Source organism: Pelagovum sp. HNIBRBA483 (genome assembly GCF_040931995.1).
In the GTDB taxonomy this organism is placed as follows: domain Bacteria; phylum Pseudomonadota; class Alphaproteobacteria; order Rhodobacterales; family Rhodobacteraceae; genus JAEPMR01.
In genome coordinates, this window is the sequence record NZ_CP162412.1 from 674,743 (window position 1) to 787,101 (window position 112,359).

General features: G+C 59.8%; 107 protein-coding genes and 1 tRNA gene (2 of these 108 cut by a window edge). 56 read left to right on the forward strand and 52 right to left on the reverse strand.

The genetic code is table 11. The features are described from left to right. Nucleotides 1–665: the 3' portion of a DMT family transporter gene (locus tag AB1E42_RS03445; RefSeq protein ID WP_368345605.1), read on the forward strand. 211 nt of this gene lie to the left of the window's left edge; 665 of the gene's 876 nt are visible here — the last part of the coding sequence; its start codon lies beyond the left edge, outside the window; it ends in the stop codon at nt 663–665. Here AB1E42_RS03445 and AB1E42_RS03450 read toward each other — a convergent pair. After that, nucleotides 655–996 (reverse strand): ArsR/SmtB family transcription factor, encoded by a 342-nt coding sequence (locus AB1E42_RS03450; protein WP_368345606.1) that lies wholly within the window; start codon nt 994–996, stop codon nt 655–657. The two genes, AB1E42_RS03445 and AB1E42_RS03450, sit on opposite strands and share 11 nt — an antisense overlap. A gap of 99 nt (nt 997–1,095) precedes the next feature. On the opposite strand from AB1E42_RS03450, the gene AB1E42_RS03455 reads away from it, so the two are divergent. The 9 genes from AB1E42_RS03455 to AB1E42_RS03495 all read left to right on the forward strand — a co-directional run bounded on the left by AB1E42_RS03455 (nt 1,096) and on the right by AB1E42_RS03495 (nt 7,990). Beyond that, nucleotides 1,096–1,992 (forward strand): DMT family transporter, encoded by an 897-nt coding sequence (locus AB1E42_RS03455; protein ID WP_368345607.1) that lies wholly within the window; start codon nt 1,096–1,098, stop codon nt 1,990–1,992. Between the two features lie 194 nt (nt 1,993–2,186). Continuing rightward, a complete protein-coding gene (locus AB1E42_RS03460; protein ID WP_368346357.1) occupies nt 2,187–2,516 on the forward strand; it encodes an AtpZ/AtpI family protein in 330 nt (109 codons plus the stop codon). Continuing rightward, the gene (locus AB1E42_RS03465) at nt 2,503–3,276 is read left to right on the forward strand and encodes a F0F1 ATP synthase subunit A (RefSeq protein WP_368345608.1); all 774 of its coding nucleotides are present in this window, start codon (nt 2,503–2,505) and stop codon (nt 3,274–3,276) included. Before AB1E42_RS03460 ends, AB1E42_RS03465 begins: the two co-directional genes overlap by 14 nt. Nucleotides 3,277–3,322: 46 nt before the next feature. Next, entirely contained in the window at nt 3,323–3,559 is a 237-nt protein-coding gene (locus AB1E42_RS03470; protein ID WP_368345609.1) for a F0F1 ATP synthase subunit C, read from the forward strand. 160 nt (nt 3,560–3,719) lie between these two features. Beyond that, nucleotides 3,720–4,202, forward strand: a complete 483-nt coding sequence (locus AB1E42_RS03475) for a F0F1 ATP synthase subunit B' (protein ID WP_368346358.1) — start codon at nt 3,720–3,722, stop codon at nt 4,200–4,202. Nucleotides 4,203–4,206: 4 nt separating this feature from the next. Then, nucleotides 4,207–4,779 (forward strand): F0F1 ATP synthase subunit B, encoded by a 573-nt coding sequence (locus tag AB1E42_RS03480; protein ID WP_368345610.1) that lies wholly within the window; start codon nt 4,207–4,209, stop codon nt 4,777–4,779. A gap of 167 nt (nt 4,780–4,946) precedes the next feature. Continuing rightward, a complete protein-coding gene (locus AB1E42_RS03485; protein ID WP_368345611.1) occupies nt 4,947–6,350 on the forward strand; it encodes an arylsulfotransferase family protein in 1,404 nt (467 codons plus the stop codon). Next, entirely contained in the window at nt 6,335–6,565 is a 231-nt protein-coding gene (locus AB1E42_RS03490) for a hypothetical protein (RefSeq protein ID WP_368345612.1), read from the forward strand. Before AB1E42_RS03485 ends, AB1E42_RS03490 begins: the two co-directional genes overlap by 16 nt. Before the next feature lie 3 nt (nt 6,566–6,568). Next, a complete protein-coding gene (locus tag AB1E42_RS03495; RefSeq protein ID WP_368345613.1) occupies nt 6,569–7,990 on the forward strand; it encodes a sulfotransferase in 1,422 nt (473 codons plus the stop codon). 4 nt (nt 7,991–7,994) lie between these two features. Here the strand turns inward: AB1E42_RS03495 and AB1E42_RS03500 are convergent, their stop codons facing one another. From AB1E42_RS03500 to AB1E42_RS03510, 3 genes are all read right to left on the reverse strand, one after another. Beyond that, nucleotides 7,995–8,762: an FCD domain-containing protein gene (locus AB1E42_RS03500; protein ID WP_368345614.1), complete on the reverse strand. Its 768-nt coding sequence runs from the start codon at nt 8,760–8,762 to the stop codon at nt 7,995–7,997. 99 nt (nt 8,763–8,861) lie between these two features. Beyond that, nucleotides 8,862–9,521: an OmpA family protein gene (locus tag AB1E42_RS03505; protein ID WP_368345615.1), complete on the reverse strand. Its 660-nt coding sequence runs from the start codon at nt 9,519–9,521 to the stop codon at nt 8,862–8,864. A 101-nt stretch (nt 9,522–9,622) separates the two neighbouring features. Continuing rightward, entirely contained in the window at nt 9,623–10,462 is an 840-nt protein-coding gene (locus tag AB1E42_RS03510) for a methylated-DNA--[protein]-cysteine S-methyltransferase (RefSeq protein WP_368345616.1), read from the reverse strand. 96 nt (nt 10,463–10,558) lie between these two features. Here AB1E42_RS03510 and nth point away from each other — a divergent pair, with 96 nt between their 5' ends. Both nth and AB1E42_RS03520 read left to right on the forward strand, forming a co-directional pair. Further along, complete coding sequence (nth, locus tag AB1E42_RS03515) at nt 10,559–11,203, forward strand: endonuclease III (protein WP_368345617.1); 645 nt, start codon at nt 10,559–10,561, stop codon at nt 11,201–11,203. After that, complete coding sequence (locus AB1E42_RS03520; RefSeq protein WP_368345618.1) at nt 11,200–12,192, forward strand: adenosine kinase; 993 nt, start codon at nt 11,200–11,202, stop codon at nt 12,190–12,192. Before nth ends, AB1E42_RS03520 begins: the two co-directional genes overlap by 4 nt. Nucleotides 12,193–12,197: 5 nt before the next feature. Here AB1E42_RS03520 and AB1E42_RS03525 read toward each other — a convergent pair whose 3' ends face one another. Together AB1E42_RS03525 and AB1E42_RS03530 are read right to left on the reverse strand one after the other, a co-directional pair. Next, nucleotides 12,198–12,620 carry an OsmC family protein gene (locus tag AB1E42_RS03525; RefSeq protein ID WP_368345619.1) on the reverse strand — a complete coding sequence of 141 codons (423 nt, stop codon included), beginning with the start codon at nt 12,618–12,620 and terminating at the stop codon, nt 12,198–12,200. Nucleotides 12,621–12,684: 64 nt separating this feature from the next. Continuing rightward, nucleotides 12,685–13,503, reverse strand: a complete 819-nt coding sequence (locus AB1E42_RS03530; RefSeq protein ID WP_368345620.1) for a sulfotransferase family protein — start codon at nt 13,501–13,503, stop codon at nt 12,685–12,687. 137 nt (nt 13,504–13,640) lie between these two features. Here AB1E42_RS03530 and AB1E42_RS03535 point away from each other — a divergent pair, with 137 nt between their 5' ends. Continuing rightward, a complete protein-coding gene (locus tag AB1E42_RS03535; RefSeq protein ID WP_368345621.1) occupies nt 13,641–15,218 on the forward strand; it encodes a DUF5928 domain-containing protein in 1,578 nt (525 codons plus the stop codon). A gap of 10 nt (nt 15,219–15,228) precedes the next feature. Beyond that, nucleotides 15,229–15,591 carry an HIT domain-containing protein gene (locus tag AB1E42_RS03540; RefSeq protein ID WP_368345622.1) on the forward strand — a complete coding sequence of 121 codons (363 nt, stop codon included), beginning with the start codon at nt 15,229–15,231 and terminating at the stop codon, nt 15,589–15,591. Here the strand turns inward: AB1E42_RS03540 and AB1E42_RS03545 are convergent, their stop codons facing one another. Further along, nucleotides 15,592–16,524, reverse strand: coding sequence for an ABC transporter ATP-binding protein (locus AB1E42_RS03545; protein ID WP_368345623.1), 933 nt, complete (start codon nt 16,522–16,524; stop codon nt 15,592–15,594). It abuts the gene before it with no gap. Between the two features lie 98 nt (nt 16,525–16,622). Here AB1E42_RS03545 and AB1E42_RS03550 point away from each other — a divergent pair, with 98 nt between their 5' ends. The 3 genes from AB1E42_RS03550 (at nt 16,623) to AB1E42_RS03560 (ending at nt 20,390) form a co-directional block, all read left to right on the forward strand. Continuing rightward, nucleotides 16,623–16,805, forward strand: a complete 183-nt coding sequence (locus tag AB1E42_RS03550) for a zinc-finger domain-containing protein (RefSeq protein ID WP_368345624.1) — start codon at nt 16,623–16,625, stop codon at nt 16,803–16,805. Between the two features lie 77 nt (nt 16,806–16,882). Next, nucleotides 16,883–19,693, forward strand: a complete 2,811-nt coding sequence (gene polA, locus AB1E42_RS03555) for a DNA polymerase I (protein WP_368345625.1) — start codon at nt 16,883–16,885, stop codon at nt 19,691–19,693. Between the two features lie 40 nt (nt 19,694–19,733). Further along, nucleotides 19,734–20,390 carry a cyclic nucleotide-binding domain-containing protein gene (locus tag AB1E42_RS03560; protein ID WP_368345626.1) on the forward strand — a complete coding sequence of 219 codons (657 nt, stop codon included), beginning with the start codon at nt 19,734–19,736 and terminating at the stop codon, nt 20,388–20,390. 41 nt (nt 20,391–20,431) lie between these two features. Here the strand turns inward: AB1E42_RS03560 and AB1E42_RS03565 are convergent, their stop codons facing one another. The 5 genes from AB1E42_RS03565 to AB1E42_RS03585 form a co-directional block, all read right to left on the reverse strand. Beyond that, nucleotides 20,432–20,893, reverse strand: coding sequence for an Hsp20 family protein (locus AB1E42_RS03565; RefSeq protein ID WP_368345627.1), 462 nt, complete (start codon nt 20,891–20,893; stop codon nt 20,432–20,434). Nucleotides 20,894–21,014: 121 nt separating this feature from the next. Continuing rightward, the gene (locus AB1E42_RS03570) at nt 21,015–21,839 is read right to left on the reverse strand and encodes a serine protease (protein WP_368345628.1); all 825 of its coding nucleotides are present in this window, start codon (nt 21,837–21,839) and stop codon (nt 21,015–21,017) included. Nucleotides 21,840–21,893: 54 nt separating this feature from the next. Further along, complete coding sequence (glcF, locus tag AB1E42_RS03575) at nt 21,894–23,228, reverse strand: glycolate oxidase subunit GlcF (RefSeq protein ID WP_368345629.1); 1,335 nt, start codon at nt 23,226–23,228, stop codon at nt 21,894–21,896. Between the two features lie 2 nt (nt 23,229–23,230). Continuing rightward, nucleotides 23,231–24,343, reverse strand: a complete 1,113-nt coding sequence (gene glcE, locus AB1E42_RS03580) for a glycolate oxidase subunit GlcE (RefSeq protein ID WP_368345630.1) — start codon at nt 24,341–24,343, stop codon at nt 23,231–23,233. 27 nt (nt 24,344–24,370) lie between these two features. Further along, a complete protein-coding gene (locus AB1E42_RS03585) occupies nt 24,371–25,813 on the reverse strand; it encodes an FAD-linked oxidase C-terminal domain-containing protein (protein ID WP_368345631.1) in 1,443 nt (480 codons plus the stop codon). A gap of 78 nt (nt 25,814–25,891) precedes the next feature. Here AB1E42_RS03585 and AB1E42_RS03590 point away from each other — a divergent pair, with 78 nt between their 5' ends. After that, on the forward strand, nt 25,892–26,596 hold the full coding sequence (locus AB1E42_RS03590; protein WP_368345632.1) for a DUF599 domain-containing protein: 705 nt from the start codon (nt 25,892–25,894) through the stop codon (nt 26,594–26,596). On the opposite strand, the gene AB1E42_RS03595 is transcribed toward AB1E42_RS03590, so the two are convergent. Together AB1E42_RS03595 and AB1E42_RS03600 are read right to left on the reverse strand one after the other, a co-directional pair. Continuing rightward, on the reverse strand, nt 26,576–27,331 hold the full coding sequence (locus AB1E42_RS03595) for a hydroxypyruvate isomerase family protein (RefSeq protein ID WP_368345633.1): 756 nt from the start codon (nt 27,329–27,331) through the stop codon (nt 26,576–26,578). The genes AB1E42_RS03590 and AB1E42_RS03595 overlap by 21 nt on opposite strands. A 2-nt stretch (nt 27,332–27,333) precedes the next feature. Next, on the reverse strand, nt 27,334–27,921 hold the full coding sequence (locus AB1E42_RS03600) for a DUF1285 domain-containing protein (RefSeq protein ID WP_368345635.1): 588 nt from the start codon (nt 27,919–27,921) through the stop codon (nt 27,334–27,336). Between the two features lie 58 nt (nt 27,922–27,979). Here AB1E42_RS03600 and AB1E42_RS03605 point away from each other — a divergent pair, with 58 nt between their 5' ends. Genes AB1E42_RS03605 through AB1E42_RS03620 form a run of 4 tightly spaced genes read left to right on the forward strand, consistent with a single transcriptional unit; the run spans nt 27,980 to nt 34,708 of the window. Continuing rightward, nucleotides 27,980–28,984 (forward strand): AAA family ATPase, encoded by a 1,005-nt coding sequence (locus tag AB1E42_RS03605; protein ID WP_368345636.1) that lies wholly within the window; start codon nt 27,980–27,982, stop codon nt 28,982–28,984. Further along, nucleotides 28,981–29,862 carry a DUF58 domain-containing protein gene (locus AB1E42_RS03610; RefSeq protein WP_368345637.1) on the forward strand — a complete coding sequence of 294 codons (882 nt, stop codon included), beginning with the start codon at nt 28,981–28,983 and terminating at the stop codon, nt 29,860–29,862. Before AB1E42_RS03605 ends, AB1E42_RS03610 begins: the two co-directional genes overlap by 4 nt. Further along, a complete protein-coding gene (locus tag AB1E42_RS03615; RefSeq protein WP_368345638.1) occupies nt 29,859–32,627 on the forward strand; it encodes a DUF4159 domain-containing protein in 2,769 nt (922 codons plus the stop codon). The genes AB1E42_RS03610 and AB1E42_RS03615 overlap by 4 nt, the downstream gene beginning before the upstream one ends. Further along, a complete protein-coding gene (locus AB1E42_RS03620; RefSeq protein ID WP_368345639.1) occupies nt 32,624–34,708 on the forward strand; it encodes a hypothetical protein in 2,085 nt (694 codons plus the stop codon). Before AB1E42_RS03615 ends, AB1E42_RS03620 begins: the two co-directional genes overlap by 4 nt. On the opposite strand, the gene AB1E42_RS03625 is transcribed toward AB1E42_RS03620, so the two are convergent. The 3 genes from AB1E42_RS03625 to AB1E42_RS03635 form a co-directional block, all read right to left on the reverse strand. Continuing rightward, nucleotides 34,705–35,679, reverse strand: coding sequence for a P1 family peptidase (locus AB1E42_RS03625; RefSeq protein WP_368345640.1), 975 nt, complete (start codon nt 35,677–35,679; stop codon nt 34,705–34,707). The genes AB1E42_RS03620 and AB1E42_RS03625 overlap by 4 nt on opposite strands. Nucleotides 35,680–35,892: 213 nt before the next feature. Continuing rightward, nucleotides 35,893–36,216, reverse strand: a complete 324-nt coding sequence (locus AB1E42_RS03630) for a DUF1992 domain-containing protein (RefSeq protein WP_368345641.1) — start codon at nt 36,214–36,216, stop codon at nt 35,893–35,895. Nucleotides 36,217–36,576: 360 nt separating this feature from the next. Then, nucleotides 36,577–37,341: an NAD(P)H-dependent oxidoreductase gene (locus AB1E42_RS03635; RefSeq protein WP_368345642.1), complete on the reverse strand. Its 765-nt coding sequence runs from the start codon at nt 37,339–37,341 to the stop codon at nt 36,577–36,579. 272 nt (nt 37,342–37,613) lie between these two features. Here AB1E42_RS03635 and queF point away from each other — a divergent pair, with 272 nt between their 5' ends. The 7 genes from queF (at nt 37,614) to AB1E42_RS03670 (ending at nt 42,394) form a co-directional block, all read left to right on the forward strand. Further along, a complete protein-coding gene (gene queF / locus AB1E42_RS03640; RefSeq protein WP_368345643.1) occupies nt 37,614–38,081 on the forward strand; it encodes a preQ(1) synthase in 468 nt (155 codons plus the stop codon). Between the two features lie 4 nt (nt 38,082–38,085). Then, entirely contained in the window at nt 38,086–38,649 is a 564-nt protein-coding gene (locus AB1E42_RS03645; protein ID WP_368345644.1) for a VUT family protein, read from the forward strand. Nucleotides 38,650–38,918: 269 nt separating this feature from the next. Continuing rightward, a complete protein-coding gene (locus tag AB1E42_RS03650; RefSeq protein ID WP_368345645.1) occupies nt 38,919–40,121 on the forward strand; it encodes a M24 family metallopeptidase in 1,203 nt (400 codons plus the stop codon). A 154-nt stretch (nt 40,122–40,275) separates the two neighbouring features. Continuing rightward, nucleotides 40,276–41,100, forward strand: a complete 825-nt coding sequence (locus AB1E42_RS03655) for a L,D-transpeptidase (RefSeq protein ID WP_368345646.1) — start codon at nt 40,276–40,278, stop codon at nt 41,098–41,100. A 2-nt stretch (nt 41,101–41,102) separates the two neighbouring features. After that, entirely contained in the window at nt 41,103–41,438 is a 336-nt protein-coding gene (locus tag AB1E42_RS03660) for a hypothetical protein (RefSeq protein ID WP_368345647.1), read from the forward strand. A gap of 4 nt (nt 41,439–41,442) precedes the next feature. After that, the gene (locus AB1E42_RS03665; protein WP_368345648.1) at nt 41,443–41,718 is read left to right on the forward strand and encodes a hypothetical protein; all 276 of its coding nucleotides are present in this window, start codon (nt 41,443–41,445) and stop codon (nt 41,716–41,718) included. A gap of 7 nt (nt 41,719–41,725) precedes the next feature. After that, a complete protein-coding gene (locus AB1E42_RS03670) occupies nt 41,726–42,394 on the forward strand; it encodes a DUF1523 family protein (RefSeq protein ID WP_368345649.1) in 669 nt (222 codons plus the stop codon). Between the two features lie 3 nt (nt 42,395–42,397). Here the strand turns inward: AB1E42_RS03670 and AB1E42_RS03675 are convergent, their stop codons facing one another. The 3 genes from AB1E42_RS03675 to AB1E42_RS03685 all read right to left on the reverse strand — a co-directional run bounded on the left by AB1E42_RS03675 (nt 42,398) and on the right by AB1E42_RS03685 (nt 46,764). Further along, a complete protein-coding gene (locus AB1E42_RS03675; RefSeq protein WP_368345650.1) occupies nt 42,398–44,740 on the reverse strand; it encodes an aldehyde dehydrogenase family protein in 2,343 nt (780 codons plus the stop codon). 4 nt (nt 44,741–44,744) lie between these two features. Next, nucleotides 44,745–45,668 (reverse strand): deoxyribose-phosphate aldolase, encoded by a 924-nt coding sequence (gene deoC, locus AB1E42_RS03680; protein ID WP_368346359.1) that lies wholly within the window; start codon nt 45,666–45,668, stop codon nt 44,745–44,747. A gap of 253 nt (nt 45,669–45,921) precedes the next feature. Next, nucleotides 45,922–46,764: a helix-turn-helix domain-containing protein gene (locus tag AB1E42_RS03685; RefSeq protein ID WP_368345651.1), complete on the reverse strand. Its 843-nt coding sequence runs from the start codon at nt 46,762–46,764 to the stop codon at nt 45,922–45,924. 123 nt (nt 46,765–46,887) lie between these two features. Between AB1E42_RS03685 and rpe the strand changes: the two genes are divergently transcribed. Then, complete coding sequence (gene rpe, locus AB1E42_RS03690; protein ID WP_368345652.1) at nt 46,888–47,571, forward strand: ribulose-phosphate 3-epimerase; 684 nt, start codon at nt 46,888–46,890, stop codon at nt 47,569–47,571. Here the strand turns inward: rpe and AB1E42_RS03695 are convergent. The 9 genes from AB1E42_RS03695 to AB1E42_RS03735 all read right to left on the reverse strand — a co-directional run bounded on the left by AB1E42_RS03695 (nt 47,568) and on the right by AB1E42_RS03735 (nt 59,784). Continuing rightward, nucleotides 47,568–48,407 (reverse strand): NAD-dependent epimerase/dehydratase family protein, encoded by an 840-nt coding sequence (locus AB1E42_RS03695; RefSeq protein ID WP_368345653.1) that lies wholly within the window; start codon nt 48,405–48,407, stop codon nt 47,568–47,570. The two genes, rpe and AB1E42_RS03695, sit on opposite strands and share 4 nt — an antisense overlap. Nucleotides 48,408–48,417: 10 nt before the next feature. Then, entirely contained in the window at nt 48,418–49,593 is a 1,176-nt protein-coding gene (locus tag AB1E42_RS03700) for an NAD(P)/FAD-dependent oxidoreductase (RefSeq protein ID WP_368345654.1), read from the reverse strand. After that, on the reverse strand, nt 49,590–51,254 hold the full coding sequence (locus AB1E42_RS03705; RefSeq protein ID WP_368345655.1) for a hydantoinase B/oxoprolinase family protein: 1,665 nt from the start codon (nt 51,252–51,254) through the stop codon (nt 49,590–49,592). The genes AB1E42_RS03700 and AB1E42_RS03705 overlap by 4 nt, the downstream gene beginning before the upstream one ends. Continuing rightward, nucleotides 51,251–53,323 (reverse strand): hydantoinase/oxoprolinase family protein, encoded by a 2,073-nt coding sequence (locus AB1E42_RS03710; protein WP_368345656.1) that lies wholly within the window; start codon nt 53,321–53,323, stop codon nt 51,251–51,253. The genes AB1E42_RS03705 and AB1E42_RS03710 overlap by 4 nt, the downstream gene beginning before the upstream one ends. 83 nt (nt 53,324–53,406) lie before the next feature. Further along, nucleotides 53,407–54,303 (reverse strand): LysR family transcriptional regulator, encoded by an 897-nt coding sequence (locus AB1E42_RS03715; RefSeq protein ID WP_368345657.1) that lies wholly within the window; start codon nt 54,301–54,303, stop codon nt 53,407–53,409. A 124-nt stretch (nt 54,304–54,427) separates the two neighbouring features. Further along, nucleotides 54,428–55,318, reverse strand: a complete 891-nt coding sequence (gene malG / locus AB1E42_RS03720) for a maltose ABC transporter permease MalG (RefSeq protein WP_368345658.1) — start codon at nt 55,316–55,318, stop codon at nt 54,428–54,430. Between the two features lie 3 nt (nt 55,319–55,321). After that, nucleotides 55,322–56,860, reverse strand: a complete 1,539-nt coding sequence (gene malF, locus AB1E42_RS03725; RefSeq protein ID WP_368345659.1) for a maltose ABC transporter permease MalF — start codon at nt 56,858–56,860, stop codon at nt 55,322–55,324. Between the two features lie 74 nt (nt 56,861–56,934). Then, a complete protein-coding gene (malE, locus tag AB1E42_RS03730) occupies nt 56,935–58,104 on the reverse strand; it encodes a maltose/maltodextrin ABC transporter substrate-binding protein MalE (protein WP_368345660.1) in 1,170 nt (389 codons plus the stop codon). Nucleotides 58,105–58,149: 45 nt separating this feature from the next. Next, a complete protein-coding gene (locus tag AB1E42_RS03735) occupies nt 58,150–59,784 on the reverse strand; it encodes an alpha-amylase family glycosyl hydrolase (RefSeq protein ID WP_368345661.1) in 1,635 nt (544 codons plus the stop codon). 196 nt (nt 59,785–59,980) lie between these two features. Between AB1E42_RS03735 and AB1E42_RS03740 the strand changes: the two genes are divergently transcribed. The 8 genes from AB1E42_RS03740 to phoB all read left to right on the forward strand — a co-directional run bounded on the left by AB1E42_RS03740 (nt 59,981) and on the right by phoB (nt 68,399). Then, nucleotides 59,981–61,030, forward strand: a complete 1,050-nt coding sequence (locus AB1E42_RS03740) for a substrate-binding domain-containing protein (protein ID WP_368345662.1) — start codon at nt 59,981–59,983, stop codon at nt 61,028–61,030. After that, on the forward strand, nt 61,021–62,094 hold the full coding sequence (locus AB1E42_RS03745) for an ABC transporter ATP-binding protein (RefSeq protein ID WP_368345663.1): 1,074 nt from the start codon (nt 61,021–61,023) through the stop codon (nt 62,092–62,094). The genes AB1E42_RS03740 and AB1E42_RS03745 overlap by 10 nt, the downstream gene beginning before the upstream one ends. Nucleotides 62,095–62,300: 206 nt before the next feature. Further along, nucleotides 62,301–63,335 carry a PstS family phosphate ABC transporter substrate-binding protein gene (locus tag AB1E42_RS03750; RefSeq protein ID WP_368345664.1) on the forward strand — a complete coding sequence of 345 codons (1,035 nt, stop codon included), beginning with the start codon at nt 62,301–62,303 and terminating at the stop codon, nt 63,333–63,335. 52 nt (nt 63,336–63,387) lie between these two features. Continuing rightward, the gene (gene pstC / locus AB1E42_RS03755; protein WP_368345665.1) at nt 63,388–64,869 is read left to right on the forward strand and encodes a phosphate ABC transporter permease subunit PstC; all 1,482 of its coding nucleotides are present in this window, start codon (nt 63,388–63,390) and stop codon (nt 64,867–64,869) included. Beyond that, complete coding sequence (gene pstA, locus AB1E42_RS03760; protein ID WP_368345666.1) at nt 64,866–66,170, forward strand: phosphate ABC transporter permease PstA; 1,305 nt, start codon at nt 64,866–64,868, stop codon at nt 66,168–66,170. The genes pstC and pstA overlap by 4 nt, the downstream gene beginning before the upstream one ends. Before the next feature lie 13 nt (nt 66,171–66,183). Next, a complete protein-coding gene (gene pstB / locus AB1E42_RS03765) occupies nt 66,184–66,981 on the forward strand; it encodes a phosphate ABC transporter ATP-binding protein PstB (RefSeq protein WP_368345667.1) in 798 nt (265 codons plus the stop codon). 12 nt (nt 66,982–66,993) lie between these two features. Continuing rightward, on the forward strand, nt 66,994–67,704 hold the full coding sequence (gene phoU, locus AB1E42_RS03770) for a phosphate signaling complex protein PhoU (protein WP_368345668.1): 711 nt from the start codon (nt 66,994–66,996) through the stop codon (nt 67,702–67,704). Between the two features lie 5 nt (nt 67,705–67,709). Then, nucleotides 67,710–68,399: a phosphate regulon transcriptional regulator PhoB gene (gene phoB, locus AB1E42_RS03775; RefSeq protein WP_368345669.1), complete on the forward strand. Its 690-nt coding sequence runs from the start codon at nt 67,710–67,712 to the stop codon at nt 68,397–68,399. Between the two features lie 52 nt (nt 68,400–68,451). Here phoB and AB1E42_RS03780 read toward each other — a convergent pair whose 3' ends face one another. After that, a complete protein-coding gene (locus tag AB1E42_RS03780) occupies nt 68,452–69,087 on the reverse strand; it encodes a hypothetical protein (protein WP_368345670.1) in 636 nt (211 codons plus the stop codon). Nucleotides 69,088–69,252: 165 nt separating this feature from the next. On the opposite strand from AB1E42_RS03780, the gene AB1E42_RS03785 reads away from it, so the two are divergent. After that, nucleotides 69,253–69,798, forward strand: a complete 546-nt coding sequence (locus AB1E42_RS03785) for a LuxR C-terminal-related transcriptional regulator (RefSeq protein WP_368345671.1) — start codon at nt 69,253–69,255, stop codon at nt 69,796–69,798. A gap of 68 nt (nt 69,799–69,866) precedes the next feature. On the opposite strand, the gene AB1E42_RS03790 is transcribed toward AB1E42_RS03785, so the two are convergent. Then, nucleotides 69,867–70,454, reverse strand: a complete 588-nt coding sequence (locus AB1E42_RS03790; RefSeq protein WP_368345672.1) for an FMN-dependent NADH-azoreductase — start codon at nt 70,452–70,454, stop codon at nt 69,867–69,869. Between the two features lie 29 nt (nt 70,455–70,483). Here AB1E42_RS03790 and AB1E42_RS03795 point away from each other — a divergent pair, with 29 nt between their 5' ends. After that, complete coding sequence (locus AB1E42_RS03795) at nt 70,484–70,723, forward strand: hypothetical protein (protein ID WP_368345673.1); 240 nt, start codon at nt 70,484–70,486, stop codon at nt 70,721–70,723. Here AB1E42_RS03795 and AB1E42_RS03800 read toward each other — a convergent pair. Then, nucleotides 70,711–70,786, reverse strand: a tRNA-Ala gene (locus AB1E42_RS03800). The two genes, AB1E42_RS03795 and AB1E42_RS03800, sit on opposite strands and share 13 nt — an antisense overlap. 89 nt (nt 70,787–70,875) lie before the next feature. Beyond that, entirely contained in the window at nt 70,876–71,202 is a 327-nt protein-coding gene (locus tag AB1E42_RS03805) for a TIGR02300 family protein (protein ID WP_368345674.1), read from the reverse strand. Nucleotides 71,203–71,310: 108 nt separating this feature from the next. On the opposite strand from AB1E42_RS03805, the gene AB1E42_RS03810 reads away from it, so the two are divergent. Together AB1E42_RS03810 and AB1E42_RS03815 are read left to right on the forward strand one after the other, a co-directional pair. Next, the gene (locus AB1E42_RS03810) at nt 71,311–72,003 is read left to right on the forward strand and encodes a M48 family metallopeptidase (RefSeq protein WP_368345675.1); all 693 of its coding nucleotides are present in this window, start codon (nt 71,311–71,313) and stop codon (nt 72,001–72,003) included. A 31-nt stretch (nt 72,004–72,034) separates the two neighbouring features. Continuing rightward, a complete protein-coding gene (locus tag AB1E42_RS03815) occupies nt 72,035–72,685 on the forward strand; it encodes a GntR family transcriptional regulator (RefSeq protein ID WP_368345676.1) in 651 nt (216 codons plus the stop codon). Between the two features lie 3 nt (nt 72,686–72,688). On the opposite strand, the gene AB1E42_RS03820 is transcribed toward AB1E42_RS03815, so the two are convergent. The 9 genes from AB1E42_RS03820 to mdh all read right to left on the reverse strand — a co-directional run bounded on the left by AB1E42_RS03820 (nt 72,689) and on the right by mdh (nt 83,710). Continuing rightward, the gene (locus AB1E42_RS03820) at nt 72,689–73,645 is read right to left on the reverse strand and encodes a homocysteine S-methyltransferase family protein (protein ID WP_368345677.1); all 957 of its coding nucleotides are present in this window, start codon (nt 73,643–73,645) and stop codon (nt 72,689–72,691) included. Nucleotides 73,646–73,757: 112 nt separating this feature from the next. Then, complete coding sequence (gene lpdA / locus AB1E42_RS03825) at nt 73,758–75,146, reverse strand: dihydrolipoyl dehydrogenase (protein ID WP_368345678.1); 1,389 nt, start codon at nt 75,144–75,146, stop codon at nt 73,758–73,760. Nucleotides 75,147–75,241: 95 nt separating this feature from the next. Then, on the reverse strand, nt 75,242–75,655 hold the full coding sequence (locus AB1E42_RS03830; protein WP_368346360.1) for an MAPEG family protein: 414 nt from the start codon (nt 75,653–75,655) through the stop codon (nt 75,242–75,244). A gap of 2 nt (nt 75,656–75,657) precedes the next feature. Continuing rightward, complete coding sequence (locus tag AB1E42_RS03835) at nt 75,658–76,002, reverse strand: hypothetical protein (RefSeq protein ID WP_368345679.1); 345 nt, start codon at nt 76,000–76,002, stop codon at nt 75,658–75,660. A gap of 21 nt (nt 76,003–76,023) precedes the next feature. After that, entirely contained in the window at nt 76,024–77,250 is a 1,227-nt protein-coding gene (odhB, locus tag AB1E42_RS03840) for a 2-oxoglutarate dehydrogenase complex dihydrolipoyllysine-residue succinyltransferase (protein ID WP_368345680.1), read from the reverse strand. Nucleotides 77,251–77,253: 3 nt separating this feature from the next. Then, nucleotides 77,254–80,211 (reverse strand): 2-oxoglutarate dehydrogenase E1 component, encoded by a 2,958-nt coding sequence (locus AB1E42_RS03845; RefSeq protein ID WP_368345681.1) that lies wholly within the window; start codon nt 80,209–80,211, stop codon nt 77,254–77,256. Nucleotides 80,212–80,426: 215 nt separating this feature from the next. Continuing rightward, complete coding sequence (gene sucD / locus AB1E42_RS03850) at nt 80,427–81,308, reverse strand: succinate--CoA ligase subunit alpha (protein WP_368345682.1); 882 nt, start codon at nt 81,306–81,308, stop codon at nt 80,427–80,429. Between the two features lie 4 nt (nt 81,309–81,312). Beyond that, nucleotides 81,313–82,506, reverse strand: coding sequence for an ADP-forming succinate--CoA ligase subunit beta (gene sucC, locus AB1E42_RS03855; protein ID WP_368345683.1), 1,194 nt, complete (start codon nt 82,504–82,506; stop codon nt 81,313–81,315). 241 nt (nt 82,507–82,747) lie between these two features. Beyond that, entirely contained in the window at nt 82,748–83,710 is a 963-nt protein-coding gene (gene mdh, locus AB1E42_RS03860) for a malate dehydrogenase (RefSeq protein ID WP_368345684.1), read from the reverse strand. A 206-nt stretch (nt 83,711–83,916) separates the two neighbouring features. Here mdh and AB1E42_RS03865 point away from each other — a divergent pair, with 206 nt between their 5' ends. From AB1E42_RS03865 to AB1E42_RS03900, 8 genes are all read left to right on the forward strand, one after another. Then, complete coding sequence (locus tag AB1E42_RS03865) at nt 83,917–84,663, forward strand: sulfite exporter TauE/SafE family protein (RefSeq protein WP_368345685.1); 747 nt, start codon at nt 83,917–83,919, stop codon at nt 84,661–84,663. 83 nt (nt 84,664–84,746) lie between these two features. Then, nucleotides 84,747–85,604, forward strand: coding sequence for a CoA ester lyase (locus tag AB1E42_RS03870; RefSeq protein ID WP_368345686.1), 858 nt, complete (start codon nt 84,747–84,749; stop codon nt 85,602–85,604). 11 nt (nt 85,605–85,615) lie between these two features. Continuing rightward, nucleotides 85,616–86,644, forward strand: a complete 1,029-nt coding sequence (locus AB1E42_RS03875) for a MaoC family dehydratase (RefSeq protein ID WP_368345687.1) — start codon at nt 85,616–85,618, stop codon at nt 86,642–86,644. A gap of 177 nt (nt 86,645–86,821) precedes the next feature. Beyond that, complete coding sequence (gene sdhC, locus AB1E42_RS03880; protein WP_368345688.1) at nt 86,822–87,205, forward strand: succinate dehydrogenase, cytochrome b556 subunit; 384 nt, start codon at nt 86,822–86,824, stop codon at nt 87,203–87,205. Nucleotides 87,206–87,215: 10 nt separating this feature from the next. Beyond that, the gene (sdhD, locus tag AB1E42_RS03885) at nt 87,216–87,587 is read left to right on the forward strand and encodes a succinate dehydrogenase, hydrophobic membrane anchor protein (RefSeq protein ID WP_368345689.1); all 372 of its coding nucleotides are present in this window, start codon (nt 87,216–87,218) and stop codon (nt 87,585–87,587) included. A gap of 18 nt (nt 87,588–87,605) precedes the next feature. Further along, entirely contained in the window at nt 87,606–89,411 is a 1,806-nt protein-coding gene (gene sdhA, locus AB1E42_RS03890; protein WP_368345690.1) for a succinate dehydrogenase flavoprotein subunit, read from the forward strand. Continuing rightward, nucleotides 89,411–89,707 carry a hypothetical protein gene (locus AB1E42_RS03895; RefSeq protein WP_368345691.1) on the forward strand — a complete coding sequence of 99 codons (297 nt, stop codon included), beginning with the start codon at nt 89,411–89,413 and terminating at the stop codon, nt 89,705–89,707. The genes sdhA and AB1E42_RS03895 overlap by 1 nt, the downstream gene beginning before the upstream one ends. A gap of 19 nt (nt 89,708–89,726) precedes the next feature. Beyond that, the gene (locus tag AB1E42_RS03900) at nt 89,727–90,506 is read left to right on the forward strand and encodes a succinate dehydrogenase iron-sulfur subunit (protein ID WP_368345692.1); all 780 of its coding nucleotides are present in this window, start codon (nt 89,727–89,729) and stop codon (nt 90,504–90,506) included. Between the two features lie 44 nt (nt 90,507–90,550). On the opposite strand, the gene AB1E42_RS03905 is transcribed toward AB1E42_RS03900, so the two are convergent. After that, the gene (locus tag AB1E42_RS03905; RefSeq protein ID WP_368345693.1) at nt 90,551–91,513 is read right to left on the reverse strand and encodes a GlxA family transcriptional regulator; all 963 of its coding nucleotides are present in this window, start codon (nt 91,511–91,513) and stop codon (nt 90,551–90,553) included. Between the two features lie 67 nt (nt 91,514–91,580). Between AB1E42_RS03905 and AB1E42_RS03910 the strand changes: the two genes are divergently transcribed. Genes AB1E42_RS03910 through AB1E42_RS03920 form a run of 3 tightly spaced genes read left to right on the forward strand, consistent with a single transcriptional unit; the run spans nt 91,581 to nt 95,573 of the window. Beyond that, nucleotides 91,581–92,741 carry an acyl-CoA dehydrogenase family protein gene (locus AB1E42_RS03910; protein ID WP_368345694.1) on the forward strand — a complete coding sequence of 387 codons (1,161 nt, stop codon included), beginning with the start codon at nt 91,581–91,583 and terminating at the stop codon, nt 92,739–92,741. 2 nt (nt 92,742–92,743) lie between these two features. Beyond that, nucleotides 92,744–94,795: an acetate--CoA ligase family protein gene (locus tag AB1E42_RS03915; RefSeq protein WP_368345695.1), complete on the forward strand. Its 2,052-nt coding sequence runs from the start codon at nt 92,744–92,746 to the stop codon at nt 94,793–94,795. Further along, nucleotides 94,788–95,573 (forward strand): carnitinyl-CoA dehydratase, encoded by a 786-nt coding sequence (locus tag AB1E42_RS03920; RefSeq protein WP_368345696.1) that lies wholly within the window; start codon nt 94,788–94,790, stop codon nt 95,571–95,573. The genes AB1E42_RS03915 and AB1E42_RS03920 overlap by 8 nt, the downstream gene beginning before the upstream one ends. On the opposite strand, the gene AB1E42_RS03925 is transcribed toward AB1E42_RS03920, so the two are convergent. From AB1E42_RS03925 to AB1E42_RS03960, 8 genes are all read right to left on the reverse strand, one after another. Then, nucleotides 95,570–96,457 (reverse strand): dimethyl sulfoxide reductase anchor subunit family protein, encoded by an 888-nt coding sequence (locus tag AB1E42_RS03925; RefSeq protein ID WP_368345697.1) that lies wholly within the window; start codon nt 96,455–96,457, stop codon nt 95,570–95,572. The two genes, AB1E42_RS03920 and AB1E42_RS03925, sit on opposite strands and share 4 nt — an antisense overlap. After that, nucleotides 96,457–97,218 carry a 4Fe-4S dicluster domain-containing protein gene (locus tag AB1E42_RS03930; RefSeq protein ID WP_368345698.1) on the reverse strand — a complete coding sequence of 254 codons (762 nt, stop codon included), beginning with the start codon at nt 97,216–97,218 and terminating at the stop codon, nt 96,457–96,459. The genes AB1E42_RS03925 and AB1E42_RS03930 overlap by 1 nt, the downstream gene beginning before the upstream one ends. Nucleotides 97,219–97,330: 112 nt before the next feature. Then, complete coding sequence (locus AB1E42_RS03935; RefSeq protein WP_368345699.1) at nt 97,331–100,165, reverse strand: molybdopterin oxidoreductase family protein; 2,835 nt, start codon at nt 100,163–100,165, stop codon at nt 97,331–97,333. 64 nt (nt 100,166–100,229) lie between these two features. Continuing rightward, nucleotides 100,230–101,243, reverse strand: coding sequence for a phosphate acetyltransferase (gene pta, locus AB1E42_RS03940; protein ID WP_368345700.1), 1,014 nt, complete (start codon nt 101,241–101,243; stop codon nt 100,230–100,232). 8 nt (nt 101,244–101,251) lie between these two features. Further along, a complete protein-coding gene (xsc, locus tag AB1E42_RS03945) occupies nt 101,252–103,027 on the reverse strand; it encodes a sulfoacetaldehyde acetyltransferase (protein ID WP_368345701.1) in 1,776 nt (591 codons plus the stop codon). Nucleotides 103,028–103,167: 140 nt separating this feature from the next. After that, nucleotides 103,168–104,634: a PLP-dependent aminotransferase family protein gene (locus AB1E42_RS03950; RefSeq protein WP_368345702.1), complete on the reverse strand. Its 1,467-nt coding sequence runs from the start codon at nt 104,632–104,634 to the stop codon at nt 103,168–103,170. A 41-nt stretch (nt 104,635–104,675) separates the two neighbouring features. Next, a complete protein-coding gene (locus AB1E42_RS03955) occupies nt 104,676–105,380 on the reverse strand; it encodes a GNAT family N-acetyltransferase (RefSeq protein WP_368345703.1) in 705 nt (234 codons plus the stop codon). Between the two features lie 48 nt (nt 105,381–105,428). After that, the gene (locus AB1E42_RS03960; protein ID WP_368345704.1) at nt 105,429–106,811 is read right to left on the reverse strand and encodes an aspartate aminotransferase family protein; all 1,383 of its coding nucleotides are present in this window, start codon (nt 106,809–106,811) and stop codon (nt 105,429–105,431) included. 483 nt (nt 106,812–107,294) lie between these two features. Here AB1E42_RS03960 and AB1E42_RS03965 point away from each other — a divergent pair, with 483 nt between their 5' ends. From AB1E42_RS03965 to AB1E42_RS03975, 3 genes are all read left to right on the forward strand, one after another. Continuing rightward, the gene (locus AB1E42_RS03965; RefSeq protein WP_368345705.1) at nt 107,295–108,302 is read left to right on the forward strand and encodes an ABC transporter substrate-binding protein; all 1,008 of its coding nucleotides are present in this window, start codon (nt 107,295–107,297) and stop codon (nt 108,300–108,302) included. Between the two features lie 110 nt (nt 108,303–108,412). Beyond that, complete coding sequence (locus AB1E42_RS03970; RefSeq protein ID WP_368345706.1) at nt 108,413–109,216, forward strand: ATP-binding cassette domain-containing protein; 804 nt, start codon at nt 108,413–108,415, stop codon at nt 109,214–109,216. 1 nt (nt 109,217) lies between these two features. After that, nucleotides 109,218–110,552, forward strand: coding sequence for an ABC transporter permease (locus tag AB1E42_RS03975; protein ID WP_368345707.1), 1,335 nt, complete (start codon nt 109,218–109,220; stop codon nt 110,550–110,552). A gap of 297 nt (nt 110,553–110,849) precedes the next feature. On the opposite strand, the gene AB1E42_RS03980 is transcribed toward AB1E42_RS03975, so the two are convergent. Beyond that, a protein-coding gene (locus AB1E42_RS03980) for an ATP-binding protein (RefSeq protein ID WP_368345708.1) crosses the window boundary here: on the reverse strand, nt 110,850–112,359 show its 3' portion. 1,103 nt of this gene lie beyond the right edge of the window; the window shows 1,510 of its 2,613 coding nt (coding positions 1,104–2,613); its start codon lies beyond the right edge, outside the window; its stop codon occupies nt 110,850–110,852.

Below are 112,359 nucleotides of genomic sequence, written 5' to 3' on the forward strand. Positions count from 1 at the left end.
CCATTTTAGGTGCGATTTTCGCGCTCTATTTCATCACCATGTTTGAAGGGCTGAAAACGGCCTCGTCGGTCAGTATCGCCGCAGTCTTGACGCTGACGCCGATCATGTCTGGCTTTTTTGGATGGGTCTTGCTGCGCCAGCGAATGACTTCGCGCATGGCGTTGGCCCTTGCGCTTGGCGGTGCGGGTGCGATCTGGGTGATCTTCAAAGCCGATCTTCAGGCGTTGCTGGCGCTGGATTTGGGGCGGGGGGAGTTGATCTTCTTTGTTGGCTGTTTTGCCCATGCGTTCTACACCCCGTTTGGCAGGATGGTGAACCGGGGTGAACAGCCATTGCTCTACACCTTCTGGGTGGTTGTCTATGCTGCCATCGTGGCGACAGCCTTCGGCCTTTCGGACCTGTTGGCGACGGACTGGTTCGCTCTGCCGCTGCTGGCTTGGGTCACGATCGCTTACACGGCGGTGGCGGCAACTGCGATGACAGCGTCTACACTTCTTTATGCGACGATGCGGCTCCCTTCGGCCAAGGTCATGGCCTACACCTATCTGACCCCGAGTTGGGCAATCGCGTGGGAGTTGGCCTTGGGTGGCAGTCCGCCAGCGCCGTTGGTGATGGCGGGGCTTGTTTTAACCGTGACGGCGTTGTTGCTGCTGCTCAGGGAGTAGGAGATTCATCGATCTCGGTTGCAAGGAAGCGTTCAAATGCGTCTAGATCGACACTTTCCATCAAACCGAAACCTTTCATCCAGACAGAGGCTTCGCGCAGCGAGTCCGGCTCAAGCTTGCACCATTTGACCCTGCCGCGCTTTTCCTGACTTATCAAACCTGCCGAAGTCAGAACGCCAAGATGCTTGGAAATCGCCGCCAGCGACATCTCGAATGGGTCGGCAACATCAGTCACGGCCATATCGTCCTCAAGCAGCATTGTGAGGATGGCGCGGCGGGTCGGGTCTGCCAGCGCTGCAAAGACGGTATCGAGTGTTGCGGTTTTGGTCACGTCTTTGGCGTAGCTAGATGGGCGTAAGGGGTCAATCTAATTCATTTGGCCCCACCTCAAAGCAGGGTTAAACTGCCATGTGGGTGAGGGGGGATGAGTATGCCGCTACGTTATTGGGCGATTATCTTGGTGTTGGCGGCCGGTTGGGGGTCGTCATTCTTCTTTAATGAAATTTTGCTCCGCGAGTTGCATCCGCTTTGGGTAGGGGCCGGCCGTATGGCCACTGGTGCGCTTGGATGTTGGCTTTGGCTGAGTTTGCGCGGGAAAGCGCGGCTGGTTCCGATCGCGGTGATTGGGCATCTGGTGGTATTTGGCATGCTGCAATACGGGATGCCGCTCACGATCTTCCCTCTATCGCAGCAATATATAACCTCCTCGGCGGCGGGGATCATCAACGCAATGGCCCCGATTATGGTGGTGCTGGTCAGTCACTTCTGGCCGGGTGGTGAGCGCGCGACTTTGTTGAAGTCGTTTGGTGTGGTGGCCGGGTTTTCCGGTATCGTGTTGCTTGCAGTGCCGTCGCTGCAGGGAGAAGGCGACTCGGCGCCTTGGGCGCTTGCCTTCGCACTACTGGCACCGTTGAGTTACGGGCTTGCGTTGAACTACTTGCGGACGTTTGACGGGATGGACCGTACGGTGCTGACGGCATGGGCGTTGTTGGTTGGTGCGTCGGTAATGGTTCCGATCGCGGCTGTGACCACCGGCGCTCCGCGGATCTCGCAGGCGGAGACATGGGCGGCGCTCGGTGTGATCGGATTTGTCCTGACGGCTGCTGCGTTCATCATTCTCTTCTGGCTGATCCCCAAGGTGGGTGGCACGGCGGCATCCACCGTCACATTTATTGCGCCGGTGGCGGCGCTCCTGCTGGGGGTGCTGGTTCTGGAGGAAACGGTGCTGCCGATTCAGTACGCGGGACTGGCCGCGATTTTTGGAGGATTGGTGTTTATCGACGGGCGCCTGTTTCACTGGTCGAGCAAAGATCAACCAAAAGGTTGAATATCAAAGGTTTGATGAAATGCACCCCTCTCGCCGGATGCCGCACTTTCCTTTCGGTCAGGGTTTCCTTTGAATTTGTTTTATTTCAATAAGTTGCATGGGAATAGCCCGTCCGCCAAGCCGGCTTGACTCATGGCGTGCTAGACCCTAGCAAGGCGCCAAGTTTCATGTGGGGGAAATCCATCGTGTCAGACATGCGCGAACCCTCTGCCGAAGAGCGTTTGAAGCTGCTCGAAGAGCGGATCGAACAGGCGCGAAAGACGGGTGATGATGATCACCACATGAAAAAAGACTATTCGCAGGCGCAGCTTGCTTGGCGGATGGTTATCGAGCTTGTTGCCGGTCTTGGGATCGGCTTTGGCATCGGATACGGGCTGGATACCCTGTTTGGGACCATGCCGATCTTTCTGGTGCTGTTCATATTTTTTGGCTTTGCGGCCGGCGTCAAAACGATGCTGAACTCAGCCAAAGAAATGCAGATGAAACAGCTGGCCAAATTGGCTGGCGAAGATGAGGACAACTGACGTGGCGACCGAAGCACATGGCGAAGAATCCGGCGGTCTGGTATTCCACCCGCTCGACCAGTTCATTGTCAAACCACTGTTCGGCGATGGGCCGATCCATTGGTACACTCCGACCAACGTAACGCTGTGGATGTTCCTGGCGGTTGTGGCGGTTGTTTTGGTCTTCGTCGTGGGTGGTCGTGGCCGTGCCGTTATCCCGAGCCGGATGCAGTCCATCGGTGAGCTGATCTACGGTTTCACCTACAAGATGGTTGAGGATGTCGCTGGTAAGGACGCAGTGAAGTTCTTCCCCTACATCATCACGCTTTTCATCTTCATCCTGTTCTCGAACTTCCTTGGCCTGTTGCCGATGAGCTTTGCGACCACCAGCCACATCGCTGTCACGGCTGTTCTGGCTGCCGCCGTGTTCCTGACGGTGACAATTGTTGGTTTCGTCAAGAACGGTGCTGCTTTCCTTGGTCTTTTCTGGGTGTCGTCCGCACCGCTCGCGCTGCGTCCGATCCTTGCCGTGATCGAACTGATTTCCTACTTCGTGCGCCCTGTCAGCCACTCCATTCGTTTGGGCGGCAACATCATGGCGGGTCACGCGGTGATCAAGGTGTTCGCTGGCTTTGCAGCGATTGCCGCCATCAGCCCCGTATCGGTGCTCGCGATCAGCGCCATCTACGGTCTCGAAGTTCTCGTAGCCGGTATTCAGGCTTACGTTTTCACCATTCTGACCTGTGTTTACCTGAAAGATGCTCTGCATCCCTCGCACTAAGGTCCGGATCTCTAACTAACGCAATTCCATCGTAAGGAGAAAAATCATGGAAGGCGATATCGCACAACTCGGTCAATTCATCGGTGCTGGTCTGGCCGCTATCGGTTCCGGCGCTGCTGCAATCGGTGTGGGCCACGTTGCTGGCAACTTCCTCGCCGGCGCTCTGCGCAACCCGTCCGCAGCTGCTTCGCAGACTGCAACTCTCTTCATCGGCATCGCATTCGCAGAAGCTCTGGGGATCTTCTCGTTCCTCGTCGCTCTGCTGCTGATGTTCGCCGTCTAATCCAAAGACGTGTCCTTACGGTCGGGGCGCGCGGCCTGATCCGCGCCCCCGATGACATGACTTAGGTCCGACGGAGAGACGAGAGATGGCAGGCGAATCCACAACGGTCGAAAACGCCGCTGACGCAGGCGCACACGGGGCGGAAGCCTCTGGTGCGGGTATGCCGCAGCTGGACTTCTCGACCTTCCCAAACCAGATTTTCTGGCTCGTAGTCACGCTCGTCGTGATCTACTTTGTCCTGTCGCGTATTGCCCTGCCGCGCATCAGCGCAGTATTGGCCGAACGTGCAGGCACCATAACGAATGATATTGCTGCTGCCGAAGAGCTGAAGCTCAAAGCACAGGAAGCAGAAGCCGCTTATAATCAAGCGCTGGCAGACGCGCGGGCGGAAGCCAACCGGATTGTTGCCGAGGCAAAAGCCGAAATTCAGTCCGAGCTTGATGCAGAGCTGAAGAAGGCAGACGCCGAGATTGCGGCAAAGACAGCCGAGAGCGAGAAGGCTATTGCCGAAATTCGCGAGAACGCTGTGAAGAGCGTGACCGACGTTGCCAAAGATACGGCAAAAGAGATTGTCGCAGCACTTGGTGGCAAAGCGGACGCAAAGACAGTCACTGCGGCTGTCAAAGCGCAGATGAAGGGATAAGGCGATGAAAAAGATCATGACCCTTGTCTTCGCACTTGTTGGGACACCTGCTCTGGCTGCCAGCAAGAACCCGTTTTCTGCGGATTTCTGGCACCTAACGAATACTGACCTTATCGTCAGCATTGCATTCCTCGTGTTCCTTGGCGTTTTGGTTTATTTCAAAGTGCCTGGGATGCTCGGTGGCATGCTGGACAAGCGCGCTGACGGTATCAAATCCGAGCTGGAAGAAGCCAAGGCACTTCGTGAAGAAGCGCAGGCCTTGTTGGCTTCGTATGAGCGGAAGCAGAAAGAAGTCCAAGAGCAGGCTGACAGGATTGTCGCAAGCGCGAAGGACGAAGCAAGCCGTGCCGCCGAGCAAGCCAAGGCGGACATCGCGGCCTCTGTGCAGCGTCGCTTGGCAGTTGCACAAGATCAGATCGCAAGCGCTCAGGCGTCTGCCATCAAGGATATCCGCAATCAGGCGGTGACTGTCGCGATCAACGCATCGCGCCAAATCATCGCGGAGCAAATGACCGCAGCGGACGCCAATAAATTGATCGATGCAGCGATTGCTGATGTGGATGCGAAGCTCCACTAAGTCTCGCTGAGAGGTCAAATTGCAGATCAAAGCCCGGCAGCGCCGGGCTTTTTTCTTTTGCGGGCGCTTTCCTTAATTTTGCCTTTGTTTTTCCAAATATGCAGGCCAATCCGGTTATAGTCAGGATTGTGTTTACGATTTGGAAACAGCCAAGGGGAGAGTCACGCGTGTTGGACCGCAATATTTCGGTAAGAGCATTTGCGGCGGCGGCCCTGATATTGTTGATTGGCGCGGTTCTCCTCGGATGGGCCGCTACGCTTGTCGCGCGCGACAAAACCACTCATCGTGCTGCGCAAGTGGCTTTCCTGATAACGCAATTTCCGGAAGATGTGCACGATAGTTTCGAAGAGCTGCGCCTTATGCTGTCGGCATCCGCTCGTGAGGAGCTGGTTTCGGTCCCCGCAGATGTGGATCCGGTAGCGCGGGGGTATCGTCCGCTGTCCGAGGGGATATTTATCGATGCGCAGCCGGATTATGCGCGGGGCTGGCGTTACCTTGGTGGCGCTTTTCGTGTGAACGGAACCGCGCAGAATGCGGTCGTCATTCTATCTCCTGATTTGGAAATGGTTGCGCTCTGGCCGATTGGCGAGCAGGCACTTCGGAATGTGGTGGGCAACCCAGATGCGATTACGCCAGACTATCGCAAGCTGCTGCATGGGTTAGCCGTTCTGCCTGACGGCTCGTTTGCCTTCGCGATGGACAACGGGACGTCATTGCAACGTTTCGACACCTGCGGCGGATTGGTTTGGATCAAGCCTGGCAGCTTCCATCACAGCGTCCATTATTCGGAAGGGCGTCTCTGGGCTTTGCGCGATTTCGACTATGCGCCGGTTGGAGCAGGATGGGAAAATTCTCACTGGGGTCAGACAGGGGCTGTCGCTGTGGATGCCGAGACTGGAGAGGAGCGTCTTGCCCTTTCATTTGACCAGATCCGCGCAGCGAACCCGAATATCAGTCTGATTGATCTGCCGCGCATGCAGGAGGATGAGCCTTGGCTCAATCCCGAACACGTCGAGGGTCTGTACATGCAGGATCCATTCCATCTCAATGACGTGGAACCACTTCCAGCAGATATGGCGGCGGCATTTCCACAATTCGCGGCTGGTGATCTTATGATTTCTGCGCGGACCCTCAATACGGTCTTGGTCGTCGATCCGGAGACTGCGCAAATAAAATGGTACGCGACGGGGCAGACAAACCGTCAGCATGATCCCGACTGGCGCTCGGACGGAACCATTTCTGTATTCGACAACCGGATGGGGCGTCGCACGAGCCAGATTGTTGCTCTCCAACCAGCTGAAGTCATGGGGCGTGAAGTGCTTCTGGATGGGGCTGAACATGATTTCTATTCGTTTATTCGGGGAAAACACAGCTTCCGCCCCGATGGAACTTTGGCTGTTATCAGTGCGCAGCAAGGGCGGGTATTCGAGATCGCGCCGGACGGCCGTCGGGTGTTTGAGCTTTACAGTACTGACCCCGATGATCCGGCACGAAATTTTGCGATCACAAGTATGGCCTTTGTTCCCGAAGGCGATCTGACAATGGAGGAATTTTCATGCAACGACATTTGAGGCTCGTGGCTTTCTTTGCCGCTGCAATGTTCGTGATGCCGAATGCGGCTCTTGCCTATATCGGGCCCGGAATGGGGCTCGGCGCTATCACGGCGGTGCTTGGTGTTCTGGCCGCGCTCTTGATGGCGATCATAGGGCTTGTTTGGTATCCGATGAAGCGGATGTTCAAGAAGCGAACCGCCAAGGCTGTGCGTGACAGTTCGAGCGACGATTAGGCCATGATCGAGCAATTGCTGATCGTCGCGGTGATCGGGATGGGCGCTGCGGCGGCTCTGAGACGATTGCCGCTTGTTGAACAGGCTCGCATCTTTTCGCAGACCTCCCAGCGGGCAATAAGAGCGCTTGGGCGGTCAGGTGCATCAGATCACTGGAAAGAGCGGTTGTTGCGTGGCTGTGCGCTCAGAACTTTGCGCGCAACGGCAATAACGGTTGCGCTTCTGGGCGCGTTTGTGCTGGCGATTTCAAGCATCGTGTTTGTGCTCGATGGGCTTTTCGATCTTGCAGTTTTTGACGTTCTTCTGGCGCCTTCGGGACTTATAGCTGCAACGTTCGGCGGGTTACTCTGGTTGGCTCTCGCGAAGGTCGTGCCACGAAAGCAGAACAGCGATTATGGCCTGCTTGAGCGTATCATGCACCGTTTGGTGCTTGGAAACCGTGGGATTGCGGAAGCCTGTTTTGACATGGACCAACGCATGGTGCGGGGCAGCACCGTGTGGGTTGAAGAGGGTGCGCATGTTTTTGTCGTTGGGCTTGCGCGCGCAGGCACAACGGCCCTTATGCGGACAATCCACGACAGCGGCGCGTTCCGCTCTTTGCTCTACGAAGATATGCCATTTGTTCTAGCACCAAACTTCTGGCAGAAACTCCGCCGCCCAAGACGGGATGCGGAGGCGATGCAGGAGCGGGCGCATGGTGACGGGCTAATGGTGAGCCAGAAAAGCCCTGAGTGCCTCGATGAGGTGTTTTGGCGGGTGTTTGATGGGGAAGCCTATATCGGCCAGAAGGAAATGCTGCCGCATCATCCCTCCGCTGAATTGCAGAAGAAGTTTCGCGCCTATGTCGCGGCGATCCTCAATGCGACGCCGGAGAAGCGGTATCTTTCGAAAAACAACAATAATATCATCCGTTTACCTGCGATCTGCGCGATGTTTCCGAATGCGCATATACTAGTGATGTTCAGAGATCCGCTTGACCATGCAACCTCGTTATTGCGTCAGCATCGACGGTTCACGGAGCGGCAAACGGAGGATCCCTTTGTCGGCGCGTATATGAATTGGCTGGCGCATCACGAGTTTGGTGCGGGACATTTGCCTTTTGCGCCGGAGGCGGCGGAAGGCAGTTCGCCTAACGAATTGCTCTATTGGCTCCGACAATGGAGCGCCGTGTATGAGCGGCTCTTGAAGGAGGCACCTCACAACGCGACCTTTATCTGCTATGAGAGTTTATGTGATGATCCGGCCCTTTGGCCCGTGATCGCGGAAAAGTTGGATATTCCTGAAGGCGCGCCTGACTTCAAGAAACCGCATCACAAACCAATTCCTCTGGCAGAATCCGACGATGCATTGGTGTATGTGCGTGATGTCTATGATCGGTTAGTCGCGCGCTCAGAAGCCGAATGGGGCGTCACTCCTGCGGAGTAGTTCCCTAGCGAGAGGCTTCGTGTTCGAAGCGCTTCTTTGCATAAACTTCGTTGCGGTCGGCCCGCTGCTGATCAGTCAGAGCACGTTCGACATAGGTCAAATGCGCTTCTACCGCGCCGCGCGCGCCCTCTGGGTCGCGGGCTTGAAGTGCCTTATTGATGGCACGGTGTTGGTCTATGAGGACTTCGCGGCTTGTCCTTTGCTTGAACATAACCTGCCGATTATAGAACACGCCCTCGCGTAGCAATTGATACATCGAACGCATCATATGCAGCATGATGACGTTATGGCTGGCATCAATGATCGCGAGATGGAAATCCGCATCGAGCCGTGCTTCGTCGGACGGATTGCGTTTTTGGTGGGCGGCTTCCATTTTCTTGAAGATCGTATCAATGACCTTCAAATCTGTATCCGATCCAAGTTTCGCCGCCCGCTCGGCGGCAAGCCCTTCCATATCACGGCGGAAATGAATGTAATCGAATACCGCCTCGTCATGGCTGGCAAAGAGCCGCACCAATGCATCGGAAAACGCAGAGCCAAGAACATCTGCCACGAAGACCCCTGCGCCTGCACGGGTCGTCAGCAAGCCGCGCTCCTGAAGATCAGAAATTGCTTCGCGCAGTGACGGACGAGAGACACCGAGGCGCTCGCTCATTTCACGTTCGGCGGGGAGCCGTTCGCCCGGTTTGAGAATACCACGCAGGATCAAGCCCTCGATCTGCTTGACCACTCCGTTGGACAGTTTCTCCTGTTGGATCTTCTCGAACGGCATGTCTCTCCTCCATTGGTAAAAATATATTACCAAATGACTCATGGCGGCAACAAAAAAGGGGCCACGCGGAGTGGCCCCAATCTTGGAATGTGAATAAAATCAGACGGTTGGGGTGATAATAATCTCGACGCGACGGTTCTGCTGCCGTCCCTCAGGGGTGAGGTTGGTTGCGATGGGGGCGTTTTCTCCCCTGCCGATTGACTGGATGCGGAGAGGCGAAACACCAGATTCGATGAGCACGTTGGTCACGGCGCTGGCGCGGCGGGCGCTGAGATCCTGGTTGTATTCTGCGCTGCCAGTGTTGTCGGTGTGGCCGATCACGTTGATCCGCGTATCAGGATAGCGGTTGATACTGTCGGCCAAAGTACGGAGATCGCTGCGGAGGGCGCCGGTTAGATCTGCTGAGTCGACCGCGAAAAGGATATCCTGAGGCATGGTCACGATCAGCTCGTTGCCTGTGTTGACGATGCCGACCTGACCGCCCATTTGTTCGCGCAGCTCGGCTTCTTGCCGGTCAAGCGCCGCCCCGCCGATCGCGCCAAGGCCGCCGCCGATCACCGCGCCTGCGATGGCGCGGCCGCGCCGGTCTTCTGCTGTTTCGCCCCCCGATAGCCCGATCAAAGCACCAAGACCTGCACCCAGCAATGCGCCTTGCTGGGCATTGCGGTTCGGGTTGTTCGTATCGCGCATGTCGACACATGCGGAAACTGTCGTCAGGCTGGCTGCGGCGAAGATCAGCGAGATGCGAGAAAGGGTCATGACTATTTTCCTTTCGTTATGAAGCGGAGGCGCTTTGAGCCAAGCTATCTAAATCAGTGGGATGTTATGCAATAGCATGATGCATGTCCGAGATGAATTGCTCAAGTATCCAGCGCTTCCAGACGTGCGGATTCATATGCAAGGATCGCGCGTTTGACTGGCAGCCCCCAGTGGTAGCCCCCCAAGCCACCGCTTTTGCGCAGAGCGCGGTGGCAGGGGATGAGAAGGCTGATTGGGTTGCGGCCAACTGCGGTGCCGACGGCGCGAACTGCTTTTGGGTTACCGATGGCCGCGGCGAGATCGGAATAGGTGCTCACATGGCCCGACGGGATGGCGAGCAGCGCCTCCCAGACCTTGATCTGGAAAGGAGCGCCGATAAGGTGCAGCGGCGTTTCCTTGTGGGTCAGAAAAGCCGCTTCTGCCCACGGGAGCAGGCGAATTTTGTCTTCAACAAAAGTGGCGTTGGGCCAACGCCCCGCAAGATCGGAATAGGCTTCTGTCCGTCCCATTTCGGCGGCAAAGGCCAAACCGCAGATGCCGCGATCAGTACCCATTATCAAGGCGGGGCCGAAGGGGCTATCGAACCAGCCTGTATAGATTGTCAGGCCGCTGCCCCCGCGCGCATATTCACCGGGGCTCATGGCCTCCCATGTCACAAAGAGATCATGAAGCCGCCCGCCACCTGACAGCCCGACAGAATGAGCCGTATCGAGGACGCTGTGGCGGGAATTGAGCAGCTCGCGCGCGTGATCTATGTGAAGATATTGTTGGTAGCGCTTAGGTGATACGCCAACCCATTGCGAAAATAGCCGCTGGAAATGGGCAGGACTGAGGCCGACCTCTTTTGACAGCGCCTCAAGTGAAAGCGGTCCCTGTTGCGCGTGGGTGTCGATCACATCCAAGGCGCGGCGGATCAGCGTGAAATGGTAGTTCTCTTCCATACTCGGAACATAGGCTCTGTATGGAACCGCCGCGACCCGAAACTTGCGCAAACGGGAAGGCTTGCGAAGGCGTGTCTCCAAAGGCATACCCGCTTTATGGTAAAGCAGCTTGACTATCACACGATCCGAGAGATCTTCACTCGTTTTCGCGACATGGAGTCCGAGCCGAAGGGAGAGCTCGACCATGTGAATGCTTATACGCTCGTGGTGGCGGTGGCGCTATCTGCGCAGGCGACGGATGCGGGTGTGAACCGCGCGACGCGGGAACTTTTCAAGATTGCTGATACGCCCCAAAAGATGCTTGAGCTGGGCGAAGAGGGCCTGATCGCACATATCAAGACGATTGGACTGTTCCGCAACAAAGCTAAGAATGTAATCAAGCTGTCCCGTATTCTGGTTGAAGAATACGGCGGTGAAGTCCCGAATTCCCGCGCAGCGCTGCAATCCCTACCCGGGGTCGGGCGGAAGACGGCCAACGTGGTGCTGAACATGTGGTGGCGCTTTCCAGCGCAGGCGGTGGACACGCATATCTTCCGCGTGGGCAATCGTACTGGCATAGCGATGGGCAAGAACGTGGATGCCGTCGAGCGCGCGATCGAGGACCATATCCCTGCTGATTTTCAGCTCCATGCGCATCATTGGCTAATATTGCACGGGCGTTATATCTGCGTGGCGCGCAAACCAAAATGCGGAGCCTGTTTGATCAGGGATCTCTGCAAGTTCGAGGATAAGAGCATATGAAGAAGTTTCAGGTTGTCGGTATCGGGAACGCGATGGTGGATGTTCTAACCCGCGCCGAAGACTCGTTTCTGGACGAAGCAGGGATTGAAAAAGGCATCATGCAACTGATCGATATGGAGCGCGCGGTCGCGCTTTATGGCCAGATCGGGCCGGCGCGTGAGATCTCTGGAGGGTCTGCGGCAAACACGATTGCCGGCATTGCCCAGCTTGGTGGCCGGACGGCCTATGTCGGCAAAGTGAAAGACGATCAGCTTGGCGCGATTTTCGCGCATGACTTGCGGGCGCAGGGAGCGGAGTATCAAACTGCGCTAGCCCCGAAAAACGCAGATGGCGAGACTGGGCGCTGCATTGTGGTGGTGACGCCGGATGGCGAGCGTTCAATGAATACCTACCTCGGCGTTACCGAGTTTCTGGAACCCTCCGACATCGACCCCGAAATGATGGGTGATGCGGAGTGGATCTATCTGGAGGGCTACAGGTTTGACGGACCCGACAGCCATGCGGCCTTCGCCAAGGCAATCAATGCTTGCAAGGGGCGGGGCGGTAAAGTCGCGTTGACGCTCTCTGATCCGTTTTGCGTGGAAAGGCACCGCGATGCCTTCCGCATGATGATCCGCGAGGACGTCGACCTGTTGTTCTGCAACCGCGCCGAGATGCTATCGATGTATCAGACGGACGATTTTGACGAGGCGCTCAAGCAGGCCGGCGAGGAGGTCGAAATGGTCGCCTGCACCGATAGCGAGCATGGGGCGCATGTGATTTCTGGTCGGGTGCGGCGGCATGCGCCCGCTGTACCGACGCAGATTGTGGATGCAACAGGCGCGGGTGACCTGTTTGCGGGAGCCTTCATGTGGGGGCTGGTCAATGGCCATGATGCCGAAACCTGCGGCCGCATGGGGTGTGTTGCTGCCTCGGAAATCATCAGCCACATCGGCGCGCGCCCCGAGGCGGACCTCAAGGCGCTATTTACTAAACACGGTTTGATTTGAGGCGATCACTCGCTTGTGTCAATGATCGTGAAGGCGTGAGTGACATCGGCAGTTTTGGCCAATGTTGCAACGGCGGAGCAGTATTTCTCGACTGACAGATCTACTGCGCGTGCGACTTTCTTTTCGTTCAAGCCGCGCCCCGATATCGTGAATTGCATATGCACTTTGGTGAAGACCTTAGGGTCTTCAGTGGCGCGCTCACCATCAATATCGCACACGCAATCCTCGATCCGCTCGCGGCCTTTTTCAAGGATGGATACGACATCGTAGGAGGAACAGCCGGCCGTTCCCATAAGAACCAGTTCCATTGGGCTCGGGCCGGGTGTCGGTGCATCGGGGTTGGGGCGAGTGCCCAATACGATTGAATGGCCGGTGCCAGAGGTTCCTATGAAGGTCCGGCTTTCGGCCCATTTAACGCGCGCTTTCATGCGATGCTCCCAAGTTTAGATCGCGATCAGATGTAGGGCGGCGCTGGAGGAAGTGCAACGGGCGCTATTCACCCAGCTTTGCATGAATTTCGGCAAGGTCGATTTCGCCGGTCGGCAACTTGTTAGCGGGGTTTTCAAAGTCGTAGCGGAAGAGCTGGAAGTCTTTCTTGTACATCTCGTAGACCAGATGCATCGAAAGATCGTCGAAATAGTCTTCAACCGGATGCGCGCGCTTGGGGCCATGACCTTCACTTTCGTTGAAGCGCGGGGTCTGGGCGAGGTCAACAGGGTGAGGGGTCTCGATATTGTCGAGAACAACCTGCATGCCCTCGTTGAACTTCTCGGTCCAGAAAATGTGATTATAGCGGCCGCCATTGGCAATGAATGTGGAGATGTGGCCAGACATCGCGGACCAGTGAATGTCAGGATCCATCGGGCGGCGCCAGCGGATGGTATCGCGCGCGAAGAGCAGGAAGCGGCGAAAGCTCTTGATCTGGTCGAACTCGAAGCCAGTAGCGGGATCACCGACCTCGATTCCGTATTTCTGGATGAGCAGTGGGACAAGGTTGCCGCGATAGCGACGCCCGTTTCGTTGGATGCCGCATATTTTGTCAAAAAAGGAAGACAAAATGCGGGTGTATGGGTTGCGCACGCATGTGAAAGCATAGGCTTGCTGGGCGGTGACGGCTTCTGAAATGGCGTCCTTGCTGGCATCAAAAGCCCATTTATGCATACCGGATTGCGCATCGTGGATGTCGCCATCGAAATATGTTCCGTGGTCCGAGTAATAGAGAACCTGACCGATCGTTGAGCAGGCACATTTGGGAACCACGCGATAGATCACGCTCTCGCTTTCAGTCATCCAAGTGCCGGGAAATCCCATTTTGCTTACTCCTTGCGCCGTTTATCGACGCCAAAGCCCAATAACGCTTTCAAAAAATCAACATCCCCTGTTTATTCAACCTTGGTTCACGCTATCAAGTGAAAACCAAAAATGGAGAGAACGGGAACTGCGGACGCATGGCAAAGATCGCCTTTATTCTTCTGTGCCACAAAGATCCGGCGGCGATCGTGCAGCAAGCGCGACAGCTGACGGCCGCAGGAGATTATATCGCCATCCATTTCGATGCGAGTGCTCCCAGTGAGGCTTATGAGCAGATCAAAGATGAGCTCGGCAGCGACCCTAATGTCGTTTTCGCAAAGAAACGCATCAAGTGTGGTTGGGGGGAATGGAGCCTCGTTCGGGCAACGCTCTATGCGATTGAGGCTGCGGTTGATGAATTCCCCCGCGCGACGCATTTCTACATGGTGTCGGGCGACTGTATGGCGATCAAGTCAGCCGAATATGCGCACAGGTTCCTCGACTCGCGGGATGTTGATTACATTGAAAGCGTTGATTATTTCGAGGGCGGTTGGATCAAGACCGGTATGATCGAAGAGCGTTTGATCTATCGCCATTTTTTCAACGAACGTAAAAATAAGTGGATTTTTTACAAAAGCCTCGAGTTGCAAAAGCGGCTCGGCCTAAAGAGGGAAATTCCAAACGATCTACAGATCATGATCGGAAGCCAGTGGTGGTGTTTGCGCCGAAGGACGATCGAATGGGTTATCGATTTCACGCGTAAGCGGCGCGATATCATGCGTTTTTTCAAGACGACGTGGATTCCAGACGAGACGTTTTTTCAGACGATTGTCCGTCATCTGGTTCCCGGGCACGAGATCGAGAGTCGCACGCTCACATTCCTGATGTTTACCGATTACGGGATGCCTGTGACGTTCTATAATGATCACTACGATTTGCTTCTGTCTCAGGATGCATTGTTCGCGCGAAAGATCAGCCCAGAGGCAAAGAAACTCAAGACACGCCTTGGCGCGCTTTATGCGTCAGAGCGCACTGATTTTCGTATTTCGGACGAAGGGCGCAATCGCTTTCAGTTCCTGGTCGGGCGGGGGCGTGTTGGGCGCAGGTTCGGGCCGCGCTTTTGGGAAAAAGACAGCTCACTCGGGCGTGATCGGGAACTACTGATCATTGCCTGCAAAAAATGGCATGTGGCGAAGCGCTTGGTCGGTTCGATTAAGCACCATACAAACCTTCCGGCTGTTGATTACCTCTTCAACGAGGAGAATACACCGCTGCCGGATCTGGGCGGCATTCAGGAAAATCTGACGAAACGGACCCGCCACCGGCGCGCACTCATGAGGATGTTGTTCGAGTATTTCGATACCAAGCGCCTGATCATGTGTATCGACACGGCGAGCATCGACCTTTTGCACGATTTCTTTTCTGACAGGTCGCGCACCAAACTTCTGGAAGTAGAGTGTAATTTCAGTGACGACTACCTGATCGGCCACGCCAAGCGCGTTGGCCTCGCAGGTGAGGAAACACAAAAGGAAACGCTTCAGCAGCTTTTACCCACCGTGCGCTACGATGTGATCTATGAAAGTGATGCCATTAAGGATGCCCAGTTTCCGGACCATTTCCGGATTACTGAAGGAATTTCCGCTGAACAGAATGCATTGGCGCTGGAGGCTTTTCTATCGGTGGATCATGATGTAGCGCTTGGCGTGGCGCAGACGCCGTATTTGTTCGTTGACTGAGGAGCTAGCCGTGGAATTTGTTTACGATCCCGAGAACATTTTCGCCAAAATTCTGCGCGGAGAGATCCCGAATAAAACTGTTTACGAAAACGATCATGCGCTGGCATTTCATGATATCGCACCGCAGGCACCCCAGCATGTGATGGTGATCCCAAAGGGCGCCTATGTCAGCCTTGACCATTTTGCGCGCGATGCGAGCGCGGAAGAACAGCATGGTTTTATGAAGGCTGTCGCTGAAGTGTGCGAGATTCTGGGCGTTGATGACGGTTTTCGCGCAATCGCGAATTCGCGGGAACATGGCGGACAGGAAGTGCCGCATTTCCACCTGCACATTGTTTCGGGGCGGCCATTAGGGCCTATGCTTGCGCGGTGATCAACGCGCCGATGTCAGCGAGAGGAATACATCTTCAAGGTCAGCTTCCTCGGTCTTAACGTCGCGAATACTGATGCCTACGTCCCGCACCGCTGCGAGGACTGACTCGGCCGTGGTGGTAGAACTGCGATAGGTAAAGACGAGTGCACCATCATTGCGCTTGCTTGCGGTGATTCCCGCTGGCAACGGTGGGATATCAGCGGCGCCGTCAGGGTGAATCACCATGGTTTTCCCGTCCAAGCGACCAAGCAGGTTCGCGGTGGTATCGCGGGTAATTAATTCGCCGTGGTTGATGATCGCGATCTCATCACACATCGCCTCTGCCTCTTCGAGGTAATGGGTGGTCAAAATGATTGTCATGCCGTCTTCTTCGTTCAGGCGCCGCACATTTTTCCAGAGCATATTGCGCAGTTCGATGTCGACACCGGCAGTGGGTTCATCGAGCACGAGAATCTGTGGGCGGTGGACGAGGGCTTTTCCGAGGAGGAGCCGCCGCCGCATGCCGCCTGAGAGAGAGCGGGAGTAAGCTTCCGCTTTGTCGGTCAGGCCGATGAGTTCAAGAATTTCTTCGGTGCGGCGTTGAGATCTTGGAACGCCGTATAGGCCGGCTTGCACTTCAAGGCTGCCACGGGGCGTGAAGAACGGATCAAGGTTGGGTTCCTGTGGCATGATCCCGATTGCGGCGCGGCTTTGCCTCGGATTTTTGTCCTGATCGAAACCCCAGATTCGGACAGTACCCGCCGACTTTGTGACAAGACCAGCAAGGATGTTGATCAAGGTCGATTTTCCCGCCCCGTTAGGGCCGAGCAAACCGAAGATCGACCCTCTCGGGATATCCAGATCGACGCCTTTGAGAGCTTCTTTGGCGGGGGAGCGGCCAGAAGCGCGGTAAGTCTTGCGCAGACCCGATATTTCAATGGCGTTCTGTGACATCTGTTGCCTTTCGCGACTTGTTCGCGGCGTTGGGATCAGTAGTATGCTCCCGATGTAAAGCGGGCGGTTGTCCGCGGCAACCAAATGAAGGCGACGCAATGACCCATCCGGTGCCAGAAACCAAAATTGTCGATCAGTGGCGCATCGCTTGCGATGGCGGCGAGGGCGCATTGGGGCATCCGCGCGTGTGGCTCTCGATTCCGCATGATCGTGGTTGGGTAGAGTGCCCATATTGCGATGCGCGTTTCGTTCACGGTGAAGCGGCAGACGACGCCGACTAAGCCGCTTTCGCATTCCACACTGGAAGCTGATCCCCGTTCGTGCCAAACCATGAGTAAACGCAGGAACGGGAGTTGCCATGACGGGCTTCGGCAAGGGATGCCATTTGCACCTGATCGACGGATCGGCTTTTATCTTCAGAGCCTACCACGCGCTGCCGCCGCTGACGCGCAAATCAGACGGGTTGCCCGTTGGTGCGGTGAGCGGCTTCGTCAACATGCTGCAACGCTATGTCGAGTCGAATAACGGGCCCGATGCCGCAACACATGTTGCAGTGATTTTCGATAAGGGCAGCCACACATTCCGTAACGATCTTTATGATCTCTACAAAGCCAATCGGGACGAGATGCCCGAAGACCTGCGCCCGCAAATGCCGCTGACGCGGAGGGCGACGGAAGCATTCAATATCGCTTGCAAAGAGCTTGAAGGCTTTGAGGCGGACGACATCATCGGGACGCTCGCCTGCCGTGCGCGCGAAGCGGGCGGGCGCGTGACCATTGTTTCTTCGGACAAGGATTTGATGCAGCTCGTCGGTGACGGCGTCGAAATGCTTGATCCGATGAAGAACCGCCGGATTGACCGCGAAGGTGTTTTTGAAAAGTTTGGGGTGGCGCCGGAACGTGTTGTGGACGTGCAGGCGTTGGCGGGCGACAGCGTTGACAACGTCCCCGGTGCGCCGGGTATCGGGATCAAAACCGCGGCGCTCTTGATCAATGAGTTTGGCGACCTGGAGACGTTGCTAGACCGCGCCGAGGAGATCAAACAGCCGAAGCGGCGGCAGACTTTGATCGAGAACCGCGCGCAGATCGAACTGTCGAAGAAATTGGTCCAGCTTGATTGCGATATGGTGCTCGATTTTACACTCGAAGAATTGGAAGTGCGTGATCCGGATCCAGACGCACTGCTTGGCTTTCTGGCCGAAATGGAATTCCGCACGATAACAAAGCGCGTGTCCGAAAAGCTTGGTGTTGAGGCTCCGGTGATTCTGGACACGACGCCGGAAGGGGCTGATCCTGTCGATGCGGTGCCGAGCATCGCTGAACTGCCCTTTGATACGGACGCCTATGAATGTGTGCGTACAGAAGCGCAACTCAAACAATGGATCACCAAGATCATCGATCGCGGCTATGTTGCCGTCGATACGGAGACAACGGGCCTTGACGAGATGCGGGCCGATCTCGTCGGGATTAGCCTTTGTGTCGAGGCTGGGCAGGCGTGTTACATCCCATTGACGCATAAGGAGGCGCGCGGAGACGACCTCTTCGGCTCGGATGCCTTGGCCGATGGGCAAATGGGGCTGGAAGATTGCTTGACGTTGCTTCGTCCAGTTCTGGAGGATCAAGCGATCCTGAAAATCGGGCAGAATATGAAATATGATGCCAAGATTTTTGCCCGCTACGATGTGACCGTCGCGCCAATTGATGACACGATGCTCATTTCCTACGCCATGAATGCGGGGCTTCACGGGCATGGGATGGACCTGTTGAGCGAGCGCTACCTTGGCCACAAGCCGATCGAGATTAAATCCCTTCTCGGAACAGGAAAGAGCGCTATCACGTTTGATCGGGTACCAGTTGATGATGCTGTAAAATACGCGGCTGAAGATGCCGATATTACGCTCCGCCTATGGCAGCATCTCAAGCCACAGCTGCACCGGAACAAGGTCACGACCGTCTACGAGACGATGGAACGTCCACTGGTGCCGGTCTTGGCGCGGATGGAGATGGCGGGGATCAAAGTCGAGCGCGACACGTTGAGCCGGATGTCCAATTCATTCGCCCAGAAGATGGCGGGGTTGGAGGCTGAAATACAGGAAAAAGCAGGAAGGCCATTCAATGTAGGTTCACCCAAGCAGCTTGGTGAAATCCTGTTCGATGAGCTTGGCCTGCCTGGTGGCAAGAAAGGTAAGACAGGTGCTTATGGAACAGGCGCGGATGTCTTGGAGGATCTGGCGACCGAACATGAATTGCCTGGGCTGGTGCTCGACTGGAGGCAATTGTCCAAGCTGAAATCCACCTACACCGACGCATTACAGGATCACATAAACCCTGCCACGGGGCGGGTGCATACGTCCTATGTGATTTCTGGCGCGAATACGGGGCGGTTGGCCTCGACGGATCCCAATCTGCAAAACATTCCTATACGATCCGAGGATGGTCGGCGTATTCGCGAGGCCTTTGTCGCAGAAGAGGGTAAGCGGATTGTCAGCCTCGATTACAGCCAGATCGAATTGCGTATTCTGGCGCATGTGGCAGGGATTGATACGCTCAAACAGGCCTTCCGTGACGGGCAGGATATTCACGCGCTGACGGCCAGCGAGATGTTTGATGTGCCTCTTGCGGAGATGACATCAGATATTCGCAGGCAGGCGAAAGCAATCAATTTCGGCGTGATCTACGGTATTTCTGGTTTTGGTTTGGCGCGTAATTTGCGGATTCCGAGAGCTGAGGCGCAGGGCTTTATTGATCGTTACTTTGAACGTTTCCCCGGTATTCGTGCTTACATGGACGATACCGTCGCCTTCGCCAAAGAACACGGCTTCGTTGAAACCCTGTTTGGGCGTAAAATCCATACGCCAGAGATCAACGCAAAAGGCCCGGGTGCAGGATTTGCGAAACGCGCAGCGATCAACGCACCAATTCAGGGAACGGCTGCTGATGTGATCCGGCGGGCCATGATCCGTATGGATGCGGCCATTTCGGATTTGCCTGCAAAGATGCTATTGCAGGTGCATGACGAATTGATCTTCGAGGTTGATGAAGGCTGCGTGGATGACCTGATCGCGCGTGCGCGCGACGTGATGGAGAGCGCAGCAGACCCGGCTGTCAGGCTGGATGTCCGCTTAGAGGCCGATAGCGGCGTCGGCGCCAATTGGGCGGAAGCACATTAATTAGGCAGAGGATATTCGAAATGTCTGATCGGAGCCTACCATGACCTTTTGGATTGAAATGGTCGGTTGGGCTGCGGTCGCGTTCACTTTTGCAGCCTACTCGATGAAAACGATGTTGCCGCTGCGGGTGGTGGCAATCCTCGCGAATATTTCGTTTGTCTACTTCAGCTACGAGGAATCCATCCTACCGACATTGGTGCTGCATCTTGCCTTGCTGCCACTGAATGTTACGCGGCTGGTACAGATCCTAAAAATGCGCCGGAAGGTGCGTGACGTTTCCCATCAGGATGGAAATTTAGAAGGGCTGCGCCCCCTGCTGAAAGCCGTGGATTTTGACGACGGCAGCTACGTTTTCCGCAAAGGGGATCCGCCCGACCGTATTTATGTTTTGGATGCGGGGGAGATCGAGCTTGTCGAGCTAGGGAAGACCCTGAAGCCTGGCGAATTGTTTGGTGAAATTGCGTTCTTCACCGAGCAAAAGGTGCGGACGCTTTCTGCCAAATGCAAAGGCCCCTGTCGTATCCTGACGATGAATGAAAATGACTTCCTCAGGGTTTATTACCAAGATCCGTCATTCGGGTTCTACATCATCAAGCTGGTTGCTTCGCGGCTTTATGAAGGTATCGAGCAGCGGCCCGATGCCTATCGGACCGCTGCCGGCGGCGACAATTCGTCCAACGAGCGCCATCCGGTTTAGGGAGGGAGAGAAGAAGGCACATCAGCGGACGCATTGCGACGCTAGTTTACAGGCTTACCTTCAAGGATGTCGCTGTTTCTGGATGATTTCGAAATCTCGATGCGGCGCGGTTTAAGCGCCTCGGGCACTTCTTTGACCAAATCAATGTGCAGCATGCCGTTCTCATGCACCGCGCCAGAGACACGAACATGATCGGCTAGTTGGAAACGACGCTCGAAGGCGCGCGTAGCGATGCCGCGATGCAAATATGTGCGCTCTTCCTCGTCAGATTTGCGACCTGAAATGAGAAGTGCGTTCTCGCGGACCTCAATGGTGAGATCCTCATCGGAGAAACCCGCGACTGCGAGCGAAATACGCCATGCATCCTCGGAGGTTTTTTCGATGTTGTAGGGGGGGTAGCTGGGCTGGCTTACGTCTTTTGTCAGGACGCGATCCATAAGGTCGGCGATCTGATCGTAGCCAACTGTGGCGCGATACAGGGGTGCGAGATCAAAGCTGCGCATGGGAATCCTCCTTTGAGCGATACCTATTTTTATGCCTTCCCGAAGGGACAGGCGGTGATCGAGGCCCAATTTGGCGCCTCTCTTAAAGATATTGGAAAGGGTGAAAGGCTTTTCAAGAGGGTCAGGGACGAATGAATTTCGCGCCGGTGTCCGTGCGTTCGCCAGGGGTGATTACGCGCACTTGAGGCGGGGGATTGCGACCCAGCGCGCCGGTCCCTGCGCGTGATGCGGCGATCACGGCGGGCAGGGTTGCGGCAATGTCCGGTCCGAGCGTTACCCGCCGCCCGTCATCCAGCTCGCCCATTGCGGAGACGACCGAGACAATCGCCAGATGCGATCCGACCTGCTGGAACACAGGGGCGCCGGACGTGCCGAAATCGGCCTCGCAGTCAGTCACAAGCATTTCATTTGCGACACCGACAAAGCGACACCCCTCTTGCAGGATAGGGCTGTCGGCATGATCCTTGTCGTAAGATACAAGGGTAACGTTCGCGGCGGTCAAGCTGGCGACCGTAGTGGCAAACGGCTCGATATCCGGTAGGCGGATCGGTTGTGCGAGCTGGATCAGGGCGAGATCATGTGCCGAACGATCCGTTGGCTCGTCGGAGAAGTAGTCAAAAGCGGGGTGTATGGTGATGCTCCGGGCCTGCCGCGTAACAGCGGCGATGCCCCGCCGCAGCCCCGCTCGAAAAGTCAGTCTGCTCACCGAAACGGGAGCATCTGTGTGGTGATCTATGACGCAATGAGCCGCAGTGATCACGAGGTCGATGTCAATGATCGCAGCAGTACAAAAGCCCTGATCGCTAACGTCCAAACGTCCGACCGCCTTCCAGCTGGAGCCGATTTCTGTCGTATTGGCACCATCTAATGTCTGCGCACTACTTGCGTCAGGACTGCCACCTAAGAGCAGGCATAGTGCCGCGAGAAAGAATGCCGCAACGCGCATAGTAATGTGTTCCTGCTCGCCAGTTTAGGGCTGGATTGGATGCAACTTAGCGGGTTAGCGCAGGATTGGAACCTCTGGTTTGATCGGAGACGGGGATCGATGTGAGGTTTCCAGCGCGCGCGGCTTGGGACCACCCGTTGCCCAGTCCAGAAGTTCAACCGTGTGGACTACAGGCACGCCGGTCGCGGCACCGATTTGCATCATGCACCCAATATTCCCCGCGGCGATGATATCAGGCGATAGAGCCTCCAGAGTCTGCACTTTGCGCGCCTTTAGCTTGCCTGAAATTTCCGGCTGCATGAGGTTATATGTACCAGCGGAGCCGCAGCATAGATGTGGATCGGCTGGCTCAAGAACCGTAAAGCCAGCTTCTTTCAACAAGAGTTTTGGGTAGGTTTTGATTTGCTGGCCATGCTGAAGGGAGCACGCAGCGTGATAGGCAACTGTCAGGTCGGGAACGGTGGTCTGAGGTAGGTCAAGATCAGTAATGACCTCAGAAATGTCCTTTGCGATGGCGCTCACCCGCGCGGCATCGGCCGCAAGCGGATCGTTACGGAACATGTGGCCGTAGTCTTTGACCGTGGTGCCGCAGCCCGATGTGTTTATGACGATCGCATCAAGCCCTTCGCCATCCATTTCAGAGGCCCATGCGCGTATGTTTTTGGCTGCCGTCTTATGGCTTTCTTCTTCGCGGCCCATGTGGTGGGTCAGTGCACCACAGCATCCTGCGCCTTCGGCTATCACCACTTCACAGCCAAGGCGGCGGAGGAGACGGATGGTCGCGTCATTGATGTCGGTGTTCAGCGCGCGCTGGGCGCACCCGGTCATGAGTGCCACGCGTTTCCGGCGCGGCGTTTCTGGCGCAAAACATTGTGGATCGTCATTGCGGCTTACGGGTGGGATGGTCTTGGGGGCCATTTCAAGCATCGCCCGCAGCCGTGCGTCCGGAATCAACTTACGGAATGGGCGACCAATTTTCGCGCCGAGAAGCGCAATGCGGAATCGCATTGGATAGGGGAGTATGCGCGCCAAAACCCAGCGGAGCGCCCGGTCCGACCAAGGGCGGTCGTAGTGACGCTCGATATAAGCGCGGGCTTCGTCGATCAGATGCATGTAATGCACGCCTGACGGGCAGGTGCTCATGCAAGCAAGGCAGGACAAGCAGCGATCAATATGCTTGACGGTTTTCTCATCGGGTATGCGGCTGTTTTCCAGCATATCCTTGATCAGGTAGATTCGGCCGCGGGGGCTATCCAGTTCGTCTCCAAGGACTTGGTAGGTAGGGCAGGTCGCGGTGCAAAATCCGCAATGCACGCAAGCGCGGAGTATTTCGTTGGCCCGTTGGATGCCTGGATCTTTGAGCTGTTCTGCGGTGAAATTCGTTTGCATGGCTAGCCCATCAATCCAGGGTTCAGGATGCCGCGTGGATCGAACTTCTGCCTCAGCCCCGTGGCGATTTTGGCAAGCGGTGGGGCTTCAGGGTGAAAGGTCGAGATGCGGGTTTTGGTTTCAATCGAGGCGCGGATCAACGTAGCGTGACCCTGGAACGCACCGAGGCGGGCGCGCAGATCTGTTCCTTCTGGCATACGCAGCCAAATCAAGCCGCCGCCCCAATCAAGCACGCTCGCTAACGGGGCCGCGCGTTCAAGAAGAGACGGAGCGTCGGTGGCTTTTGTCGAGATGCGCCAAATATCGCCGGGTTCTCCGGCAAAAGCTTTCACATCACGGATATCGCTCCAAAGAGTTTCGGCGTTTTCGACTATTTCTATCGCGCCAAAATCCTTCAATATCTCTGCCAGCTTGCTGCTTCGGTAATCCACCGAAGCATTAAAACCTTCAAGGCGGAAAAGGGTGCGCGTGCTGCTGGTGTCATGGGCCACGCCGCTCACTTCGAAAGGAGAGCCGAGCGCGCGTGCCATCGCTTTTACCGCTTGCGCTTGGTCCAACCCTGAAAGCGCCAAAGTTGCGGACTTCTCAACATTTGGGAGAACTTTCATTGCAACTTCGGTCAGGATTCCCAATGTTCCGTAACTACCAGCCAAGAGCTTCACAAGATCATAGCCGGTGACATTTTTCATCACGCGTCCGCCGTTTTTCAGCACTTTTCCAGCCCCGTCAACGAATCGAACACCCAGCATGTAATCCCGCGCGGCACCCACCTGCACGCGGCGAGGACCGGAAAGGTTCATGGCTGCGATGGAGCCAATTGTTGGTGTGCCTTCCGTGCTGAGGAGTGCGCGGTAGTCTGGCGGCTCGAAGGGAAGGCGCTGATTATGCTCCGACAGTGCTGCCTTGATTTCGGCAATCGGTGTTCCGGCTTGAGCGACGATGGTCAACGCACCCGGTTCGTAAAGGGAGATACCCGACAAGCCGGTGGTTTTTACCACGGTGCAGGCTCCGGTAACGCGGCCAATAGGGCGGGTGCCGCCACCTTGAATATGCAACGGTCGTTGCGTTGTCGCGACCAGCTCAGCAAGCTCCTGCTCTGATTTGGGTGTGAGCACGTCAGCGCCCCTTTCTTGCCAGGGGCATCATGCGGCTTGAGATTGGCGATGAGAGGCGCTGGCGCCTAGTGGGAAAACTTTTGCGGGATTGAGAAGCCACGCCGGATCAAAGACGTCCTTGACGGCCATTTGTGCCGCGAGATCGTCTGGCGTGTACTGTGTCAGCATGAGGTCACGTTTCTCGATGCCAACTCCATGTTCACCAGTCAAACAACCGCCCACCTCGACACAAAGCTTCAGGATTTCGGCGCCAAAGGCTTCGCAAGTTTCAAGGTCGCCTGGCTTGTTAGCATTGTAGAGGATCAGTGGATGCATATTGCCGTCACCCGCGTGGAACACGTTGGCCACATCAAGCCCGAACTCGCGGCTCATTTCACCGATGCGGCGCAGAACGAACGGAAGCTCGGATACTGGGATCGTGCCGTCAAGGCACATGTAGTCGTTGATTTGCCCCATTGCTCCAAATGCGGACTTCCGGCCTAGCCATATCCGCGCTGCTTCGTCGGCATCGCGCGCTTCGCGCAGCTCCACAGGGTTATGAGCTTCCGCAATCGCTGTAATTTTTGCCAGCTGTTCCTCAATTTCGGCGGCAGATCCCTCAACCTCGATGATCAAAAGCGCCTCGCACATCGGATATCCGGCCTTAGCAAACGCTTCGCAGGCTTCGATGCAGGGGCGATCCATGAATTCGATTGCAACGGGCAATACACCCGCCTTGATGATGTCGCTCACGCACGCGCCGGCGACTTCGTTGCTGTCAAAGCCCATCAGGATTGGCCGGGCGCCTTCCGGCTTGGGGAGAATGCGAAGGGTGGCCTCTGTCACCACGCCGAGCTGCCCCTCGGATCCGCAGATGACACCCAACAGATCAAGCCCGCCTGCGTCCATGTGAGCGCCGCCGATTTCTGTGATTGTGCCGTCCATCATCACCATCGTGACACCCAGAAGGTTGTTCGTGGTAACTCCGTACTTCAGGCAGTGCGCGCCGCCTGAGTTCATCGCGATATTGCCGGAAATGGCGCATGCGAGCTGCGAGGAGGGGTCTGGCGCATAGAAGTAACCGTCTGTCTCGACCGCGCCAGTCACTGAAAGATTGGTGCGGCCGGATTGAACGCGAATGAACCGGTTGTCGTAGTCAGTTTCCAATACCTCGTTGAGCCGTGCGACGCCAAGAATGACGGCATCAGCAGTCGGGAGGGCGCCGCCAGCGAGCGAGGTGCCCGATCCGCGTGGCACGACGGGTACACCCTCCTCGTGACAAATCCGTAAGATCGCAGACACTTCCTCTGTTGATTGCGGAAGTGTCGCGCAAAGAGGGGGGCAGCGGTACGCGCTGAGGCCGTCGCACTCATAGGCGCGGGTTTCTGATTCGTCCGAGATAACCGCGCCAGCAGGCAGTACGGCGCTCAATCTCTCAACGATCAGGCCCTTTTTTGCGATTACAGCGCCATTTGGCTCCGGCATTTCCATAGCGATACCTCCGATTGGTAAAAAAATATAACCAATTTTTGCATATGGCAAGTGTGCCCTTACGGATATAGGAAATCTATGACGCTACTTGACCATCTCGCCCTGATGTCAGCCTTCGACGCTATTGCGGTATCGCTTCTTTTGTTTTCTTGGCTGGGAATCAGTTGGCGCATTGAGCATCCGGCAAAAGGCCGAAAGTCGGTAACTTCTTTGATGGCGGAATATCGGCGCGACTGGATGTCGGAGTTCGTGACCCGCGACAATCGCATATTCGATGCGACCCTTGTCGCAAGTTTACGCCAAGGCACCTCCTTTTTTGCCTCGACCTGTATTCTAGCGATTGGTGGTGTGCTTGCCTTGGTCGGGAACACAGCACCGCTACGCGGTGTTGCGGAGGAATTCACGTCGTCGGCTGCGCCAGCGTTTGTTTGGCAGTTGAAATTGATGTTCGTTGCTTTGTTCCTCACTAACGCCTTTCTGAAATTTGTCTGGGCGCATCGGGTTTTTGGTTATTGCTCGGTCGTGATGGGATCTGTTCCCAATGATCCGGAGCACCCGCTTGCACGTCCTCGCGCCCGTCAGGCCGCGGAACTCAATATCCGGGCCGCAGTTAACTATAATCGTGGTTTGCAATCGATGTATTTCGCGCTGGGAACACTGGCGTGGCTTATGGGGCCGGTGCCTCTTTTGATAGCGATTGCCGTTGTTGTCTGGCTGTTGTGGAGCCGCGAATTTGCCTCGATCCCGCGTGATGTGCTGGAGTCAGAGCGGCGGGAGCCATGACAATCCGTCTTCGGTCTGCCCTTTTGGGTGATATTCCCCGCTTACCCAGCCTTTGAAACCGACACGGTTCAGACCGTCGAAGAAGCTCCCATAGTTGAAGCCATCATTGGTTGGTTCGTGGCGATCGGGAATTCCGCCGATTTGGATATGTGCCGCGCGTGACGCAACTTTGCCCCATGCGCTGTAGATATCGCCCGTGATTTTGTATGCGTGATAGGTGTCGAACTGTAAGAATAGGTTTGGAGCGTCGACCTCGTCGAGGATTGAAAGCGCTTCGTTAAAATCCGACAGTGCGTAGCGCGGGATATCTGCCGTGTTTATGGGCTCTATCGTGAAAGCCTGCCAAGGGGCTTGGCGCGTTGCGTATTTTAGGTTTTCGCAAAACACGGCACGCCAGTTCGGTGCGCTGGTTCGGCCCGCCATGATATGGACGAAATCGGGTCGAAGGACCTTTGCAAACTCTAACGTTCTTTCTAATTCGCGCTTGAACTCATTGACGCGGTCAGGATTGGCGGCGCTGCCAAAAAAATCTGGATCGGGAGGATCGACTGGACAGTTGAAGAGCGCGAGGGATAAATTCGCGGCTTTCAACTGCTCGGAGATTTGCAACGGGCCGAGCGCGCCGGGGAAGAGCACTTCCACACCCTCAAAGCCAGCCTGACGTGCGCGACCGAACCTTTCAGTCAGGGGGACTTCGTTGAACAGCAATGTCAGGTTGGCACAAAAGCGGGGCATGCTTAAAGTAGATCGTTTGCGGGAATGATGGGAAAGAAACACCCCGCCGAGCGAATGCCGAACCATGCTTCGCCCTCGTGGTCGGCAATTACACCGATATCGACGAGTCTGTAAAAACTCTTCCGATCAATCAATGCATCGAGATTTCGCCTGATGCGAATATAGGGCGACGGCTCACCTGTTTCAGGGTCTCGTTCCACACGAATGGGGTGGTCCGGCCCGGCCAGCACTTCATCGTCAACATTAGTGACAAAGGCGAGGCCCGCGTCGGTTTGGTTGAAGTCGACAGCCACAAACGGGGCATCGTCGACCTTGATGCCGACCTTTTCAACGGGTGTTACAAGAAAGTAGTCGTCTCCGTCTTTGCGGATGATGCCGGAGAACAGTTTGACCAACTCATGCCGTCCAATCGGTGTACCCAGATAGAACCAAGTCCCGTCGCGGGCGATACGCATATCGAGATCACCGCAGAACGGGGGATTCCACTTTTCAACAGGGGGCGGGCCCTTCCTCGCGGCTGCGCGGGCTGAGCTTGCGATACTGTCTGCACTTGGTTTCACAGTCATTGGTCCGTTCGTAAATTTTGCCATTGGGCTTTCAAAAGTTATCTGTTCTCCTGCGGACATAGTGTTCATGCAAGGAGAAGTCATGGCAGAGAGCGACGCAATCATGGGCGAGGTCGAAAATCTGAGCAAGCAGCTTCGTGCTGCGCGGGATAGTATTGCGGGACGTTTCATTGGGCAGGAGGCGGTCGTTGAGCTGGCTTTGGGAGCGATGCTCGCCGGCGGACACGCGCTTCTTGTTGGTTTGCCGGGGCTTGGGAAGACACGCCTTGTCGAAACACTTGGGACCGTTATGGGGCTGCATGCAAATCGTGTACAGTTTACGCCGGACCTTATGCCTTCGGATATTATTGGTGCCGAGGTGCTTGAAACAGCTGACGATGGCACTCGTCATTTCCGGTTTGTTGAAGGGCCGGTTTTTTGTCAGTTGCTGATGGCGGACGAGATCAATCGGGCCAGCCCGCGGACCCAATCTGCACTTCTTCAGGCGATGCAGGAACGGGAGGTTTCTGTTGCGGGCCAACGGAAAGTGATGGGAAAGCCATTTCACGTTTTGGCCACCCAGAACCCGATTGAGCAGGAGGGGACATACCCGCTTCCCGAAGCGCAACTGGACCGTTTCTTGGTGCAAATTGACGTCGCTTATCCGGATCGGGAAACAGAGCGCGATATTATCCTCGCGACGACTGGCGTTGAAGAAGGTGCAGCGAAACCCGTGTTTGGCGCGGAAAGTTTGCTGCGGGCGCAGGAACTCGTGCGTCGCGTTCCAGTTGGTGAAAGCGTTGTTGAGTTGATCCTCGACTTGGTGCGCAATTGCCGCCCTGGTGCAGAGGTGAACGGCGAAGTGGTCAGAAATATCGTCTGGGGGCCGGGGCCACGCGCGGCGCAAGCGCTCTTGTTGATGGCGAAGGCGAGGGCTCTCTTACGCGGCAGCTACGCGCCGTCGGCAGATGATGTGGTGGCGCTGGCGGTCCCTGTTTTGCGCCACCGGATGGCGATCAGCTACGCTGCACGCGCGGAAGGCGCGACGATCGAGGGCATGATAGCCGAAACCGTTTCGCGCATCCTCGCGGAAGAGGCCGCCGCGTGAACCTGCCCCGTGCAAAGACGCGCGATGCTGTTCGAGCGGCGGCAGAAGTTGCGGCGGCGAAGGTGCCGCCAGTGCTTCTGCAAGCCGAGCGTTTGGCCGAAACGGTGCTTTTGGGTGCTCATGGACGTAGGCGATCCGGTATTGGGGATACGTTTTGGCAATATCGTAATGCGGGTCCGCTGGATGATGCGCGACGGATTGATTGGCGCCGTTCAGCGCGTGGCGATCAAACCTTTGTTCAGGAGCGCGAATGGCAGGTCGCCCGCAATGTCGTGCTATGGGTGGATCAGGCGCATTCGATGCGGTTCGGCTCGGCGGGAGTTGAGAAAGCGGAGCGCGCGGCTGTTTTGGGCCTCGCAGTAGCGATTATTTTGCTTCGTGGGGGCGAACGGGCGGGAATTGTGGGTCCGCGCAATGTGCCGCCGATGCGCGGTGCCAGCCAGATAGCTCGCTTGACCGCGGCGATCCTAGAGAGTCCTGAATGTGATTACGGTGTGCCTCCTTCAGTCGCTTTCGATTCCGCTGGCGTCATCATGATTTCGGATTTTTTGGGTGATATTGAGGCCATAGAATCTTCGGTTGGTTCACTGGCGGCTCGCGGTCGCCGCGGTATCCTGTTTCAGATCGTGGACCCACATGAACGTGAGTTCCCTTTCGAGGGACGCACAATATTTGAAAGCATGGGTGGGACCATTTGGCATGAAACAGATCGTGCGGCGGGTCTAAGAGAAGGGTACCGAGCACGATTTGCCAAACGAGAGGCTGCATTGCGCGACCTTGCCCGCAGCCGCGGCTGGATATTTGGGCAGCATGTGACAGATCGGGCCGCAACCGAAGGGCTTGTTTGGTTGAGAAATGCGGTAGAGGGGCAGGCGTGATCGCTGGACTGACTTTCGAGACGCCATTGTTGCTAACCGGCTTGCTTGCGCTGCCGGTCCTCTGGGTCTTGTTGAAAGCGGTACCGCCTTCACCGCTGCGGCAGAGATTTCCGGCGGTTTCTCTCCTTCTCGGGCTGGGTGACAAGGAGAGCCAAACGGAACGGACACCGATCTGGCTTTTGGTGCTGCGCTGTATCGCAGTCGCATTAGTTATTCTTGGTGCGGCTGGTCCTACTTACGCGCCAAACGGAACCGGCGAACGTCAAACCGCGCCCTTGTTGCTTTTGATTGATAACAGCTGGGCCGCGGCTCCTGAGTGGGCCGAGCGGGTTTCCTTGGCGGAGGCTGAAATCGCCCGTGCGGGGCAAGAAGGGCGAGAAATAGCCATTGTTGCCACGAGTGCGCCGCCGGATACTTTGGTTTGGAGCGATTGGAACGACGCTCGGGCGGTGCTGGAGGCCATGTCGCCAGAACCGTGGCTGGGTGGGGAGGTAGATCATATTGAATGGTTGTCCCAGCTGAAGGAACCGAGTGAGACAGTTTGGATTGCCGATGGTCTGGCAGGGGAGTGGCGCTCCCAGATTCTTGATCTGCGAAAGGGGGAGGGCGCCGTTCGCGTGTTTGCACAGCCTGATTCCACGTTCCTGATAGAATCAGTGACGGTTAACGATGGAAACCTCCGTGTGGCTGCGCAAGTGCGGCGATCAGAAGTGGCGATGTCGCGTGATTTGCGGGTGATCGGGCTTGATCCGGCTGGCCGCGAACGGTCGCTTTCAGAGGCCACGATCACCTTCGAGGCAGGTGACGTTTTTGCCGAGGTCGACATTCCTTTGCCCACGGAAATAAGGAACCGCGTCACCCGCGTAGAGAGTGCCGCTCTCCCCTCTGCCGGTGCTGTATTTCTGGTTGGAGATCGGCTACGTCGCCCGAAAGTAGCGCTCGTTGCTGGTGGCGCATCGCGGGAAGGTGCGGATCTTTTGTCGCCGCTCCACTACTTGCGCGAAGCTTTAAGACCCAGCGCAGACCTCTTTGAGCGACCTCTGGCGGAGGTGCTGCCTGCGGGGATGGATGCGATCTTGTTGGCGGATGTGGCGGATATTTCCGGTGCGGACGCAGAGCAACTGCTGGATTGGGTGCGCGATGGAGGAACGCTGATCCGTTTTGCCGGACCGCGGCTGGCTGCTCGTGATCCATCAATGCCGACGCTGGAACCTCTCTTACCAGTAAGGTTGCGAACTGGCGGGCGAAGCATTGGCGGAGTGATGAGTTGGGGCGCACCGAAGACCTTGGCCCCGTTTGAAAGTGAGAGCCCGTTCTTCGGCTTGCAAGTGCCTGAAGATATTGAAATCACGACGCAAGTGGTGGCCCAGCCGGACCCTGACCTGAGCCGAAGAGTGCTTGCGGCGCTTGATGACGGTACGCCGCTTGTGACCCGTAAGTTTGAAGGTTCGGGGCAAATTGTTCTTTTCCATGTGACGGCCAATGCGGAGTGGTCCAATTTACCCCTTTCGGGGCTATTCGTTGACATGCTTCAACGCCTGGCCGTTGGGAGTGGTCAGGGTGGGGAAAAACAAAAGCCAGATGCGGAGAGCCAATGGCGTTTGCAAGATGCGCTTGATGGGTTTGGGCGGGTACGGATAGTGGATACGGCTCTGCCAGTGAGTGGCGCGGACTTGGCATCTGACAGGATCGGGTCGCGGGTGCAGCCAGGAATATACGAAGGGGTTGCTGGCCGCTTTGCAGTAAATGTAGCGGATGGGACTGGTTCATTAGTGCCAATGCAGTGGCCAGATTGGGTTGTTCAGCTGAATTCAGCGGAACCGACTCCATTTCCGATCGCGCCTTGGTTGTTCCTGATGGCTATCGGTGCTGTTTTTGCCGATTTCTTAGCCACGTTGGTCATTTCTGGAAGGTTGGGCGGATTAGCGCGGCGCTTGTTGCCTGTCTTGTTGGCGATGACTGTTGGTTTGCCACTGGGGGAGCGGGTCTATGCGCAGGCGACCGATCCGCAACACCTGCGCTCCGCAGCGGAGGTAACTTTAGCTTATGTGTTGACTGGCAATGCAGAGGTTGACCGCGTCTCGCAAGAGGGTTTGCAGGGCCTCTCGACAGTTTTGACGCAGAGAACAGCCGTTGAACCAGCCGCGCCAGTGGGGGTTGATCCAGAAGCGGACGAATTGGCCTTTTACCCGCTCCTGTACTGGCCGATCACCAATGGCCAAAGCGTCCCTTCGCGCAATGGTTATGAGAAGTTGAACAGATATCTGAATTCTGGAGGGATGATCCTGTTCGATACGGGCGACGGGGATATCGCAAATTTTGGTGTTGGAACGCCTGAGGGGAATAAACTGCAGGCCATTGCGATTGGGCTTGAGATACCACCCTTGGAGCCAATAGCAGAGGATCATGTACTTTCGCGTGCGTTTTATCTTTTGCAGGAATTTCCGGGGCGACATAACGGCGAAGTATGGGTGGAAGTTCTGCGGGGCGACCCAACGGAGAATACAGCCGGGGTGGACGGCCCGTTCAGAGATCCCAATGATGGCGTCACCCCTGTGATTATTGGCGGAAATGATTGGGCGCGTGCATGGGCATTGGATGCGGCGGCCTTTCCGATTTATCCGGTAGGACGCGGGCAGGCCGGTGCGCGTCAAAGGGAGCTAGCCTTCCGGTTCGGCGTGAATGTCGTGATGCATGTTTTAACCGGTAATTACAAAGCGGATCAGGTGCATGTGCCTGCGCTTCTCGACAGATTGGGGGAGTGATGAGCGATCTCGTATTTGCACCATTGCTGCCTTGGGGCGTCATTATCGTTTTGGCGTGTTTGTTTGTTCTCGTGGGTATCTTCGCGCAATGGAGGGGGTTGGGCGGGGCTCTCTTGCGTTCGGTGTCGGGCTTTGTCCTGCTCGCGGCGCTGGCAAACCCGTCCTACAAAGTCGAAGAGAGAGAGCCGCTTCCTGATATCGTCCTTGCGCTGGTTGACCGGAGTTCTAGCCAAACGCTTAGTGACCGTTCGTCGCAGACTGATGCCGCAGTGGAACATCTCCGTAGCGAGGTCGAAAGGCTCGGCAATTCGGAATTGCAGGTTGTCGAGCTTAGTGACGCTGAAGCCAATGGGGGCACAAAGTTGCTCGGACCATTGCGGGATACGCTCGCCGTCGAACAGAGTGCCCGAGTGGCGGGCATTTTTCTTGTGACGGATGGGCAAGTCCATGATTCTGAGGATGATTTAGGGGCGGTGCCAGCGCCGGTTCATGTGCTTCTTTCAGGGAACGATACTGAGTTCGATCGCATACTGACGATAGAAAACGCACCTGCTTACGCCATATTGGGGGAACCATTTCGAATGGTTCTCAGAGTCAATGATCTTGGCCCCGAAGCAGAGGGAATAGAGGCTCGGACGGTGCCCCTTCGGGTATCGGTCGATGGTGCATCGCCGATGAATTTCGACATTCCAGTAAATCAGGATATCGAAGTTCCTGTAAGCCTCACCCATCCCGGAACGAACGTCCTGCAATTCGACGTTCCCTCTCTTGAAGGCGAGCTGACGGACCGGAACAACACCGCCATTATCCAGATCAACGGGGTGCGTGATCGACTGCGCGTCTTGTTGGTCAGCGGAGTTCCCCACCCTGGAGAGCGGACATGGCGGAACCTGCTGAAATCGGACAGTGCGGTTGATCTGGTGCATTTCACCATTTTGCGACCGCCTGGAAAGCAGGATGGAACACCGGTTACTGAACTGTCACTGATTGCCTTCCCAACGCGAGAGTTGTTCGTTGAAAAGATTGAAGAATTCGACCTGATTATTCTGGATCGGTACAAAAGGCGCGGGCTACTTCCTTCGGAATATTTTGAAAATATTCGCCGCTATGTTGAACGCGGCGGAGCGCTCCTTGTTGCGGCGGGGCCCGATTATGCGGGCGCGGATAGTGTGTTCAGATCGCCGTTGGAGGGCATCCTGCCAGGCGTGCCGACAGCCCGTGTTATCGAGAGCGAGGTGTTGCCATTGTTGACGGAAACCGGCGCTCGTCACCCTGTGACAAGCGGTTTGCAGGGCGCTGATGCGGAGACGCCTGATTGGGGGCCTTGGCTGAGGCAGATCGAGGTGACTGCCCGCGACACGGCGCGGGTCGTTTTGGATGGGGTTGATGGCGCACCTTTGTTGATGCTCGACGACGCTGGGCAGGGGCGGGTTGCGCTGCTCGCATCGGATCAGGCGTGGCTGTGGGATCGGGGCTATGCTGGCGGCGGGCCACAGTCGGGCTTATTGCGCGGTGTGGCGCATTGGCTGATGAAGGAGCCAGAGCTTGAGGAAGAGGCGCTTCGGGCGGAAATAAATGGCAAGACAATGCGCATCATTCGCCGCACGCTCGCGGATACAGCCGACCCAGTGATCGTCACCGAACCAGATGGCGAGGAAGCCACTATTATGCTTTCTGAACAGAGTTTTGGGAGATTTGAAGCGCTTTTCGAGGCGCAGCAGGAAGGGCTCTATCGCCTCAGCGACGGGAGCGAGGAAACGGTCATAGCAGTTGGACCGGCGGCACCGAGAGAGTTTGAAGAAACACTCTCGACTGCGGAAGTTTTGAGCCCCTTGGCTGCGAGAAGCGGGGGCGGTGTTTATCGCTTGCAAGACGGCCTGCCGGACATTCGAACGGTGCGTGAGGGACGGGTCGCGGCGGGGCGTGGTTGGATGGGAATTGTTCCGCGTGAGGCCCATCGTGTTGTCGATATGAGGCTTTGGCCGCTTCTACCGGGATGGTTGACGCTGCTTCTGGCTGGTTTGGCGCTGCTGGCGGCGTGGTTGGTCGAGGGCCGGTGGCAGAGGCGGCAGGTGCGTTAGGGCGCGGTGAAACGGGTTTTCCATGTTGGCAGGACGTCGCCCTCGGCTGTGGTGGCTGAAAAGACACCGCGCGAAATTGCCCTTGATAAACAGAGAGATGCGTGATGCCCGAGCATCAGGAGGTCTGCGTCGGTGATCTTTTTTGAACCCGTGGAAAGAGCGAAAACGAGGTCGCCATCCGCTGGCGTGTGGGCGGGGAGGAGGGCGCGGGCGATGCCGTCTTGGGCGGCGGTGGCGAGGCGGGTGCATTGGGCCTGCGTGAGCGTGGCATCGGTGGCGATGATCGCGATTGTGGTGTTTTTCGGGGCGTCCAACTTAGTGCGGGGCGGGCCGGAGGGGTAGGATTCAGGGCCACCAAGGCCGCCCAATTCGGCTTCCTTTTCAAAGGGATGCGCCCAGAAATGCGGGCCGTCCCCGATGGTTGCGGAGCCGACGGCGTTGACGGCGACGAGGGCGCCTATGGTATGGCCGGAGGGGAGCGATTCGGAGGCGGAGCCGAGGCCACCCTTCAGATTAGCGGTTGTGGCGCCGGTTCCGGCACCATGCGTGCCCAATTCAAAATTTTTCCCCAAATTTTTCATCGCGGCGCGGCCGAGCGCGGGATAGGGGTTTTCGCCCCAATCCTTTGTGCCGCCATTCAGGAGATCGAAGAGGATCGCAGCGGGAACGATGGGCACGCGCACTGGGCCTACGGGCACGCCGACGCCTTGCTTGCGCAACATGTCAGACACCCCGTCAGCGGCTGCGAGGCCGAAGGCGGAGCCGCCGGAAAGCACCAAAGCGTCAATCTTTTCAACGGTTTTATCGGGGGCGAGGAGATCGGTTTCCCGCGTTCCGGGTGCGCCGCCCATGACGCTGACACCTGCAACGGCGGGGCGCTCGGGCATCAGCACGGTGACGCCGGATTTCAGCTTCGGGTCGCTCGCGTTGCCGACGCGAATCCCTGCGACATCTGTGATGAGATTTTGCATTTTGCGGTGCGCTGGTCCCTTTGAAGTGCGGTGTTAACCAACATGTCGGCTCAGGCGGCGCTTGTCACCTGTTGGACGTTAATACTTCGCCATGATTTCGGAGGAGGCCAAGTAACATTGATGCACAACTGATGCACATCCCATGCACATCCTATGCATATCGAAATGCATGATTTTTGCCGCTTGCCGAACGTTTCGGCAACGTCACGGTGGCTAGTCGGAACCGAAATATTTGCGCCGCGCCTCGACCGCCATCGCGTAGCGCATTTCGAGGGTGGCCAGCGCGGCCATCGCCTCCTTGCGGGCGGCGGGATCAGTGAGGGCGGCAAGCTCGGCGCGCTTTGCGTCGCATTCCTTTTTGAGGGAGATTTCCTGCGGGAGCGCGCCTGCTTCGGCCATGATGCGGAAGCCGACAGCATCGGCGGAGCTGGATGCGCCGTCAGATTGTAGCGGCTTGCCCGCGCCGCGCAGGTTGTCGAGCTGGCCCTCGGCCTGTGCTTTGCGGATCTGCCGTTCGGAGAGTTCCCGCCATTTCATGCGGTAAGGATAGGCGGGGATTTCGCGCGGGACAAGGCCGCAGGCCGCCGCGCAGCGTCCGACCGCCCGCTCGGGCGGACGCTTTGGGTGCCGAGTCGCGGGGATAGATGGCGGAGGGGGGTGGGGGGATAAAGTGCGGACCTTTCAGGGTAGAGCGCCCACCCGCGGCCGGACGCTGCGCTTTGCGAGGAAGCCTCTGATTTGCACCTGTTAGTGGATGTGCTGCCGCGCAGCGTCCGACCGCCCCGTTGGGCGGACGCTTTTGCGATGTGGTCGCGGGGATAGACGGTGGAGGGCGTGGGGGGATAAAGTGCTGACCTTGGAGGGCAGAGCGCCCGCCCACGGCCGGACGCCGCGCGTCTAGTTTGAATGCCGGATGAAGGGCGTGTGGCTGGGCTGGTCTGTTTTCAATTGGCCGTTGGCATCGAAATCATCATCGGCGTTGAACGGCATCAGAGGGCGTTGGTCGAAAGTGGCCATCACCTCGGATTGCGCGGCAAGCACCTCTGATAGACGGTCCTGAAGGGCGGTTTGCCGCGCGCCTTGGTGGTAGCCGTGGACCCCGTGTACGACCTTGGGAACTGCGACGGAAAAACCGAGGTACCTGAGCGTATATGCTGCGGGCCAGAGCAGGAGTTGGACGTCGCCTTCCTTGCCATTGAAAACGCTCTCTTCTTCTTTGGAGCCGGTGGTGACGCAGAAAAGCGCCTTTTTGCCACGGAACTGGCCGGTGTCGAAGCGTTCGTCCACCGTGTGCAACGCGCCATGTGCGAGGGCGCGATCAAACCAGCCTTTCAAAATAGCGGGCGGAGCGAACCACCAAAGCGGGAAATGAAAGACGATGCGGTCCGCGCGGCGTATCTTTTCGATCTCTTGCGCGACGTCATCGGGCAATGTGCCTTCTGCGGCGGCGGCTTCTTGTGCCTTGAGCGGGTCGAAGGGAGTGTCGGGCGCGGGATTGGGGTAGTTGCTGGCGCGTTCGACGGGATTGAAGCCTTGCGCGACCAGATCGGAGAACAGCACGGTATCGCCCTGCGCGAGGCAGGCTTTGCGGGTGGCCTCGGCCCATGCGCCATTGAAGGAGCGCGGGTCAGGATGTGCCAAGACGATCAAGGTGGTTGTCATTGTGGATGCCGGAACTGCCTCTGAGCGATCTAATCGCGGCAAACTGCCTATCAAGCGGGTTTTAGGCAAGAGCCAGTGCGATGCTTTGATGTATTGAGGCATCGAGATTTGAGAAATCCCTTTTCAGGCGAGGGCTAATCGTCTAGAGCGCGGCGCATGGCGTAAAGCCTCCGGTCGCAGCCTACCCGGACAAAACAAGGGACCAAAGCGCAGGAAACCTCCTGCGCCAGCACTGGCTGCGCGGCCGGGGGCCTCGAAAAGAGGACATCCCGATGTCGAAAGAAGATATCTATTCGGGCCTGACCCAGCTGGGCCAGATGACCGAAACCCCCAAGAGCCCCGAAGAGGCGGTGCTCGAAAAAGTACCGAACCCGCAGGCGGATACCCGCTTTGCGGTGCGCTTTACCGCACCTGAATTTACCTCGCTCTGCCCGATGACGGGCCAGCCCGATTTTGCCCATTTGGTGATCGATTACCTCCCCGGCAAATGGCTGGTGGAGAGCAAATCGCTGAAGCTCTATCTGACGTCCTTCCGCAATCATGGTGCGTTCCACGAGGATTGCACGGTGTCGATCGGGCGGCGATTGGCGGACCTTCTGGAGCCTGAGTGGCTGCGGATCGGCGGCTACTGGTATCCGCGCGGCGGCATCCCGATTGATGTGTTCTGGCAGACCGGGCCGGAGCCGAAAGACGTATGGATCCCCGAGCAGGGCGTCCCGACCTACCGTGGAAGAGGATAAGCTGATGAACACCGGAACCATGCAACGGACCGAAGGGTTCATTTATCTGGCGCTTTTCGCGCTGACCATTCCGCTGGCGAACTGGATGATCGGCAATGTCGGTACTGTTTGCTTTCCTGACGGGCCGTGCGTGATCCCCGTTTGGCCGGGAATTACCGCGCCGAGCGGTGTGCTGGCTGTAGGCTTTGCGCTGGTGCTGCGTGATCTGGTGCAGCGGCGCTTGGGCGTGAAATGGGCGCTGGGCGCGATTGTCGTCGGTGCGGCGCTGTCCGGCTTTGTGGCGGCGCCGGCGCTGGTGGTGGCGTCTGTCGTGGCGTTCCTGTTTGCGGAAAGTGCGGACCTTGCGGTGTTTACCCCGCTGCAAAAGCGCGGGCTGATCACGGCTGTCGTGGCGTCGAGCTTTGTGGGCCTTGTGGTGGACAGCGTGCTGTTCCTGTGGCTGGCCTTTGGGAGCCTCGATTTCCTCACCGGTCAGGTGATGGGCAAGGTTTGGGCGGTGGTTGTTTCCATCCCCGTGATCTGGCTGATCCGCCGCTGGGACATGCAACGCGGGCTGACGGCCGCCTGATCAGGCCGGAGAATGACGGAAAGGCGCTTGCGGCGGGGCTGCGGGCGCCTTTTTTATTTGAGCCTGCGCAGCATGATGCGCGCATCAAAACACTTGCCAGAATCCGCGATTGGCCCTAATCGGGCGATAAGCGCGTGGCGATGGCGTCGCCACAGGGAAACTCCCGTTGCTTGCGGCCCGATTGGGCTGCTGTCGTCCTGAACGCCGGGACCTTTCGGGGGTCTCGCGCAGGTGCCGCAAAGACCCCGCAAAAAGTGAGGTCTGAACCAATGGAACGTCCGCAGTTTTACCGTTTTCACCAAGGCGACCGCATTCTGTCGTTTGCCGCATCCGAATATGATGCCCGCCTGAAGGGCCTGCGCGCGCGCATGGCTGAGGCTGGCGTGGAGGCATGTGTTTTCACCTCGATGCACAACATCGCCTATTATTCCGGCTTCCTTTACTGTGCGTTTGGCCGCCCCTATGGCCTCGTCGTTACCGAGAGCGAAAGCGTGACGATCAGCGCTGGCATTGACGCGGCGCAACCGTGGCGGCGCTGTCATGGCGACAACATCACCTATACCGACTGGCAGCGCGACAATTACTGGCGTGCGATCCTGAGCGTGACCGGCACGGGCCGTGTGATCGGCTACGAGGGCGATCACATGAGCCTGTTGCAGAGCGAGAAGCTGGATCACTTCCTTACGCCGAAATCCCGCGTGGATGTGGCGCCGATGACGATGGTGCAGCGGATGCACAAATCCGCCGCTGAACTGGAAATCATCCGCGCTGGGGCGGCCACTGCCGATGTGGGCGGCTACGCGATCCGCGAGGCGGTGAAAGCCGGTGCTCGCGAGATCGACATTGCGATGGCGGGCCGTGACGCGATGGAGCTGGAGATTGCCAAGCGTTACCCCGATGCCGAGTACCGTGACACATGGGTCTGGTTCCAGTCGGGTATCAATACCGATGGCGCGCATAACCCCGTTACCGCGCGGCAATTGGAAGTGGGTGATATTCTGAGCCTCAACACCTTCCCGATGATCTCGGGCTATTACACGGCGCTGGAGCGGACGATGTTCGTGCGCGAAGTGGATGATGCCAGCCTTAAGATCTGGGAAGCCAACGTGGGCGCGCATGAATACGGCATGAGCCTGCTGAAGCCGGGAGCGTCTTGTTCGGAGATCACCGCGAAGATCAACGACTTCTTTGCCGAGCGTGACCTGCTGCAATACCGTACCTTTGGCTACGGGCATTCCTTTGGCGTGCTGAGCCACTACTATGGCCGTGAAGCGGGGCTGGAACTGCGCGAGGATATCGACACGGTGCTGGAGCCGGGGATGGTGATCTCGATGGAGCCGATGCTGACCATTGCCGACGGTCAACCGGGTGCGGGTGGCTATCGCGAGCATGACATCCTGATCATCACCCAGGATGGCAACGAAAATATCACCGGCTACCCCTATGGGCCGGAGTTCAACGTCGTCGGCTAAGGGCTGGCGGGCCTGCGCGGGTGTATTGCCCGCGCAGGGCGTGTGATTGTGGCGGTAATGTCACCTTTGCGCGAGGTCAGGCTTAGAGATTTGCTCTTTTTGATCAAGTTGGTATCAAAACGACGATCTAAAAAGAACGGACTCGAAGATGGTGATGGCATGGTGGCGCTGGGCGTTTGTTACGGGCGCTTTGTTTTCCTTGACGGCCTGTGTTGCGACCGAGCCTGAGACGCTCGAATTCGTGGAAGAACAGCCGGTTCTTTACGGCTATGTGGATGGATATGGACCGATTGAGGATGGCGCGTATTCGCTTCCGCCGATCCCGCCGCAATATCTGCAAGGGGTGAACCGCCGCGCTTTGGTGCAATATGATGGCGACGAGCCGGTGGGCACGATCGAAGTCGATCGCCATGCGAAGCTGCTTTATTATGTGATTGAAGGCGGCATGGCGTGGCGCTACCCGATTGCCGTGGGGCGGCAGGGCAAGGCGATGACCTTTGACACCGTGATCCGGCGCAAGGCGGAGTGGCCGAGTTGGACGCCGACCGCCAACATGCTGCGCACGGAGCCGGAGGTTTATGAGCCATTTCGCGGCGGCGTTGAAGGCGGGTTGACCAACCCGCTCGGCGCGCGGGCGCTCTACCTTTATCATAACGGGCATGACACGATGTTCCGTATCCACGGGACGAATGACATTGCCTCTATCGGCAATAGCAGCTCGGCGGGCTGTATCCGCATGTTCAATCAGGATGTGATCCACCTCTATGACAAGATCGAGTTGGGCACCAAAGTGGTGCTGCGCTCCTATGAGGACTCGGTGGAGATAGAGGGCGAGGAAGTTGCCAATCGCGGCGGCGAGATACCTGCGCGACAGGTCGACCCCGCGCTGATCTATGGGCCGGACGAGGACGACGCTGACGCGGCTGACACCGACATGGCGCTGGGTGACGAGGAAGCGCCAGAGGCCGCGGAGGGCTAGGCGTGCTGACGAGCCTGATCCTGCCGGTTGGGTTGATGGCGGTGATCGGCTGGGTTGTTCCACGTTTGCTGGCGGGGGTGTTTCCTGAAGGGGCGCGGCCGCTGATCTGGCTGGGTGTGACGGCATTTGTACTGTGCCTTGCCCTATCGGGGATGCTGTTTGCCGTGCTATACATGATGGGTGGCGCGCCGGTGGGTGAGATGCTGGCAGAGGTGGGCCTGTGGCCGACGCTGTGGCATTTTGCAAAGAGGGGCATGCTATCGGCAATTGTATGGCTGCCGATCATGATCCTCAGCACGGCGCAATTGCCGGGGAAATGGACAAGCGAAACGTGGTGATGTGATGGGTTTTATCAGGTTGGTGGTTATCCTCGCCGTGGTGCTGACGGTGGTTTACTGGTCGGTGTCGCTCTATTCGCGATCGGTGCGGCGGGAGGCGTTGGAGGATGCTTTTGACGAAGAGCACCCAAACGGGGGTGCGAAAGGCGCGCGGGATACCTATATCGTCAACGGGATGGCCGACTACGAGACAGGGCTGCGCAAGAAGCTGATCTGGCTTGTTTATGTCATTCCGGTGCTTGTGGTGACGGGCATCCTGATTGTGACCAACACGAATTGAGACGCTGATGCGCTATGTGAAGTTCTTTTTGCGATTGTTGCCGTTTTTGATTATTGGCGCGGGGCTGCATTACTGGTTGCCGCAGCATGATGTGGTGCGCGTGACCTCGACGGAAGTGATCCGGCAGGATTTTTCCGGCTTCAACCGGATTTTTTATGCGCAGGCCGACAGTGGCAATACCGAGCAAGTGACGCGCGATCTGCGGCTGATCAATACCGAAAAGCAAAAGACGTGGTTCCTTGGCTTTTTCCCGCGTGAGAGCCGTGGCGTGATGGTGTATCGCAACGAGGATACCGGCTGGATTTGGCCGCCCTATTTCAAGTTCGATAGCGCGGATTTGCAGGCCGAGGCATCGGCGCTGATTTCGGCGGCGGGGCAGGAGCAATGGGTGGTCGTGACCCATTACGGCTGGCGGAACAGGTTCCTGTCGATCTATCCAAATGCGGTGGGGCTGCGGGCCATCGATAGCCCCGATGTCCGGATCATTCCGTGGTTCAATATCTTCTTCTTCATCTTCGCGGGTATTGCGGCGTTGTTCATACGAGCGGCGTGGATGCAGTTCCGCGAGCGGACGCTGGACCCGCTCTTTGAGCGCGCGGGGGACCGGATGGATGAAGTGAATGCGGGCGTCGCGGAACGACGCTCGCGGCTGAAGCGGCTGTTTGGGCGGAAGTAGCGCCTATTCGCCGTAGGGGATCCAGATCGTCTTGACCTCGGTTGCGGCGGCGCGCCATTCGGCGCCGTCGCCCCCTGCATACCAGTCGCGCGACAGGCCATCATTGACCCATGTGCGCTTGAGGTTGCCGGCGCTGGCGGCCTCGATCTGGGCCGAGACATCCGAGGAGGAGAAGCTCCACACCGCATCGACATCGAAATGCGCGGCGAGTGGTGCTGCGAGTTCGGCATGGCGGCCGGTGAGGATGTTGACCACACCGGCGGGGACATCGGAGGTTTCCAGCACCTGATAGAAATCGGTGGCGGCGAGGGGGAACGGCTCTGACGCGATGGCGGTCACGCGGTTACCCAGCGCGATGGCGGGGGCAACGGCGGAGACAAGGCCCAAGAGCGGCGCGTCATCGGCGCAAAGGATGCCGATTTTGCCAGCGGGCTCGTTCATCGCCAGTGCCACGCCACGGATCGGCACGCCCTTGGCGCGGCCGTCGTGTTTGTCGGCCCATGCGGCCCAAGTGAAGAGCTGGCGGATCGCGGCATCGACCTCGCGCTTGCCTTTGGTGTTGCCGGTCATGGCGTTGAGGCGCTTGACGAATTCATCGGCGCGGGCGGAGAGGTTTTCCGCCACATAATACAGGATTTGCGCGCGCAGGTGGCCGGTGGTCTTTCCCCAGCCGGAGGCGCCGTTCATCGCTTCTACCGCGTTGCGGATATCCTTGCGGTTGGCGAGGCCCACATGCCCCAGAAGCGCCCCGCGCGGGCTGTAGATGGCCTGCGAGTAGCCGCTGTCGGGGCGGGCCTGTTTGCCGCCGATATAGAGTTTGGCGGTGCGGTCGAGCGGATCGGCGGGGCCGCCTTCGCCCATGTGCGGCTTCACCAAGGCGAGCGGCTTGCCCTGTTTGGCAGGGCGGGTGTAGGCAAGAAGCCCTTCCCAGCCGCCTTCGCGCCCGAAGCCGCTTTCGCGCACGCCGCCGAAGCCAGCGGCGGCATCGAAGAGATTGGTCGCGTTCACCCAGACGACGCCAGCGGCAAGCTTCGGCGCGATGTCGAGGGCGAGGTTGACGTTCTCTGTCCAGACCGTCGCGGCGAGGCCGTAGCGGGTGTTGTTGGCGAGTTGTACCGCCTCAACCGGCGTGCGGAAGGTGGTGGAGACGAGGACGGGGCCGAAGATCTCCTCTTGCATCAGCGGATCGGCGGGGGTGAGGCCGGTGATTAGCGTGGGCGGGTAGAAGCAGCCCACGGCCGGAAGGGGCGCGGGACATTGGTGCAGTTCACCCCCCGAACGGTTTGCCACCATTTCGGTGATCCGCGCGTGCTGGACGGGATCGACGATGGCGCCCACGTCAATGCATTTGTCGAGCGGGTTGCCGATGCGCAGGCCATTCATGCGGCGCTTGAGTTTGGCATGGAAGCGTTCGGCGACGCCCTCCTGCACCAAGAGCCGTGAACCGGCGCAGCAGACTTGCCCCTGATTGAACCAGATCGCATCGACAAGCCCCTCAATGGCGCTGTCGAGATCGGCGTCGTCAAAGACGATGTAGGGGGATTTTCCACCCAGTTCGAGCGTCAGCGCCTTGCCGCTGCCAGCGGTGGCTTCGCGGATGCGGCGGCCAACGGAGGTGGAGCCGGTGAAGGCGATTTTGTCGATGTCGGGATGGGTGGTGATCATCTCGCCCACGGCGCCATCGCCGGTGACGATATTCACCACGCCGCGCGGGACACCGGCCTGACGACAGATATCGGCAAAGAGAAGCGCTGTGAGTGTAGTATATTCAGCGGGTTTGAGCACCACCGTGTTGCCCGCCGCGAGCGCGGGGGCGATCTTCCATGCGAGCATCAGCAGTGGGAAGTTCCACGGCACGATCTGACCGCAGACGCCAAGCGCGGTGCGGTTGGGCATCTCGTCATCCATCAGCTGGGCGAGGCCCGCGTGGAAGTAGAAATGGCGCTGGGCCAAGGGAACGTCGATATCGCGGCTTTCGCGGATCGGTTTGCCGTTATCGAGGGTTTCGAGCACAGCAAAGAGGCGGCTGTGCTTTTGCAAGAGCCGTGCAATTGCGTAGAGCACGCGGGCGCGGGCGTGGCTGTCTTTGGCCCATTTCTTTTGTGCTTTGCGGGCGGCGGCGACGGCGGCATCGACATCGGCCTGCGATGCCTGCGTCACATGGGCGAGCACTTCACCCGTGGCGGGGTTGCGGGATTCGAAGGTCTGCCCCGGTTCTGTGAATTTGCCGCCGATGAAATGGCCGAAGCGGTCGCCCTGATCGACGAGCCACGCAAAGGCTTCGGCGGCGCTTTCGGGGGCGGGGCCGTAATCCATCGTTTCGAAAATCTCTTTGACGGTGCTCATCTGATTACCCTGCTGCGTGCCGCCAGCCAGCCGAATAGGCGCCGGTGACGTGGTGTTCGAGTTGGCGTTCGATATCGTTGAGGAGCGAGGATGCCCCGAAACGGAAGAGATCGGGGCGCAGCCAGCGGTCGCCCAGTTCATCCTTGATGAGGGCGAGGTAGGTGAGTGCGTCCTTGGCCTTGGAAATGCCGCCTGCCGGTTTGTAGCCGACGCGGATGCCGGTCATCTCGTGATAGTCGCGGATGGCGCGGATCATGGTCAGCGAGACAGGAAGCGTGGCGTTGACCGGCTCCTTGCCGGTAGAGGTTTTGATGAAGTCGGTACCCGCCATCATGCAGACGAAAGAGGCCCGCGCGACGTTGCGCAGGGTGCCCAGCTCGCCAGTTGCAAGGATCGCTTTGACATGGGCATCGCCGCAGGCTGCGCGCATTTCGGCCATTTCATCGTAGAGCGCCTGCCAGTTGCCGGTGAGCACATGGCGGCGGGAGATCACGATGTCGATCTCGCGGGCACCGGCGGCGACGCTTTCGCGGATTTCTTGTAGCCGGAGGTGATAGGGCGAGAGGCCCGCCGGAAAGCCGGTGGAAACAGCGGCGACGGGCAGGTTGGACCCTTCCAGCGCCGTGACGGCTGCGGGGATCATATCGTGATAGACGCAGACCGCGCCGACGGTGAGATCGGGCAGGCCAAGCGCCTCCAGCAAAGCAGGGGCTACGGGCTGGCGGGCCTTGGCGCAGAGGCGGTGGACGCGGCCTTCGGTATCGTCACCCGAGAGGGTCGTGAGGTCGATGCAGGAGATCGCGCGGCAGAGCCATGCGGCTTGATACTCTTTCTTGACGCTGCGGCGGCCGGGTAGGGTCGCGGCGCGGCGTTCGATGGCGGAGGTGTTGGCCTGAATCGATTGGATCAGGTCCATGTCCAGCGGCATCCCCGGATTGCGGGGCGCGTGCAGCTGGGGAAGGCTGTCTTTCGTGGTGGAAAGCGCGGCCGATTGGGCGGTGTCTGTCTGGGTCACGGGGGTCTCCGTTTCGCTGCGCGAAGCGTGGCATGCAAATGGAGCGATGACAAGGTTTGACCGGATGGTCAAATAAAATCTAGAATGGGGTTAAGCGCGTGAGTCGCGCCGACGATCCATGAACCGCGAACCCTTTCCTCCCTGGGGGTTCGCGGTTTTTTCGTGGTTAGGGCTGGACGACTTCGCGCTGGTGCTGCTTGCGGTAGCGGTGCGGGGTGACGCCGTGGCTGGCGCGGAATTGTTTGTGAAAATGGCTGAGGTTGGGGATGCCGCAATCGCTGGCGATTTCGGCCAGTGTGTCTTCTGTTCCTGCAAGCCTGCGGGCGGCGTAGGCCATGCGGATGTCATTGACGAATTCTGACGGGGTTTGCCCCAGATAGCGGCGCAGTGATCGGCTGACATGGGCGTGCGCGCGGCCGGTTTGCGCGACGAGGCCTGCCGCGCCCTGCCGGAACACATCGGGGCGGCGGGTAGCGGAACAGGCTTGCAGGAGCCAGTCGGGGGTCGGGTCATCGGCGCGGGGGCGTTCCTCGCGCAGCGCTGCGAGAAGTGGCAGCAGCAGGGCGTCCACCTCCAGCGCGTCGGGGCGGGCTTGTTCGAGCCGCAGGGCAGCGTGGTTGAGGGCGGCAAGGCTGCGCATGTCGCGGTGGGCGTGATCCGGTTCGGAGCGGTCTGCCCAGAAGAAATGCCCTTTGAAGCCCGCGTAACGCTCGGCAAGGGGCATGATGATAGCCGGATGCAGGGTCAGCGAGACGACCATCGCCGCCTCGCCGCGCCCTTGCAGGCCATGCGCTTGCCCGGGGCGGACAAAGATCAGATCGCCTTCGGTCAGGTCAGTGCGGCCGGAGGTGGTGTGATGGCGAACCTTGCCGTTCTGTACCCAGAGAAGCTCGTAGAAATCGTGATCGTGCAGCGCTTGCGGGCGGGAGCTGTCCAAAACCGCGCGGGTGAGGTGCGCGACGGCGCCGTCTTTGAGAATATCTTTAAAAAATAAGTGTTTTGTTTGCATGGGATCAAAATAGCACACTGAGAAATGCTGTCTTGGCCCGAATTGCCGCAGGGGGATGTGCAGGCGTGACCTTGCCGATAATTCGGGCTAAGAGAGCCGCGAACGCTTACCGAGGGGGCAGCAATGGCATTTGACCGGACCATCAAGATCGCGCCGTCGATTCTATCGGCGGATTTCGCGAATTTCGGGCAGGAGATCCAAGCGATTGAAGCGCAGGGCGCGGATTGGGTGCATGTGGATGTGATGGATGGGCATTTCGTGCCGAACCTGACATTCGGCCCGCCTGCGGTTGCCGCCTTCCGCAAGCATGTGAAAACGGTGATGGACGTGCATCTGATGATCGCGCCGGTGGACCCATATATCGAGGCTTTTGCCAATGCGGGTGCGGATATCATCACCGCGCATGTGGAGGCGGGCGCGCATATTCACCGGACGTTGCAGGCGATCCGCGCGACAGGGGCGAAGGCCGGCGTCGCGCTGAACCCCGGAACGCCGGCCGAGGCGGTGGAGCATCTGCTGGACATGACCGACCTGATCTGCGTGATGACGGTGAACCCCGGTTTTGGCGGGCAGAAGTTCATCGACATGACGGGCAAGGTGCGCCGCCTGCGCGAAATGATCGGCGACCGGCCGGTGCATATCGAGATCGACGGCGGTGTGGATCCGACCACCGCGCCGCTGCTGGCCGAGGCTGGCGCGGATGTGCTGGTGGCGGGATCAGCCGTTTTCAAAGGCGGCTCGGTCGAGAAACCAGAGGTCTACGGTGCGAATATCCGAGCCATCCGCGCCGCGGCGGGAGGGGTTTAACCCTTCCCTTTTGACATTGCCTGAATCGCGGCGATGCCGCTTTCGCCCAGCGGAATGCTGGCGAAGGGGCCGCCGACGCGGGTGAGGCCGAGGTCTTGCGGGTCGGGTGTGCTGGCTTTGGCGAAGAGGGCTTCGGCCCAGTCCTCGGCGTTGTCTTGGGGTTTGTAGCCCAAAAAGCCGACCTTGTGATTGGACACCGGCGCGCGGGTGTTGGCGGATACGCCATAGGCCACGGCGAAGCCGGTGGTGGGCGTGTCGATCGCGCGTTGGACGAGTTGAACCATGTCGCGGTAGCTGAGCCATGTTTGCAGGGCGCGGACGTTCTGCGGCTCCGGCGTGCAGGAGAGGATACGCAGGCAGACGGCCTCCAGACCGCGCTTTTCCCAGTACATGCGGCCCAGATCCTCGGCGAAGCATTTGGCGAGGCCGTAGAAGGTATCGGGGCGGTGCTGGGTATCGGTATCGGCACCGCTGTTGACCTCGGCCATGCCGACGGCGTGGATCGAGGAGGCATAGACCACGCGGCGGACGCCGTGGCGGTGGGCGGCTTCCCAGATGTTGTACGCGCCGATGTAGTTGGGGCCGAGCAGCTCCTCAAAAGGCTTTTCGTCAACGATAGCGCCGAAGTGGACGACGATTTCTGCGCCCTCCAGAAGTGGCGCGATCTGCTCCATCTGGGCGAGATCGGCGGTGACATAGGTTTCGTTCGGCAGGAGGTCTTCGGGGGCTTCGCGGATGTCGGTGGTGACAAGCTCGCGGCACATGGCGGAGAGCGGCGCGCGCAGCTCGTGGCCGAGATTGCCACGGGCGCCGGTGAGAACGATCTTGGACAGCATGGAAATTCCTTTAGATGACGGCCCGTTCGAGGAGCGGGCGGTTTTCGATGATACGCTCGACGCCGAGTGGCGAAAGGTCAAGGCTGCGGTAGCCGCCGTGGGTCACAAGCTCGGCGATACCGCGCCCCATTGCGGGCGATTGTTGCAGGCCGTGGCCGGAAAACCCGTTGCAGAACAGGAAGTTCGGCAGATCAGGGTGCGGGCCGACGATGGCGTTCTGGTCGAGCGTGTTGAAGGCGTAATGGCCGACCCAGTGGTTGATCACCTTGACCCGCTCGAAGGCGGGTACGCGGGTGGCGATGGCGGGCCAGACTTTGTCCTCCCAGATTTCATGATCCATCGTGAAATCGGTGAAATCGACCGCGGGGTCGAGATCAGGCGGGCAGCCGCAGAGGTAATAGCGCCCGTCGCTGCGCATATGCACGCCGGAGGGGTCGATGGTGAGGGGCAGATCCGCTGGCAGCGGCTCGGCGGCATCGAACACGAAGGTGAAGCGGCGGCGCGGCTCAACGGGAAGATCAAGCCCCGCCATGCGGGCGGTCAGCGCGGCGCGGGGGCCGGAGGCATTGACCAGCGTGCCGCACGCGATGCTGCCGCCATCGGCAAGGGTGACGCCAGTGACGCGGCCCCCTTCGCGGCTGATGCCTGTCACCTCGCCTGTGCGCCATTCGACGCCCAGCGCGCGGGACTGGCGGCGGAACCAGTCGAAGATGGTGCCTCCGTCGAAATAGCCCTCGTTCACCGGATTGTGGGAGCCGAGGATGATGCCGTCGAGGTTATAGAACGGCCACTGGGCGGCGATTTCGTCCGGTGTCAGAATGCGGGTGCCTGCGCCGAGCGATTGCTGGAGGGCGGCGCTGGCGCGGAGTGTTTCGGCAAAGGCGGGGGTATCGGCGAGGTAGAGGTAGCCGAAGCTTTGCAGGGTGATTTCGGGGGCGTCGGGCACGCCCATGAACTCTTTGAAGTTATGGATGAATTCCGCGCCGAACTGGCTAATGCGGATGTTAATCTCGCTGCCGAATTGCTGGCGGATGCTGGAATTGGTGTGCGAGGTGGAGGCGAATTCATAGGTCGGGTCGCGCTCGATCACGAGCACTTTTCCCTTGAAATCCGGGTCGCGGGCAAGCCACCAAGCGCAGGAGGCACCGATCATGCCGCCGCCGATAATCACCACATCATAGCTCATGCAAGGGCATCCCTGATTTGTGCGTCGCTCAGCCCGTAGGTGTCGCGGGCGGTGTCTTCGGAGATATAGCCCAGCCGCAGGTCGCGGGCTATGGCTTGTGGATCGCGGTTGCGGGGGTCGCCGTAGCCGCCGCCGCCGGGGAAGGCGAGTTGTACGGTCGCGCCTTCGGGGACGCGGGTGCGACCCTTGCCACCGAGCGCGGTGCCATCGGAGAGGCGCACCGAGGTTGCGCCGCCCTCTTGCCCGCCGTGCCGCCCGCGTGCGGGGTGATCGACGCGGTCGAACATGGCCGAGAAATCGAACGCATGGCCGGGGCGGGTGCCGACCTCCATATATTGCCCGAGGCCGCCGCGGCTTTCGCCCGCGCCGCCGCTATCAGGGCGTAGTTCCTTGCGCCAGATGATGACGGGGCCAGCATGCTCGGTCGCCTCGACCGGCATGGTCATCACGCCCGAGGGGAAGGCGGTGGCATTCAGCCCGTCGAGCGCGGGGCGCGCGCCGGAGCCGCCGGAATTGAAGGTCAGCACCTCGGCGCGGCTGCCTTCCGCTGTGGTGGGGCGGATCGACATTTGGAAATTGCAGAGCGCGCCTGCGCCCTCGGCCGGAACGGTGGCGGGGAGGAGCTGATCCAGCGCGCCGAACACCGTATCGGGGATCAGGTGGCCGATCACATGGCGGAGCGCTACCGGGGCGGGGCGCACGGCGTTGACGATGGTATCTTCAGGCGCTGTGATGCGGAAGGGCGCTAGGGAGGCGGCGTTATTGGGAATATCCGGCGCAATGGCGCATTTCAGTGCGTAGCAGGCATAGGCGCGGGTATAGACCATCGGCACGTTGATGCCTTTCGGGTCCGGCGCGGAGGTGCCGGTGAAATCGCAGGCGATGTGATCGGGATGCACCGTCACCGCGCAAGCCAGCGTGACAGGCATCGAATAGCCGTCGATCTGCATGGTGGCGCAGGCGCTGCCTGTGGGCAGGGCGGCGATGCGTTCGAGGGTCGCCTTTTCAGAAGCCGATAGGATGTAGGCGCTGATTTCAGAGAGGTCCGGCGTGGCGTATTCGGCGAGCATTTCCGACAGGCGGCGCTGGCCGATTTCGTTGCACGCAGCCAGGGCGTAGAGATCGCCGATGAGCTGGTCCGGCTCGCGGGTGTTGACGCGGATCATCCGCAGGAGGGTTTGGTCAACCGTGCCGCGATCGGCAAAGCGCATGATCGGGATTTGCAGGCCTTCCTCGTAGATCGAATTGGCATCCGCACCAAAGCCGCGCCCGCCAATATCGACCACATGGGCAGTGCAGCCGAAATAGCCCACATGCCGCCCCTGATGGAAGGCGGGCGATACGACGGTGATGTCATGCAGGTGGCCGGTTCCCATCCAAGGATCGTTGGTGATGTAGACATCGCCTTCGGCCATCGTATCGGTGCCGATCTCGCGCATGAAATGGGCGACTGCCTCGGCCATCGCATTGACGTGGCCCGGGGTGCCGGTGACAGCTTGGGCGAGCATCCGACCTTCGATATCGTAGACCCCGGCGGAGAGATCGCCTGCCTCGCGCACGGAGGTGGAAAAGGCGGTGCGGACAAGCGCTTGGGCCTGTTCCTCGACCACGGAAATCAGGCGGTTCCACATGATCTGGTGGGTGACGGAATGGGCGGTCATGCGGGCGCTCCTTTGCGGATGTCGATGCAGCCGTCGCTGCGGCCCGTCGCGTTGAAGCCTGCGGGGATGATGATTGTTGTCTCTGCCTCGGTGATGACGGCGGGGCCGGTGACTTCTGCGCCATCGGTGAGTGCGGCGCGGGCAACCTCGGGTGCTGTGACCATCGCCTGATCCACCGGCGAAAACAGCCTGCGGTCGCGGGTGATCGCGGCAGAGGTGCTGGCGGCGGGGGCGGGCGTTGTGGCGGGTGGATCGACGGGGGTTGCGGCGTTGACGGCCCAGACCGTGACCTCGACCGGCAGGCCCGTGACGGTGCGGCCAAAGAGGGTGGTATAGGCCTCCTCGAATAGCGCGAGCAGCGTTGTGGCGCTGGGCGCGGAGCCGTGGGGCAGAGGCACGGGGATTTCCCAGCCTTGGCCTTTGTAGCGCATGTAGAGCTTGGTTTCGGCATGGATGGGCGCGGTGGCGTCGCAGGCGCGGACGAAGGTTTCGGCCTCACCAGCCAGTTCGGTCAGGAGGGTGGCGGCGGCGGCCTCGTCAAACGCATCGAGCCGCATGTAGACAGAGCGCGTGGCCTCGAACGCATAAGGCGCGCGCAGGAAGCCGATGGCGGAGCCGACACCCGCGCCGGGCGGGACGATCAGCCGGTCGATGGCGAGTTTTTCGCAGAGTCTGCCCGCATGAAGCGGCGCGGCGCCGCCGAAGGCGATCATCGTGTAACCTGCGAGATCTTCGCCGTTTTCGACCGCATGAACGCGGGCGGCGTTGGCCATGTTTTCATCGACCACTTCCGACAGGCCAAAGGCTGCGGTGGCGGCATCGGTGCCGGTGTGCTGTGCGAGGTGCGTCTCAAGCGCGGTGGCAGAGGCATCGGGGTGCAGGGGGATCGTGCCATCGGCAAAATTATCGGGATCGAGGCGGCCAAGGAGGAGGTCCGCATCGGTTACGGCGGGGCGATCACCGCCGCGCCCGTAGCAGGCAGGGCCGGGTTCGGAACCGGCGCTTTCGGGGCCGACCTGAATTTGGCCCAGCGCGTTGACGGAGGCGAGGCTGCCGCCGCCGGCGCCGATTTCGACCATGTCGATCACCGGAATGGAGATCGGCATGCCGGAGCCTTTCTTGAAGCGGTAGGAGCGGGCGACCTCGAACACGCGGGCAGTTTTGGGCTGGCCTGCGCGGATCAGGCAGATTTTGGCGGTGGTGCCGCCCATATCGAAGCTGAGCACCCGATCCAGCCCGTAAAGGCGGGCGATGTCAGCGGCGAAGATCGCGCCACCGGCAGGGCCGCTCTCGACAAGGCGGACGGGGTATTGGGCAGCATCCTCAAGCGACATGATACCGCCGCCGGAATGCATCAGGAACACGGGGCAATCCGCGCCAGCCGCCGCCAGCCTATCGCGCAGGCGCGACAGGTAGGCGGCCATCATCGGCTTCACGTAGGCATTGGCGCAGGTGGTGTTGAAGCGCTCGTATTCGCGCATTTGGGGTGAGACATCGGAGGAGAGCGACACCGAGAGATGCGGCTGGCGGGCGGCGATCACATCGCGCACGAGGCGCTCATGCGCGGGGTTGAGGTAGCTGTGCAGGAAACCCAAGGCGACGGAATCGTAATTGCCCAGCGTATCGACCAGAGCCTCGACATCCGCACGATCCAACGGGCGCAGGACGGTGCCGGTGGCATCGACGCGCTCGGAGAGGGTGAGGCGATCATTGCGGGGGATCAGCGGATCGGGGAGGCGCAGGTTGAGGTCATATTGCTCGAACCGGCTTTCGGTGCGCATTTCGATCACGTCGCGGAAGCCTTCGGTGGTGATGAAGGCGGTGCGCGCGCCGCGCCGTTCGATCAGGGCGTTGGTGGCGAGGGTTGTGCCGTGGATGACCTGACCGATCTCCTCCATCGCGGTGCCGGATTGCTGGCAGACGCGGGCGAGGCCTTCGAGGATGGCATCCTCGGGCGCGGTGTAGGTGGTGAGCACCTTGGTAGAATGCCGGCCTTGCGGCGTTTCGAGAACGACATCGGTGAATGTGCCGCCGATATCGACACCGGCGCGGATCGCGGAATTGGGCATGGGGCCTCGTCAGGAAAGCGTGTTCGGGCGCAGTCTAGACGGGAGGGAAGATCAGGAAAAATCTTTTATTTTGATATATAGAATCACGATTTGTTATCGTCAGGTGGCGAGAGATCCTGCGCAATGGCGACCGCCTCCAGCACATAGGGCGGCGCGGGATCGAGGTCGTAGCGGGCAGCGAAGGTGAGCGGGTCGGGGTGCCAATCGGCGCTGAGGATGATCAGATTGCCCTGTGCAAGCGGGGCATCCAGCATGGCGCGGGGCAGGCAGGCGATGCCCAGCCTATCGAGGGTCATTTGCAAGCAGACGGCATTGTTGGTCGCTGGAACGAGGCGCGCGGGAAGGCGGGCGGTGGCGAAATGACGGGCAAGTTGGTCATGCGGGGCAGTGCCGCGCGGGTGGGTGAGGATTGGCGCGGCGTCGAGTGTCGCGGCATCGAGCTTTGGCGCGGGAAGGGCCAGCGTGGGGGCGGCGACCCAGACATAGGGTGAGCGGCCCAAGGAGGCGGAGATGCGCGCGGGCTGATCGAACGGGGCGCTTTGGAACGCGAGGTCAATATCGCGGGCGGCGAGGGCGCGGGTGATATTGGCGCTTAGATCAACGGTCAGCTCGACGTCGATATTGGGGAAGCGGTCTTTCATCGTGCGCAGAAAGGCGGGAAGCCATGTATGGGCGACAAGCTCGCTGACACCGAGGCGGAGCGCCCCGTGAAAGAGGCGGCGACCGCCTGCGGCAGAGAGGAAATCATCCGTGCTGGCGAGCACAGCGCGGGCATGGGGCAGAAGGGATTGCCCGCGCGAGGTGAGCCGCACGGAGCCTGCGTCGCGGGTCATCAGGGATGTGCCGAGGAGCTTTTCAAGCTGGGCAATGCGGGCCGAGATATTTGGCTGCGTGGTATTGAGCCGTTCGGCGGCACGGCGGAAGCTGCCGAGGTCGGCAACGGTCACGAAGGCGCGCAGGTGATCGAGTTTCAGCGTCATGCGGTGACGCTAGTGCGGTGCGGCGGGGAAGGGAAGCGGGCGTGTGCCGTGCAGGGACGGCGTGCGCCGGCGATGCGCGGCGGCCTGCGGCCTTGGCTCCGCGCATCTGGCAAAGGACAGTGGATTACCCCTTCACCGCGCCGTCTGACAGGCCGGAGACCAGATATTTCTGCGCGATGAGGAATACCACGGTGATCGGCAGGCCGGACAGGATCGCGGCGGCGGCGAAATCACCCCAGAGGTATTTGAACTCGTTCAGATACAGGCGGGAGCCAACGGCGAGGGTGAGGTTTTCCTCTGACCGCAGAAGGATCGAGGCCAACGGGTAGTCGTTGATCACCCCGATGAACACCAGCACGAACACGACCGACATGATCGGCACGGCGAGCGGTAGGAAGATCATGCGGAAGGTCTGCCACGGGCTGGCGCCATCGACGGCGGCGGCTTTGTCGAGCGCGGAGTCGATGGAGTCGAAATAGCCCTTGATCGTCCAGATGTGCATCATCACGCCGGAGAGATAGACCAGTACTAGCGACCAGTGGCTGTCGATGCCGATGACGGGGGAGATGTCGCCCATCGAGTCGAACACCGCATAGAGCGCGATCAGGGCCAGCGTGGTTGGGAACATCTGGATGATGAAGAGCGAATCCAAAAGTGCGGCGCGGCCAATGAAGCGGATGCGGCTGAAGGCATAGGCCGAGATCGTGGAAACAGCCAGCACGCCGGCGGCGGCGATCAGGGCGACCTTGATCGAGTTCCACATCCACAACAGCACCGGATAGGGCGGCGGGACGACGGTGCCATCGTCGCGCGTGTATTCAAGCCCGAAGGCCAGATACCAGTGTTCGAGAGTGGGATTGCGGGGGATCAGGTCGCCGGTGGTGAAGTTGCCTTCGCGGAAGGAGATCGAGATCACCACGAGGAAGGGGAACATCACCAGCGCCAGAAAGATCAGCATGAAGCCGTGGGCGGCGATTTTCTTGACCAAAAGTTCGCGCTTGTTTTCGACAATCATGGGTCAGGCCTTTCGTGCGGCGCGGCGCATGGCCACGAAATTGGCATAGGCGATGATCGACACGAGGACGAAGATCAGCAGTGTGATCGCCCCCGCCAGCCCGAACTGGGTGCCGGAGTCCATGAAGGCGATGCGGTAGGTGAAAGAGCCGAGGATATCGGTTTTGCCTGCCGGAATGATGGTGCCGGGGATGTCCGGCCCGCCACGGGTCAGCAGCAGCACCAGCACGATATTGTTGAAGTTGAACGCAAACGAGGCCAGCAGCAGCGGCAGGAACGGCGGGATGATCTGCGGGAGCGTGATCGTGAAAAACACGCGGATCATGCCCGCGCCTTCGAGGTAGGCGGCCTTTTTCTGCTCCTGCGGGATGGATTGCAGGAAGCCCATCGCGAGGAGCATCATGTAAGGATAGCCCAGCCATGTGTTGACGATCAGCAGCATGGAGCGGGCCAGTGTGCCGTTGGTCATCCAGTCGGGGCGGATGCCAAAGAGGGCCTCCAAGATCAGGTTGATCTCGCCAAAATTCTGATTGAACAGGCCTTTGAACACGAGGATCGAGATGAAGGCAGGCACCGCGTAAGGCAGGATCAGCAGGATCCGGTAAGCGGCTTTGAAGCGCAGGTGCTCCCATTGCAGGATACTGGCGAGGATCAGGCCGATAGCGAAAGTGAGCGCGACGGAAGCCACGGCGAAAACCACCGTCCAGAGGAAGATCGCGCCCATCGGGCCGCGAATGCCTTCGGATGTGAGGATACGCTCGAAGTTGCCGGTGCCGATATTGGTGCGCCAGCCGGGGGCGATTTCCTCGCCTGTTTCATCGACGTAGAAGCCGATTTCGTGGTCGGGTGTGAGCAAAGCGCCCGTTTCGACATTGCGGAGCGTGTCGCCGTCGAGCAGCTCGAATTTCGGAGTGATCGGGGCGAATTCACGCAGGCCTGCGTTGCGCAGGCTGGTGCCGTCAGGGAGGATTAGCTCGACCTCGGCCAGACCTGTGCGCAGCGCGATGGCGGCGCGGCGTTCGAGCAGCTCGGCGGGTGACGTGCTGACCGGCTCTGCATCGACGCTCGCGGGGGTGCCATCAAGCGCCAGCGGTGCGGAAAGGAAGCCGCCCGCATCATCGCCGAGATAGACGCGGTAGGCATCGCCCTCGGGCGCGACGGCAAAGGGGACGGCGGCTGATTTATCGACGACTTCGGCTTGTAGGATGACCTCTTGCGCGCGCTGGAAGGTCAGCAAGTTGAACGAGCCGTAATTCGTGAAGCCGAGGTAGATCGTGTAGAGGATCGGAAAGACCACGAAGAGGACCATCGTGGCGATGCCGGGGAAGATGAAGCGTGCGAAGTAGAAGCGCCGCAGCCCAAACACAAAGAAAAACACCAGCGCCACGATCATCACCAACAGGCCGAAAAGCGGCTGGCCCACCATGTAGACGGTGTAGGCGACGTAGATGAGCGTCAGGGTGCAAAGGGCGACGAGCGCCTTGCCTGCGATCAGGCCCAGTGGGCGGGATGCGGGCGGAAGGGCTTGGCTGAGTTCCGACATGGGCGGCCTCGAACTTCGACTTGGGGAAAGGATCGGACGGGGCGCATAAGCGCGCCCCGTCCGTATGGGGAGGATTACTCGCCCAAGATACGCGCTGCGGCGTCGTTCAGAGCATCAGCCGGAGCCTGTGCGCCGGTGGTGATGTTGGTCAAAGCCGGACCCATAGCGGACCAGAACGCGCCCATTTCAGGGTTCGATGGCATCGGGATACCGACGGCTGCGTTTTCGAGGGTCGCTGCGACTTTCGGGTCGTCCTGTGCGGAACCGGCGGAGATGTCAGCCAGTGCGCCGAGCGAACCTGCGGCGTTCCACTGCGCGAGGCCTTCGTCGGTAAGGACGTAGTTTTCCAGCAGTTCAACGGCCAGATCCTTGTTCGGGGATGCGGCGTTGATGGCGGCGGAGTAGACGCCGAGGAATGCAGGAGAAACAGAGCCGTCAACGGTCGGGATCGGGGCGACGCCCACGTTGATGCCAGCGCCTTCGTAGCCGCCCCAGCTCCACGGGCCGTTGATGACCATTGCGACTTCGCCGTTGGCCATTGCGCCGTCCATGACACCGTAGTCAACGCCCGGAGGCAGAACGCCATCGTCGAAGAGGGACTTCAGCACTTCGGCGCCTTTGATTGCGCCATCGTTGTTCACGCCGGTGTCGGAGCCGTCATAGGAGCCGTCGACCTTTTGGAAGGCGTAGCCGCCGTTGGCCATCAGCATCGGCATGGTGAAGTAGGTGTTGTTGTAGTCCCACAGGATCGGTGCGACGCCTTCGGGGGTTTCCAGCGATGCCAGCTCTTCGAACGTGGCAGGCGGGGTGGCGATGATGTCTTTGTTGTAGACGAGGCCGATGGCCTCAACCGACACCGGATAGCCCCAGATATCGCCGCCAGCTTTCACAGCGTCCCAAGCGGAATCGAGGATGCCGGACTGGAAGTCAGCGCTGGGGGTGACGGGGCTGATCAGGCCGCCGGCGGCCCATTCGCCAAAGCGGTCATGCGCCCAGAGAACGATGTCGGGGCCGTCGCCGGTGGCGGCTGCCTGCTGGAACTTGTCGGTCAGCGGGTCTGCGACTTCGACAGAGACTTCGATGCCGAGATCGGCGGTGAACTGATCTGCGACGACCTGAAGGTTTTCGTGGCCCTTGTCGCCACCCATCCAGATCACCAGCTTGCCCTCTTCGAGGGCGAATGCGGGTGCCGCGGTGGACATCAGAAGGGCTGCGAGGCCCAGTTTCTTGGTGAGTTTGGTCATAGGTATTCCTCCCTGAGTAACCATTTTGCCGCGCCGTGCTGATGCTTAGGCGTCGACGGTTTCATCCTCTTTCGCGAGGGACAGCGTCCCGTCTTCTTCGAGGTATGCAAAGCCGAAGGCGGGCAGTGAAATCTGTCCGTTCGACATGCTTGCTTGTGCCGGACCGGCGAGGGTCGCCGTGCCGGAAATATCGAGCACCTGCGGGGTATCCGATAAATTGAAAAGGCCCGTCAGCGCGCGGCCTGCGTGACTGCGGCGGATGCCGAGGAGCGGCTCGGGCAGATCGTGGAAGCTGGTGGTGCCGAGGCGCAGCTCTTCGCGGGCTTTGCGGAAGGCAATCGCGCTGCGGTAGGTGGCAAGGACGCTATCGTTCTTACCTTCCTGCGCGGAGACGGCGCGGGCGGCTTGTTCGGGCTTCACCGGCAGCCAAGGCGTGCCGGTGGAGAAGCCCGCATTTGGCGCGACGGCGTTCCAGACCATCGGCGTGCGGCAGCCATCGCGGCCTTTGTATTCGGGCCAGAAGTCGATGTTGGCGGTGTCTTGCAGCTCTTCAAAGAGGATATCTGTCTCGGTTTGACCAAGCTCCTCGCCTTGGAAGATGCCGAGCGTTCCGGGGAAGCTGGTGAGAAGGGCGATGGATTGTTTCGCGACGGCGTCGCTATCGCCGCCTTCTGGGGTCCAGCGGGTGACGTGGCGCTGCACGTCATGGTTGGAGAAAGACCAGCTGGGCCAGCCATCGGGCGCGCGTTTCTGGAAGGTTTCGATGCAGTTGCGGAAGTGACGGGCGGTGTGGTCGTGGCTGAGCATGGCGAAGGAATAAGCCATGTGCAGCTTGTCATCGCCTTCGGTGTATTCGCCCATCACCTCGACCTGACGGTTGCCCATCTCGCCCACTTCGCCAACCATCATGCGGGCGGCATATTGATCGGTCAGCGCACGCATCCGGCGCAGAACATCGAGGTTTTCCGGCTGGGTCTTGGAATAGATCTGGTCTTGCGCCTCGTAGGGGTTGTTGGGGAAGGCGGTCCATTCGCTGGGCGGGTTGTTGCGCAGCTTTTTGTCGTGGACGTAGAAGTTCACCGTATCGAGGCGGAAGCCGTCGACGCCGCGCTCTAGCCAGAAACGCATTGTATCGAGGAGCGCATCGACAACTTCGGTGTTATGGAAGTTGAGATCCGGCTGCTCGGTCAGGAAGTTGTGCATGTAATATTGCTTGCGGCGGGTATCGAACTGCCACGCGGAGCCACCGAAGATCGAGAGCCAGTTGTTGGGCGGGGTGCCGTCCTGCTGCGGATCGGCCCAGACATACCAGTCGGCTTTTTCATTTGTGCGGCTGGCGCGGCTTTCGGTGAACCAAGGGTGCTGGTCGGAGGTGTGGCTGAGCACCTGGTCGATGATGACCTTAAGCCCCAGCGCGTGGGCGCGGGCGACGAGGGCATCGAAATCGGCCAGATCGCCGTAGAGTTCGCTGACATTCGTATAGTCAGAGACGTCATAGCCCATGTCGCGGTCGGGCGAGGTGAAGAAGGGCGAGAGCCAGATCGCATCGACGCCAAGGGAGGCGACGTGATCAAGGCGGCGGGTAATCCCTTTCAGATCGCCGGTGCCGTTGCCGGTATCGTCCTGAAAAGAGCGTGGGTAGATCTGATAGATCACCGCGTCGCGCCACCATTCCCGCATTTGAAAACTCCCCGTAACAGAATCGAAACCCGCCCACCATTTGCGAGCGATTCGGCGGGAACGTAACAAACTTCGATAATTTTTCAAAACGATTTAAATTTGTGTATTTGCCCATTTTTAGCGATAAAATGGTTTTTATTGCTTTGATGGTGGCGAATCATTACTGTGCAATTTTGAAACGTTTTGAAAGTTTGGAATGGCGAAGCTTAAGGACATAAGCTCGGAGTTGGGGCTCTCGGTTGCCACCGTCAGCAGGGCGCTGAACGGTTTTCCCGAGGTCAATGCCAAGACCCGCGCCAAGGTCGAGGCGACCGCTATGCGGCTGGGATACCGGCCGAACCGCACGGCGCAGAGGCTGGTGACGGGCAAGTCCAACATGGTGGGCATGATTGCCAAGCTGAATGCGGATAACCTTGCCGATCGTACATTCCTCGAAATCCTCACCGGATTGACGGCCGCTTTGGCGGAGCGGGATGTGGATTTGGTTCTTTCCGTGGATCAGGGTGACAACCCTGTGCTGGCCTATGAGAAGATGCTCGAGCGCGGCATTCTGGACGGGTTTATCCTGAATGCGCCGATGGTCGATGACCCGCGGGTGGCTTTTTTGCAGAAGCGGGGTGTGCCGTTTGTGGTGCATGGGCAGACAGCGGATGATGTGGCCTATCCGTTTTATGGCATCGACAATAAGGCGGTGAGCCGTGATGCGGTGCAGCTCTTGGCGGCTTTGGGCCATCGGCGCATCGCACTTTTGAATGGTGTGCGGGATTTCGCCTTTGCGCAGGACCGCGAACGCGGCTTTCGGGAGGCGATCTCGGATGCTGGCATTAATGTGCCGGAGGCGTTTATCGGGGAGGAAACCCCGAGCGAGAGCTTTGGCTATACCAAGGCACTGGAGATGCTTTCGGGGCGCAGCGGGGCGCGGCCAACGGCGTTTGTTTGCGCATCGACGATGATCGCTGCGGGCGTTTTGAAGGCGGCAAACGATTTGGGGCTGAGCGTGCCTGCGGACCTGTCGATCATTGCGCATGATGATGCGCTTCCTTCGTTCCGCGCGGTGGAGTTCGACCCGACGTTGACCGTCACACGCTCGCCGCTGCGCGATGCCTGCGTGCCGCTGGCAAACCACTTGATAGATCACATTGACGGGGCGGAGGGGCGCGGATTGCAGACGCTCATTCGGGCGGAACTGATCGTCCGCAATTCAACCGGCCCCGTACCAAAGGGAGGAAAAGATCCATGGCGCTAGACACGGCAAACCAAAGCGGGCTGGCTTTGGAGATCAAGACATTGCGCAAGAGCTACGGCGAGGTGGATGTTCTCCACGATATCGACGTGCAGATGGCGGAGGGCGAGTTCCTTGTGCTGGTCGGGCCGTCGGGTTGCGGGAAATCCACGCTGCTGAACTGCATTGCGGGGCTGGAAGAAACGACCGGCGGGCGGCTGTTCATCGGCGGGCGGGATGTGACCGAGGAGCCACCGAAGGACCGTGACATCGCGATGGTGTTCCAGTCCTATGCGCTCTACCCAACGATGACAGTGGCCGAAAACATCGGCTTTGGCATGAAGATCCGCCGCGTGCCTAAGGAACAGGCCAAGGCAAAGGTCGATGAAGTCGCGAAGATGCTCCAGATCGAGCAGCTTTTGAACCGCCAGCCGAGCCAGCTTTCTGGTGGGCAGCGGCAGCGGGTGGCGATGGGGCGGGCGCTGGTGCGGGAGCCGAAGCTCTACCTCTTTGATGAGCCGCTTTCGAACCTTGATGCCAAGTTGCGGGTGGAGATGCGCGCCGAGATCAAGAAACTGCATCGGACCACGGGTGCCTCCATTGTTTATGTGACCCACGACCAGATCGAAGCGATGACGCTGGCGAGCAGGATCGTGGTGCTGAAAGACGGTTATGTGCAGCAGATCGGCACGCCGCAGGAGATTTATGAAGCGCCGGCCAATACGTTTGTTGCCGATTTCATGGGTTCGCCGCCGATGAACCTGATCCCTGCACAGGTCACTGATGCGGGTGTGATGCTGGACGGTACGCCGCTTCAGGTGTCGGTTCCGGGTAATCCGGCGGAAGTGATCGTGGGATTGCGGCCGGAGCATATCGTTATTGATCCAGAATCGCCGTTTTCGGTGACGCCGACATTGATCGAGAACACCGGCGCGGAGTGCTATGTGGGATTCGAACTGAACGGAAAGCCGGTAACGGCGCGCGTTCCGGGGCGGATGGACGAGTCGCGTGCCGAGCCGATTCCGGTACGGTTTGTGACAGAGAGCCTGAGCTTTTTTGACAGCGAGAGCGGTGTTTTGCTGCGGTGATCGCGCTGACCTTGCCGGTAAGGCGTTGAAAATAAAGGCCCGTGCTAGTTTGCGCGGGTCTTTTCTTTTGACGGTAGATTTTTTGGAATATGACGCTTTTTCATAAAACTGTTACATAAGTTTTACATAAGGGTCACTGAGCGGGCTTAGGCGTCGCCCTAACGGTCGCCCATGTGGGGGCCGGATGTTGGAAAACAGGAGTGACTATGTCCACCTTTAAACTGTCTGCTTCGGCGCTCGCAATTGCTGCCGTATCCGCCACCGCTGCTGCTGCTCGTGACAACGTGCAGGTTGCCGGTTCTTCGACCGTGCTGCCCTACGCATCGATCGTAGCCGAGCTGTTCGGCGAGAACACCGATTTCCCGACGCCGGTTGTTGAATCCGGTGGTTCCTCCGCTGGTCTGGCCCGCTTCTGTGAAGGCGTTGGCGAAAACACCATCGACGTTGCAAACGCTTCCCGCGGCATCCGCGAAAAAGAAATCGTTGCTTGTGCCGAGAACGGCGTGACCGACATCATCGAAGTCCGTATCGGCTATGACGGCATCGTGTTCGCAAGCCAGTTGAACGGCCCTGCCTATGACGCCTTCACCCCTGCCGACATCTATCAGGCGCTGGCCTCTGAGCTGCCGGTTGGCGGTGCAATGGTTGCCAACCCGAACACCACTTGGGCCGATGTGAACGGCGATCTGCCTGCTGAAGAAATCATCGCGTTCATCCCGGGCACCAAGCACGGCACCCGCGAAGTCTTTGAAGAAAAAGTTCTGCTTCAGGGCTGTGAAGACACCGGCGCATGGGATGCGATCCTCGAAATCAATGGCGGTGACGAAGATGCAGCTGAAGAAGCCTGCATGAACGTGGCTGACGATGGCCGCTCCGTGGACATCGACGGTGACTACACCGAGACGCTCGCTCGCATCGACGCGAACCCGAACGGCATCGGCGTGTTTGGCCTCGCATTCTACGAGAACAACACCGATAAGCTGAAGGTCGCTACGATGAACGGCGTGATGCCGACGACCGAGAGCATTGCCGCTGGTGACTATCCGGTTTCCCGCCCGCTCTACTTCTACATCAAGAAGGCACATATCGGCGTGATCCCGGGCCTGAAGGAATACGCTCAATTCTTCATGGTTGACGAAATCGCCGGCCCGTCCGGCCCGCTGGCCGCTTACGGCCTCGTTGCTGACCCCGAGCTGGCAGCAACTCAGGCGAAAATCGCCAACGAAGAAACGCTGAACTAAGACCAATCGACGGGGGGCGGAACCGCCCCCCGTCATTTACATCGGAGTGACAATGTCCGACCTGACAATCTTTGCGCTGACACTCGCCATTGCCGTGGCGGGTTTTGTTTTTGGGCGCAGGCGTGCCGTGGTTTCGGCTTCGGGTGATGTGCGCGCGTTGCATTCGCTGCCTGCCTATTACGGATACAACACGGCGCTTTGGGGGCTGGTCCCCGCATTGCTGGTGCTGGCAGTGTGGAGCGTCGTGCAACCGCTGATCCTGCAAGTTGTCGTGTCTGGGCAGTTGCCGGACGCGCTGATTGCCGAGGCGGGCGCTGTCTCCCTCGTTATGGCAGACGTGGCGCGTGTGGCGCACGGGCTTGATGCGGTGCAGGCCGCTGGTACGCTGGCTGTTGACGCGCTTTCCAACCTCGATGCCGGCAGCACGGATGTGCGGGCGCTGTTGGGCGATGTGGGCGTTGCGCTGGGCGCGGATGTGCGGCCCGAGGTGCTGGAAGCGGCGCAGAGTTATCGGGGGCTTGCGGGCAGCGCAACGACGGCGAAATGGCTGGTTGTTCTGATCCTCTCGCTCATCGGGACGGGCTGGGCCTATTCGAAAACGGATTTGAACCTGCGCGCGCGCAATATCGTGGAAAGCGGTGTTCTTGCGCTTCTGATCGGGGCGGCGAGTATCGCGATCTTGACGACGCTCGGGATTGTTTTGTCGTTGATTTTCAACACGGTTGAGTTTTTCCGCCTGTTTCCGGCGACGGATTTTTTCTTTGGGACAACATGGCAGCCGAGCTTTTCGGGGCGGGGCGGCGCATCACAGTTGGGGATCATCCCGCTGATTTGGGGGACGCTCTACATCTCCTTCATCGCGCTGGTCGTGGCGGTGCCGACGGGGTTGTTTGCGGCGATCTACCTTTCGGAATATGCAGCCAAGCCGGTGCGGACGGTTGCCAAGCCAATGCTGGAATTGCTGGCTGGTATCCCGACCATTGTTTACGGTCTTTTCGCGCTGCTCACGGTCGGGCCGCTTTTGGTTGATATCTTCGGTGAAGGTGGCTTCCTCGGTGTGGGCTGGATGAAGGGCGGCACGGCGGTGATGACGGCCGGTCTGGTCATGGGGATCATGCTGATCCCGTTTGTCAGCTCTCTGTCGGATGACATCATCAATGCGGTGCCGCAGGCGCTGCGCGACGGGTCGCTGGGGCTTGGCGCGACGAAATCTGAAACGATCCGGCAGGTGGTGCTGCCTGCCGCGCTGCCGGGGATCGTGGGTGCGATCCTTCTCGCGGCGAGCCGCGCGATAGGCGAGACGATGATCGTGGTGCTGGGCGCGGGTGCTGCGGCGCGGATGTCGGTCAACCCGTTCGAGGCGATGACCACCGTGACCGCGAAGATCGTGAGCCAGTTGACCGGCGACAGCGACTTTTCCTCGCCGGAGGCGCTGGTGGCCTTTGCGCTGGGGATCACGCTGTTTGTCCTGACACTGGGGCTGAATGTGCTGGCGCTCTACATCGTGCGCAAATACCGGGAGCAATACGAATGAGCGAGACGCGCAAATCCCTGTTCACCGAGGACGCCCAGACCAAGGCGCGGAACCGTGCGGAACGCCGATTCAAGGGCTATGGTGTCGCTGCGATTGCGGTGGGATTATTCTTCCTGCTGGCGCTGCTGACGACGATCGTAAGCAACGGTACGCGGGCATTTACCCAGACCTTCCTGACAGTCGATATCGCGCTAGAACAGACGGTGATCGATGAGGCGGAGGCCTCTTTCGTCAAGACCTCGAAATACAAGGCCATCGTTGGTGCTGCGATGGAGGCGGCGCTCGAAAAGGCGGCGATCCCGACCGATATGGATCAGGCAGCGCTTTTGAAGATCTTGTCAGAATCTGCGGGATCCAATCTGCGGGAATTTGTATTAGCGAACGAAAATGCGATTGGTGAGACTGTCAGTTTCAATTTCCTGACCTCAAGCCGTGTAGACGGGTATATGAAAGGTCGCGTCGTTCGGGCCGATCTGGAGCGGGACAAGAACCTCGATGCCGCGCATCTGGACCTTGTTGATCAGATGATCGACGCAGGGCTTGTCGAGCGGAAATTCAACTGGGATTTCATTCTTGGAGCCGATGCATCCGAGAGCCGGCCTGAGCAGGCGGGGATCGGCGTGTCGATGCTGGGCTCGTTTTTCATGATGCTGGTGGTGATCGGATTGTCGCTGCCGCTGGGGGTGGCCGCGTCGATTTACCTTGAAGAGTTCGCGCCAAAGAACCGGCTTGTTGACCTGATCGAGGTGAATATTGCGAACCTCGCGGCGGTGCCGTCGATTGTGTTCGGTATTCTGGGTCTGGCGGTGTTCATCCAATTTGCGCATCTGCCGCAATCCGCGCCCTTGGTGGGCGGCTTGGTGCTGACGTTGATGACCCTGCCGACGGTGATCATTTCGACCCGTGCATCGCTCAAATCGGTGCCGCCGTCGATCCGTGATGCGGCGCTTGGGATCGGTGCCTCGAAGATGCAAACGGTTTTCCATCATGTGCTGCCTTTGGCGATGCCGGGTATCCTCACCGGCGCGATCATTGGCGTGGCGCAAGCACTGGGCGAAACCGCGCCGCTGTTGCTGATCGGGATGGTGGGCTACATCGCCACCAACCCGCCGGATGGGATCGTAAGCGGTTTCATGGACCCGAACTCGGCCATGCCTGCGCAGATCTATGAATGGGCAAAGCGGGCGGATCCGGCTTATTATGAACGGGCATGGGGGGGTATTTTGATCCTTCTGGCCTTCCTCTTGGTGGTCAACCTTGCCGCCATCATCCTGCGTCGCCGGTTCGAGCGGCGGTGGTAAGGAGCGTGATGCCATGTTTGACCAGAGAATTGCAGAAAGAAAAACAGCCATGACCGAGACCAAGATTGCCGCCCGTAATGTGCAGGTGTTCTACGGCGAGACGCACGCGATCAAGGATGTGAACGTGGACATTGCCGACAAGACTGTCACGGCATTCATCGGGCCTTCGGGCTGCGGGAAATCCACCTTCTTGCGTTGCATCAACCGGATGAATGACACGATCGATATTTGCCGCGTCGAGGGGGATATCCACCTTGATGGCGAGGACATCTATGACGCGCGGGTCGATCCGGTGCAGTTGCGGGCCAAGGTGGGCATGGTGTTCCAGAAGCCGAACCCGTTCCCCAAGTCGATCTATGATAATGTGGCCTATGGGCCGCGCATTCACGGGCTGTCGCGCTCGAAAGCGGATCTGGACGAGATTGTGGAAAAGGCACTTCGCCGCGCCGCACTGTGGGGTGAGGTCAAGGACCGTTTGCAGGCCCCCGGGACGGGCTTGTCAGGCGGGCAGCAGCAGCGCCTGTGCATTGCGCGGGCTGTGGCGACCGAGCCTGAGGTCTTGTTGATGGATGAGCCGTGTTCGGCGCTTGACCCGATTGCCACGGCGCAGGTCGAAGAGCTGATCGACGAACTCCGCGCGCGGTATTCGGTGGTCATCGTCACCCACTCCATGCAGCAGGCAGCGCGGGTGAGCCAGAAGACGGCGTTCTTCCATTTGGGCAACCTGGTGGAGTTTGACGATACGGACAAGATTTTCACCAACCCGGAAGACCCGCGCACGGAGAGCTATATCTCTGGCCGGATCGGGTAAGGAGCAGAACAGATGAACGAACAGCATATTGCGTCGGCCTATGACCGCGATCTGGAGGAGATTCAGGCGCTCGTCACCAAGATGGGCGGGTTGGTCGAGGAAGGGATCCTGAAAGGTTCCGAGGCGCTGCAAAACAGAGATGTCGAGCTGGCCGAAAAAGTGCGTGCCGGCGACAAGGCGGTCGATGGGCTGGAAATGGCCATAAATGAAGCCTGCCAGCGGGTGATTGCGTTGCGGGCGCCGGTGTCTTCGGATTTGCGGACCATCCTGACGGTGTTGCGCCTTGCGGGTAGCCTTGAGCGGCTTGGTGACTACGCCAAGAACATCGCCAAGCGGACAGTTGTGCTGGCTGAAAGCGGCCGTCTTGACGAGCCGAACGGCGCGCTTCGGCGGATGTCGCGAGAAGTGCAGGAGATGCTGAACGACACGCTCAACGCCTTTGTGCGCAGGGATGCAGTGCTCGCGGAAGCCGTGCGGCAGCGCGATATGGACGTGGACCAGATGTACAATGCGCTGTTCCGCGAATTGCTGACCTTCATGATGGAGGATCCGCGCAAGATCACCATGTGCATGCATCTGCATTTTGTCGCGAAGAACACCGAACGGATGGGTGATCTGGTGACCAACATGGCGGAACAAGTGATCTATCAGGTTACGGGTGAAATGCCCGATGATGTGCGGCCAAAGGCCGACGATACTGCCTATGTCGGGAAGGTGGAGTAGCGCCCGTGTCACATTTGCAGCCACTTGTTCTGGTTGTCGAGGATGAGCCATCGCAGCGGGAAATCCTCATTTATAATCTGGAGTCGGAAGGCTACCGGACGTCGGCTGCCGCCAGTGGTGACGAAGCACTTGAGCTGATCGCCGAAGAACTGCCGGATTTGCTTGTTCTCGACTGGATGTTGCCAAACGGGTCCGGCTTGGAAGTGTGCCGACAGGTCAAAGCGCGCACGGAAACGCGGGAACTGCCCGTGATCATGCTTTCGGCGCGTGCGGAAGAGGCTGACCGCGTGCGGGGGCTGGATGTGGGTGCCGACGATTACGTTGTGAAACCCTATTCAGTTTCGGAGTTTCTGGCGCGGGTGAAGAGCCAGTTGCGCCGCGCGCGGCCCGCGAGCGTTGGGCAGGTTCTGACCTATGAAGATATCACGCTCGATGCGGAAACCTACAGGGTGTCGCGGGCGGGTAGCCAACTGAAGCTCGGGCCGACCGAATTCAGATTGTTGAGCACCTTCATGGAAAAGCCCGGCCGCGTGTGGTCGCGCGAGCAGCTGCTGGACCGTGTCTGGGGGCGCGACATCTATGTTGATACGCGCACTGTGGACGTCCATGTCGGGCGCTTGCGCAAGGCGCTGATGGCACACGGGGGAAGCGACCCTCTGCGCACGGTGCGCGGCGCGGGCTACGCGCTGGGTTAAGGGCGCACCGCCAACTGTATTGGCGGCGCGCGTGGTAGAGGGTGGCTAGGCCTTAGTCGTCGTCATGGTCGTCACGCTCGTCGTGATCATCATGATCGCGCTCGTATCGATCGTCATCCCGATCGTCGCGGTCATCGCGCTCGTCATGATCGCGCTCGTAGAGATCGTCATCCCGATCGTCACTCTCGTACCGATCATCATCCCGATCGTCACGGTCGTAGCTGTCATCGCTGTTACTGCTCAATGAGCGGCGGTTTTCGTAACGGTCGTCGTCGCGGTCATCACGGTCACGGTCGCTGCGGCGGGAGCGGCGTTCGTAGCGGTAATCATCGCCTTCGTCGTCGTTGTCATCCTCGAAGCCACGGAGCCCAGTGCTGGCGCGATCATCGTCGTTGTCTTCGGAATGGGTGCGCTCGATGCTGCGGATGCGGTCACTGGCGCGGCCATCGTCACTGCGTTCAACCGTTTCGGAAAGAACCGCGCCGGTAACGCTGTCGATGATAACCGTGACTTCGCGGCCATCGCTGGAATAGCCTTCGATCTCTGTCCGGCTGCTGCCACGGCTTACGCTGAAATGGGTGAAGCCGTCACCAAAGAGGCTGTTGATCCGCTCTTGCACGAGATCTTGCGCAGAGGCGGTTGTGGCAGCGATTGCGAGGGCTGCGGCTGCGGCAAAAGTGAATTTCATTGTCGTCTCCAATTTGTCTCGGCGCTGGGTGCGCTTGATGACAGACACATGATGAAAACCACGGAATTTGAAATATATCAGGGGTTAAGAAGGCCTTATTTGTCGCGCCTATAACCACGGTTTAGGCTGGCAAATGACCTGTTTCAGAGGCAGTATCGCGAGATTATGGCACGGAAAGATCATACAGGTATCAACGCCACCGTCGCGACGGTCGTGATGTGGGGCATGGGCCTTGCGGCGTTGTTTTTCCTTCAGGATGTGGTGCTGGATATCAGCAACCATCTCTCGGAGCGGGAGGGGTATGGCGTGGGCGATCTCTTGCACTTGGTGTTCGAGATTCTGTCGGTCGTGCTCTTGGCGAGCGGTATGACGCTGCTGTTCACCTATCTGCGGCAACTGCGTGTGCGGCACGAACGTCAGGCGCAAGTGCTGCGCAGTTTGCGCGAAGATTTTGACGAACATGTGCGATTCCGGTTCGAGGAATGGGGCCTGACGGGGGCTGAGGCCGATGTTGCGCTTTTGCTCTTGCGGGGGGCGAGTACGGCGGAGATCGCGCAATACCGCAAGTGCTCCGCGGGGACCGTGAAGGTGCATTCGCATAACCTGTTTCAAAAGGCTGGTGTTTCGTCGCGCGTAGAGCTGATGGGGGTCTTCCTCGACGAGTTCATCGAGGTGGGGATGCAGGCGGAGCCGGAAACCGCTGCACGCTGAACTGGCAATCCAATAGCAGGGGCGCGGGGTGACGCGGGCCGGTGATGGCCCGCGCCGGTGATTGGGCTTTAGGCGGCGACCTGAAGGGCCGCGATCTGCTCTTTGGCTTTCTTCATTGCCGTTTCTGCATCAACCGCCATGCGATCTGCCGAGACGAACTCGACATCGGTAATCCCGATGAACGACAGGATGTGGCGCAAGTAGCCGCTGGCGAAGTCGATCGAGGAGCCGGTTTCTGTGCCGCCAGAAGCGAAGGCGATGATGGCACGCTTGCCGCTTAGCAGACCTTCGGGGCCGTTTTCGGTGTAGCGAAAGGTGACACCGGCACGGGCGACGAGGTCGATCCATGCTTTCAGGTTTGCGGGAACGCCGAAGTTGTAGATCGGCAAGCCGATTACCAGAGTATCAGCGGCCTTCAGTTCCGCGATCAATGCGTCGGAGAGGCTGAGCGCCTCTTTTTGGGCATCGCTGCGTTCGTCGGGGGCGGTGAAGTTCGCGCCAACCCATGCCTCATCGATCAGCGGCAGGCCACCGGCAAGGTCACGCACGGTGATCTCTGCATCCGGGAAACGGCCGACGATCTGGTCTGTCAGGTCGCGGCTGACGGAGTTGCTACGGCGAACGGAAGCGTCAAGGCGGAGGATATGCTTGGTCATTTTTTGATTTTCTCGCTGAGAGTACGTTAATGACCGATAGATGGCGCTGCGCGACTGTGCCGAAAAGGGCCGAAACTGCGGGAGAAATGCGCGAAAATGCACAGTCTTTTCGCTTGAAAATACTGCCGGTAGAGCCGGTTTTTGCGCTGCATCTCTGGGTGGTGGGCGCGCATATAAACGTGCTATTTCAGAGCACTACAGTGCGCAAAGCGCGGCTGCATCTGGTCGGATCACAAGGAAGTTTTTTGAGAGGTTTTGGTGGAGCCTAGGGGAGTCGAACCCCTGACCTCTTGCATGCCATGCAAGCGCTCTCCCAACTGAGCTAAGGCCCCATCCGGGTGCAGAACACCGTCTGCGTGCCGCTCTCTAAGCGGCGCTCTGGGCGAGATCAAGTGGAAAATCCCGCCCCAAAGCGAAAAAATCAGGTGTCGTCGTCGTTGCTCGCAACGTCGCCGATCTCGTCGAATGAGACGGTGTCGTCATCGTCGTCGTCGAGCACATCATCGCCCAGATCAACATCCGCATCGTCATCATCTTCAAGGATCAGATCGTCCTCGTCCGCCGTTTCCGGCTTCGCTTTGGTTGTCTGCGCATCCGCGGCATCCGCGATCATGGTGCGGGACTTGCCGTTTTCGATGGTGACCACTTCGCCCGTATAGGGAGAAACGATCGGATTGGCGTTCAGGTCGTAGAAGCGCTTTCCCGTGGTCGGGCAGACGCGCTTTGTACCCCATTCTTCTTTGGGCATGGTTATCCCTTCACTTTATGTCATGCACTTGCAGTGGATCGCCGCCAACTGCCATAAGCCGAAGGAGGTGTCAAAGGCTTTGACGCCGGTTTTCGGTAGAAGGCGCATATGGGCCGATATGTTTTGCATGGCAACCCCCCATTGGAGGTGAATCTGCGCCATTCGGCGCGGGCGCGGCGGCTTTCGCTGCGGGTTTCGCGGCTGGATGGGGCGGTGACGCTGACATTGCCGCGTGGCGTTCTTGCCGCGCAGGGAATCGCTTTTACCGAGGAAAGGGCCGATTGGGTGCGGGCGCAGGTGGCGCAGATCGGGCCGGTGGAGCGGGTCGGGATTGGCGGTGCGCTGCCGTTTGGCGGGGTGCGACACGAGATCGGTCAGTGGAGCGGACGGGGCGTTCGCCATCACGCGGGGCGGATCGAGATCGGCGCGGGGGTACGCGCACCGGCAAAGGCGGTGCAGGGGTTCTTGAAGGCGCGGGCGCGTGATGCATTGGCGGCGGCAAGTGACCGTTACGCGGCGGAACTGGGTGTCCGCTACAGTGTGCTTAGCCTGCGCGACACCCGCAGCCGCTGGGGCTCGTGCTCCTCCGATGGACGGCTGATGTATAGCTGGCGGTTGGTCATGGCCCCGCCAGAGGTGCTGGATTATGTGGCGGCGCATGAGGTGTGCCACTTGCTGGAAATGCACCACGGCGCGGCCTTCTGGCGGCGGGTGGAAAGCGTGATGCCGGATTATGCGACCCATCGCGCATGGTTGCGGAGGGAAGGGGATGCGCTGTTGCGCATTCGGTTTGACGATTGACCCGAGGCGCATTCCCCCGCAGAGATAGGGCATGCTAGTTCAGACCAAACAGAGCGATCAGACGGGCGTGGCGCATGAGCGGGTGTATCGGGCGCTGCGCACGCGGATCATGCATGGAGAGCTGGAGCCGGGGCAGAGCCTGACCCTGCGCGGCTTGGGGAAGCAATTCGATGTGTCGATGACCCCTGCGCGCGAGGCGGTGCGGCGCCTGGTGGCAGAGGGGGCGTTGTTCCTATCCTCATCGGGGCGGGTATCGACGCCAGAACTGACCAATGAGCGGATCGAAGAGCTGGCGACCGTGCGCGCGCTACTGGAGCCGGAGCTGGCGATGCGGGCGCTGCCGCGGGCGCATTTCGCGCTGATCGAGCGGTTGGAGACGATCAATAACGGTGTCAGCCAGATGGTCGCGCGGCAGGATGCGTCGGGTTACATCCGGATGAACCTCGAATTTCATCGCACGCTTTACCTGCGGGCTCAGGCGCCGGCGATCCTTGCGATGACGGAAACCGTCTGGCTGCAACTGGGGCCGACGATGCGGGCGCTCTACGGGCGGCTGAAGCGTACTGAGCCGCCTTATCACCACAAGCTGATTATCGCGGCGCTGAAGGCGGGTGACGAACCGGGGCTGCGGTTGGCGGTGCGGACGGATGTAACGCAGGGCTTGCGGATGCTGAAAACCTGAGGGCTAGTTGGCGCCGAAATTGCGGAGCCGATTTACGTTGGCCGCGATTTCGCCAAGGTGGCGTTCGTCGGTGCCGCAGCAGCCGCCCATGATATCGACATTGGGAAGCTGGCGGGCCACCTCGCCCATTTGGTGACCAAGCTCGACCGGATCGCCGTCTGCCAGATGGCCGAGCTTGCACAGAGTGACCTTTTCGATGCGGACGGCATTCGGGCGGATGTAGCGGAGGCGGTTGCGCCATGCGCCCTGATCGGCGAGGGCGTCCGCAAATTCGAGTGGATGGGCGCAATTGGTGCCGAACCATGCCGCAGCGCCATTGGTGGGTTCGTCGATCACCTCAATGGCCTCGCGCAAGCTGGGACCGGAGCGCAAGCGGCCCTCGGATGTGAGCGTCAGGCTGACGCCAATCGGAATGTCGCAGCTTTCGGCGGCGCGGATAACGCCCACGGACTCAGCGATGTTGTTGAAGGTGACAGCGATTGCCATGTCTGCGGGGGTTTCCTTGAGATTGGAGAGCTGGATTGAATGGTATTCAAGCGCCGATTGCTCGGTGATGTTCGCACCCGTGCCGTAGGCATCCCCGCGCGGGCCGATACAACCCGCGATGTAGACATCGGACACCCGACCGGCATAGGTGCGCCGCATGTCATCAAGGAAGGCAATGGTGCGGCGCTCCATTTCTGCCAGTTTTTCAGCGGAATAGCCCAGTTTTGCGCCCCAATCGGGGCTGGCGCGGTAATCGTGGCCTAGGATCAGCATTCCGGTGCCATGTTTTTCGGCGGCATCGAAATAACGACAATACATCGCGCGGACGATCTCAGATGCATGCGGATCATCGAGCAGCGGTAACATTGAGAATTCGGGTAACTCCAAGCCCCATTTGTAGAGGAGTTCCGTCTCGCTGCCGCCTTCGGTCAGGTAGAACTTGTGCTTCAGTCTTGGGGGGAATTCGCGCGGCATACAGCCATTTTAGCAGATTTGCGGGCTTATCGCGAGTATTCGGGGTTTACTACCTCCGAAAAGCAAACGGGCCGCCATACGGCGGCCCGAGCAATACAGTCTGCAAGCGCGATTAGGAGTGGATCGGGCCGTCGCCGCAGGCCAGCGCTGCTTCGCGCACCGCTTCGGAGAAGGTCGGGTGGGCGTGGCAGGTGCGGGCGATGTCTTCGGCGGCGGCGCCGAACTCCATGCCGACGCAGATCTCGTGGATCAGGTCGCCGGCTGCGGGGCCGATGATGTGAGCGCCGAGCACGCGGTCGGTTTCCTTATCCGCGAGGATTTTGACGAAACCGTCACCGGCATGCACCGCCTTGGCGCGGCCATTGCCCATGAAGTTGAACTTGCCGACCTTGTAGGCGCGGCCTTCGTCCTTCAGCTGGTCTTCGGTCTTGCCAACGGAGGCGACCTCGGGGTGGGTGTAGATCACGCCGGGGATGACATCGTAGTTCACATGGCCTGCCTGACCCGCGAGTAGCTCGGCGATGGCCATGCCTTCGTCTTCGGCCTTGTGCGCGAGCATGGGGCCTTCGATGGCGTCGCCGATGGCGTAGATGCCTTTGACGGAGGTGGCATAGTGGCTGTCGGTCTTGATCTGGCCGCGTTCGGTCATCTCGATGCCGAGCGCATCAAGGCCAAGCCCCGTGGTGAATGGGCGGCGGCCGGTGGCGACGAGGACGACTTCGGCATCAATGGTGTGCTCGCTGTCATCCTTGCGGAGTTTGTAGGTGACGGTGTTTTTCGTCTTGGTGGATTTGACGCCCTGAACGGCGGCACCCATGACGAAGTTCAGACCTTGCTTCTTGAGCAGACGCTGGAACACTTTCTGCACTTCGCTGTCCATGCCGGGGGTAATGACATCGAGAAATTCGACCACGGTCACATCAGTGCCCAGCCGCTTGTAGACGGAGCCAAGTTCCAGCCCGATCACACCTGCGCCGATGACGACCATCGATTTCGGGATCTTGGGCAATTCGAGCGCGCCGGTGGAGGTGACAACGGTTTTCTCGTCGATCTCGATACCGGGGAGGGAGGATGGCTCGGAGCCGGACGCAATGATGATGTGCTTGGCGTCATGCACCTCATCGCCGACCTTGACCTTACCGGCCTCGGGGATGGAGCCCCAGCCCTTGAGCCAGTCGACCTTGTTCTTTTTGAACAGGAATTCGATGCCTTTGGTGTTCCCGTCGATGACCTCGTTCTTGTAGGTCAGCATTTGCTCCCAATCGACCTTAGGCGCGGCGGCCTTCAGGCCCATCTTGGCGAAGTTATGTTCGGCTTCGTGCAGCTGGTGGGAGGCGTGCAGCAGGGCTTTGGATGGAATACAGCCGACGTTGAGGCAGGTGCCGCCCAGCGTTTCGCGGCCTTCGACCACGGCCGTTTTCAGGCCGAGTTGGGCGCAGCGGATTGCGCAGACATAGCCGCCGGGGCCGGAGCCTATAATGATCACGTCATAGCTGGACATATGGTCCTCCTGGATGTTGCGTGCCCACGGCCCCCTGCCATGAAATCGGGGCGGTGTCTCGGGCATTTTTGTTCGTATCGGACATCTCGGCGTTCCTAGAGTATCAGGGCCGAGGCTATAATTACCATCGTGGCGGTCCAACCCGTTAGCCAGATCAGGCTGCGCCATGGCGAGAGGCCGAAATAGTAAGCCGGCACATAGAGCACCCGCGCCACCAGATAGACCCATGCGCAGGCAGCACTGAGGGCGCTGGTTTTGTCACCGACCACCACCAGTACAGTGGCGAGGGTGAACAGGATCAGCCCTTCGAAATGGTTATTCAAGGCGCGGTAGAGCCGGCCTGTTCCGACGCTGAGCAGCGCATCGACGGGGCCACCCAGACGGTGCGGATCGCGGGGGGATGCGGTCTTGCCCATGCCCAGCTCGATATTGGCTGGCACGGACATCAGCACATATTGAACGCCTTGCAGGAGGCCTGCGAGGGCAAGCACCTGAAGCTCGGTTGGCAGGCTCATGAGTCTGCCTCGCGTTCGGCTTCGGCGGCGCGGAGCATCGTTTCAAGCCGCGTGACCTCGGCGCGTGTGCTCTCGGTTTTGCGACGCAGTGCGAGCTTGGTGCCAAGCATGGCCGCAAGAGTGGAGCCAGCGACCAGCGCGCCGGCCCACCAGAGCCAGAAATACTGGCCGGTGGAGAACGTGACGGCGGCAATCACACCGAAGGCGACGATCCAGCGGATTGCCCAGAAGCGCAGATTGCCGCGCATGGCTTGGGCCTGCCGCTCTGATAGCTCCTCGAGCCGCGCAAGCCGTTGACGGGCTTGCGCGAGGGGGCTGTCTGGCGTTTCCTGATCCGACATTGGGCTGTCCTTTGGACGCTGTTAGAGATCCATCAACAGGCGGCGCGGGTCTTCCAGCGCTTCCTTGACGCGGACGAGGAAGGTCACGGCGCCTTTGCCATCGACGATGCGGTGATCGTAGGAGAGAGCCAGATACATCATCGGGCGGATGACGATCTCGCCGCCGACGACCATCGGTCGCTCCTGAATCTTGTGCATGCCGAGAATGCCCGACTGCGGCGGGTTGAGGATCGGCGAGGACATCAGCGAGCCATAAACGCCACCGTTGGAGATGGTGAAGCTGCCGCCCTGCATGTCGGCCATGGAAAGCTTGCCATCGCGGGCGCGGACGCCAAGCTCTGCGATCTCTTTCTCGATGGCGGCGAAGCCCTTTTGATCTGCATCGCGCACGACCGGAACAACGAGGCCGGAGGGGGTGCCAACAGCGACGCCCATATGAACGTAGTTCTTATACACCACGTCGGTGCCGTCGATCTCGGCGTTTACATCGGGCACTTCCTTCAGCGCGTGGCAGCAGGCCTTCACGAAGAAGGACATGAAGCCGAGTTTGACGCCGTGCTTTTTGAGGAAGAGGTCTTTGTATTCGTTGCGCAGCTCCATGATGCCGGACATGTCCACCTCGTTATAGGTGGTGAGCATCGCGGCGGTATTCTGTGCCTCTTTGAGGCGGCGCGCGATGGTCTGGCGCAGGCGGGTCATCTTGACCCGTTCTTCGCGGCTGGCGTCATCCGCGGGGCGCGGAGCTGACGGAGCCGGTGCCGATGCAGGCGCGGCGGCGGGCTTGGGGGCGTTGAGCGCGTTCAGAACGTCCGCCTTCATGACGCGGCCGTCCTTGCCGCTGGCCTGAACCTGATCGGCGGAGAGGTTATTCTCGGCCATCAGCTTCTTGGCGGAGGGGGCATCCTCGACATCCTTGCCGCTTGCAGCAGGCGCTTCGGCGGCCGGCGCGGGTGCCGCTTCGGGCGCTGCGGCGGGGGCCTCGGGCGCAGCGGGTTTCGCTGCGGGAGCGTCGCCTGCGGAGATTTGCGCGAGGAGCGCATCAACGCCGACAGTTTCGCCTTCCTTGGCGACGATTTCGGCGAGGGTGCCGGCGGCGGGAGAGGGGACTTCAACCGTGACTTTGTCGGTTTCCAGCTCGCAGAGCATTTCATCGACGGCAACAGCATCGCCGGGTTTTTTGAACCATGTGGCCACCGTTGCTTCGGTGACGCTTTCGCCGAGGGTCGGGACGCGGACTTCGGTGCTCATGACTTACTTTCCTTCGATCGTCAGCGCGTCATTCACGAGCGCTTGTTGTTGGGCTTTGTGCTGCGAGGCAAGGCCGGTCGCAGGGGAGGCGGAGGCCGGACGGCCGACATAGGCGGGCCGTTTGTGCTTGGCGTTGATGCGGGTGAGAACCCATTCGATATTCGGCTCGATGAAGGTCCAAGCGCCTTGGTTCTTGGGTTCTTCCTGACACCAGACAACCTCGGCCTGTTTGAAGCGTTCGAGCTCCTTGACCAGCGAGAGCGCCGGGAAGGGGTAGAACTGCTCGATCCGCAACAGGTAAATGTCGTCGATGCCGCGTGCATCGCGCTCTTCGAGGAGGTCGTAGTAGACCTTGCCCGAGCAGATGACGACGCGCTTGATCTTCTTGTCGGCCTGAAGCTGGGTATCGGAGTGGCCCTTTTCGGCATCGTCCCACAGCACGCGGTGGAAGGACGAGCCGGTGGTGAAATCCTCGGCATCAGATATTGCCATCTTGTGACGCAGAAGCGATTTCGGCGTCATCAACACCAGCGGCTTGCGGTAGTTGCGGTGCAACTGGCGGCGCAGGATGTGGAAGTAGTTCGCAGGTGTCGTGCAGTTGGCCACGATCCAGTTGTCGCCACCACACATTTGCAGGAAGCGCTCGAGGCGGGCGGAGGAGTGCTCTGGACCCTGACCTTCGAAGCCGTGCGGTAGGAGCATCACCAGACCGGACATGCGCAGCCATTTTGACTCGCCCGAGGAGATGAACTGGTCAAACATGATCTGGGCGCCGTTGGCGAAATCGCCAAACTGGGCTTCCCACATCACCAGAGCGTTCGGCTCGGCCAGTGAGTAGCCATACTCAAAACCCAACACGGCATATTCGGAGAGCATCGAGTCGATGACTTCGTATTGCGCCTGTCCTTCGCGGATATTGTTGAGGGGGTGATAACGCTCCTCAGACACCTGATCGATGAAGGCCGAGTGCCGCTGCGAGAAGGTGCCGCGGGTGGCATCCTGCCCCGCCAGACGGACAGGGTAGCCTTCGAGCATCAGCGAGCCGAATGCCAGCGCTTCACCGGTTGCCCAGTCGAAGCCTTGGCCTGTGTCGAACATCTGCCTTTTGGTTTCAAGCAGGCGTTCAACGGTGCGGTGCATGTTGAAGCCTTCCGGCGAGGTGGTGAGCGCGGTGCCGATGTCCTTTAGTGTTGATTTCTTGATCGCGGTTTTGCCGCGCTGGTATTTGCCCTGAACCTGACGATCCATGTGTGACCAGCGGCCATCCAGCCAGTCGGCCTTGTTGGGCTTGTAGGATTTGCCGGCTTCGAACTCTTCGTTCAGGTGCGCTTGGAACGCGGCCTTCATATCCTCGATCTCGCCCTCGGGGATCAGGCCATCCTTGACCAGCCGTTCGGTGTAGAGGGTCAGGGTCGTTTTGTGGGTCTTGATCCGCTTGTACATCACCGGATTGGTGAACATCGGCTCGTCGCCTTCGTTGTGACCGAAGCGGCGGTAACAGAAGATGTCGATCACCACGTCCTTGCCGAATTTCTGGCGGAACTCGGTGGCGACTTTCGCGGCGTGGACGACGGCCTCCGGATCATCGCCGTTGACGTGGAAGATCGGGGCTTCGACCATCAGCGCGATATCGGTCGGGTACGGCGAAGAGCGCGAGAAGTGAGGCGCTGTGGTAAAGCCGATCTGGTTGTTCACCACGATATGGATGGTGCCGCCGGTCTTGTGGCCCTTCAGGCCGGACAGGCCGAAGCCTTCGGCCACGACGCCCTGACCTGCGAAGGCGGCATCGCCGTGCAGGAGGATGGACAGCACCTTGCGGCGCTCGGCGTCGTTCTTCTGGTCCTGCTTGGCGCGGGCCTTGCCGAGAACGACGGGATTGACTGCTTCGAGGTGGGAGGGGTTGGCCGTGAGCGAGAGGTGAACGACATTGCCGTCGAACTCACGGTCGGACGAGGCGCCGAGGTGGTATTTCACGTCGCCTGAGCCGTCGACATCTTCGGGCTTGAAACTGCCGCCCTGAAATTCGTTGAAGATAGCCTTGTAGGGTTTGTTCATCACATTTGCGAGGACCGAGAGGCGGCCCCGGTGTGGCATGCCAATGATGATTTCCTCAAGCCCCAATGCGCCGCCGCGCTTGATGATCTGTTCCATCGCGGGGATCAGGCTTTCACCACCATCGAGGCCGAAGCGCTTGGTGCCCATGTATTTGACATGGAGGAATTTCTCGAAGCCCTCAGCCTCGACCAGCTTGTTCAAGATGGCTTTGCGGCCTTCGCGGGTGAACTGGATTTCCTTGCCAAAGCCTTCGATCCGCTCTTTCAGCCACGCGGCCTGCTCGGGGTCGGAGATGTGCATGTATTGCAGCGCGAAGGTGCCGCAATAGGTGCGGCGCACCAGCGATACGATCTCGTTCATCGTGGCGACTTCGAGGCCCAGAACATTGTCGATGAAGATCGGGCGATCCATATCGGCAGGGGTGAAGCCGTAGGATTTCGGGTCCAGCTCCGGGTGGGGGGTGTTGTCGCGCATGCCGAGCGGGTCAAGATCTGCGATCAGGTGGCCACGGATACGGTAGGCACGGATCAGCATCAGCGCACGGATGGAATCGAGCACCGCTGCGCGAACCTGCTCTTCGCTGAGGGAGACGCCCTTCTCGGCGGCTTTCGCCTTGATCTTGTCGCCGGCGGCATTGGCATCGGCGGGCCACTGGCCATCGAGCGCGGCGGTCAGATCGTCATTTGCCTGTGGGGGCCAATCCATGCGGGCCCATGAGGGGCCGGCTGCCTCGGCGCGGGCATCGGCGGAAGGGTCGCCAAGGGAGGCGAAGAAATCCTGCCATGATTGGTCTACCGCGTTCGGATTGTCGGCATACCGCGCGTAAAGCTGCTCGATATAATCGGCGTTGTGCCCCTGCAGGAAGGAGGAGGCGTGAAAGACGTCGTTTGGGGATTGGTCGGTCATGGCGATCTCTGTGGGCGTGTGCCCATGCTCCCTAGCGTTGACTTATGCCGCTGGTCTGCGGCGTGTGGGGGCGGCCCCCCGAAACAGCGGCGTGGGCCGAAGCGGCCCACGCGATAAAACCAAGTACGGCGATCAGCGCCAAGAACAGTGGCGCGGCGAAGCGGTCCGCCGCGCGCTGTGGTCCGGGCTGATGTGGCCGCGGCAACCCCATAGGATCAGCCGATTGCCTTGAGCACAGCCTCGCCAAGGGTGGCGGGGCTGTCGGCGACGACGATACCTGCGGAGCGCATGGCTTCGATCTTGTCTTCGGCACCGCCCTTGCCACCGGCAACGATCGCGCCCGCGTGGCCCATGCGACGGCCCGGAGGGGCGGTGCGGCCTGCGATGAAGCCTGCAACCGGCTTCCAGCGGCCTTTCTTCTTTTGCTCGGCGAGGAATTCGGCTGCTTCCTCCTCGGCGGAGCCGCCGATCTCACCAATCATGATGATGGACTGTGTTTCGTCGTCATCAAGGAACATGTCGAGCACGTCGATGTGTTCGGTGCCTTTGATCGGGTCGCCGCCGATGCCAACAGCGGTGGATTGGCCGAGGCCGATATCGGAGGTCTGCTTCACGGCCTCATAGGTGAGCGTGCCGGAACGCGACACAACACCCACGGAGCCACGCTTGTGGATATGGCCGGGCATGATGCCGATTTTGCAGGCGTCGGGGGTGATGACGCCGGGGCAGTTGGGGCCGATGAGCCGCGACGTGGACGTTTCCAGAGCGCGCTTGACCTTCATCATGTCGAGCACCGGAATGCCCTCAGTGATGCAGACGATCAGCTCCATCTCGGCATCCAGCGCTTCGAGGATCGAGTCGGCGGCGAAGGGCGGCGGCACATAGATGACCGAGGCGTTCGCGCCGGTGACATGCTTGGCCTCGTGCACAGAGTTGAACACGGGCAGGCCGAGGTGTTCCATGCCGCCTTTGCCGGGGGTCACGCCGCCGACCATTTTGGTGCCGTAGGCGATGGCCTGTTCGGAGTGGAATGTACCCTGAGAGCCGGTGAAGCCCTGACAGATGACTTTGGTATTTTCGTCGATGAGAACTGCCATTGTCTTAACCCTTCACCGCTTTCACGATTTTTTCTGCACCGTCGCTGAGGTTATCCGCGGCGATTACGTTGAGGCCGGAGGTGTTGATGATCTCCTTGCCTTTTTCGACGTTCGTGCCTTCGAGGCGAACGACGAGCGGCACTTGCAGACCAACCTCTTTGACTGCGGCAACAACGCCTTCGGCGATCACGTCGCAGCGCATGATGCCGCCGAAGATGTTGACCAAGATGCCTTTGACGTTGTCATCGGAGGTGATGATCTTGAAGGCCTCGGTGACTTTCTCCTTGGTCGCGCCGCCACCAACATCGAGGAAGTTTGCCGGTTCCGCGCCGTAGAGCTTGATGATGTCCATGGTCGCCATAGCGAGGCCTGCGCCGTTAACCATGCAGCCGATCTCGCCATCCAGCGCGATGTAGTTGAGGTCGTACTTGGACGCGGCGAGTTCCTTTGGGTCTTCTTCCGTTTCGTCGCGCAGGGCGGCGATGTCGGCGTGGCGGTAGATGGCATTGGAGTCAAAGCCCAGCTTCGCGTCGAGAAGCTTAAGGGAGCCATTGTCGGTCACGATCAGCGGGTTGATCTCCAGCATCTCCATGTCTTTCTCGACGAAGGCTTTGTAGAGGATGCCCATGAGGTTGACGCATTCCTTGACCTGCTTGCCCTCAAGCCCGAGGGCGAAGGCGATCCGGCGACCGTGGAAGGCCTGATAGCCGGTGGCGGGATCAACGGTGAAGGTCAGGATCTTTTCGGGCGTCGATGCGGCGACCTCTTCGATGTCCATGCCGCCTTCGGTGGAGGCCACGAAAGAGATGCGCGAGGAAGCGCGATCCACGAGGAGGGCGAGGTACAGCTCACGCTCGATGCCGGAGCCATCTTCGATATAGATGCGGTTGACCTGCTTGCCTGCGGGTCCGGTTTGATGCGTGACGAGCGTGCGACCGAGCATCTTCTTGGCTTCTTCGGCGGCTTCTTCAACCGATTTGGCAAGGCGGACGCCGCCCTTTTCGCCAGCGTCGGCCTCTTTGAAGTGGCCTTTGCCGCGACCGCCCGCATGGATCTGGGCTTTCACAACCCAGAGCGGGCCGTCCAGCTCACCAGCGGCGGTTTTCGCCTCTTCGGCGCGGGTCACAGCGCGCCCTTCGGAGACCGGCGCACCGTAAGAACGGAGCAGCGCCTTGGCCTGATATTCGTGGATGTTCATTCGAGATGTCCTCGCTTTGGCTCGGTTTCCACTGTCTAAACATGGAAAACGGCAGGCAAGAACGGTTTTTTCGGGTTGATGGTTAAAAAACCGACATTTGTGATCACAGCCCTAAAATGTGTGATCACAAAATGAGTGTTTTGGATGGGAACGCGGTTCGAGACAGATGCAGAATCGCGCCCCAAACGCAAAACGGGCACCCGAATGGGCGCCCGCTTCGTGTTGGAATCCTGCAGAACGATTAGGCGAGCGAGCTGTCGATGCCCTTGCAGGCTTCGACAAGGCCTTTCACGGCGTCGACGGATTTGTCGAACATCGCCTGTTCGTCTTTGGTCATCTTGATGTCGACAACGCGCTCGATGCCGCCTGCGCCGATGATTGTCGGAACACCTACATACATGCCCTTGAGGCCCAGTGCGCCGTCAACATAGGCCGCGCAGGGCAACAGGCGCTTCTGGTCCTTGAGGTAAGCTTCGGCCATTTCGATGGCAGATGTGGCGGGTGCGTAGAATGCGGAGCCGGTTTTCAGCAGGCCGACGATTTCGGCGCCGCCGTCGCGGGTACGCTGAACGATGGCGTCGAGCTTTTCCTTGGTAGTCCAGCCCATTTCGACGAGATCGAGGAGCGGGATGCCAGCAACGGTGGAGTAGCGCACCAGCGGCACCATCGTATCGCCATGCCCACCCAGAACGAAAGCGGTCACGTCACGCATGGAGACGTTGAACTCCTCGGCAAGGAAGTGGCGGAAGCGGGCGCTATCGAGAACGCCAGCCATGCCGCAGACCTTTTCATGGGGCAGGCCGGAGAACTCACGCAACGCCCAAACCATCGCATCGAGCGGGTTGGTGATGCAGATAACAAAAGCGTTCGGTGCGTGTTTGCCGATGCCTTCGCCAACGGATTTCATGACCTTGAGGTTGATGCCAAGGAGGTCGTCGCGGCTCATGCCGGGCTTACGCGGGACACCAGCGGTGACGATGCAGACGTCAGCATCAGCGATATCGGCGTAATCTTGCGTGCCTTTGAGCTTGGCGTCGAAGCCTTCGGACGGTCCGGATTCGGCGATGTCGAGCGCCTTTCCTTCAGGGGTGCCTTCCGCGATGTCGAACAGGACGACATCCCCGAGTTCCTTGATAGCGGCGAGATGGGCAAGTGTGCCACCAATCTGTCCGGCGCCGATGAGCGCGATCTTAGGTCTGGCCATGAAAACGGTCCTCATAGGGTTAATTTCGCTGCATTGGGTAGTCGTTTGTGAGCTTTCGCGCAAGTCCGCTGCGTTGCGGCATGATTGGGTGCCTGTTGTTATGAGGTTTTATCGATTAGAGACGCTTCGGGCGGCAGGGTGCACGCATGGCTATGCCTGCTGCTGCGAATATTCAACGAGCGGGTGATTCCCGCAGGAGCACGGGCGTGGAAACAGATCCGGGTTTTTTTATTGCGGCGGTGATTGCTGCCTCTTGTGTCGGGTTGGGGAAAGGTGGCCTGCCGGTGATCGCGATGATCTCGGTGCCGATTCTTGCGCTGTTTATCTCTCCCATCGCGGCGGCGGGACTGTTGCTGCCTGTCTACCTCGTTTCGGATGTGTTCGGGCTTTGGGCCTATCGGCGTGAATTTGATCGCACTGTTCTTAAGATATTGCTCGTGGCCCTGCCCATCGGCGTGGGCGTTGGTTGGGCCACTGCGCGGATTGTGGACGAGCACATCGTGACGCTGCTGATCGGCATTGTCGGTGCGGTCTTTGCGCTGAACCTTTTGCTGCGCCCAAATGAAACCGGCCCGAAGAAGGAACCGCGCTGGCTCGGGGGGCTATTTTGGGGCGCGATGTCGGGTTTCACCAGCTTTGTAAGCCATTCGGGCGGGCCGCCCTATCAGGTCTGGACGTTGCCGTTAGGCCTGCCAAAAGGGGTGTACGTTGGCACGCAGGTGATCGCCTTTGCTTATGTGAATGCGCTGAAGCTGGTCCCTTATGCGGCGCTGGGGACGCTATCGGTCGACAACCTGAAGCTGGCGGCTTTTCTGGCGATACCGGCGTCGCTCTCTGTTTTTGCGGGGGTTTATCTGGTGCGGATCATACCTGAGAAAGCCTTTTTCAAGGTGATCACATGGGCGTTGCTGCTGGTGTCGCTGAAGCTGATTTATGACGGGGCAACCGGCTAGTTTCTGCGCTGCGGCAAAATTGCCCTTGAACTAAACGAACATTTCTGAGCACGTTCTCGCAAGAAAATTGCGAGGATGCCACTATGCTGTCGAGACCCTTCCGTTCCGTTCTTTATATCCCGGGCTCCAAGGAGCGCGCGTTGGAAAAGGCGCGGGGGTTGGCTGTGGATGCGATCCTGTTCGATCTGGAGGATGCGGTGACACCGGATGCCAAGGTGGCTGCGCGGGCAACGCTGGCAGCGGCATTGGCAGAAGGCGGTTATGGTCAGCGCTACAGGATCGTGCGGATCAATGCGCTGGACACGGAATGGGGCGCGGATGATGCCGCGGCCGCCGCGGAAATGGACTGCGATGCGGTTCTGTTGCCCAAGGTGCGAGGCGCAGCTGACATAGACGCTTTGGCAAAGCTGGTAGGCAGCAAGCCGATCTGGTGCATGATGGAGTCGCCCCTCGGCGTGCTGCATGCGGAGGAGATCGCCGCGCATCCGCAGGTGGAAGGGTTTGTACTGGGAACCAACGATCTGGCGAAGGATTTGGGGACACGCAAAGCAGCAGACCGCGCGCCGCTGCAATATGCGCTCCAGAAATGCCTGCTCGCCGCGCGGGCCTATGGGGTGATCGCGGTGGACGGTGTTTATAATGCGTTTAAGGATGATGAGGGTTTGACCGCCGAATGCGCGCAGGGGCGGGACATGGGCTATGATGGGAAGAGCCTGATCCACCCCGCGCAGATTGATATTGCCAATCGAATTTTCGCGCCGACAGAGGCGGAGATTGATCTCGCCCAGCGGCAGATTGCTGCGTTCGAGGCGGCAGAGGCAGAGGGGCAGGGCGTGGCGGTTGTCGATGGGCAGATCGTGGAAAACCTGCACGTTGCGACGGCGCGGGCGATGCTGGCGAAGGCGGAAGCGATCCGCGCAGTCACCGCGCAAGAGAGCTGAAGGGCCGGAACATGAGCAAGACCAACGCAGGCAGATTTTTCGAAGATTACCGGCTGGGTGAGGTGATCCGCCATGCGGTGCCGCGCACGGTTTCGGGCGGTGAGCGGGCGCTTTATCATGCGCTTTATCCGGCGCGGCATGCGCTGGCGTCATCAGATGCATTTGCGCAGGCCTGTGGATTGCCTGCGGCACCTATGGACGATCTGATCACGTTCCATACAGTTTTTGGCAAAACGGTGCCTGATATCTCGCTCAATGCGGTGGCCAATCTGGGCTATGCTGAGGGACGTTGGCTGAAGCCTGTTTACGCTGGTGATACGCTGCGCTCAGAGAGTGAAGTGATCGGCCTCAAGCAGAATTCCAACGGGAAATCCGGCGTCGTTTATGTGCGCACGACGGGTTTTAACCAGCGGGATGAAGCGGTTTTGAGCTATGTGCGCTGGGTGATGGTGCGCAAGGGTGATCTGGATGCGGCAGCACCCGAAACGGTGATCCCCGATTTGCAGGCGGCTTTGTCGCCAGATGCGCTGGTACTGCCGGAGGGGCTGACTTTTGAGGGCTACGACTTTGCCCTCGCGGGTGAGGCGCATCGGCTGAGTGATTATCGCATCGGTGAGGTTATCGATCATGTGGATGGAGTCACTATCGAGGAAGCCGAGCATATGATGGCGACGCGGCTGTGGCAGAACACCGCCAAGGTGCATTTTGATGCGACATTCCGTGAAGATGGGCGGCGGCTGATCTATGGCGGGCATGTGATCAGCATGGCGCGGGCGCTGTCGTTCAACGGTCTGGCAAATGCGCAGGTGATCGTGGGGTTAAATGGGGGCGCTCATGCAAACCCGTGTTTTGCAGGCGATACCGTACGGGCGTGGAGCGAGGTGCTGGACATCGCGGAGACGGATGTTCCGGGTGCGGGCGCGATCAGGCTGCGGCTGGTGGCAACGACGGGCCAAGCAGGCGCTTTGCGCGGCGCGGATGGGAAATATTTGCCGGAGGTCTTGCTGGACCTCGATTATTGGGCATTGATGCCGGCATGATGGATTTGTGATCACGCTTATGAATTGTGTGATCACATATATACGTTATAGCGCAAACATTTCTCAAATTTCCGCAAATGACCCCTTGCCCGCGCGTGACTCAGCGCGAATTATCAGGCAGAAGGACAACGATGGCGGTGTGCAATGGTATGCCGTTCGGAATCGGAAGGGGATGATATGGCTGATGTGAACCGTGGCAACCGCCCGCTCTCACCGCATCTGACGATTTACCGTCCGCAGCTGACGTCGATGACGTCGATCTTTGTGCGGATCACAGGAAATGCTTTGCTGGTGGCCGCATTGATGATCGTCTGGTGGTTCATCGCGGCGTCGATCGGACCGGATCAGTTCGCGGTGGCAGATGCCGTGTTGCGGAGCTGGTTTGGCGATCTGGTGCTGTTCGGCTCTCTTTGGGCGCTGTGCTACCATACGCTTGGCGGTATCCGGCACCTGATCTGGGATAGTGGCCGGATGCTCGACGTGAAGGCGTCTGAGCGGTTCGGGCTATTCATGATTGGCGGGTCGCTTGTGCTGACCCTGTTTATCGTCGCAGTGATATAGGAGGCGGGACATGGCTTTTCTGACAGATAGAAAACGTGCGTCGGGTCTTGGCTCTGCGAAAACCGGCACCGAGCATCACTGGCATATGATGGTGACATCGGTTGCCCTTTGCGGCCTTGTGCCGCTTTTTGTCTTTACCTTCGGCAGTGCGCTAGGCGGCAGCTATGACGAGGTTGTGGCCTATTACAGCCAACCCTTCCCAGCGATCATTGCGATCCTGACCTTCCTGACGGGGTTCATCCATTTCAAGAGCGGGGTTCAGGTGTTGATCGAAGATTATGTCCACGGGTTTTGGCGTAAGGCGCTGATCATGATGATGATCTGCCTGAGCTACACGGCGGCAGCCGTCGGCATCTTTGCCGTTGCCCGTCTGGCCCTTTAATGCGGAGCGAATGAGCTTATGACAGCTTACGAATACGAAACGCACGAATATGACGTTGTGGTGGTCGGTGCCGGTGGTGCCGGATTGCGCGCGACGCTCGGTATGGCTGAGCAAGGGCTGAGAACGGCCTGTATCTCCAAAGTGTTCCCGACCCGCTCGCACACTGTCGCGGCGCAGGGTGGCATTGCTGCTTCGCTGGGCAACATGGGCCCTGATAGCTGGCAGTGGCATATGTATGACACCGTCAAAGGCTCAGACTGGTTGGGCGATACCGATGCGATGGAATACCTCGCACGAGAAGCGCCGAAAGCGGTTTACGAGCTGGAGCATTACGGCGTTCCGTTCAGCCGGACAGAAGAGGGCAAGATCTACCAGCGCCCGTTCGGCGGCCATACGACCGAATTTGGCGAAGGCCCGCCTGTGCAGCGCACTTGCGCCGCGGCAGACCGGACCGGCCATGCGATTTTGCACACGCTTTATGGCCAGTCGCTGAAGCAGAAGGCCGAGTTTTATATCGAGTATTTCGCGGTTGATCTGGTCATGTCCGAGGACGGGCAGTGTCAGGGTGTGGTTGCGTGGAAGCTCGACGATGGCACCATGCACGTTTTCAGCGCCAAGATGGTGGTGCTGGCAACGGGTGGTTATGGCCGTGCCTATTTCAGCGCGACTTCGGCGCATACATGCACCGGCGACGGTGGCGGTATGGTGGCGCGTGCGGGGCTGCCGCTTCAGGATATGGAGTTTGTGCAGTTCCACCCGACCGGCATTTACGGCGCGGGCTGCCTGATTACCGAAGGCGCGCGCGGTGAGGGCGGCTATCTGACGAACTCCGAAGGCGAGCGGTTCATGGAGCGCTATGCGCCAAACTACAAAGACCTCGCGCCGCGTGACTATGTCAGCCGCTGTATGACGATGGAAATCCGTGAAGGCCGCGGTGTTGGCGCGAATGGTGATCACATCCACCTGAACCTCAACCACCTGCCCGCCGAGGCGCTGGCGGAGCGGTTGCCGGGTATTTCTGAGAGCGCGAAAATCTTCGCCGGTGTCGATGTGACGAAGGAGCCGATCCCTGTACTGCCGACGGTGCATTACAATATGGGCGGTATCCCGACGAACTATTACGGTGAGGTGTTGAACCCCTCGAAGAAAGACCCGAACGCTGTCGTTCCCGGCCTGATGGCCGTGGGTGAGGCGGGCTGTGCCAGTGTGCATGGGGCGAACCGCTTGGGCTCTAACAGCTTGATTGACCTCGTGGTGTTTGGCCGTGCTGCGGCGATCCGCGCTGGGCAGATCGTTGATGCTAGCAAGGCGAATGCGCCGCTCAATCAGGGCTCTGTCGATAAGGCTTTCGACCGGTTCGACGGGCTGCGCTACGCCAATGGTAATGTGCCGACTGCCGAGCTGCGGCTCGAAATGCAGAAGACCATGCAGGCCGATGCTGCGGTGTTCCGCACCGACACGACGCTGAAAGACGGCGCCGAGAAGATGACCGCCGTTGCGGCCAAGCTCGATGATCTGAAGGTCACGGACCGGAGCCTTGTCTGGAACAGCGACCTGATGGAGACATTGGAGCTGACCAACCTGATGCCGAACGCGCTTGCCACGATCGTAGGTGCAGAGGCACGGAAGGAAAGCCGTGGCGCCCACGCGCATGAGGATTACCCCGAGCGCGACGATGCGAACTGGCGTGTGCATACGATCAGCCGTGTCGAAGGCAATCAGGTTGATCTGAGCTACCGCCCCGTCATCGTCGATCCGCTGACCTCCGAGAAGGATGGCGGCATCAGCGAAGCCAAGATCGCCCCGAAAGTGCGGACTTTCTGATGCGTTTGCGGGCTGCATCCACCGTTGCGGGGCTGATGCTCCTCGCGGCATGCGCGACCACCGTTGACCCAGAGCGGGCGGCGCAGGCGTGTGAGGAGCGTGCCCGTGCCGCACAGGGGCCGACCGGCGAAGTGACCTTGGGGTTCAACTCGCAAAGCGGCAGCTTTGCGGGCGCTACGGTCGGGCTGAGCAGCGACTTCCTCACCGGAAAGGATCCGGTCGAGGTTTATGAAAATTGTGTTTTCCAGCGCACGGGAATGGCGCCGATCCGCCCACCCGTCTTGCGCCAGATGTGACCCTTCAGGAGGCCGATAGATGGTTCAACTGACACTGCCAAAAAACAGCCGGATGACGGTCGGAAAAACATGGCCGAAGCCGGAAGGCGCGACCAATATCCGCACGTTCAAGATCTACCGCTGGAACCCCGATGACGGGAAGAACCCGCGGCTCGACACCTATTTCGTCGATATGGATGATTGCGGGCCGATGATCCTTGATGCGTTGATCAAGATCAAAAACGAGATTGACCCGACGCTGACCTTCCGCCGCTCCTGCCGCGAGGGGATTTGCGGCTCCTGCGCAATGAATATCGACGGGATCAACACGCTGGCCTGTATCTATGGCATGGACGAGATCAAGGGTGACGTGAAGATCTACCCGCTGCCGCATATGCCGGTGGTGAAAGACCTGATCCCTGACCTGACGCATTTCTACGCGCAGCACGCATCCATTATGCCGTGGCTTGAGACAAAGACAAACCGCCCCGCGAAGGAGTGGAAACAGTCGATCGAGGACCGAAAGAAGCTCGACGGGCTGTATGAGTGCGTGATGTGCGCGTCCTGCTCGACGTCCTGCCCGAGCTACTGGTGGAATGGTGATCGCTACCTTGGGCCGGCAGCGCTGCTGCATGCCTATCGCTGGATCATCGACAGCCGCGATGAGGCGACGGGCGAGCGGCTGGATCAGCTGGAAGACCCCTTCAAGCTCTACCGCTGTCATACGATCATGAACTGCGCCAAGACTTGCCCGAAGGGGCTGAACCCCGCGAAGGCGATTGCGCATATCAAGAAGATGATGGTCGAACGCGCGGTTTAACCGCCAGTCAAAAGAATTGGTGGCGGCCCCTACGGGGGCCGTTTCTATTTAGAGGGGTTTTCGATCCGCTTACGCAGCGCAGTGGGCGGCGCGCCGTATTGCTGGCGAAAGGCGCGGGTCATGGCGGCGGCGTTCTCATAGCCGCAGCGCTGCGAAATCTCCCCGATGCTGAGGCGGGTCTGTTCGATCTGTCGCCTTGCCTCGGATAAGCGGATCTTTCGGTACAGGGCGGCGGGAGTGAGGCCCATGAGCCGTTGAACGTGGGTTTCCAGCGTGCGCTGCGAATAACCAAGTTGCTTGGCGAGTTGCGGGATCGGGATCGGAGCTTCGACGTGCCGGCGCATCAGTGCGGCGGCAGCGCGCACGATCCTGTCTGGCGGTAAGCGGAATAGTGGCTCGCGGCGGGGATCGCGCTCGCCATACATGAAGAGGGCTGCCACTTCGAGCGCAAGGGCGGCGCTGTGGCGGGTTTCGATCAGGTGGAGCATCAATTCGAGCGTGGTAGTGGCGCCGCCGCAGCTGGCGCGGGCGCCGTCAATGACGAAACGGTCCTCGACAACGTCAACCTCGGGGAAGGCCTCGGCCAGCTCTCCAAGAATATCCCAGTGAGAGGTCGCGCGATGACCGTCAAGTAGGCCCGCCTGAGCGAGGAGCCAACTACCGGTATCGAGGCCGACGAGCAGATCGAAGCGCCGCGCGGCGGCGCGCAGGGCGCGGGCCGTGGCTGGGGTTGCATGGGCGTGGTGGTGGTAGCTCGGCATCACGAAAAGGTAGGCGCCTGCGGCTAGTTCGGAGAGCCGTGCTGTCTGAACGGGAAGGCCGCTGGAGGATGTGACCTGACCGCCGGAAAGGCTGCAATACTCCCAGTGATAAAGGTTTTGCCCCGCGAGCATGTTCGCCGCGCGCAGCGGCTCGACCGCGTTGGCGAGGCAAAGATTGGAGAAACCGTCAAACAGAAGGAGCGAGAGCGTTTGTGGCGATGATTTTTGCGGTTTGAGCATGATCATGACTAATACTGCATGATTGTGCCCCAGTTCTAGCCCTAGCGTTTGTTGCAAGACATTGGAGGGCGCTATGGAATTCGGTCTGAGTGACGAGCAGGAGATGATTGTCTCCACGGTGCGGAGCTTCGTGGAGAAGGAAATTTATCCACACGAAGAGATGGTTGAGAGGACCGGCAGCGTCCCACGCGAGCTGGGTGAAGAGATCAAGCGCAAGGTCATTGATCTGGGCTTCTATGCCTGCAACTTCCCCGAGGAGGTGGGTGGTGCGGGGCTGGGACATCTCGACTTTACTCTGGTGGAGCGGGAGCTGGGGCGCGGATCGATGGCGCTGACGCATTTTTTCGGTCGCCCGCAGAATATCCTGATGGCGTGCGAAGGGGAGCAACGCGAGCGCTACCTGCTGCCAGCGGTGCGCGGTGAGCGGATGGATGCCCTGGCGATGACCGAGCCGGATGCGGGATCGGATGTGCGGGGGATGAAATGTACCGCTGTGCGGAATGGCGGTGATTGGGTGATCAACGGCTCGAAGCATTTTATCTCAGGTGCGGAGCATGCGGACTTCTTCATCGTCTTTGTGGCGACGGGCGTGGACGAGACGCCCAAGGGACCGAAAAAGCGGATCACCTGTTTCATCGTGGATCGGGGGCATCCGGGGTTTGAGGTGCGGGAGGGGTATCAATCGGTCAGCCATCGGGGCTACAAAAATTGTATTCTCGATTTCGACAATTGCCGCTTGCCGGATGCGCAAGTGTTGGGTGAAGTCGATGGCGGCTTCGAGGTGATGAACACATGGCTTTATGCGACGCGGATCACTGTTGCGGCATTTTGCGTTGGGCGGGCGCGGCGGTGTTTTGACCTTGCGCTACAATATGCTGCTGAACGGAAGCAGTTTGGCCAACAAATTGCGAAGTTTCAGGGCATTGGCTTTCAAATAGCTGACATAATCACCGAAATTGATGCGGCGGACTGGCTGACGCTTGCAGCGGCGTGGCGGCTGGATGCGGGCAAGCCGGCCAACCGCGAGATTGCCAGCGCGAAGCTCTATGCATCCGAGATGCTGGCGCGGGTCACGGACGCAAGTTTGCAGGTCTATGGCGGGATGGGACTGATGGCGGACTTCCCGTTGGAGCGGTTCTGGCGGGATGCGCGGGTGGAGCGCATCTGGGACGGCACATCGGAGATCCAGCGCCACATCATCAGCCGTGATCTGTTCCGCCCATTGGGAGCCTGACCATGCACCGCTATGAACGGCTGTTCAGGCCGCGCACTATCGCTGTGATCGGTGGTGGGGCGTGGTGCGCCAACGTGGTCGAGCAGTGCGAGAAGCTGGGCTTTAAAGGTGATGTGTATCCGGTCCACCCAAGTAAGAGCGAGATCAGGGGGGTGACGGCCTATCCCTCACTTGAGGCGTTGCCGGACGTGCCGGATGCGGCATTCATCGGGGTGAATCGCGTGGCGACGGTAGAGATCGTGCGGGCGCTCGCGGAACGTGGCGCGGGCGGCGCTGTTTGCTTCGCGTCAGGATTTCGCGAGGCTATGAGCGAGATGGCTGACGGGGGTGACCTGCAGGAGGCTCTGCTCGCTGCGGCGGGTGAGATGCCGATCCTTGGCCCGAATTGCTATGGGCTGTTGAACCTGCTGGATGGTGCCGCGCTTTGGCCGGACCAGCATGGCGGGGTGCCATGTGAGCGCGGTGTCGCGATTGTGACCCAGTCTTCCAACATGGCGATCAATCTGACGATGCAGAAGCGCGGCTTGCCGATTGCATATGTGGTGACGGCGGGCAATCAGGCGCAGATGGGGCTGTCGGACATTGGCATGGCGCTCTTGGATGACCCGCGGGTCACGGCGCTGGGGCTGCATATCGAGGGAATCGGCGACTTAGCTGCATTCGAGCGGCTCGCCCATAAGGCGCGGGCGCTGGGGAAGCCGATTGTGGCGCTGAAAATTGGTGCCTCAGATCAGGCGCAAGCGGCGACGATTTCGCATACGGCATCTCTTGCGGGAAGCGACGCGGGGGCGCGGGCGCTCTTGCGGCGCCTCGGGGTGGCACAGGTATCGGGGCTTGGGGCGCTTCTTGAGACGCTCAAGATTTTTCATGTGAACGGACCGTTGGCGAGCAACCGGATTGGCTCGATGTCCTGTTCGGGGGGCGAGGCGAGCCTGATGGCGGACCTCGGACTGCACCATGATGTGGCGTATCCGCCATTGAACGAGGGGCAAGCTGTGGCATTGCGGGAGGCGCTCGGACCGAAGGTCGCGCTCTCTAACCCATTGGACTACCACACCTATATCTGGGCGGATCGCGATGCGATGACCGCCTGTTTTGCGGCGATGATGACGGGTGATCTGGCGATTGGCTGTGTGGTGCTGGATTTTCCCCGCGCGGACCGCTGCGATGGCGCGGCATGGATGCTGGTGATCGACGCGGTCGAGGCGGCGAGCGCAGCATCAGGCCGGCCGATTGCGATCCTGTCGAGCCTTGCGGAAACCATGCCGGAAGAGATTGCGGTGGTCTGCACAGAGCGTGGGGTGTTGACCCTTTCGGGACTGGAGGATGGTCTGGCTGCGATTGCAGCGGCAGCGTCGGTAGGGGCGGCGTGGGTGCGGCCAGTTCCACCGCCGCTGATGATGCCGGAACAGTGTGTAACTGATCCAGAGTTAGTGGGCGAAGCGGCGGCAAAGCAACAGCTTGCAGCATCTGGCGTCGTGATCCCGCAGCAGGTGAGGGCGGCATCGCCCGATCGGGTCGAAGAAGCGGCGCGGACGCTGGGCGGGAGGGTCGTCGTCAAGGGTGAAGGCTTGGCACATAAGAGCGAGGCGGGCGCCGTGGTGTTGGGTTTGACGTCCCCTGACGCGGCCCGCGCTGTGGCTGAGAGGATGGCGGCGGACAGCTATCTTGTTGAGCAAATGATCTCTGGTGCCGTGGCCGAACTGCTGATCGGGGTGGTGCGTGATCCGGCGCATGGTTTCGTGCTGACGCTCGGCGCGGGGGGGACGCTGACGGAGATCTTGAAGGATACCACCTCCCGCCTCTTGCCCGTTGTGGAAGAAGACCTGCGCGAGATGTTGGATGAGCTGAAGATTGCGCCGATACTCGCGGGATATCGTGGCGGGGCGGCGGCTGATACAAAGGCTGTGATTGAGTGTGTAATGGCTGTGCAGGCCTATGCGATGGCGAATGCGAAGCGGCTGGAAGAGGTGGAGATCAATCCGTTGATCTGCTTGCCCGATGGGGCGATGGCGGTTGATGCGTTGATCCGAATAGGAGCGAATGATGAGTGATAACCCGATCAAGACCCAGCGGCGTGGCGCGGTGCTAGAGGTCACGTTGGACCGCCCCAAGGCCAACGCGATTGACCTCGTGACGAGCCGGATCATGGGCGACGTTTTTACCGAGTTTCGCGATGACCCAGAGCTGCGTGTGGCGATCATCACGGGAGGTGGAGAGAAGTTCTTTTGCCCCGGTTGGGATTTGAAGGCGGCGGCGGATGGGGATGCCGTCGACGGTGACTACGGAAAAGGCGGCTTTGGCGGCTTGCAGGAATTGCGCGGGCTGAACAAGCCGGTGATTGCGGCGGTGAACGGGATCGCCTGTGGCGGTGGGCTGGAATTGGCACTGTCGGCGGATATCATCCTCGCGGCGGATCATGCGCAGTTTGCCCTGCCGGAGATCCGTTCTGGTACGGTGGCGGATGCGGCAAGTGTGAAGCTGCCCAAGCGCATTCCGTATCATATCGCGATGGAGTTGTTGCTGACAGGCCGTTGGTTTGACGCTGAAGAAGCGCATCGCTGGGGGTTGGTAAACCGGATCGTGACCGCCGATGCACTGATGGAAGAAGCGCGGAAGATGGCGGATGATCTGGCGTCTGGGCCGCCGTTGGTCTTTGCCGCGATCAAGGAGATCGTGCGTGAGGCGGAGGATATGAAGTTCCAAGATGCGATGAACCGGATCACGCGCAGCCAGTTTGAAACCGTCGAGCGGCTCTACCGCTCGGAGGATCAGCTGGAAGGGGCGCGCGCCTTTGCGGAGAAGCGCGACCCTGTTTGGAAAGGGCGCTAGGCGCGCCCCGCGTCGCGACGGCCATAGTAGAGGCCCACAACATGCTCTGCCTCTGCGAAGAACAGCCAGCGTAGGGCCAGCAAACCCGCAACATGCGATAGCACAGCCAGCAGTGCCCAGATGTGGCTGAACGGCAGGCTCAACAGCACGATGGGCAAGCCGAAACCGAAGACCAGCGCGATGAGGCGCAGGCGGGTGGCGTGCTTTCGGGCGACGACATAGACCATTTCACGCAGCAGGTAGTTGGTGCCGGTGTGGGGCGGCTCGAAGGCGCGGACGGTGCCGAGATTTCCGAGGCCGGTGGCCGTGGCGATGTTGGAGCCGGACTGGATCAGGCGCTTGTCTCCGCCGATCCATGCGAGCAGTTGCAGCGTACCTGCGATAGCCAACAGAGGAAGGGCGAAGCGCACCTGCCCTGCGAGCAGCGCGCCGCCGCCCAGCGAAAGGGTGAGGAAGAGCGCAGGGGTCGTCCAGTGCCGCCAGCGGGGGACGGTTTTCATTTGGGTGTAGATCATCGCCGTGGTGAACACGGTCAGCATGCTCAGCGCCGCGCCGATGACGCCCAAAAGGGCGTAGCGGGTGCCGAGGAACACCAGACCCGCACCATAGGCTGCCATCAAAAATAGCGTGACAACGCTCGTCCATGCTTCGCGGCTGAGCCAGCTGGTGCGCCACTGGGTGAACGCGCGGAAGAAACGCTCGGGGTGGCCGAGGTGGAAGGTCGAGGCGAGAAGGCCGCCGACAGCGAGAAGATAGGCGACCGTGAAGAACACGAAAGCCGTGAAGCCGGTCGATCCGGGCATGCCGAGGCCGAGCCAGAACAACATGCCGAAGCCTAGCCCAGAAAAGCTTGTGAAAATGATAACGGACGGTGCGGGATGCATTAGCGGTCTCCTCCGGGCAGGGCCGAGAGTGTTTTATCGAGCCAGCCGAGCCAGCCTTTGGGGTCATCTGCGACCGGTTCGAGGTAGGGGGCGAGGATGTCGAACTCGGGCTCGACGTCCTTTGGGCGCGGCGGCAGATACTTGTTCACCGGCCGCGTGCCCTGCTCGGGCATCAGGTCGAATCCGCCACGTTTTTCAACGAGTTGGCTCACCTCACTGTTCGGATCGCCGAGATCACCGAAGTGCCGCGCGCCTGACGGGCATGTGCGGACGCAGGCGGGCTGGCGGTCCTCTTCGGGGAGGTTTTCGTTGTAGATGCGGTCAACGCAGAGGGTGCATTTTTTCATCACGCCTTCGGTGGCGTCCAGCTCGCGCGCGCCGTAGGGGCAGGCCCATGCGCAGAGGCCGCAGCCGATGCAGGCGTCTTCGTTGACGAGCACGATCCCGTCTTCGCTGCGCTTGTAGCTCGCGCCTGTCGGGCAGACCGTCACACAGGGCGCGTCCTCGCAATGGAGGCAGGATTTGGGGAAGTGCACAAGCTTGGCAACCCCTTGATCCGGCTTAATTTCATACGAATGAACGCGGTTAAGGAAGGTGCCTGTCGGGTTGCTGCCATAGGCATCCTGATCGGACAGCGGCGCGCCGTAATTCTCGGTGTTCCAGCCTTTACAGGACACGACGCAGGCGTGGCAGCCGACGCAGGTATCAAGGTCAATCACAAGGCCGAGCTTGCGCTCGGTGCTGGTGGGAAGTTCGGTCATTTTTGGCCTCCCATCGGGCATGCACAATCCATGCACAACTGATGCACATCCGATGCATATCGCAGGTGCAGAAACTCTAACAGCGGGTTAACGGGTAGGGTGGATTGAGTGCTCATGATTCCTCTCCAACCTTCCACGCGAGATTGGCCGGACCCTGCCCCACGGGGGACTGGATCGGCGGATAGGCGGGCTGTGCCTCGGCGGGCGCGGCGGCGCGCTCGATTTTGACCCGCAGATCGAACCACGCGGCCTGACCTGTGATCGGATCGGAGTTCGCCCAACGCAGGCCGTCGCCTTTTGGCGGCAGAAGCTCGTGGATCAGGTGGTTGAGCAGGAAGCCCTTGGTCGCCTCGGGCGCATCGTTTTGCAGCGCCCAAGCGCCCTTGCGCTTTCCGATGGCGTTCCATGTCCAGACGGTGTTGTCATTGAGCGCCTGCATCTCCATCACCGGCACGGTGATCTCACCATGCGCGGAGGTGACGCGCGCCCAATCGCCGGGGCGGAAGCCTTTATCCTTCCAGATCTTGGTGGGGACGTAGAGCGGATTGCGACCGTGGATCTGGCGAAGCCATGCGTTTTGCGTGCCCCATGAGTGATACATCGCCATCGGGCGCTGGGTCAGGGCGTGAACGTCATACTCTTCTGGATCGACATGGCCGTCCTCGAAGGGCGGATACCAGACGGGGAGCGGGTCCATCGTGGCGATGATCCGGCCGCGCAGGTGATCGGGAGGCTGGACGCGGCCTTCGCCTTCGGCGGCGAGTTGGAAGCGGCGCATCGGCTCGACATAAAGCTGGAAGATGTAGGGCTGCGGGCTGTCGTAGAAGCCCATCTGCACCGCCCAATCCTGATAGGCGCGATTGAACGGCTTATAGTAAGCGGCCTCATCCGGCACATGGGACATCCAGAAGCCGCCATTGTCGATATAGGCCTGAAGCTGATCGGGGTTGGCGGTGCCGCGACCATTAGACAGACCATCTTCGCCAGTGCGCCAGCCAGCGAGCGGGCCGATGCCGGGGCGGCGGATGTGGTTGGTGATGTAGTCGGCGTAGTCCTGATACTTCTGGCTGCCGTCCTCGTTGACGAAACCGGGCAGGCCAAGGCGCGCGCCGAGGTCACAGAGCACGGACTGGAAGCCGCGCACGTCGCGGTCCGGCTCGATCACCGGCCAGCGGATGGCATCGGCGACGGCGTCGGCCTCGCAGATCGGGCGGTCGAGGAGGGAGATACAGTCGTGCCGCTCCAGATAGGTGGTATCAGGCAGGACGAGATCGGCATAGGCGACCATCTCGGAGGAATAGGCATCGGAGTAGATGATGCGCGGGATGACGTAATCGCCGTTTTCGTCAGTGTCCGTCAGCATCTTCATGGTGCCGGAGGTGTTCATCGACGAGTTCCACGACATGTTCGCCATGTACATGAAGAGCGTGTCGATCTTGTACGGGTCACCTGCATGGGCGTTGGAGATGACCATATGCATCAGCCCGTGCGAGGACATGGGGTTCTCCCAAGAGAACGCTTTGTCGATGCGCTTGGGCGTGCCGTCTTCATCAATGCAGAGGTCGTCGGGGCCGTGGACGAAGCCAAGGTGCGGGCCGTCGAGCGGCTGGCCGGGGGTGACTTTGCAATGCGGCTTGGGGTGCGCGGTGGCGGGCTTGGGGTAGGGCGGTTTGAACCGCATACCGCCCGGTGTTTCGACCGCGCCGATCAGGATTTGCAGGAGGTGCAGCGAACGGCAGGTCTGGAAACCGTTGGAGTGGGCGGAGATGCCGCGCATCGCGTGGAAGCTGACGGGGCGTCCGACCATGGTTTTGTGCGTCACGCCACGGAAATCGGTCCATTCGCGGTCGAGGACGATTTCCTCCTCAAAGGCGGTGCGGGCGATTTCGGCGGCCAGAGCGCGGATGCGCTGGGCGGAAATGCCGGTGCGTTCGGCCACGGCTTCGGGCGCGTAGTCATCGGCCAGATAACGCTCCGCGATGTGGTGGAACACGGGGCGGTGCGTGACATCGCCAACGGTGTGGGTGGCTGACAGATCAGGCTCGACGCCTGCGCCATCCCAAGGGGCCAGTTTGCCGGTGTTGCGGTCGATCACCTGCGGCTTGCCGTCTTCGTCGCGCAGGAGAAGGCCGTTCTGCGGGGAGTTCGGATCTTCGTTTACCAAGCACGACGCGTTGGTGAAGCGGGCGAGGTAGGTGAGATCGACGCGGCCTGCCTTGAGCAAGCAATGCACCAGCGCGAGGATCAGCAGGCCATCGGTGCCGGGTGTGATGCCGAACCAGTCATCGGCCACAGCGTTGTAGCCGGTGCGGATCGGGTTGACGCCGATCACTTTGTCGCCACGGCCTTTGACCTTGCCGATGCCCATTTTGATCGGGTTGGAATCGTGGTCCTCGGCGACGCCGAAGAGGACGAACAGCTTGGTGAGATCCCAATCGGGCTGGCCGAATTCCCAAAACGCACCGCCCATAGTGTAGATGCCTGCGGCGGCCATGTTGACCGAGCAGAAGCCGCCGTGGGCGGCGTAGTTCGGGGTGCCGAAGCCCTGCGCCCAGAAGCTGGTGAAGCTTTGCGACTGGTCGCGGCCGGTGAAGAAGGCGAGCTTTTCAGGGGCGGTTTCGCGCACGGGTTTGAGCCAGCTGGTGGCAATGTCGAGCGCTTCATCCCATGTGATCTCTTCAAACTCGCCGGAGCCGCGCGGGCCGACGCGCTTGAGCGGTGCGCGGAGGCGGGAGGGGGCGTTCACCTGCATGATGCCAGCCGAGCCTTTGGCGCAGAGAACGCCACGGTTCACCGGATGGTCGCGGTTGCCCTCGATATAGGCGACCTTGCCATCCTTCATGTGGACGTTGATGCCGCAGCGGCAGGCGCACATGTAGCATGTGGTCTTGCGCACTTCGTCGGAGACTTTCGGCGAGAGATCCAGCTTCGGAGTCGGGGCTGTCATGCGGCGTTCCTCTTTGCGAATGCGGATGGGGGGCTGGAGATACAGCCGGTCGGGGCGGGAGCCGTCATGCGCGGGCCTCAAAGGATTGCAGCGCGGTGACGGCGATAATTTCGGTGACGTCGCTGGCAGAGCAGCCGCGCGAGAGGTCGTTGGCAGGCTTGGCGAGGCCTTGCAGCACGGGGCCTATGGCGGTGTAGCCGCCGAGGCGCTGGGTGATCTTATAGGCGATGTTGCCTGCATCCAAATTCGGGAAGATCATCACGTTGGCGGTGCCTGCGACATCGGAGCCGGGGGCTTTAGATGCGCCAACGGCGGGGACGAACGCGGCATCGAATTGCAGCTCGCCATCGACGGAGAGGTCAGGGTGGGCGGTGCGGAGGAGCGCGGTGGCTGTTGTGACCTTATCAACGGCAGGATGGCGGGCGGAGCCTTTGGTCGAGAAGGAGAGCATTGCGATGCGGGGTGTATCCTGCATCAAGGCGCGGAAGGAGGTGGCGGAAGTGGCGGCGATGGAGGCGAGCTCCTCGGCGCTGGGATCAATCACCAAGCCACTATCGGAATAAAGCATCGCGCGCGCGCTTTCGGAGGCGGCGGCGGGTGGGTACATGAGAAAGAAGCTCGACACCAGCGCGGCATCGGGCGCTTTTCCGATCATCTGTAGCGCGGCGCGCACGATATCGGAGGTGGTGGCAACAGCGCCGCCGACGGTGCCGTCGGCATGGCCCTCGCGCACCAAAAGAGCGGCGTAAACGAGCGGATCGCGGACGGCGGCATCGGCTTTGGCCCGATCAGCGCCTTTGCGGGCGCGGAGCGCAAGGTAGGCGGCAGAGAGATCAGCGGAAAGCGGGCTGTCGGCGGGGTCGTGGATGGCGAGGCGGTCGCCCTCAACCGCGCCGTGCGGCGCGAGAGCGGCGAGGATATCAGCGCGGGGACCGACGAGAATGATGTCAGCAAGACCGAGATCGCGGGCGGCGAGCGCCCCCTCGACGATACGGGGATCGCTGCCCTCACTCATAGCGATGACCGCGCGTCGGGAACGCGCGGTCTGTTGGAGGAGTTCTGTCGGCGTCAGGGTCATCAGGCGCTTCAGGCCTGAGGAACCATGTCGTCTGCCGAGATCCCTGCAACGGCGACAGGCTTTTTCATGGCGTCGCGGCGGAAAGGTTCGCCCAGTTCCTGGTTGATCAGGGCTTCGATGAGCGTGGTCTTGCCGTGCTTCATCTGATCCTCGATCGCCTTGTTCAGGGCGGCGGTCAGCTCTTCCATCGTGCGGGCAACGACACCCTTCAAGCCACAGGCCTGAGCGATGCCGGCGTAGCTGACCTGCGTGTCCAGCTCGGTGCCGACGAAGTTATCGTCGAACCACAGGGTGGAGTTACGCTTTTCAGCGCCCCACTGGTAGTTGCGGAACACGATCTGGGTGATCGGTGGCCACTCGCCACGGCCGATGGCGGTCAGTTCGTTGACCGCGATGCCGAAGGCACCGTCACCGGCGAAGCCGACGACCGGCACATCAGGGCAGCCGATCTTCGCGCCGACGATGGCGGGCAGGCCGTAACCACAGGGGCCGAACAGACCCGGCGCCAGATACTTGCGGCCAGCTTCGAACGACGGATAGGCGTTACCGATGGCGCAGTTGTTGCCGATGTCGGAGGAGATGATCGCCTCTTTCGGCAGGGCGCTCTGGATCGCGCGCCATGCCATGCGGGGGCTCATCCAATCGGGCTTGTCGGCGCGGGCGCGCTGGTTCCAAGAGGTGCCTGGATCGTCATCTTCGTGATCCATCGAGGAGAGCTGCTGTGCCCAAGCGGATTTGGTTTGGGCGATGCGGGCTTTGCGCGCGTCGCGGCCCGCGTCGCCTGCGGTGTCAGACAGCTGGCCGAGGATGCCGCGTGCCACTTTAGCGGCGTCACCCACGATGCCGACAGAGACTTTCTTGGTTAGGCCGATACGGTCGGGGTTGATGTCGACCTGAATGATTTTCGCGTCAGCGGGCCAGTATTCCATGCCGTAGCCGGGCAGGGTGGAGAACGGGTTCAGGCGGGTACCGAGGCAGAGAACGACGTCGGCTTCCTTGATCAGCTCCATGCCAGCTTTCGAGCCGTTGTAGCCCAGCGGACCAGCGAAGAGCGGGTGCGAACCGGGGAAGGCATCGTTGTGCTGGTAGCCAACGCAGACGGGTGCGTCGAGACGCTCGGCCAGAGCCATAGAGGCGTCGATGCCGCCAGCGGAGAGGACAACGCCTGCACCGTTGAGGATGACGGGGTTCTTTGCGTCGGAGAGCAGCGCTGCGGCCTGAGCGATGGAGTTTTCGCCGCCCGGAGACATTTCAAAATTGATCGGGTCGGGGATCTCAATGTCGACGACCTGAGTCCAGAAGTCACGCGGGATGTTCAGCTGAGCCGGACCGGAGAGGCGCTTGGCTTGGCTGATAACGCGGGTCAGAACCTCGGCCACGCGGGACGGATCGCGCACCTCTTCCTGATAGGCGACCATATCTTCGAACAGCTTCATCTGCTCGACTTCCTGGAAGCCGCCCTGACCGATGGTCTTGTTGGCAGCCTGCGGGGTAACGAGCAGGAGAGGTGTGTGGTTCCAGTAAGCGGTTTTAACGGCGGTCACGAAGTTGGTGATGCCAGGGCCGTTTTGCGCAATCATCATCGACATTTTGCCGGTGGCGCGGGTGTAGCCATCGGCCATCATGCCGGCGGAGCCTTCGTGGGCGCAGTCCCAGAAGGTGATGCCGGCTTTCGGGAAGAGGTCCGAGATCGGCATCATTGCCGAACCGATAATGCCAAAGGCATGCTGGATGCCGTGGCGCTGGAGGACTTTTACGAAGGCTTCTTCGGTGGTCATTTTCATGAGCGCAACTTTCCCTAAAAATAACGCCCGCGAGCGGGCAGATCATATACTTAACTACTGTCGAGGACCTTTTGGAAATAGGGCCACATGCCCTGTCGGAATAGGTCCAGTTTGGTTTTTGAGACTGCTTTCAGCCTTTACTATGCCCGTTTCTTGATGGCTTGCGCGATGAGCGCAACGCCCTCGCGAATGCGGTTGGTTGGAATCGAGGAATAGGCGAGTCGGAAATGGTTCTTCGGGCCATCGGGTGAGAAGAAAAACGGCGCGCCCGGTTCGATCAGTACGCTTTTGGCGGCCAGTGTCTGGGCGAGAATGGTGGTGTCGACGTTATCCGGCGCGCGCATCCAGACGGAAGAGCCGCCAAAGCTGCCTTGGCCCGCGACCGTCAGGCCGTTTTCGGCGATGGCGGCATCCAGAACGGTGCGGCGCTCGTGCAAGGCACGCGAGGTGCGGCGGACGAGGGCATCGTAATGGCCGAGCGACAGGAAATAGGCGACGGTGCGCTGGATATGCCCCGGTGGGTGGCGCAGGACAGAGGCGCGCAGGGCGCGTGCCTCGCGGATGAAGGGGGCAGGGCCGACGAGATAGCCCAGACGCAAGCCGGGGAAGAGCGATTTGGAGAAAGAGCCGACGTAAATCACCCGCCCGTTGCGATCGAGCGACTTGAGCGCGGGAGAGGTCGGTGCGTGGTAGGAGTTCTCGAATTCGTAGTCATCTTCGACGATCAGAAAATCTTCGGCCTCGGCCTTGGCGAGCAGTTTGCGGCGGCGGTCCACGGGCATGGTGGCGGTGGTCGGGCATTGGTGTGACGGCGTGGTGAACACCACATCGGTATCATCAGGGATCGACTCTGGTACGAGGCCGGATTTGTCGATCCGGATGGTGTCCAAGCGGCAGCGCGACAGTTTCAGGAGGGAATGCAGCGCGGGATAACCAGGATCTTCGAAGGACGCATGGCGGCGCGGGTTGAGCAGCACTTGCGCGGTGAGCCAGAGCGCGTTTTGTGCGCCAAGGGTTACGAGGATTTCGTCATGGCTGGCGAGAATGCCGCGGCGGGGCAGGGTTTGGCGGGCGATGAATTCGACCAACTGTGGGTCGTCATCCTCGAAATAATCGGTGGTCAGCGCGGTGAAATCACGCCGCCCGAGGGCCTGCAACGCGCAGAGCCGCCAGTTGGCGGAATCAAAAAGCGTCGGGTCTGCTTGCCCGTAGATGAACGGGTAGCGAAAGCGGGTCCAGTCGCGGGGCTTGGACAGGCCGAGCGGGTTATCTCCGTAGCGGCCGGACAGAATGCGCGACCAATCCACCGAGCCGCTATCGGAGCGGCGGGCGGGGAAGGCGGGTGGCTCGGGGGCATTTTCGGAGACGAAGTAACCGGAGCGCCCGCGGGCCGTCACATAATCATCCGCGACGAGTTCAGTATAGGCGAGGGTGACAGTGATCCGGCTGACGCCGAGATACTGTGCAAGGCGGCGCGAGGATGGAAGCTTTTCGCCCGCGCGAAAGCGGCCTTCGAGTATGCCTTGCGCGACCATCTGTTGAATCTGCCTTTGGAGCGTGCCTTCGGCAGCGGGATCAAGGAAGAAGGATTCGACGGATATGCCCATGGCGTATCCTAGACTGGTCTTAGGGCGCGCGCAATCTGGACTTAGCGCCGCGCGGCGGCTCGCAGGGGGCTTTTCTGCTGACCCTCGGCATTGAAATTGCTGGGGGCGAGCCAGTTTTGAAAGGCAGCGCGGGCATGGGGCCAATCGCTGTCGATCATCGCGAACCAAGCGGTATCCCGATTGCGACCTTTATAGGAGGTCGCTTGGCGGAAGGTGCCTTCGTATTGGAAGCCGAGGCGCTGGGCGGCGGCGCGGGAAGGGGCGTTAAGCGCGTCGCATTTCCATTCGTAGCGGCGATAGCCCAGTGCATCGAACACGCGGGCCATCATCAGGTACATCGCCTCGGTCGCGATGGCGCTGCGCTGGATCAGTGGCGAGAAATGGATGTGACCCACCTCGGCCACGCCGTTGGCCGGATCAATCCGCAGATAAGAGGCGAGGCCCAAGGGGCGGCCAGCACGATCGAGGATGGTGTTAAAGAGGGGATCGTTTCCTGCGCTGGTTGGGACGAGCCAGTCCATGAAGCCGGTGAGGCTGTCGAAGGGGCCATAGGGGAGATAGGTCCAGTTGCGACCGTCCGTATCGTGGGCGAATGCGTCAAAGAGAGCGGGACCGTGCGCTGCCGGATCAGTTGGCACAACCTGCGCCCAGCGGCCTGTCATCGCGGCGTGAGGGATCGGTGGTCGGGGCAGAGTGACCGTGAGCGGCGCGCCGATCGGCTGGCCGAGAGAATTATGATGCGCCATAAAATAAAGCGCTCCACCCCAGAGTGGGCAGGGTGGAGCGCAGCTTTCTTAGCTGAATACTTTGGTCAGCGCTTTGTCGACGGCATTGGTGATGGCGTCGATGTCGTCTGCCGTGGCGATCAGAGCTGGCGCGAACAGCAGGGTGTTGTTGAACCCTGGCAGCGAGCGGTTGGTGGCGCCGATAATGACGCCTTGCGCCATGCAATCCGCGACAACAGCCATGACGCGCTTTTCCTCGACCGGCTCCTTGGTGTCGCGGTCGACGACAAGCTCGGCACCAGCAAAGAGGCCCATGCCGCGCACGTCACCGATGACGCGATGCTTTGCCATCAGGGCTTCGAGGTTGGCCTTGAGGCGCGCGCCCATGACCTTCGAGTTTTCGAGGAGGTTTTCCTCTTCGATAATGCGGAGGTTCTCCAGCGCGGCGGTCGGGCCTGCGGTGCAGCCGCCGAAGGTAGAGATGTCGCGGAAGTAGCCCATTGGATCTTCTGCATCTTTGAACAACTCGAACACGCGCTCGGAGGTCACACAGCAGGAGATCGCCGCGTAGCCGGAGGCCACGCCTTTTGCCATCGTCACGATGTCCGGTTGAATGCCGAACTGCTGGTAGCCGAACCAAGTGCCGGTGCGGCCAAGGCCACAGACGACCTCGTCGATGTGCAAGAGAACGTCATACTTGCGGCAAATCTCTTGCACGCGATCCCAATACCCCTTTGGCGGGACGATGATGCCGCCACCAGCGGTGATCGGCTCAAGGCAGAGTGCGCCGACGGTATCGGGGCCTTCGCGGAGGATGGCGTCTTCGATGGCCTGAGCCGCCTTCTCACCATAGGCTTCACCTTCCCAGCCCTCTTGTGCGCGGTATTCGAGGCAGTGCGGCACTTCCACGAAACCGGGAGTGAAGGGGCCGTATTGTGCGTTGCGCTCCTGCTGGCCACCGGCGGAGAGGGTGGCGATGGTGGTGCCGTGATAGTCGCGCTCGCGGTAGAGAATTTTGTGCTTTTTGCCGCCATGATGCTTATGCGAGATCTGGCGCACCATCTTGAAGGCTTTCTCGTTCGCCTCGGAACCGGAGTTCGCATAGTAGACGCGGCTGAGGCCGGGCATCTTTTCGATCAGGCGCTCGGCAAACTCAGCGCCGGGGATGGTGCCTTTGGCGCCCGCGAAATAGCACATCTTGACGAGTTGGTCGCGCACGGCATCGGCAATCTCGGTGCGGCCATAGCCGACGTTCACGGTCCAAACACCACCGGAGACAGCATCGATATGCTCTTTGCCGGTGATATCCCATACGCGCAGGCCGCGGCCTTCGACGATGATCTGGGGGTCGATAGTCTCAAACGGCTTATGCTGCACCAGATGGTGCCAGACGTGTGCGCGGTCTGCTTCGATTACCTTGCCAGGGTCGTTGGGTAGAGCGAGGGATTCCATGGTGTTCTCCAATAACCAAAGAGGGGCGGTCGAATCCGCTTTGATCGACCGCCTTTGATGTAACCATCTGTGCCTGCAAAATGCACATTCGATAGGGCCAGTATGCGACCATATTTATATCCAAATTGATGGGAATTGCGGCCAAAACTGGAGCGTCCAATCTGCTAAATAGATGAATTTTATGAGTTATTAGGGAAGTCATAGAAGCGTGCGTAAAGATCTGGCCTTAGATTGTTTGGCAAAGGAAACGTTGACGCAGGGCTGCGAATTTCCTTGGCTCTATGTGCGGAACATCTCGGTGATTTCCCTCAAGGAAGCCCGTTTTCGCAGAAATGGCTCGCAGTAATGGGGTGACAGGTGCTCCTTATACTGTGCAGAATAGGGGCTTACGGATCGTTCGATCCAGAGCTCCGTACTAATACGAGGCGGCATAACCCGCCCGATGACCCGCCCGAAAGGGCATAAACATGGGAGAACGACTAAATGAAAATCAAAACGACTCTGATGGGAGCCGTGGCTGCAACTGCAATGCTTGCGGGTGCGCAAGCTGCAACAGCGGCTGGTCATGGTGAAATCACCGTCGCCTACTTCCTCGAATGGCCGATGCCGTTCCAGTACGGCAAAGTCACCGGCGCCTACGAAGAAGCTATGGGCGTGGACATCAACTGGGTCAGCTTCGACACTGGTACCGCGATGAGCGCCGCGATGGCATCTGGCGATGTGCAGCTGGCTGTGAGCCAAGGTGTGCCGCCGTTCGTTGTTGCAACCTCTGCCGGTCAAGACCTCCAGACGCTGGATGTTGCTGTTTCCTATGCTGACAACGACAACTGCGTCGTTCAGGCTGCGCTGGAAATCGACGCATCGAACGCAAGCGAACTGGCCGGTGTGAAGGCCGCTGTTCCGCTCGGTACTGCTGCGCATTACGGCTTCCTGAAGCAGATGGACCACTTCGGCGTGGACGTCTCCTCGATCGAGATCGTTGACATGGCACCGCCGGATGGCGCTGCTGCTTTCGCTCAAGGTTCCGTTGACATGTTCTGCGGCTGGGGCGGCTCGCTGCGCCGTGCGCTTGAGCATGGTAACGTGCTGCTGACCGGCGCCGAGAAAGAAGAGCTGGGCATTCTGGTGTTTGACGTGACCTCCGGCCCTGCTGGCTGGGTTGCAGAGAACCCTGATCTGGTGGCTTCCTTCCTCGCGGTAACGGCTGAGATGAACGAAGGCTGGAACTCCGGCGCGATGGCAGATGAAATGCTGCCGGTTATCGCGCAAGACGCTGGTATGTCCGAAGAGGCAACTGCTGAAACTATGGCAACCTTCGTCTTCCCGGGCGTTGAAGCACAGCTGTCGGGCAAGTGGCTCGGTGGTGCGGCTCAGGAATTCATGAAGGGTGTTGCTGGCGTCTTTGTTGAAGCAGGCTCCATCCCGTCTGCGAAAGACAGCTACGAGTCCAACGTGAATGTTGGTCCGCTGATGGCTGCCAGCGAAATGTAATCAGACACGGGGCAGGCGCGAGGTATCGCGCCTGCCACACCGCCCGCCACATGTTTTCCGGGAGATCGCACGCATAAAGCGGTGCTCCTTGACAACCTGTGGGAGTTGGTATGTCTGAATTATCCATTGAAAACCTATCGATGCGCTTCGATCTGCCGAATGGCAGCTCGGTGCAGGCGCTCAAAGACGTGACACTGAAACTTGAGAGCGGCGAGTTGCTTGCGGTGTTGGGGCCTTCGGGCTGCGGCAAGACAACCTTGCTGAATATCGTGGCTGGTTTCCTCGCCCCGACCGAGGGGCGCATTGTCCTCAATGACAAGGTGGTCAAGGGGCCGGGGCTGGAACGGGGTATGGTGTTCCAGCAAGGCGCTTTGTTCGAGTGGATGAGCGTGCGCGACAATGTGAGCTTTGGCCCGCGCATGAAGGGGCAGAAGCCGAGCGAGTACATGGAGAACGTGGATCACCTGCTCGATATCGTGGGCCTTCGCGACTTCAAGGAAAAAGCGATTTACGAACTTTCGGGCGGCATGCAGCAACGTGTGGCGCTGGCGCGGTGTCTGGCCAATGATCCTGATGTGATCCTGATGGACGAGCCGCTGGGCGCGCTCGATGCGCTGACCCGTGAAAAGATGCAGGGGCTCGTGCTGAAGCTGTGGAAAGAGACAGGCAAGACGATCATCCTGATCACGCACTCGGTGGAGGAAGCGCTGCTCTTGGGTGAGCGGCTCTTGGTGATGGCGCCACGTCCGGGACGGATCCACAAGGAATACCGCCTGCCATTTGCTGATCTTGGCGTTGGACAGGATTTGCGCGAGGTGAAGAAGCACCCCGATTTTGGCACAACCCGCGAAGAAATCCTGGGCATGATCTGGGATATGGAAGAAGAAATCATGGGCCGGGTCGAGGAGGCGTAAGATGGGTGTTTTCGGAACTCTTCTAGAAGAACTGGGCACGGTCCTGCTGACCATTTGGGGCGCGATCCCATATGTCATCGGCTATGTCGTGCTGATCCTTGCCACCTATGTTGCGTGGAGTTTTGTGAAGCGGCTGATGACGCCGAAGCACGATTACTCCTCGCTGAAAACGGTGACTTTCGGGGATGAGAGCGCGGTGTCGTCGAACTTTGCCGCATCGGTGATTTCGGTCGTGCTGATCGTGGTGCTTTGGGCGTCGTTCACGGGGTCGGTCCTGTTGCCGAAGTTCCTCCATGCGCCAGGTCCCTACACGGGAACGGACAGCTTTGAATATACGCTGGAAGCGCCGGACGGGACGACGGATACCGCAACGGTGACTGTGGTTGCCCATGCCGAGGGCGACGAACCCGTCCTGCCAGAGATCGAGGCAGGGGATGGCATCGCCAAGAATGACGTGATTGCGGTGCAGACCTACCGTTCCGGATTGTTGCGCGTTGAGGACAATGATGAGGTCAGCCGTGACGATGGTGCCGTGGTTGTTGCAATCGACGGCAAGGAAATCGCGCCGAATGAAGAGGTGAAAGTCTCCTTCGGGACGGTTGCGATGACGCGGCGCGGGACGTTGAGCATCTCACCCGGTACCGGCTGGCAAATGGAGCCGATCTGGCTGCCCGCGCCGGAGGCTGTCTGGGCGCGTTTGGGCGAGATCGCCAGCACGGGCTACCGCAACTCGACACTGGCGGAGCATCTGGGCTTCTCGCTATTCCGTGTGATCGTGGGCTTCCTGCTGGGTGCGGCGGTCGGTATTCCGCTGGGCTATGCGATGGGGCTTTCCAACTGGTTCCGCGGATGGTTTGACCCGATCGTTGAATTCATGCGCCCTGTGCCGCCGCTGGCATTGATCCCGCTGGTGATCATCTGGGCGGGGATTGGGGAGGTCGGTAAGATTATCCTGCTGTTCCTTGCGGCCCTATGGATCATGGCGATTGCGGCGCGATCCGGTGTGTCTGGTGTGCGGATATCCAAGGTTCATGCGGCTTATTCGCTGGGTGCGTCCAAGGTGCAGATCATGCGCCATGTGATCATCCCGAACTCGTTGCCGGATATCTTTACCGGCGCGCGCGTGGCGATGGGCGTGTGTTGGGGCACCGTGGTTGCCGCCGAACTCGTCGCCGCCGAGAAGGGCGCGGGTATGATGATCATGGTCGCATCGAAGTTCCAGAGCACGGATATCGTGATCATGGGGATTATCCTGATCGGGATCATCGGCTTTGGCATCGACATGCTGATGCGTTGGGCCGAGCGCTGGCTCGTGCCGTGGAAAGGCAAGGGTTGATCCTGCGCCACAGGGCCTGACCCCGCAATAGCACGTGGGAGAGGGCTGCACACCAGGATAAGCTTAAAGTGGCGCGGGGAACCCCCGCGCCACTTTCTTTTTGTACCATTTAGCAAGGGATGGAGCGGTTACTGCGATGACTGGGCGCAGGGGCAGGTGAATCGCAACGCGGTGTTGTGGTGTCGTTCAATGACGGGTCCACATCTGCTTGGTGTGGACGGCAGTTAGCATCAGGCGGAAGGGGCGACGGGCAAGGGGCCGTGAGGGAGCCCCTTGCCCGCCATTGGGGGCGATCTCTTAGCTTTCGATCAGCTCTGGCACTTCGTTGCGGAGGGCGACGAGGGTTTCCTCCCAGATGCGGCGCGGTTCGCTGCGCAGGGCGCGCATGCCGTCTATATCACCGGATTTGCCGAGGCCTTCCATCGAGCGCAGGGTGTTGCACAGGTGGTCCGTGCCGAACATTGCGGTCGAGCCGGCAAGTTTGTGCGCGGTGGCGATCAGCGCCTGATCGTCAAGGCTTTGATCGTCTGCCAGCTGTACGACGATTTCGGAGGTTTCCTTGATGAAAGAACTCATCAGGGTGGCGACTGTCTCTTCGCCAAGGTCGTTGGTCAGTGTTGAAAGGTTCTCGTGATTAATCAGCATATGCTCCACCGGCGCCTCTTCCGTTTGAGGTTCCGTCCTTTCTCCAGATTGAACTGTCTCAATGTTCTGCTCGAGTGTACGAGCCAGCGTTGCGCGGGTGATCGGCTTGATGAGTGCATCATTCATGCCGGCTTCGCGGTAGCTGCGAATATCCGAGGGCAGGGCGTGTGCCGTCAAGGCGATGATTGGCACGTCCTTGCTCGGGCCGGTGCCACTACGAATGTTCCGTGCGGCCTGTACGCCGTCCATGACTGGCATCGAGATATCCATGAAGATGATATCGAAGCGATCTTCTTCTGCGGCTTCGACCCCTTTTTGGCCATCTGTCGCAAGCGTGACCTTGTGGCCTTCTTTCTTGAGCATTTCTTCGACAACGATGCGGTTGATCTGGTTGTCCTCGACCACGAGGACATTCAGCGATGAGGAGTCTTGCGCGGGGCTTTCGGCGGGGGTGGACTCTTCGCTGGAGGAAGCGCCGCTCGAAAGCGTCGGCATGGGGAGGCGCAACCAGAACATCGAGCCTTCGCCTTCCTCGCTTTCGACGCCCACTTCGCCGCCAAGGGCCGTTGTCAGGCGCTTGACGATTCCTAGCCCAAGGCCGGTGCCGCCGGAATTGCGGGAATAAGAGGCGTCCACGGTGACGAAATCCTCGAAGATGCGGTTCAGGTTCTCGGGTGCGATGCCGATTCCGGTGTCAAAGACACGGATTTCGTACTGTTGGCCGCGCTCGACGCTTTCGACCTCGACCCGCACTTCACCATCTTGGGTGAACTTGATCGCGTTCGAGATCAGGTTGATCAGGATTTGTTGCAAGCGCTGCGGATCACCAAGCACCATCGGCGCTTTGATATTGACCATCTCGGTCAGTAACTTGCTGCGCTGGGCCACAGCCGCACCGCGCTGGTTTTCTATGACCTGCTCAATGACACTTTCGAGGTTGAACGGGCGCATTTCAACTTCGAGCTTGCCTGAGTCGATGCGCGAGATGTCGAGAACGTCGTTCACATGGTGCAACAAGAGATTGCCGGACGTCTCCATGATGCGGAGGAATTCCTTCTGGCGCGCGTTGAGGGACGTGTCGCCAAGCAGTTCGAGCGTTCCGAGCATCCCGTTGAGAGGGGTGCGCATCTCATGGCTCATCACGGCGAGGAATTCTGCCTTG

Excerpts from the sequence above, each read along its gene's own strand:
- AB1E42_RS03750 (WP_368345664.1), top strand. The coding sequence starts at position 62,301 with ATGTCCACCTTTAAACTGTCTGCTTCGGCGCTCGCAATTGCTGCCGTA.
- AB1E42_RS03815 (WP_368345676.1), top strand. The coding sequence starts at position 72,035 with ATGCTAGTTCAGACCAAACAGAGCGATCAGACGGGCGTGGCGCATGAG.
- AB1E42_RS03960 (WP_368345704.1), bottom strand. The coding sequence starts at position 106,811 with ATGGAATCCCTCGCTCTACCCAACGACCCTGGCAAGGTAATCGAAGCA.
- malE (WP_368345660.1), bottom strand. The coding sequence starts at position 58,104 with ATGACCAAACTCACCAAGAAACTGGGCCTCGCAGCCCTTCTGATGTCC.
- AB1E42_RS03805 (WP_368345674.1), bottom strand. The coding sequence starts at position 71,202 with ATGCCCAAAGAAGAATGGGGTACAAAGCGCGTCTGCCCGACCACGGGA.
- AB1E42_RS03465 (WP_368345608.1), top strand. The coding sequence starts at position 2,503 with ATGAGGACAACTGACGTGGCGACCGAAGCACATGGCGAAGAATCCGGC.
- pstB (WP_368345667.1), top strand. The coding sequence starts at position 66,184 with ATGTTTGACCAGAGAATTGCAGAAAGAAAAACAGCCATGACCGAGACC.
- AB1E42_RS03605 (WP_368345636.1), top strand. The coding sequence starts at position 27,980 with ATGGCAGAGAGCGACGCAATCATGGGCGAGGTCGAAAATCTGAGCAAG.
- AB1E42_RS03685 (WP_368345651.1), bottom strand. The coding sequence starts at position 46,764 with ATGCAAACAAAACACTTATTTTTTAAAGATATTCTCAAAGACGGCGCC.
- AB1E42_RS03595 (WP_368345633.1), bottom strand. The coding sequence starts at position 27,331 with ATGCCCCGCTTTTGTGCCAACCTGACATTGCTGTTCAACGAAGTCCCC.
- AB1E42_RS03810 (WP_368345675.1), top strand. The coding sequence starts at position 71,311 with ATGGGCCGATATGTTTTGCATGGCAACCCCCCATTGGAGGTGAATCTG.
- AB1E42_RS03875 (WP_368345687.1), top strand. The coding sequence starts at position 85,616 with ATGAGCAAGACCAACGCAGGCAGATTTTTCGAAGATTACCGGCTGGGT.
- AB1E42_RS03745 (WP_368345663.1), top strand. The coding sequence starts at position 61,021 with ATGGCGCTAGACACGGCAAACCAAAGCGGGCTGGCTTTGGAGATCAAG.
- AB1E42_RS03965 (WP_368345705.1), top strand. The coding sequence starts at position 107,295 with ATGAAAATCAAAACGACTCTGATGGGAGCCGTGGCTGCAACTGCAATG.
- nth (WP_368345617.1), top strand. The coding sequence starts at position 10,559 with ATGGTAAAGCAGCTTGACTATCACACGATCCGAGAGATCTTCACTCGT.
- AB1E42_RS03870 (WP_368345686.1), top strand. The coding sequence starts at position 84,747 with ATGCTGTCGAGACCCTTCCGTTCCGTTCTTTATATCCCGGGCTCCAAG.
- AB1E42_RS03475 (WP_368346358.1), top strand. The coding sequence starts at position 3,720 with ATGCCGCAGCTGGACTTCTCGACCTTCCCAAACCAGATTTTCTGGCTC.
- AB1E42_RS03925 (WP_368345697.1), bottom strand. The coding sequence starts at position 96,457 with ATGCATCCCGCACCGTCCGTTATCATTTTCACAAGCTTTTCTGGGCTA.
- AB1E42_RS03645 (WP_368345644.1), top strand. The coding sequence starts at position 38,086 with ATGAACACCGGAACCATGCAACGGACCGAAGGGTTCATTTATCTGGCG.
- mdh (WP_368345684.1), bottom strand. The coding sequence starts at position 83,710 with ATGGCCAGACCTAAGATCGCGCTCATCGGCGCCGGACAGATTGGTGGC.
- AB1E42_RS03665 (WP_368345648.1), top strand. The coding sequence starts at position 41,443 with ATGGGTTTTATCAGGTTGGTGGTTATCCTCGCCGTGGTGCTGACGGTG.
- AB1E42_RS03500 (WP_368345614.1), bottom strand. The coding sequence starts at position 8,762 with ATGCCGTTCGAGAAGATCCAACAGGAGAAACTGTCCAACGGAGTGGTC.
- AB1E42_RS03695 (WP_368345653.1), bottom strand. The coding sequence starts at position 48,407 with ATGCTGTCCAAGATCGTTCTCACCGGCGCCCGTGGCAATCTCGGCCAC.
- AB1E42_RS03675 (WP_368345650.1), bottom strand. The coding sequence starts at position 44,740 with ATGAGCACCGTCAAAGAGATTTTCGAAACGATGGATTACGGCCCCGCC.
- AB1E42_RS03600 (WP_368345635.1), bottom strand. The coding sequence starts at position 27,921 with ATGGCAAAATTTACGAACGGACCAATGACTGTGAAACCAAGTGCAGAC.
- AB1E42_RS03510 (WP_368345616.1), bottom strand. The coding sequence starts at position 10,462 with ATGGAAGAGAACTACCATTTCACGCTGATCCGCCGCGCCTTGGATGTG.
- AB1E42_RS03630 (WP_368345641.1), bottom strand. The coding sequence starts at position 36,216 with ATGAAATGGCGGGAACTCTCCGAACGGCAGATCCGCAAAGCACAGGCC.
- deoC (WP_368346359.1), bottom strand. The coding sequence starts at position 45,668 with ATGCCGCTGGACATGGACCTGATCCAATCGATTCAGGCCAACACCTCC.
- AB1E42_RS03565 (WP_368345627.1), bottom strand. The coding sequence starts at position 20,893 with ATGCGCAGCTTTGATCTCGCACCCCTGTATCGCGCCACAGTTGGCTAC.
- AB1E42_RS03920 (WP_368345696.1), top strand. The coding sequence starts at position 94,788 with ATGAGTGATAACCCGATCAAGACCCAGCGGCGTGGCGCGGTGCTAGAG.
- queF (WP_368345643.1), top strand. The coding sequence starts at position 37,614 with ATGTCGAAAGAAGATATCTATTCGGGCCTGACCCAGCTGGGCCAGATG.
- AB1E42_RS03935 (WP_368345699.1), bottom strand. The coding sequence starts at position 100,165 with ATGACAGCCCCGACTCCGAAGCTGGATCTCTCGCCGAAAGTCTCCGAC.
- AB1E42_RS03950 (WP_368345702.1), bottom strand. The coding sequence starts at position 104,634 with ATGGGCATATCCGTCGAATCCTTCTTCCTTGATCCCGCTGCCGAAGGC.
- AB1E42_RS03585 (WP_368345631.1), bottom strand. The coding sequence starts at position 25,813 with ATGGAAATGCCGGAGCCAAATGGCGCTGTAATCGCAAAAAAGGGCCTG.
- AB1E42_RS03670 (WP_368345649.1), top strand. The coding sequence starts at position 41,726 with ATGCGCTATGTGAAGTTCTTTTTGCGATTGTTGCCGTTTTTGATTATT.
- AB1E42_RS03550 (WP_368345624.1), top strand. The coding sequence starts at position 16,623 with ATGACCCATCCGGTGCCAGAAACCAAAATTGTCGATCAGTGGCGCATC.
- pstA (WP_368345666.1), top strand. The coding sequence starts at position 64,866 with ATGAGCGAGACGCGCAAATCCCTGTTCACCGAGGACGCCCAGACCAAG.
- AB1E42_RS03735 (WP_368345661.1), bottom strand. The coding sequence starts at position 59,784 with ATGCGGGAATGGTGGCGCGACGCGGTGATCTATCAGATCTACCCACGC.
- AB1E42_RS03495 (WP_368345613.1), top strand. The coding sequence starts at position 6,569 with ATGATCGAGCAATTGCTGATCGTCGCGGTGATCGGGATGGGCGCTGCG.
- AB1E42_RS03795 (WP_368345673.1), top strand. The coding sequence starts at position 70,484 with ATGACCGATAGATGGCGCTGCGCGACTGTGCCGAAAAGGGCCGAAACT.
- AB1E42_RS03625 (WP_368345640.1), bottom strand. The coding sequence starts at position 35,679 with ATGCAAAATCTCATCACAGATGTCGCAGGGATTCGCGTCGGCAACGCG.
- AB1E42_RS03740 (WP_368345662.1), top strand. The coding sequence starts at position 59,981 with ATGGCGAAGCTTAAGGACATAAGCTCGGAGTTGGGGCTCTCGGTTGCC.
- AB1E42_RS03590 (WP_368345632.1), top strand. The coding sequence starts at position 25,892 with ATGACGCTACTTGACCATCTCGCCCTGATGTCAGCCTTCGACGCTATT.
- AB1E42_RS03570 (WP_368345628.1), bottom strand. The coding sequence starts at position 21,839 with ATGCGCGTTGCGGCATTCTTTCTCGCGGCACTATGCCTGCTCTTAGGT.
- AB1E42_RS03715 (WP_368345657.1), bottom strand. The coding sequence starts at position 54,303 with ATGACGCTGAAACTCGATCACCTGCGCGCCTTCGTGACCGTTGCCGAC.
- AB1E42_RS03480 (WP_368345610.1), top strand. The coding sequence starts at position 4,207 with ATGAAAAAGATCATGACCCTTGTCTTCGCACTTGTTGGGACACCTGCT.
- AB1E42_RS03710 (WP_368345656.1), bottom strand. The coding sequence starts at position 53,323 with ATGCCCAATTCCGCGATCCGCGCCGGTGTCGATATCGGCGGCACATTC.
- AB1E42_RS03970 (WP_368345706.1), top strand. The coding sequence starts at position 108,413 with ATGTCTGAATTATCCATTGAAAACCTATCGATGCGCTTCGATCTGCCG.
- AB1E42_RS03705 (WP_368345655.1), bottom strand. The coding sequence starts at position 51,254 with ATGACCGCCCATTCCGTCACCCACCAGATCATGTGGAACCGCCTGATT.
- AB1E42_RS03545 (WP_368345623.1), bottom strand. The coding sequence starts at position 16,524 with ATGTCACAGAACGCCATTGAAATATCGGGTCTGCGCAAGACTTACCGC.
- AB1E42_RS03520 (WP_368345618.1), top strand. The coding sequence starts at position 11,200 with ATGAAGAAGTTTCAGGTTGTCGGTATCGGGAACGCGATGGTGGATGTT.
- xsc (WP_368345701.1), bottom strand. The coding sequence starts at position 103,027 with ATGAAAATGACCACCGAAGAAGCCTTCGTAAAAGTCCTCCAGCGCCAC.
- polA (WP_368345625.1), top strand. The coding sequence starts at position 16,883 with ATGACGGGCTTCGGCAAGGGATGCCATTTGCACCTGATCGACGGATCG.
- AB1E42_RS03460 (WP_368346357.1), top strand. The coding sequence starts at position 2,187 with ATGCGCGAACCCTCTGCCGAAGAGCGTTTGAAGCTGCTCGAAGAGCGG.
- AB1E42_RS03700 (WP_368345654.1), bottom strand. The coding sequence starts at position 49,593 with ATGAGCTATGATGTGGTGATTATCGGCGGCGGCATGATCGGTGCCTCC.
- AB1E42_RS03635 (WP_368345642.1), bottom strand. The coding sequence starts at position 37,341 with ATGACAACCACCTTGATCGTCTTGGCACATCCTGACCCGCGCTCCTTC.
- sdhA (WP_368345690.1), top strand. The coding sequence starts at position 87,606 with ATGACAGCTTACGAATACGAAACGCACGAATATGACGTTGTGGTGGTC.
- AB1E42_RS03530 (WP_368345620.1), bottom strand. The coding sequence starts at position 13,503 with ATGGGATTTCCCGGCACTTGGATGACTGAAAGCGAGAGCGTGATCTAT.
- AB1E42_RS03915 (WP_368345695.1), top strand. The coding sequence starts at position 92,744 with ATGCACCGCTATGAACGGCTGTTCAGGCCGCGCACTATCGCTGTGATC.
- pstC (WP_368345665.1), top strand. The coding sequence starts at position 63,388 with ATGTCCGACCTGACAATCTTTGCGCTGACACTCGCCATTGCCGTGGCG.
- phoU (WP_368345668.1), top strand. The coding sequence starts at position 66,994 with ATGAACGAACAGCATATTGCGTCGGCCTATGACCGCGATCTGGAGGAG.
- AB1E42_RS03790 (WP_368345672.1), bottom strand. The coding sequence starts at position 70,454 with ATGACCAAGCATATCCTCCGCCTTGACGCTTCCGTTCGCCGTAGCAAC.
- AB1E42_RS03930 (WP_368345698.1), bottom strand. The coding sequence starts at position 97,218 with ATGACCGAACTTCCCACCAGCACCGAGCGCAAGCTCGGCCTTGTGATT.
- glcF (WP_368345629.1), bottom strand. The coding sequence starts at position 23,228 with ATGCAAACGAATTTCACCGCAGAACAGCTCAAAGATCCAGGCATCCAA.
- malG (WP_368345658.1), bottom strand. The coding sequence starts at position 55,318 with ATGATTGTCGAAAACAAGCGCGAACTTTTGGTCAAGAAAATCGCCGCC.
- AB1E42_RS03560 (WP_368345626.1), top strand. The coding sequence starts at position 19,734 with ATGACCTTTTGGATTGAAATGGTCGGTTGGGCTGCGGTCGCGTTCACT.
- malF (WP_368345659.1), bottom strand. The coding sequence starts at position 56,860 with ATGTCGGAACTCAGCCAAGCCCTTCCGCCCGCATCCCGCCCACTGGGC.
- AB1E42_RS03975 (WP_368345707.1), top strand. The coding sequence starts at position 109,218 with ATGGGTGTTTTCGGAACTCTTCTAGAAGAACTGGGCACGGTCCTGCTG.
- rpe (WP_368345652.1), top strand. The coding sequence starts at position 46,888 with ATGGCATTTGACCGGACCATCAAGATCGCGCCGTCGATTCTATCGGCG.
- AB1E42_RS03835 (WP_368345679.1), bottom strand. The coding sequence starts at position 76,002 with ATGTCGGATCAGGAAACGCCAGACAGCCCCCTCGCGCAAGCCCGTCAA.
- sdhD (WP_368345689.1), top strand. The coding sequence starts at position 87,216 with ATGGCTTTTCTGACAGATAGAAAACGTGCGTCGGGTCTTGGCTCTGCG.
- odhB (WP_368345680.1), bottom strand. The coding sequence starts at position 77,250 with ATGAGCACCGAAGTCCGCGTCCCGACCCTCGGCGAAAGCGTCACCGAA.
- AB1E42_RS03900 (WP_368345692.1), top strand. The coding sequence starts at position 89,727 with ATGGTTCAACTGACACTGCCAAAAAACAGCCGGATGACGGTCGGAAAA.
- AB1E42_RS03490 (WP_368345612.1), top strand. The coding sequence starts at position 6,335 with ATGCAACGACATTTGAGGCTCGTGGCTTTCTTTGCCGCTGCAATGTTC.
- AB1E42_RS03785 (WP_368345671.1), top strand. The coding sequence starts at position 69,253 with ATGGCACGGAAAGATCATACAGGTATCAACGCCACCGTCGCGACGGTC.
- AB1E42_RS03895 (WP_368345691.1), top strand. The coding sequence starts at position 89,411 with ATGCGTTTGCGGGCTGCATCCACCGTTGCGGGGCTGATGCTCCTCGCG.
- sucC (WP_368345683.1), bottom strand. The coding sequence starts at position 82,506 with ATGAACATCCACGAATATCAGGCCAAGGCGCTGCTCCGTTCTTACGGT.
- AB1E42_RS03780 (WP_368345670.1), bottom strand. The coding sequence starts at position 69,087 with ATGAAATTCACTTTTGCCGCAGCCGCAGCCCTCGCAATCGCTGCCACA.
- lpdA (WP_368345678.1), bottom strand. The coding sequence starts at position 75,146 with ATGTCCAGCTATGACGTGATCATTATAGGCTCCGGCCCCGGCGGCTAT.
- pta (WP_368345700.1), bottom strand. The coding sequence starts at position 101,243 with ATGACCCTGACGCCGACAGAACTCCTCCAACAGACCGCGCGTTCCCGA.
- AB1E42_RS03910 (WP_368345694.1), top strand. The coding sequence starts at position 91,581 with ATGGAATTCGGTCTGAGTGACGAGCAGGAGATGATTGTCTCCACGGTG.
- sdhC (WP_368345688.1), top strand. The coding sequence starts at position 86,822 with ATGGCTGATGTGAACCGTGGCAACCGCCCGCTCTCACCGCATCTGACG.
- AB1E42_RS03525 (WP_368345619.1), bottom strand. The coding sequence starts at position 12,620 with ATGAAAGCGCGCGTTAAATGGGCCGAAAGCCGGACCTTCATAGGAACC.
- sucD (WP_368345682.1), bottom strand. The coding sequence starts at position 81,308 with ATGGCAGTTCTCATCGACGAAAATACCAAAGTCATCTGTCAGGGCTTC.
- AB1E42_RS03455 (WP_368345607.1), top strand. The coding sequence starts at position 1,096 with ATGCCGCTACGTTATTGGGCGATTATCTTGGTGTTGGCGGCCGGTTGG.
- AB1E42_RS03905 (WP_368345693.1), bottom strand. The coding sequence starts at position 91,513 with ATGATCATGCTCAAACCGCAAAAATCATCGCCACAAACGCTCTCGCTC.
- AB1E42_RS03955 (WP_368345703.1), bottom strand. The coding sequence starts at position 105,380 with ATGGCGCATCATAATTCTCTCGGCCAGCCGATCGGCGCGCCGCTCACG.
- AB1E42_RS03505 (WP_368345615.1), bottom strand. The coding sequence starts at position 9,521 with ATGACCCTTTCTCGCATCTCGCTGATCTTCGCCGCAGCCAGCCTGACG.
- AB1E42_RS03535 (WP_368345621.1), top strand. The coding sequence starts at position 13,641 with ATGGCAAAGATCGCCTTTATTCTTCTGTGCCACAAAGATCCGGCGGCG.
- AB1E42_RS03470 (WP_368345609.1), top strand. The coding sequence starts at position 3,323 with ATGGAAGGCGATATCGCACAACTCGGTCAATTCATCGGTGCTGGTCTG.
- AB1E42_RS03820 (WP_368345677.1), bottom strand. The coding sequence starts at position 73,645 with ATGCCGCGCGAATTCCCCCCAAGACTGAAGCACAAGTTCTACCTGACC.
- AB1E42_RS03655 (WP_368345646.1), top strand. The coding sequence starts at position 40,276 with ATGGCATGGTGGCGCTGGGCGTTTGTTACGGGCGCTTTGTTTTCCTTG.
- AB1E42_RS03650 (WP_368345645.1), top strand. The coding sequence starts at position 38,919 with ATGGAACGTCCGCAGTTTTACCGTTTTCACCAAGGCGACCGCATTCTG.
- AB1E42_RS03845 (WP_368345681.1), bottom strand. The coding sequence starts at position 80,211 with ATGACCGACCAATCCCCAAACGACGTCTTTCACGCCTCCTCCTTCCTG.